Genomic DNA, 115,343 nt, shown 5'->3' on the forward strand with positions numbered 1-115,343 from the left:
TTTTAAAAATAGTTATTAAAAATAAATTGTTTCCAAACTGTTAAAAATAGTTCCTAAAATGTTAATAAATTTTTCCTTAATTTGAGGGAAAAATAAAGTTAAAAGCTATTTTTTTTAGAATTAGGAACAAAAAAATGTGCTTCATAATAATAATAATTTAATAAAAAAATAATATAACAAATAAAAACAATAATTAAAATAAAATATTAAAGGTAATATTAAAGGTAATATTAAAATGAATAATTATAATAAAATTTGGGAAATAATTTTAAATGAACTATCAAAAATTTACAGTGATGAAGTTTTTAAAGAAACATTTTCCAATATTAAAAAAATAAACCAAATTGAAGAAAAAATTATAATTTCAGTAGAAACTGAATTTATTAAGAATAAAATATATAAAATGTATTTTGAAAAAATCAAAAAAATAACTAAATTAAAATTTGAAGAAAAAATTATAATTGAATTTGTTTCAGAAAAAAATAAAAAAAATAGTAATTTTGATGATGAAAAAAAACATTTTGAAAATCTTAAAGAAAAATTAGAAAATGAGAATAAAAATTATTTTTCCAAAATTGAAAATAATGAAAATAATGATGAATTCCAAAATAATAAATATTTTGAAAAAATTGAAAAAGACCAAATCGAAACTAAAACTGATAATGACAAAAATGTTGAAATTGAAAATAGAAAAATAAGTTTTAATAAATACAATTATGGAAATACCAATCCCAAGTATAGTTTTGATAATTTTGTTGTGGGAAAAAGTAATAATTTTGCCTTTAAAATTGCCAAAAAAATTGCTGAAGAAAAAAAAGTAACTACCAATCCGCTATATATTTTTGGAAAAGCAGGAATCGGAAAAACCCATCTAATTCAAGCAATTGGAAATCATATTTTGAAAAAAACACATTCAGCCAAAAAAGTTCTATATGTAAAAGCTGATGGATTTATTGAAGAATTTACAAACCAATTAAGAAAAGCCAAAATGGAGGATTTCAACGAAAAATACCGTGATATTGATCTTTTATTAGTTGATGATATCCAAATTATGGCAGGTGCTACAAGAACTCAAATGGAGTTTTTTAAATTATTTGATTATCTTTATTTAAACCAAAAACAAATTGTAATTACAAGTGATAAACAAGCCTCAGAACTAAAAAATATTATGATTAGATTAACTTCACGTTTTGAAGCTGGTCTTATGGTTGATATTCAAAGTCCTGATTTTAATCATCGTCTCAATATTTTGAAAAAGAAAATATTAGAATTTGAACCACAAAATCCTTTGAAAATAAAAAAAGATGTCCTTGATTTGATTGCTTCTTCTTTTGTTAATAATGTTCGTGAAATGGAAGGAGCTTTATTAAGATTGTTGAATTATGCCCAAACTTTTGGCTATGATATTGATATTAATATTGCCAATGAAGCTTTAGAACTTTTGATTAAAAGCAAAAAAAGTGTTTCTTATGATGAGGATGTTTTGGAAAAAATCAAATCAGTTGTTAGCAATTTTTTCAATATTTCAGTTCGTGATTTAATGAGTAAAAAAAGACAACAAAAATATACTTTACCGCGTCATATTGCTATGTATTTAATCAAAGAATTAAAAGATATTCCTTATAATATTGTTGGTAGTTTTTTCAAAAGAAACCATTCTGCAGTTTTTAAAGCTTATCAAAAAATTAAAAAAAATTCTCAAAGTGATTATGAATTAAAAAAATCCTTAGAACTTATTTTGAAAAAAATTAATTCTTAATAAGTGAATTAAATAATAAATGAATTGAATAAAATTGAATAATAATTAAATTAAAAATGAATTAATAAATTATCTATATTTTAAAAAAGTATCTTTTAATTATTCGATGATTTTTAACTTATTTTAGTCTGTTTTTGAAATTGTAATATAAATTATTAAAAGTAAGTTAAACATCAATTAAAATAACTTTAAACGTGTTTAAATGCCATTATATAAAATATTAACAATAAAATTAATAAAGATATAAAATAATTAATAAAGATATAAAATAATTAATAAAGATATAAAATAATTAATAAAGATATAAAATAATTAATAAAGATATAAAATAATTAATAAAGATATAAAATAATTAATAAAGATATAAAATAATTAATAAAGATATAAAATAATTAATAAAGATATAAAATAATTAATAAAGATATAAAATAATTAATAAAGATATAAAATAATTAATAAAGATATAAAATAATTAATAAAGATATAAAATAATTAATAAAGATATAAAATAATTAATAAAGATATAAAATAATTAATAAAGATATAAAATAATTAATACAACAAAAAGATAAATGAGGTTTAATAAATGTATTTAGAAATTAATAAAGATATTTTTTTGGAACAACTTTTAAAAATACAAAAAATTTTACCCCAAAAAACTTTTTTCCCTATTTTTAATGCTCTCAAAATCCAAACACAAGAAAATAACTTAATTTTAGAAGCTAATAATGGCAATATTGCAATTAAAATAGAAATTAAAGATGAAAGTTTAAAAATTAAAAAACAAGGTAAAATTGCTTGTTTAGGGAGATATTTTATTGAAATAATTAAAAAAATTAGTGATTCTTTAATTAAAATTACTGTAATGGAAAATAATTTTTTAGTAATTAAAACTAGTTTTTGTGAATATAAATTAAAATTAATGGATGTTTGTGATTTTTTAGAACTTGATTTTTCTTTCCAAAAATTAGATTCTTTTCAAATTGAAACTCATTTTTTAAAAAATATGATTAAAGAAATAAATATTTCTACTTCTAAAAATGAAAAAAGACCTATTTTAATGGGACTTAACTTGATTTATCAAAATAACCTTTTAAAAGCTTGTGCTACTGATTCTTTTCGAATGAGTCAAAAAAAAATCAATCTAGATATTGAATATCACAATTTTAATATTGTTATTCCTAATAAAAGTTTAGAAGAATTAAGTAAAATATTAGAACATTGTCAAAGTAAATATTTAAAAATTTATTCTGATACTCAAAAAATCTTTTTAGAAATTGATAATTTATGGTTTCAAACTTCACTTTTAGAAGGAAATTATCCCCAAATTCAAGAAATTAAACTTACAAATTTTCCTTTTTCTATTCATTTAAATAAAGATGATTTAATGAAAGCCTTAGAAAGAGTTTCATTGTTGTTTTCCAAAGAACAAATAAGTACTAATGTTATTAAATTTATTTTAACTAAACAAAATTCAATTGAAATTTCTTCTTCTAGTGAAAGTTTGGGAACTGCTTTGGAAAAAATTATTCCTTTAAAAGTTAGTGCAAATAGTTTCCAAATTGCTTTTAATGCTAAATATTTAGAAGATGTTTTAAAAGTTTTATCAGTTAAAGAAGTAGTTTTTTATTTTGATAATCCCTTAAAACCATTTATTATTACTACTTTGGAAAAAGATAGTTCTATTCATTTGATTCTGCCTATTCCTTTCGAAAATGATTGATATTGTTATATAATGGCAAGATAATAAAAAGAACAGTGTTAATCTTAATTGTCTAAATAAATGAAACAGTTAGTTATTAATTACTACAAATGATTTAATATTTAAACCAATATATTTCTTTTAGTTCTTTTTCAATTTCTTTTTTAAGGTTTTTAATGCATTGTTTTAATATATTTTGTTTATTTTGTTGGTTATAATTTTTGTTATCTTCTGTTACTTTTTCTTTGCTCCAAGTTAAAAATTAACTATACTCTCTTTCAATGTTTGGAAATATGTTTTTTTCATTTCTTGTTTCATATTTAGCTACACAATTATCCCATGACATGCTTTTTAAATCATTTAATATTTCTTCAATAATTCTATCAAATTGAATTTGGGTAATCTCTTTGCGATTACTTTCAAATGTATTTAATGTATTTGTATTTTGTTTTGTTTCTGGTTTTGGATCTTGCCAAAAAGTTGTTATCTCTAAACTAGAAGATGACGATTTATTTTTTGATGGTTTATTTTTTGATGGTTTATTTTTTGATGGTTTATTTTTTGATGGTTTTTGTTCAGATGGTTTGGTTGTTGTTGTTTTTATTTGGGATGGCACTTTGTTTGGTTTTTTAAAATATTGATATAAAAGAAAACTGCAAACACTCAAAAAGCAGCAATAAATAAAAATAGTTAATATTTTTTTACATTTTGATTCATATTATTTTATTCCTTGCTTCCTTTTGAAAATTGTTTTCTTTTTTAAAAAATATTTTATCCCTTACTTTTATTTTGCTTGTTTTTTTTGCAAGAAAAATACTAAGTAATTATAATTTTATTAAGTAAATTTATTTATATAAATATTAATAGTAATAAAAAATGGTATAATTATCATAAAGATTATAAATTATCTTTTTATTTTTATTATAATTATATTTATAAAAAACAAAATAGGAGCAAATATGAAGTTTAAATTAAATTTTAAAGTAAAATATATTAAATCCAAAATAACTCCTTTTAATATTTTAATATTGTGTTTATTTGTAGTGATTATTTTTTTAGGAGTTTCATATTTTAAATTTACACAACAAAATAAAAGAGATACAGAACAAGAATCAGATCAAAAAGTAAATTTATTATTAGATGAAAAAAAATTAGCGATTTAGAAAAATATTTAGAAAAAGAACAATTAAAAAAATTAGATTTTAGTAGAGATGAATTATTAAAAAGTGGTCTTTTTAGCAAAGAACAATTAAAAGATTATGATGAAGAAAGGGAATAATAAAATGTCTACATTAATAATAAAGTTAAAAGAAACTAAATATATAATATATTCTTTTATTGTTTTAAATATTATTTTATTTTTAGGTGGGTTTTTGTTAATTGTAAAAACATATAAAATTAAACAATTTAAAGATAAAGAAGTAGAAATAAAAGTAAAATAAAAAATAAGAAAAAAAGTAGGATATACTTTAAAACATTTAATTGAAAAAGGTCTTTCTTATAAACAAATTTTAGAACAATTAAAAACATTGTTTGGTGCTTTTGATCTTAAATATATTAAAAATAATGAAGGAAAACAAATATACACTATAAGTTATTTAAGACAAAAAGGGGATTATGAAGACAAAGAATTGGTAAAAGAAGGTTTTAATGTAGAAGATTTTAAAGAAATTGGTTACCAACTTCCTCAATTAATAGAAATTTTTAGTTTAAAAAAATTAAATAAATCAGGTTATAGTTTGGAAGAAATAAAAAATTTAGATCCTCAAACAGAAAGTTTTTTTTATTTAAAACAATTTAGTGCAAGAGATTTAAAAGATAAAGTTGGTTTTACTTTGCAAGAAATGCAATTATATAATTATAATCTGAAAGATTTTGCCAAAGGTGGCATTAGCATACAAGAAATAAAAGAAACACCAATATATATAAATCCTCCTAAATTAAAATAAACAGGTTTTACTTTTCAACAAATTAAAGAAGCGGGATATACACTTGATGATTTAGGATACAAATATGAAACACCAAATCCATTGCAAAATGAAACATTTATTCCTTTTCAAGAATTAAAAGATGCAGGTTATGATGCAAAAGATTTTAAAAATGCTAAATATCCAGCACAATATTTGAAAAATAATGGTTTTTCTTTGAAAGAATTAATGAATGCTGAATATAGATCATTTGATTTGAAAATAGCTGGATATATATTAGAAGAAATTAAAGAGTGTTTGACAAACCATCCAAATTCTTATTATAATATACAAAATATAGAACAAAATTATTATACTGAAAATGTTCATAATTAGATTTTAATTATATAATCCGTACTATCTTGTTTTTTATCATGTTATAATGGTGGTAATAAATAATTTTGGTTTTTCCAAAACCAAAACTTTAATTCTTTTACCTGTGTATTTTATTAGAAACTAATCATTATAACTTTTTTTGTAAAAAAGTGCTCAGCAATTCTAAATTTATTTCTATTTTGGTTATTATAGGTAATTTATTGACAAAAAAAGATTATCTTAATTGATATTCTTTTTTAATATTATTCATTTTTTTACCAACTAAAAAGAAAGTAGTTTCTACTAAAATAATTGCAATTATTCCATCCATTATATAATGTTGTTTTAAAACAAAAGTAGAAATAAAAACTAAAATAGCATAAAATAATTGTCCATAATTTAATATTTTAGGGATTTTCTTTTTATTTTTTTGGCGAAAACCAATATAACATAACCAACTTAAACTAACATGAAAACTTGGTAAATTATTAAGATGAAGATAATCATATTTATATAAATTTTGAATTAAAAAATCTACAAAACTTTTTTTTTCCTTAAATAAAAACTTATCCAACATTTGAACTGGGAAAACAAAAAATAAAATAAAACTAATAGCTAAAATTATAAAATAAGAAATGAATAATTGAAATATTATTTTTTTATCTAAATGTTTATATATCAAATAAGGAGCAATTAAAAACCACCACCAGCAGCTTATGATATAAATATAAATAAAATATTTAGAAAATTCCCAACTAGGGAATCCACTGCTTCCATTAATATTTAAATTTAATATTTTTACCCAATAATTATTAGTTTCTTCATTACCATATTCTTTAATTAGAATAATTGTTTTAAAAAAACCATTTTTATTCTTTTCAATTATATATAAAGAACCAAACCAAGTTATGTGTTGAATTAAAACAATAAATAAAAACCATAATATATATTTTTTAAGATATTTATTTTTACTATTTGTTTCTTTTTTTTCTAAATTGTTTCTTTGTAAAGTTTGTTTTTCCATTTTTAATAATTTAAACTCCTGTTATTTTTGTTATTTATAATATTGGATTTTATAATGATAATTTATTAAGAATTAAAAAAACGATATAAAAAAATAATAAAAATAAATTATTTTATAAAATTAAAGAAAACAAAAAAAGAAAGAACCAAAATACTTAAAAAATAAAACCACCTTTTATATTTTTTGATAACTACAATATCATTATTTTTGATGATTTTATTTTTTAAAATAATTGTATAGAAACTAATTATTAATATCATTATAGAAGTTAGAAAAGCATAAAACAATAACATAAACTCGTTAATTTCATATTTTGTTATTTCTCTCGAATAAGGATTTAACTTTTCATTATCAATTTTTATAAGTATAAACATTATTAAAAAATAAATCAAAGGATATATTATTCCTACATAATTTTTTTTTAATTTTATTATGCTTTTGTTTCGGAAAAAATAATAAAATATAAACATCAAAGATAAAATTTTGTGTTCAAAAAAATAATTAATTTTCAAAGTACCTGTTTTTGTTTCAATTAAACAAAAAAACATCACTATTAAACAATTAATCAAACAAACAAAACTTAAATAAAGGTAATATTTTGATTTTTTAAATTTATTATTTAAAGATAAGAGTAAAAAGATATTCACTGATAATGTGTTTTGTCTTGTGAATAAACCTAAAGTAAAAAAATTTCTTTTATTTTTATCATATGAAATTGTATCAATAGCCAAAAGAGAAGTGATAAAAGAAATAATTAAAGGCACATAAACTAAAAACTTTTTTGAAAAAACATTTTTTGCTTTTCTGTTTGTATTTGTATCTAAATTATTTTTATACATAAACATAAAAAATCCTTTATAATATTGTTTTTTAATTTTTAGATAAATAATATTTGATTAATTTAGAAAAACTTTTACTTATATTTTTTAATCCTTTTTTATTTTTAATAATTTTTTTATTTCTTGTTAGTATAATGTTGTTTTTAAAAAATTATTTAAAAGTATAACAGTAATATTATAACATTTTTATATTTTTGAAAGTTTCTTTTTTTAAAATATGATTTTTATTGACTCTAACTATTTTATTTATTTAGTCAAATTAATATTTATTTTTTTTGCTTACTTTATTTTACTAAGTAATAATTTATCCTTATTTTGCTTTTGAACCTTATTTTTGCAATATTTTTTGTGGTATAATAAACTTGTATTTACAATTTTAATTTATTATGTAGTTCAAAATAAGTTAATAAAAAACTAATAAAAACAAATTTACAATAGATATTAAAAATTCAAAAAAACAAAACAATTTAAAAAAACACCTTAAACAAATACATTCTATCAAACATTTAGTAATTTAAAAAATTTAATAATATCAAAGAAATCCTAAATATAAATAAATGCAGACAAACGGAAAATAAAAATGATTACTGAAATAACTAACATAAAAGAAGCTATTTTGTGGATTGAAAAAAGAGAAAATTTAGGCATGCGTTTAGGACTTTTGCGTGTTTTGGCTTTGTTAAAATTATTACATCATCCTGAAAAAAAATTAGCTATGATTCATATTGCAGGTACTAACGGCAAAGGTTCAACTGTTAATTATTTAAGTTCTTTATTGCAACAAAGTTGTTCCAAAGTAGGAACTTTTATTTCTCCTCATATTCAAAATTACAAAGAAAGAATTAAAATTAATGGCGAGACTATTTCTTGTAATGATTTAATAATTTGGGTTCGTAAAATTAAAAAGTTAGTAGACCAAGCAAGTCCCAATTCTGCTTTATTTAGCATTACTCCGTTTGAAATTATCACCGCTATTGCTTTTGATTATTTTTATCATAAAAAAGTTGATGTTTGTGTAATTGAAGTAGGTTTGGGAGGTCTTTTAGACAGTACTAATGTTATTTATCCCATCCTAACTGGAATTACTACCATTGGCAAAGATCACGAACATATTTTAGGAAAAACTCTTAAAGAAATTGCTTTTCAAAAAGCAGGAATTATTAAACCCAAAATTCCCTTAGTTACAGGAAATATTTCTCCAAAAGCTTTGTTAGTTATTGAACAACAAGCCATCAAAAACAAAACTCCCATTTATAAATTCAAAAAAGATTACAACATAACTTATTTAGGAATGCAAACTTGGCAAGAATGTTTTAATTTTAAAACAAAACAAATCACAATAAAAGCCATCAAAACTCCTTTAATAGGAAAATATCAACCTGAAAATGCTGCAATGGCAATCAAACTTTATTATTTATTTTGTCAGCTGAAAAAATTTCCTTTCTTAGAACAAAATGTTTTTACAGGCATTAGCAAAACTCAAATTCCAGCCAGAATGCAAAAACTAAATTCAAATCCTTTAATTATTTTAGATGGTGCTCACAATGTGCATGCCATAAGAAAATTAGTCCAAACAACAATCAAACAATTTAGTAACTACCGCATTTCTATTTTATTTTCTGCTTTGGAAAACAAAAATGTAGTTTCTATGTTGTGCCAATTATTAAAAATTCCCAAAGCCCACATTTATTTAACAACTTTTAATCATCCAAATAGTATTGAATTAGTACAAAAATATTTGTTTATTGCTCCACAAAGAATTACAAAAGTTTTTGATTGGCAAGACAAATTGAAGGATTTTTTACAACAAAACCAAACTCAAAATTGTAAAGATTTATTGTTAATTATAGGCTCTCTATATTTTGCCTCAGAAGTAATTCATTTTTTTGATATTTAAATATTTTTAATATTTTAAAAACATCAAATTTAATTTACACAACTTTAAAAAACTTAAAGAGGAATCAAAAATGAAAATAGGTTTTTTTACTGATACATACTTACCAATTATTGGAGGTATTCCTATCTCTGTTAAATCTCATAAAGATAGTTTAGAAAAATTAGGACATAAAGTTTATATAATTACTCCTCAAGGACCTAAGAATTATGAAGAAAAAGATGCTTCAATAATAAGAATTAAAGGAATACCAATACCTTTTAAAGGTATTGAAGGTCATCGTGTCGTATTGAGGTTCAAAAAATATTTATCTCTTGTAAAAGATCTTAATTTAGATATTATCCATATTCATACTGAATTTCCTATGGGTAAATTAGGTATTTATGCTTCTCAAAAATTAAATATACCATCCGTTTATACTATGAACACCATGCACGAATATTTTTTTAATAAAAGCAAAAATATTGGAATAAAAATATTTAAATTATTTTTTATATTAGCTAATAGAAAAGCTTTAAAAAAATTTATTTCCAAAACACATTCTACAATTGTTCCTACTCATAAAATTTTAACTTTATTAGAAAAAGATTACAATATCAAAGGAAAATATAATGTTGTTCCTACAGGAATCAATTTAGAACAATTTTATTCCCAAAACCACTCTTTAGAAGAAATTCAAGCTTTAAAAGTTAAATTTAATTTAGTAAATGATTTTGTTTGTCTTTATGTAGGTAGGTTGTCACCTGAAAAAGACATTTCTTATTTGATTAGTGCTTTTGCTTCTTTTTGTCAAAATCATCCTCAAAGTAAATTTGTGATTGTTGGCGATGGTCCTGAAAAAAAAGCTCTCCAAAAACAAGTAAAACAATTACAAATCGAAAATAATGTTTTGTTTTTGGGATTTGTTCCTTATGATAATTTAGTAATTTATTATCAATTGGGAAATTGTTTTTTGAGTGCTTCTTTATTTGAGACTCAAGGTTTAACTTTTGTAGAAGCGATGGCATCTTCTTTGGTTTTGTTAGCTAGACACGATCAAGCATTAGATGGTTTAATTGATAATGGAAATAATGGTTTTTTTTATCATCAAAAAGAAGAATTAATCAATTATTTAAGTCTTTTATACAATGATAATAAAAAAACTAAAACAATGTCTATGAATGCCAAAAACTCAATACTTAATTATGATCAAACAAGTTTTGCTTCTAAAATGATCCAAATTTATAAAGAAGCGATAAAAACTAATAAAGAAAACAATAACCAAAACAATAACCATAATTAATTATTTTTACCCTTTTTATTATTTTTCCTTATTCCCTAATTATTTCAACTTTTTAGTTATTAAAAAATATAAATTTATTTTTTATTTTTGTTGCTATTACTATTACAATTTGCTATGTTTTCATTAAGATAAAAAAGTATGACAATGACAATAATAAGGAGGTTTTTTGTTTGAAAATAGGAATTTTTACCGATTCATATAAACCTTTAATTAGTGGTGTTGTTGTTTCTTGTGATTCTCTAAGAGAAGGTTTGGAAGCTTTGGGACATGAAGTCTATATTATTACAACTAACTGTCCAAAAGTCAAACAAGAAAAAGATTCTCGCGTAATAAGAATTAAAGGAATGCCATTGCCTTTTAAAATTTTTAAAGATTATCGTTGGGTTTTAAGTTATAAAAAACATCTTTTTAAAATCAAAGCCCTTAATTTAGATGTAATTCATGTTCATACTGAATTTGGGGTAGGTTCTTTAGGACTTTTAGCTAAAAAAAAATTAAATTTGCCTTTAGTTTATACAACACACACAATGTATGTTGCCTTTTTTGATACTCAAAAATCTTTTATTGTTAAATGTTTTAAAAAACCCATTTTAAAATATGTAGACTATCTTTTTACTAAATTTATTTTTAATAGTGATGTCAATATTTTACCTACTAAAAAAGTGTTGTATTTTTTAGAAAATCGCTATTCTAATAAAGTTAATGATACTTCTAAAATCAATTATCAAATTGTTCCAACAGGTTTTAATTTAGAAAAATTTTATTGTCACAATCATTCACCAGAAAAAGTTTTTTCATTAAAACAACAATTAGGACTTAAAGATTCATTTGTATGTCTTTATGTAGGAAGAATATCTGCTGAAAAAGAAATTGATTATTTGATGGATGCTTTTACTTCTTTTCACCTTCAAAATCCCAAAAGTAAATTTTTAATTATTGGTGATGGACCTGAAAGAAAAAATTTAGAAAAAAAAGCCAAAAAACTTAATTTAGATGATAAAATCATTTTTTTAGGATTTGTTGCTTATGATAAGTTAGGAATTTATTATCAATTAGGAAATGTCTTTATTAATGCATCTTTATTTGAAACTCAAGGACTTACATATATTGAAGCACTAGCTGCTTCTTTGCCTTGTGTAGTGCGTTTTGATCAAGCATTAGAAGGAGTAATTAAACATGAACAAAATGGATTTTTTTATCATAACCAAGAACAATTAATTACAATTCTTACTTCCTTATATCAAAATCCAGATAATTTTAAACAATTATCATATCAAGCTCAAAAATCAGTTAATTTATATACTCAAAAGACTTTTGTAACTAATGTTTTAGAAGTTTATAATCAAGCTATTGATAATCATAAATTAAAAAAACAAAAATTAATTCAACATCAAAAAGAAACTTCAGATAAGATTTAATTATAAAGAACAAAAAAAAGATCAAATTATTTATTTTTAATAAGTAATTTAATCTTTTAATATTTTATTTATTATGATGTTATTTTGAAAGTTTTCAAAAAATTATTTTACTATTTTGAGAATCTAAATATATTTCTACTAATTGAGATACAATAAAAACACTTATCCAAAACCATTTTTTATTTGATAAAGGTATTTTATCATACCAATTTTCTTTATAAGTTCCTTTTGTTTTTATTTTTGAATACACTTTATTTTAACTAAAAAAAACACTTAATAAAACAACAAATTATTTATTTTTCATCAATTTTATTCACATCTTATTTCATTTTTACAAAAATTCCCAACTTTAAAATTACTTTTTTTATTTTTTTATTACCTTATCCAACTAAAAAACCTATAAATATTAAAGTTTTGTCATCTAATTAACTCAAAAAAATATTTTTTTGTTATAATATTAATGTCTTATAAATTATAAAATAAAATGCTTATTCCTTGTCTTTACAATTTAGAGATAAAGACCGCGTAGGCCATAAGGAGAAAAAAATGAAAAAATACGAAATAATGTATATTTTACGCCCCAATTTAGACAGCAAAGACGTTAAAAAAATTAATGACACTTTGCAAAATGTTTTTTTACAAGCCCCAAATCAAATTTTGGAACAAAACGAAATAGGATTAAAAGACCTAGCTTATCTTATTGATAATCATAAAAAAGGATATTACAATTGGTTAATGGTAAAAGCAGATAATGATGCTGTTTTAGAATTTAATCGTATTGTTAAAATTACTGAAGAAATTATTAGATTTATCTTTATCAAAGATAAAGAATAAGGAGTTTAATTCATATGATTAATAAAGTTATTTTAGTAGGTCGCATTACCAAAGACCCAGAACTAAAAAATACTAATAGTGGTACTTATGTTGTTAAATTTACTTTGGCAGTTAATAGAATTGTAAGTGCTTCTAGCGAAAAAAAAACTGATTTTATCAATTGTACTGTTTTTGGTAAACAAGCTGAAAATTTAGAAAAATATATTTCTAAAGGTGCTTTAATAGGTGTTGAAGGAAACATTAGAGTAGAAACTTGGGAAAAAGACGGTGTAACTAATTGGCAAACTAGTGTTGTTTGTAACAATGTCCAATTCTTAGAATCTAAAAAAAATCCTGATAATGCTTATGACAATTTCTAAAATTAAAAACAATTCTTAAATTAACTGATATAAAATAATAAACAAATATCACAATCAAATCTTAAAACAAAAACATTAAATACAAGAGAACCAAACCAAACAACAATAAATATTTTCAATTTCAAAAGGAGCTACAAATGAAATTCAACAATAAAAAAAATACTTTTAAAAAACGTCGCAAAGTTTGTTTTTTTACTGAAAACAAAGTAACTAAAATTGATTTTAAAGACATAGAACTTTTACAAAGATTTATTACTGACCGTGGAAGAATTCTTTCTAGAAGAGTAACAAATACTTCTGCTAAATGGCAACGTCAATTGGCAATTGCTATTAAAAGAGCTCGCCATATGGCTTTAATTCCTTTTATCAAACAATAAAAACAGGTGTTGCATCCTGTTTTTTTTATTAATTGCAAATATTAAAAACCAAATTTATCTAATTATTTAAATGCAAATGAGGGCAAAAAAAATTATGTTTTCTAAAAATAAACATAACACAAAATTTATTGTAATTGCTTGTGTAATTGTTGTTTTAATTTTAATTCTTTTTTGTTTGGATTTCCAAAATATCCAAGAAATTATCGAAACAATTAATCAATTAACCAACAATCAAAACCCAACCCAAAATACTGCCAGCGAAATGAGTGGTATGCGTCGTAAAATCATTTTTTTCATTTTTAACTTTTTTGGAAAAATCATTTTAGCATCCTTTGTTATCAGTTTTTTGCTTCACATTAAAAAAAACGCCCAAATTAAAAGATTAAAAAACAAACTTTCTTTATGGTCTAAATTATCTTTTCACGTAAGTCAAATTGGAGAAGAAGTACTTAACGAACTTCCTATTGGTATTGTTTTAATTGATATTTCTAGTCAAGAAATTCAGTGGCTCAATCCTTACGCCAGTTTTATTTTGAAAAATCCTGAAATCAATTCGCCCTTAGCTCAAATTAATGAAAATATGGCACAACTAATAAGCACTTCTGATGCAATCCCCAAAACTATTATCACTTTGGAAAACAAAAAATTTGAATGTTTTTATAAAAAAGATTTAAATGTTTTTTACTTGTTTGATGCTACCGAAAAAGAACAAATCAAACATTTATTTTTACAAAAAACCTTAGCTCTTGCCATGATTACTTTTGATAATTTAGCAGAATCCTTAATTCGTTATGATCTTTCAGAACAATCACAAATACAAGGTGAATATTTAAGTGCTTTATCTGATTACATTGAACCTTATGAAGGTTATTTAAAACAATTGATAGACGACCGTTTTTTACTTCTTCTTAACCGCCAAAACTTAGATAAAATGTTAGAAAATAAATTTATTATTTTGGATACCATCCGCAACATTTCTTACAAATATCAATTAAAAGTTACTCTTTCTATGGGAATTGCTTGTTGGAATTTGTCATATGAAAAACTGGCTACCTACAGTCAAAATGCAATTGAATTAGCCCAAAAAAGGGGTGGCGATCAAGTAGTTGTTAATATTGAAAATGAAAAAATTAAATATTTTGGTGCCAAAATTGCTTCTTTAAGTAAACAATCCAAAGTTCATGCCCGTATTAATGCCCAAAATTTGGTCGATATTTTGAAAAAACACCGCCATTGTTTTATCATGGGACACACTCACACCGACCTTGATGCTTTGGGTTCTGTCATTGCTTTTTACAAAATTGCAACCACTATCCATCCTGAAAGCAACAATTATATTATCCTTGATGAAGAAAAATTAGACAAAAGCCTCATTCCTGTTTATAATCAATTAATTAAAACTGAGGCAAAAACATCTCTAAATATTATTACAACCCAACAAGCCTCCAAAATGATTAAAGACAATTCCTTAATTGCAGTTTTGGATACTCAAACTAAAGATATGGTAAATAGTCCCGAACTTTTGTCACTAACGTCCAATATTGTAGTTGTTGATCACCACCGCGCTACCGAAGAAATTATTCCTTCTATTTTTTCTTACGTCGAATCATCTGCTTCTTCAACTGTTGAATTGCTTGTTGAAGTTATGGGATTTTTGGAAAAAGAAGTCCACATTACTGCTTTTGAAGCAAGCATTATGTATGCAGGTATTTTAATTGATACTAACGCTTTTATTTATCGTACAAGTTCTAGAACTTTTGAAGTAGCTTCCAAATTAAAAGATTTAGGCGCTGATGCAATTGAGGTTAAAAGTTGGTTACGTAAAGACTTTGATAAAGTTTTAGAAATTAATAAACTGATTTCTGAAATGGAAATTTTTATGGATAGATTTGCTATTATTCAAAGTTCTGAAATTTATGAAAATCGTTCTTTTTTAGCTCAAGTGGCAGAAAGTGTTCTAAACATTCGCAACGTTGATGCTGCCTTTATGATAGCTCAAATAGCAGATAATAAAATAGCAATTAGTGCTCGTTCTTACAATGAAATTAACGTTCAAACTATCATGGAACAAATGGAAGGTGGAGGACATCTCAATAGCGCTGCTACTCAATTAGAAGGAACTAATATCAAAACAGTTACAGATACTTTAAAACATTTTTTAAAATTAGAATATGAAAAAGGTGAAAAGAATATGGAAATTATTTTGTTAACTGACATTCCTAATAAAGGAAAAAAACACGAAATTATTAAAGTTAATAATGGTTATGGCAATTTTTTAATTCAAAATAAAAAAGCTCTTTTAGCAGACAAAACCAATTTAGCTGCAATTAAACAATCCCAAATGTTAGAACAAGAACAAAAACGTAATCACGAACTTTTAATGCATAAATTAAAACAAGAAATTGATGACAAAAAAATTACTCTAGATATTCAATTAGGACCTAAAGGAAAAATTTATGGAAAAATTACTCTCAAACAAATTGCTGAAGAATTTTTAAAAGTTCATAATATTACTCTTGACCGCAAAAAAATATCTTTAGAAGGCGAAATCATTGCTATTGGTATTTATCCTGTTGATGTTTTTCTAACTGATCAAATTAAGGCTACTTTTTTCCTTAATGTGACTGAAAGAAAAAGCAAATGACCAATTATTCTAAAAATACTCCTTCAAGTCCTGAAGCAGAACGTGCTTTGTTAGGAGCTTTACTTTTAAACCCTGAAAAAATAGCTTTTACCTTAGATATGATTGCAGAAACTGACTTTTACAGCTCTCATCACCAACATATTTTTAGAGCAATGAAAACTTTGCATGAAACTAACAAACAAATTGATTATTCTTCAGTAAGTGCTATTTTAGACAATGAAAAATTATTACAACAAATAGGAAATATCGATTATTTAAATGAATTATCTGATTTGATGCCTTCTACTCAACATATAGAAACCTATATTGATTTAATTAAGGAAACTGCTTTAAAAAGAGAAATTATCGAAACTGTCACTTCATTAGCACAAAAAGGATACGAAAACATTGATGTCCAAGAATATTTGGATTTTTCAGAAGAAAAAATCTTTAATTTAACTAAAAACAAAAAAACCAGTGAATTATTAAAATTAAAAATTTTGTTAAAAGAAATTAAAGAAAAAAATATTCTTGCCAAACGCCATAAAGATTTAGTAGGTCTTTCCACTGGATATGATAATCTCAACAATATTACTTTAGGATTTAAGCCCGAAGAATTTATTATTTTAGCTGCTCGTCCTTCCATGGGAAAAAGTACTTTTATGCTTAATTTAGCTCTCAGAATTGCAAATCCCAAACACAATTATCAATCCCCTCATATTGCTATTTTTAGTTTAGAAATGTCAAACGAACAATTAGCTATGCGCATGTTAAGCACTCAATCAAAAATACAGCACAAAAAAATTCAATTGGGTAACACAAACAGAGAAGAAAAATTTTTGTTAGAAATATCAATGGAAAAAATGGATGATCTAAATATTTATTTTGATGATTCAGCTACAGTAAATATTTTAGATATTAAAGCTAAATGTCGCAAACTTAAAAGTCAAAACAAACTTGATATTGTAATGATAGATTATTTGCAACTTATCCGCAAAACTAATAAACACAACCGTCAAGAAGAAGTAGCAGAAATTTCTCAAAGTTTAAAACAAATGGCACGTGAATTAAAAATTCCTGTTATTGCCCTTTCACAATTATCAAGGGATGTAGAAAAAAGAGAAGACAAACGTCCCATTTTGGCTGACCTCAGAGATTCAGGTTCAATTGAACAAGACGCCGATATTGTAATGTTTTTGTACCGAGAAGGTTATTATGAAAAGGACAAAAAACCCGATTCTTCTGGACACACCCAAGTTATTATTGCCAAAAATCGTCAAGGATCAATTGGTATTAGAGAATTTATACTTGATTTTGATCATATGTTTTTTTCAGAAATCGAACCTAATATAAATGAATAAAAAAGCATTTTGATTGATTAAAATATTTTTTTAACCCCCCATTCTTTTTTAAAAAACAAAGAGGTAAATATGCTTGACAGATTAAAAATAATAAAACAAAAATATCAAGATTTACAAAAACTTTTGTTAAACGAACAAAACATAAACCAAAAAATTGACATTTTAAAAAATTTATCAAAATTAGAACCCACAGTAGAACTTTTTAACCGATACTTAAATTTAGAAACCGAATTTACTCAAATACAGACAATTTTAGAAACCCAACAAGATCAAGAATTATTGCTTTTAGCACACCAAGAAAAAGATACTATTTTGTCAGAAAAAAAAACTACCTTAGATCAATTAAAAATTTTGCTCTTACCCCAAGATCCTTTTGATAAAAAAAATGTTGTCTTAGAAATTAAAGGTGCATCTGGTGGCAACGAAGCGAATCTTTTTGCAGCTGATTTATTACGAACCTATGTTAAATACGCCGAAAGCAAAAAATGGAAAGTCGAAATCCTCAATCTAAATCCCAGCATTAAAGGCGGTCTTTCTTCCGTAGAACTTTTAATTTCTGGAAAAAATATTTATTCTTTTTTAAAGTATGAATCAGGTGTGCATCGCGTCCAACGTGTTCCTGCTACCGAAGCCCAAGGGCGAATTCACACTTCTACTGCTGTTGTTTTGGTAGTTCCCGAAGCAGAAGAATTAGAATTAAAAATTGATTGGCATGACATTCGCACCGACACTTTTAATTCTAGCGGACCTGGTGGACAATCAGTAAACACTACTAAATCAGCTGTTAGACTTACTCATATACCTTCGGGAATTAGTGTTGCTTGTCAAGAAGGAAAAAGCCAGCACGAAAACAAAGATAAAGCATTTACCATTTTAAAAACACGCATTTATAATCAAATGTTAACCGCTAAACAAGAAGAAGAAAACAAACACAGAAAAAATTTAGTAGGAACTGGTGAAAGAAGCGAAAAAATAAGAACATACAATTACCCCCAAAATCGTATAACAGATCACAGAATTGGACTTACTTTACAAAAATTAGATATTATTATGGAAGGTAAACTCGATTTAGTTATTGAACCTTTGATTCATGAAGCCCAAAAAGAACAACTTGCCCAAAGTTAGTTTTGATGCAATTTCTTTTAAAAAACCAAAATAAAAACAATTCAATTAAAAAAACCAGTTTAAGATAAATAAAGATAAATAAAGGAATTATTGTGAAACCAAAAGATATTATTATTTTTCCAACCGATACAGTTTATGGTATGGGCGCTAAATTATATGATAAAAAAGGACTCAATTGCATTTATCAAATTAAAAAAAGACCTTTAAATAAAAGTATTGTTGTTTTGTGTGCATCTTTACAACAAGCAAAAAAATTGGTCCAATTTAGTCCCCAAAGCCTTAAATTAGCTCTGCATTTTTGGCCAGGCCCTTTAACTTTAATTCTGCCTACCACTTTGAAATATTTTTCTAAAACAAAGGCAAAAACTTTAGGAATAAGAATCCCCAATCATCCTTTAGCTTTGGAAATTTTAAAAAAAAATGGTCCTTTAAAGACCACTTCTGTTAATCAAAGCAATCATCCTCCACTAAATGATTACCAAACTATTTTTAATATTTATTACAATAAAGTCGCCTTAATTTATCAAAACTATCACCCGATTTTAAAAATATCTTCAACTATTGTTGATCTAAACACTTTTCAACCAGTTATTTTAAGGCAAGGAACAATTACTCAAGAAGAAATTTTACAAATCTTAAAACCTTTGTGACCGTCAAAAAATTGTAAGTTATGTGCTTAGTTTTCAAATTACAAAAAAACCTTTTGCTTACCCAATAAAAACATTTCCAAACCGATATCTTTATTTACAGCACCCATTTTAATTTGATATTCTAATTCTATTAAATCTAAAAACAGTGTATTTAATTTTTGCGTTTCAATCAATTTTGCTTCTTTCATTAAAAAAAATACTTTTCCTTGTGAAACTGGCAAAACTTTTTGCACTTCTTCTGGGTTTTTTTTTTGTTGCAACATTTCTTTTACCAATAACAATTCTTTAATTTTATGAGTTAATTGATTTATAACATGAAAAGCATTGATTTTTTGCGTTTTTAATGTTTGATACATTTGATAAGCATCAATATAATTTTGTTTTAAAAAAAGATTAATTAATCCAAAAATATTGTCATTTTCTTTAAAAGCATTGATTTTTTGCACCAATTGACAAGTTATATTTTTATCATTTGATTGAAATAATTTGATTTTTGTTATTTCTTGATGTAATAAATAAAGATTATAGTTAGTTTTGCTCACTAATTCTTGGATAGCTTTGGTATCAATTTGAAAACCATCTTTTTGAAAAACTTCCATGATATATTTAAAAAAATCTTTTTTCTCCAAACTGTTTGTCGTTTTGCAAAGACAATATTTTTCCCAAATTTTTTGAACTTCAGATGCTTTAGTTGTTTTTTCTGCAAAAAAATATAAATCTAAATTGTTGTAAGGATTTTGTAAATAAGAAATTAAAAAAGCCATTTCTTGAGGTTTTTTTTGAAATAAAATTTCACTGTGATCCACCAAAACTACTTTTTTCCATGCGCTTTCAATCAAAGAAGTGGTTTGTAGTTCTTTTTGCAGCTCTGTTACAAGATCTTTTTGCATACAATAATAAACTACATCTAATTGTTTTTGTTTACAAATATTAATTATTTTTTTTATTTTTTTTTCTAGAAAAAACCTTTGTTTTCCCCAAATTAAATGTATGTTATTTGTTTGTTCCAAATTAAAAACCTCATTTTGCCCTTTTATTATTAATTAATTGTTTATTTTTTAAATGTTTTGCAAAAGATCAATTCAACATTATTATCATTATCACTATTGTTATTTTATCAAAAAAATATTATTATAAAACGATATCACAAAATATAAAGCAACAAAAATAATAATTTGCTATAATAATATTTGTAAACCACCTTCAAAAATTTCCCAAAATCACCAATCGCAAACAATTATAGACAAAAGCAAAGAAAAGGAAAAACCAAAATGATTAAAAAAGCCACTTTTGTGCGTAGTATTGTCCATTTTAAAGATATTCCTTTGAAAAAACAACCCGAAATTGTTTTAATGGGCAGAAGCAACGTTGGCAAAAGCACTTTCATCAATGCTTTAACTCAAAGAAAAAAATTAGCTAAAATTTCTCAAACGCCTGGCAAAACCATCACCCTAAACTACTATGACATTAACGAATCTTTTTATTTGATCGATACTCCTGGATACGGTTATGCTAAAAAAAGTAAAGAAATTCAAAAGCAGTTATTGCCGATGATTATTTCTTTTTTGGAACAAACTTCTCATCTCAAAGCAGTCTTTCAGCTAATTGATTTTAAAGTGGGTGCTACCCAAGAAGACGATAGAATCCATCAAGCTCTTTTGCAAGCGGGTTTTGAGGTCGTCTTGTTATTTGTTAAAAAGGATAAAGTTAAAAAAAATCTTGTTCCCAAACAATTAAAAATGCTTGTTAATCACTTTCCCCAGATTAAATATTTTTTTTTGATTTCTTCAAAACAACAAGAAGGGCTGGAAGAATTAAAACTGTTTTTAAGTCAATTAATGGATCCAAATGCCAATGATTAAAAAAGGAGTCCCTTATTTTTTGGCTCTTTTATTTTTAGTTTTTCCAACTTTTTCACTTTGCAAAAAAATTTGTAATTTTTTTTATTTCCTCCAATCCATTTAAACATTCCCAAAACCCCAAACATAACCCCCAAAAAACTTTTAAAACCCAAAAACTTCAACCCTAAAAAAAGAAAATAGAAAGAAGCTAGCTTTTATGCAAACTAAATATGATTTTAAAAAAGTAGAACATCAAAGATACCAACAATGGTTAGAAAAAAAATATTTTTGTGCCAATCCAAACGCCAACAAAAAAACTTTTACTGTTGTAATTCCGCCTCCCAATGTAACAGGAAAACTGCATTTGGGACACGCTTGGAATAACACCATTCAAGATATTATTATAAGATTTAAAAAAATGCAAGGCTTTGATGTGCTCTTTTTGCCTGGGATGGATCATGCAGGAATTGCCACTCAAAATAAAGTTAAAGAACAATTAAAACAAGAAGGGCTTTTGACCAAAACTTTAAGTAAAGAAATTTTTTTAAAATATGCGTGGCAGTGGAAAGAAAAACATGCCCAAAATATTAGGCAACAATGGCAAGTTTTAGGGCTGCATCTAGATTATAATTTTGAAAAATTTACCCTTGATCCTGATTTGAGCCAAACAGTTCAAGAAGTTTTTGTCAAATTATACCAAAAAAAATTAATTTACAGAGATTATAAAATTATTAATTGGGACCCCGAAACTAAAACAGCCCTTTCTAATGTAGAAGTAAATTACCATGAAACTGAAGGAAAATTATATTATATTAAATATTTTTTGGTTGATTTTCCAACTAATTCCAATTTGTCTGACGCTTCTTTGGTTCCTTCTTTTTTAGAAATTGCAACCACTCGCCCCGAAACCATGTTTGCCGATCAAGCTTTAATGGTAAATCCTAACGACCCTAGATATCAATCTTTTATTGGCAAAAAAGTTTTTATTCCTGATACTAACATCCAAATTCCTGTTATTAGTGATAATTACGTAGATATTAATTTTGGTACAGGAGTTGTAAAAGTGACACCTGGACATGATATTAATGATTTTGAAGTAGCTAAAAGACATCAATTAAAAGCTTTATTATGCATGAACGAAGATGGCACTATGAACGACTTAGCCTTGCAATATCAAGGATTAGACCGCTTTGTTTGTCGTCAAAAGTTAGTGCAAACTCTTAAACAAAAAGGATTTTTTACAAAAACCGAAAATCACCTTCATAAAGTAGGATATTCAAGTATTTCGGATGCCATCATCGAACCGCGTCTTTCTTTACAATGGTTTTTAAAAACCAAAGCCATCGCCCAAATTGCTTTAAAAACGAACAAAATCAATTTTTTTCCGCTTCGTTTTGAAAATATTTTTAATAATTGGCTCCAAAATATCGAAGACTGGTGTATTTCGCGTCAATTATGGTGGGGTCATCAAATTCCTGCTTGGCATAAAGGACAAGAAATTAAAGTTCAAATAGAAAGTCCTGGTCCAGAATGGAGCCTTGATTGTGATGTTTTGGATACTTGGTTTTCTTCTGCTTTGTGGCCTTTTAGCACTTTGGGATGGCCTAATTGCAATGCCCCTTTATTTCAAAATCGTTTTCCTACTGATGTTTTAGTAACAGGCTATGACATTTTAACTTTTTGGGTATCAAAAATGGTTTTTCAAAGTATTTTATTAACCCACAAAGACCCTTTTAAAGATGTTTTATTACATGGTTTAGTAAGAGATAACAAAGGACAAAAAATGTCTAAATCAAAAGGTAATGGTGTTGATCCTTTGGAAGTTGTTGCCAAATATGGTACCGATGCTCTTAGATGGTTTTTAACTACTAACGCTGCTCCTGGGTTTGATTTATTCTATGATGAGACTAAAGTTGCTTCATCTTGGAATTTTATTAATAAATTGTGGAATATTAGTCGTTTTGTAAAATTAAATACCAGCACCTTAGACACTGATTTTGATATCAATCTTTTGACTTTGACCCAAAAAGCCCTTTTAACACAATTGCATTTAACAACTCAAAAAGTAACAAATTTATATCAAAAATATGAATTAAAAGAAATTGGAAAAATTTTATATCACTTTGTTTGGGAAGATTTTGCTAATTGGCATTTAGAATTTGCCAAACATGATTTAGATCAGAATAACTCCAATTTAACAAACTTGCACAACAGTCAAAAATTTTTAGTTTATATGATGAAACATATTTTGCAACTCTTACATCCTTTTATTCCTTTTGTAACTGATGCTCTTTATGAAAATTTTGACAATAAAACGAACATTACTCAAACCACTTTGCAAAAAACTTCTTATTGTAATTTAGATGCCTTAGCTGATTTTGAAAATCTTAAAAACTTAATTATTAAAACACGTCATTTAAGACAAGAATCCAATATCAATTGTAAATTAAATTTAGAATTAGAAGTTGCATCTCAATTTTCAACTATCCTCCAAGATTTCGTAAATTTGCAACAAGCTTTAGAAAAATTTTTCAAAACTTTACAAATTAAAATTACTAACAAAGTTACCAATTCAAAAAAAACTATTTGGTTAATTGAAAAAAATTTAAGTCTTTATATTGACCGCAAAACCCTAAACGAACTTAATGAAACCAAATTTGAAAGTAATTTTTTACAACAAAAAAATACCCTTCTTAAAGAAATTAAAAGAAGTGAAACCATTTTAAATAATCCATCTTTCTTGCAAAAAGCCGCAAGTGCCAAAATTGAAATTGAAAAAAAGAAATATGAAAGTTATTGTAAGCAATATAAAAAATTGTTAGAAAGTAAAAACAATTCTAATCCGCTAAATCCCAACAAAAAATAAAAAATTTAAATAAAACTATAAATGAATAATTTAAGCTTTGAAATTAAAAAACATTACAAGCAAAACCCCAACCCACTAATATTTTCCAAACCCAAACCATTTATTAAAGGAACTAACCAATGTCAAAAGATGATTCTATTAAAAAAACTGTTACTATAGGACTGAGTGCTGCGATATTTTTTGTTTTAAGTTGTTTTGCCTCTATTCCTGTGGGATTTAATGTAAGTATTGAAACTTCAGTCGCTTTTTTAGCTTTCATTGCTGTTGCTTTTGGTCCTGCGGTTGGTTTTTATGTAGGACTTATAGGAAACACCATTAAAGATTTTATTTTGTTTGGAAATGTTTCTTGGAATTGGGTTTTATGCTCTGCTCTTATTGGATTTATTTACGGATTGCCACATAAAATAATTGATCTTAAATATCAAGTGTTTACCAAGAAAAAAATTGTTTACTTTTGGCTTTATCAGGTTGCTTTTAATTTTATAATTTGGGGTTTTTTTGCTCCTCAAAGTGATTTATTGATTTACGGACAACCACCTAAACTAGTTTATTTACAAAGTTTTTTGATAGTAATTTCTAATATTTTAGCTTATAGTGTAGTAGGAATTAAATTAATGTCTATGTATTCTTGTCATTACACTAAACAAGCTACTTTAATTAAAATTAATAATTCTTAAATATTTTTAAACATCCTTAATCAATTTTTTTATTTTATAACTTCAAAGAGGAACTTTATGCCAAAACCATTAATCATTTTTAAAGATTTTAGTTTTCAATATTATAGTCAACAAACACCAACTCTAAATCAAATTAATTTAACTATTTATGAAGGACAAAAAGTTTTGATTGTGGGCAAAAATGGTAGCGGTAAATCTACTTTTTTAAAATGTATTAATGGTTTGATTCCTCATAGTTATCAAGGAAAAATTACAGGTACTGCTATTATTAAGGATAAAGTCTTGACACAAACCAATATATTTGATCTATCTTTGGATGTGGGTACCATTATGCAAGATACAGATAATCAATTTGTAGGTTTAACAGTAGCAGAAGATATAGCTTTTGCCTTGGAAAATGATGATTTGCCTCAAAGTGAAATATATCAAAAAGTAAATATGTGGGCACAAGATTTAGGATTGCAATCCTTTTTAGATTACAAACCACAAGAACTTTCTGAAGGTCACAAGCAATTAGCATCGATGGCAGGAGTTTTAATTTATAATCCTTCTATTTTGTTATTTGATGAATCTCTATCCAATCTTGATCCTGTTTCAAGAGCCAAAATGACTGCTTTAATAAAAACTATTCATCAAAAATACCATTCGACTATTTTAGTTATCGAACATTATTTAGAAGATATTTTAGATGATTCTTTTGATAGGGTAATAGTATTTGAAGATGAAAAAATTATTTATGACAATTCTCCCCAAAAATTAATTTTAGAAAATATTTTAACTAAACAAGGTATCCAAGAACCAACTTATATTAGTGCTTTGAAAAAGGTTGGTATCAATTTGGGAAGCCTTCCTTATTTATTAAATTTGCCTGCCTTACAATCCTTAGATTTTGTTCAATATTTTTCCAATCAATTAACAAATTTAAAAAAATGTGCTATTTCTCAAAACGACCCAACTCAATTATTGCCTTTTTTTCCCAAACAATTTGCCCCATTTTGCCCCATTTTGCAATTACAAAATATTTCTTATCACTATGAATCCAAACAACCCAATATTTTAAATGACATTTCTTTGGATTTATTTCCAGGAAAAATGATTAGTATTGTTGGTAAAAATGGTAGTGGTAAATCTACTTTAGCCAAAGTTATTTGTGGTTTTTCTAATCCTCAAACAGGAACTATTTTATTAAATAATCAAGATTTAACACATTTGTCTTTACAACAAAGATCAGAAAAAATTGGTTTTGTCATGCAAAATCCCCACCATATGATTTCTCAAAAAACTGTTTTTGAAGAAGTAGCATTGGGGCTTTTAGGAAAACAACTTTCATTAACTGAAATAAAAACCAAAGTGCATGCCATTTTGAAAACTTGTAATTTGGATTGTTTTGTTAACTGGCCTATTTCTGCTCTTAGTTTTGGACAAAAAAAAAGACTTACCATTGCTTCTATTTTAGTGATGCAACCCCAAATTCTTATTTTGGATGAACCTACCATAGGACAAGATTTAAAACATCACACACAAATTATGACTTTTTTACAAAAGTTAAATAATAAAGGAATTACCATTATAATTATTACTCATGATATGTCTTTAATGCTTAATTATACTCAAAGAACTTTGGTTTTGGAACAAGGAAAAATTATTGCAAATACTACTCCTTTAAAAATTTTTACAGATATGTCTTTAATGCAAAAAACTTCTCTCAATCCTATCAGCTTGATTGTTCTTATCAATAAATTGCCATTTACATCAGAACAAAAAAATGTTTTGTTAACTCAAATGTTGGCTTTTTTAAAGGAGGATTGTTGTTATGGCAAATAGTATGTTACAATATTTACCAGGTAATACTTTCATTTATAAAATCCAAGGAGCAACTAAGTTATTGTTTTTAATTTTGGTTTCAGTTGCTTGTATGATGGTCTATCATGTATGGTTTTTGTTAGGACTTGTCTTTTTTTCTTTGTTTTTGTTTTGGTGTGCTCAAATTAAATGGCAGCAAGTAGCGTTTGTAGTTAAAGGAACTTTCTTTTTTTTGTTTGTAAACAATATTATTATTTTTTTTTGTTTTAGAAATTATGGTACTCAAATATATAACTCCAAAACCCCCATTCCTTTATTTTTTAATCTTTTAACCCAAGAACAATTATTTTATCAATTTAATGTGTTGTTAAAATATTGTTGTATTATTCCTTTATTTTTAATCTTTATTATAACTACTAATCCCAGTCAATTAGCTGCTAGTTTAAATAAATTAGGGGTTAGTTATAAAATTAGTTATGCTTTTGCCCTTACTATTCGTTATATTCCTGAAATTCAAAAAGATTTTAAAAATATTTCTCTCAATCAACAAGCACGAGGTATTAAAGTTGTTAAAAAAACTCATTTTTTGGCTCGTATTATTGCAGATATTAAAAGAATTGCCCTTATTATTCCTCCTTTGATTTTCTTTAATTTAGATAAAATTGATGTAATTACTAATGCTATGCAATTGAGGCGTTTTGGTAAATACAAAACAAGAACTTGGTATTATGAAAAATCTTTTAGTATTCTTGATTTGTTTACTTTTTTATTAGGATTGGCACTTCTTTTGCTTGGTGTGTGGCTTTTGTGCCTTTATGATAGGTTTTATTATCCTTTTGCCCAAAACCCTTTTTGATAAAATATTGCCAAATTATTAAAATCAAACAATTAAATATTTTGAAAAATTATAAGATCAACTCTAAAAAGTTGGTTTTTTTTGTTATATAAAATTTCAAGGAAAACAATCATGATATAAAGATGAGTGAGCAAAAAATTCCTTTTTTTTGTGATAAAATGATGTTAATAGCAATATTTTTTATTTTTAAATTGCTGTTGTAAAAAAAGATAAAGGGGTTAAAAAGTGTTAGGTGGTTAATAAAAAAATGTCAATATACTTTTAAAGTATTTTTGATGCAATTTAGCAAAAAAATTGTATTTTTTTATTTTTAGTGTATTTTTAATTTTTTAAGTTTTTAAATATTGAGTTTTTTTGTTTTTAAAATATATTTTTATTTTTTAGTTTTATTTTTAAATTGTTAAATATTTTTGTTATAAATCTCAGTTTATATCAAAATAATACTAAATATTTATTTTTATTTTTAATTTTAAAAAAACTTAACTTATTTGGTGTCATGTGTTATATTTTTAAAATATTAAAATACTTGATACAATATTTAAATACCAAAATTACTGCAATTTTACTATTTATATAAAACAATATTAGAAAGTATTTTTGCAATATTATATAAAATATAAAATCATATAAAAAGAAAAGGAAATAAAGGGAAAATAAATGTCAAAGAAAAATAAAGGAGTTCCAAAAGCCAATCAAGCAAATCGGAAATCAAAAGTAAAGAATTTTTTTAGTGCGTTAAAAAAATATTTTTGTACAGATTTTACCAAAAAAAGGTTGTTACATGGACAGTACTTGCATTATTAGTAGTAGGTGGTGTACTTGGTTATCTTTTATGGCCTAAATCACAAGTTTTAAAAGTGAAATTTTATAATCAAGAAGGAAAAGTTGTCAAAGAGTTTAAAGTTGATAAAAATACTAAACTTTTGGAACACCTCACTTCTTCGATGGCGATTTCGTATTTTAAAAGGTCTTCTAAAGTGTATTCATCGTCTTCATGAGAATATTTTTCGTTAAAAGGATTGATTCTAGGTTTGAAATAAACCCCTAAGAGACCTGAAGGAGGATTTTTTAATTTGTTGAAGAAAAATTTACGTCCATAAGGGTTGTATGAGGGTTCTTCGAGGTTATAGGTGGAAGTTTGGATATTAAAATATTCTAATATATTAGGGATATCTTCTTTCTCTATAACGTTGATGTCGTATCTTTTCATTTTTGGTTGGGTATTTAACCATTCTTCTTGAAGGGTTTGGTAGTCAGCGAGTTTGATTTTAGAATTTGTTTGTTTGTGAAAACAGTTATGAGCAAAAATAGGTTTAACGAATAAAATAGTGATTAATAAAGAAATGATTAAGAAAACTTTTTTAAGGATTTGGTTCGATTCATATATTTTTGCCTCCTTTGGTTTTTGGTTTAATGGCCTTGCCAGTTGTGTGGGGATAAAAGAAAAAGACCCTGGGAGAGAGGGTCTTGTTTATATTTGAGTTATTTTATTATTGATTCGAAAGAATATTTATTCTAATATTTTCAGATTGTATATGTATATTTCTTATTTGATTTTTTAAATTAATTATTATATCTTGTGGCAGATTATCTCTAGTAGCATTATAAAGTTCTTGAAATAAGTTTGCTTCATTTAACAACAAATCATGCAAAGTTCTGATTTGTGTTAATATATTGTTGTTAACATTGTTATTTCGGGGTATATTGACATTAGAATTTGCATTATTCGCCATTACTAGATTATTATTAACTAATAATAATCCCAAAAAAATAAACAAATAAATACTTATTATTTTAAATTGATTTTGTATTTTAAACATTATTGAAACTCCTTTTTTAATTAATAAAAATTATTTTTATTCATATTGCCAAAAAATATACATATTTTTAGCTCCATTACCCATTTGTTTTAATTCTTCTAAAGTATATTTATCATCTTCATCATCTCTAGTGCTATTATCAAAAAAAACACCTAATAAATTACGAGGTGGATTCTTAATTTTCCAAATAATTGCAAATTCTTCTGTGTTTCCGTTATAACGCGGACCAGTTAACGTAAAATCAAAATATTGTTTAAATGTTTCATGATTTTTAAGAATATCAATATTTGATACAGTTGTATTAACGATTCTCATATCGCCAACAAACTCTTCATTAGGGGCAGCCATTACTTGTTGATTATTAATAATTAAAAATAATCCTAAGAAAATAAATACAAAAAATGCATTCAATAATAATAAATTATTTTTGATTTTAAACATCAATTAAAACTCCTTTTATTTTATTTCTCATTCAGTTTTTTCTTTTTCAGAAAGATCATTAAGTAATAAATTTTGATTGTTGTTTTCCGAAAATACATAAGATTTTATTTGGTCAAAACGAGCTTCAGTAATTGTAAATTTAGGTTTTTCAGTTTCGCGTTTAGTTCTAGAAGAACTCATTTTTGAATCATCATTTTCTATTTTTTCTTCTGACGAAAACAATTCTTCTTTTTCTTTTTTGATTTCTTTTTTTCTTGATAAAAACTAATAATGACTGATACGATAAGAAAAGTAATAATAATAGTTACTAAATGTTTTTTGAAAAAATTACTAGTATTCATCAATTTCATTTCCCTTCTGATAATAGTGATTATTATCAAATATTGAAATTTAAATACATCATTATTATACAACTTTATAAATTAAATTATTTAAAAAAAGTTTTATTTATTAGGAATCATAACCATTTCAGGAATTTTAGTTTGACGTTTTTGTTGGAATCGTTGTTGAGCACGAGCTTAATTAGGTTTTTGTTGACGAATTTCTTCTCTTATTATATCTCTTTCTTTTATTTTAAATTCTAATTCGTCCGTTTCTAATGCAAATTTATCAATACGTAATTTATCAATATCTTCTATTTCGTCTTTTTTGTGATCTAATTCTTTAATAATTTTTTTATATTCATCAATTACGGATTTTTCTTGACTGTCTATTTTTCTAACTACCTCAATTGATTGACCAAAAGCCTCCTCGATTTTATCGTTTTGTAATTTATCTTTATATTCTTCTAGTTTCTTTTGGTAGTCTTTTTTGTCAGCTTCAAGTTTGGCTAAATCGTGTTCTATGTCGTTACAATACGAATCTAAAGTTTCTTTGGTAATCATTGGTGCTGATTCTTTGTTTTCGTTAACTACTGCGTTGTACATATGCCATAAACGATGTCCTTCGTGAAGAACTAAAGTAGTTTTTGTTAATCTTTGCGCTGTTCCGTTTTTTTAGACAACTTTTTTCTCTAAAATTATTCTTTAAGACTTAAAAATAAGTAGATAATTTCATATCTTTTCAAACTAAGGAAATATTTTTTTAAATTTCAAAAAAGTGAGGTGTTCCAAAAGTTTAGACACTTTTTGCTTTTTAAAAACTCTTTAATGCTAACTATTAAGTTAGTCTTTTTTTATTTTCAAAGATTAAAAAAATAATTTCATATCTTTTCTAAAGATGTTTTTAGAAAGGAATTAAATGTTAAGAGAAAAATTATTTAAAGATTTTTTAAAAAATAAAAAGAATTTAGAAATTCGAGATCAATTAATCGAACTTCATTTACCTTTAGTAAAAAAACTAGTTTATCAATTTAAATATTACCCTAAATTTTTAACTAAAGAGGATTTATACCAAGAAGGGGTTTTAGGATTAATAAAATCATTAGCTAATTACGAAGATTTAGGTTATGATTTTATCGCCTACGCAAATCCTCACCAACCCCATAACACCCCCAAAAAGCCAAAATAATACCTTTAAAACGCATTTCCCTATCTTCCAAATTAATTATCTTAACGAACAAAAAGACTATATTAAAGAATTGATTAGCAAAATAAACATAGACAAGTTAGATACTTTAAAATTATATAAATTAGATGACAAAAAAAGTAGATAATTATAACAACCCTATAAAAACAAACTATAACAAAGAAGCAAACATTATTTATTATCAATTAGAAGATTTAAAACACATCAAAGCATTTTTAATCAAAAGAAAAGTAGGTTATTGGGTTAAAAAACACATCCTAATTATAAAAGTAATTTAACAAAATAAAAAACATAAAATAAATAAACTTATTTTAACTCATCGTTTTACTATCATTTGATTTATTAATTTTAATTATCGTTGTATCTTTCATCTATCATTATTATTTTTCGATATATAAATAACTCTCTATTTTCCCTTTCCATTATTAAAGAGAGATGTTTTAAAAATTAACCAAACAACATCCCTAACGCGCTGAAGCGCTAACAAAAATTATAAGCAAACAAAAACAAAAGAAGAAGAAAAATAAAAATCCCCCAGTTGCGCGAGACCCCCTTTTTTAAATAAATATAATCATTTAAAGTTATAATGATTATGTATATGATATAAAAAAGGGAAACGATATTTAAATCATGAAAAAAATAGAAAAAATAATAGAAAAAGAAATCCACAAAAATAAATTATTACAAGCTCTAATGAAAAAAAATCAAAAAACTGATAAAAAAACAGTTTTTGAATTAGTTAAACAATTTAATCAAAAACTAAATTTAACAACCATTTTAAAAACTATCCGAACAAAAAGAAGCACTTATTATTGGTTGAAAGCAGAAAACAAAATCAAAGCCAAAAAAGAAAAATATTTATTACAACAAAATCGCATTAAAGCTTTGTGTTTACACCAACAATATTTTTACGGTCATCGTAAAATCACTGATTTATATCAAAAAACCTTTAACGAGTTCATCACCAAGAAAAAAGTTTACACCATTATGAAAAAAAACGACATTAACTGTCGTTTAAGAATTAAAAAAAATAAATATAATTATAAAAATAATTTAAAAACTAAATTAAAAGTAGTATATAATTTAATTAATCAAGATTTTATATCAATAGCCCCTTTACAAAAACTCTTTACAGATATCACTTATTTCAAAACTCCACAAGGATTTTTATATTTTTCTTGTATTATTGATTCTTTCAACAACCAAATTATCGCTTCCCACACTTCCAAACATCAAAATAAAGAATTAGTTTTAAACACCATCCAAAAATTACCTCTATTAAAAGAACCTTGTATTATTCACTCAGATCAAGGAACAGTTTATCAATCACAAAAAGTCCAACAAACTTTAACGAAAAAAGGTTTTTTAATCAGTATGTCAAGAAAAGCAACTCCACGCGATAACGCTGTAATTGAAAACTTTTTCGGCCAAATGAAAACTATCTTACAACATCAACATCCTTTTTTATTTCAAAAATCAACCAAAAAATTAAAAAAAATAATCAATCATTTTCCGAAATTTTGGAACAATCAATGGATTTTAGCTAAATTAAATTATTCATCTCCTTCTCAATATTCCCAAAATCTTATATAAATTTATTTTTTAATTTATTTTAATGTTTTAGCCTTGAAAAAGAGGTTCTCTTTTTGCACATTTTTTTGACCAAAATAACATAATTACGTAAAAAAATAATTATATTTTTATTTTCTTAACGGAATTTTAACTTTTTTTACCTAACTATATAGTGTAAAGATAAAATATTAAAAAAATATCTTTTGAAACTAAAGAATTATCAAAAAAATTTTAGACACTTTTTTGAATGAAAACAATATTTCTTTAGTTTGAAAAGATATGAAATTATCTATTAATTTTTAGTCTTAAAGAATAATTTTAGAGACAAAAGTTGTCTAAAAAAATGCAACAGCGCAGTTTGAAATATAGTGTTTTTGTTGACAATAATTTCATAAACAGGTTTTTTTAGATTTTTAAAAAAATAATAACCAATTCCTCCTGTAGTTGCAATTATCATTGTTAAAAGTAAAAAGAGATTGAAAAAATATCTTTTAGTTAGGATATTTTTTTTATTAATAATATTTTTTGGGTTTTTTTGAATTTTCATTTGAATTAATTTTCCTTTCTTTTTTAATTATTTTCTTGATTTATTAAGGTTTCTAATGGGGTATTTTCCTTATATTCTTGTTGGTTTGAAAATTTTTCATCGATATCCTTTTTTAAATCTTTTATATTTTTTTGATTATTTGATTTTGGCGTTTCATTTTCTTTTGTTTTTCTTTTAATTGGGTAAGTATCGTTGGGATTGAATAGTTGAAGGAAACTGAAAAAGAGATATTTAAATACAAAGCATAAACCAGTAACAAATAATGCCCCAGATACAAAACCAATAGTAAAATTAGAATCAGTCATTTTGATTTTCCTTTCCGATTGGTGTGTGTGTTTTTTGAGATTTTAACAATCTTTTTCTTTCTTTTTTAGATTGCCAAATAGCTACTTTATGTTTTTGTTGTTCTATTTGGGATAATATTTCTTCTTGCGAAGTCTTTATTTGTTCTAGTTTTTGAAGTAATAATTGTTCTTGTTGTTCTTGTTTAGCATTTTTTATTTCTAAAGTTTGAAGTTTTTTATTAGGAAAAAATAGGTTTAGAATAGTTTGTTTAATAAAAACAATTATATTTGTCATTAATTTGAAAATAGGTTTAAAACCAGTAATGATTAATATTGTAAATAGAGTTGTTTGGATTCCATCTAATCTTCTTTCCATGATTTCAGCAGCGGTAAATCCTTTAGTGTAATTTAATATAAAATTACTAATTATTGTAAATATTGAAAAAATCCACATTATTTCCTACTTTCTTAATAATTTTTATAAAATTTATTCATTTGGTTTTAGGTAATTTCTTTTTATTTTTAAAGGTTTTGTTGGAATGATGTAAATTTAGCCATTTACCTTTGGGGGTTTTGGTAGTTAAACGGTCTTTAAAGTAAGTTCCTCGGTATGCTTCGGTCATTGCATCGCTCATATTATTTCTCCTTTTATTTTAATTGAAGTTTTTTGACTTCATCTTTAATTGGTTTTGACATTTTAAAACTAACAACCGTTTTTGCGGGTATTTTTAAGTTTTTACCAGTTCTTTTTCCTGTTTTTTTGCCTGTTTGTTTATTGATGATGAATTTAGTTTCGGGGGTTGTGTGGGCTTTTCTAGTTTTTAAGATAAATTTACCAATTTTAGAGGATAAAATCACTTCTTCATTTGATGTGATTGCTTTAATTAGAGCATTCTCAAATGAGTTGTAAAACTCTTCGGTTTGGGTTATTGAGGTTTTATTTACCTCAGCTATTGATTTAATTAATTCTTTTTTATTCATATTTTTTTCTCCTTTTTGTTTATAAAAAAAGTCCCTTTTGGAGACTTAATTTTGTAAATATTATTTAGTTTTGTTGTCTAAAAAAATGACATTTTGAATAATTACTTTGGGTGTGGTTCGTGTTTGGCCTTCGTTTGTGGTATATTTTTGGATGGATAATGCGCCTTCTGCATATATTTTTGAACCTTTATTTAAATATGTACTCATGTTTTCAGCTTGATTACGAAAAACGACACAAGGGATGTATTGAACTTTATCTTTATTATTAATTACTAAATTGAAATCTATTTTAGGTATTTGTGCGTTGTTGCTATTGATATATTGTTTTTCTAGGTTATGAGCGATATTACCAATTAATTGAACTTTATTTAACATTTTTTATTCTCCTTATTTTTATAATTTGGGTTTAGTTTTCTAATTGCATTATCTTTTAAATCTTCAATTTGGGAGAGTTTTAAATTAAGTTTTTGCGCGATTGCATGATTGGTTAGAGGTTGTTGATTAGGTTCGTTGTTATTTTCTAGCGAGATGCCAAAACTTAAACAAATAACATTGAATTCATTTTTGCTTAGTTTAGTTTTTAGTTTTTTTATTAATAATTCATGTTTTACTTGTTTTAGCCATAATTGATGTGGATTAAGGATTTTATCCCAATTAGGTTGTTTGTATTGTTCTTCTTTAAAACTGATATTATTTGGTTTGGTTGTTTTTTGTGGGATTGAAGGTGAATGGCTTTTTCTTATTAGTTCATTGATTTCCGATTTAATGGTTGGAGTAGCGTAAGCAATGAAATCATAACCTAAATCTTGGTAATTATTAAGGGATTTGATTAATCCTAAAATCCCTTCTTGATATAAATCCTCTTTAGTTAAAACTTTAGGGTAATACTTAAAATGATAAGCTAGTTTTTTTACTAAAGGTAAATGAAGTTCGATTAATTGATTACGAATTTCTAAATTCTTTTTATTTTTTAAAAAATCTTTAAATAATTTTTGTCTTAACATTCAATTCCTCTCTAAAAACGTTTTTTAGAAAAGATATGAAATTATTTTTCAGTCTTGAAACAAAAAAAGACTAACTTAATAGTTAGCCTTAAAGAGTTTTTAAAAAGTAAAAAGTGTCTAAACTTTTGGCACACCTCAAAGGTTTGATTTGTCAAGGAATTAAAGATAAAAATCAAAGAAAAGTACAAGTTTTGGAAATGATTAAATTAGTAGGATTGCAAGAAAGTGATTTGGCGCGTTATCCTCATGAATTTTCAGGAGGACAAAAACAAAGAATTGTAATTGCTAGAGCCTTAATTGTAAAACCTACTTTAATTATTGCTGATGAACCTGTTTCTGCTTTGGATGTTTCCATTCAGGCACAAATTCTTAATCTTTTAAATGAATTGAAAGAAAAATTAAAACTTACTATTGTCTTTATTTCTCATGATTTATCCATAGTTAAGTATTTTTGTGATAGATGTGCTGTAATGTATCATGGTAATGTAGTAGAAATGGCAAATGTTAAAGAATTTTTGTCTTTCCTCAACATCAATATACTAAAACTTTATTGAAAGATGCTAATTTAAGTTAAGTTGAAGTGTGGGAAAATAAATCAATATACTAAAAACAAGATATTAAGATAAAAAGAGACTTTTTAAGTCTCTTTTTTGTTTATTTAGTTCTAAAAAGACAAAAAACATTGTAATTTATATACAATACTGTATTTATCTTTAAAACTTTTGATATCTATTATTACAAAAACATTGTAATTTATATACAATACTGTATTTATCTTTAAAACTTTTGATATCTATTATTACAAAAACTATAATGCAAATAAAAGTCCATATTAAAAATATTGCTATTTTGGCATTAGTAATGTTTAGTATTTTATTTGGAAAAATATTATTTTTGGGAAATGTAATAAAAGGAAATTGACTTTTGTGTAGATGATAAATATCTTGTTGAGAGCAAATATTAATTATATTTCCTTGAGAATCAAAGGCAAACCAATTATTATAATAAAGGCTTTCTTCTAAGTTAAAATAATTTTCTAAAAAAGTACTATCTATTGTAATTGCTTGGCTGTTTGGGTTATCTAGTAATGCTAAATGGCTTTGAAAAATATGAGGCGCTAAAGCTTTATCAGAGATGTTATTATGATTACTAATTAAATATATTTTTTCTCCTAATAAAAGTTTTTTATCAGGAACAAAAGTACAAACAGGATAATTTGTTCTAGATTCAAAAGTTATGTAGCTAAAAGGATTATTGTGGGTGGCTATGGTTTTGTATTTTCCTTTTTCATCTTGTAAGCCAAAAGGTGTTTGGATAGTTATTTTAACGTTTTCATTACAAATATTTTGGAAAGCATCTAAGAGATAAGAAGTGTCTAGGTTTGTTCTATTTTTTTGTAAAATGACGGTATATATAAAAGTATTATCGGAATTATTTACAGTTTTTTTGTCAATAATAACTCCTAAGTTGATATTTTGGGAATTGTAATAATCTTGGCATAAAACTATAGTTTTTAACATATCTTCTTTAATGATTTGTTCTTTGTTATCAAAAAGATTATAAAAAGTATTTGGTTTTGTGGGGCTTTGGAAGGTGGTTTTTGCCAATTTGATATTAGTTTCTAAAATCTTTTTTTGGTTTTCTAAAATGTTGTTATAAGAAAAAGTTTGTTTAGTAAATGATAAAAACATTTTATCTATGTCAATTTTAGGGATTTGAATTGTTTCTTCATAACTTTTTTTATTGTTATAATCAAAAATTTGAATTTGTAAAGAGATACTAAATTGATTAGTGTTTGCTAAACTAATTTCTAATTGCTTGTATTTGTGAGTATCAAAATTAACTAATTGTATTGTTTCTAAACCATGACAATTTATTGTAAGTAGAGTTTCTTGGTTGTCTTTATTTTGAAAAATTATTTTTTGTTCGGGCTGTTCTTTTATATAAGTATGGAGGTCTTCTAAAAAGATGTTGGTTTGGATGTGGGGTTTTTGTTCGTTTAGTTTTTCATTTTGTAAGATGTTAAGTTCGTTTTCAATATGATTTGTATTAGTGTTAGTCGTTTGGAATGCAATATTATTTGGGTTGTTATTTGCTATGTTTTCTTTTTTGGATTTGAGTAAAGTATAGAATTGTTGTTTGATGTAGTTAATGTTAATTGATTGAGAAATACGCAAAATTTTATGATAACTCCTATTTATGCCTATTAATTTTCCTTCAGCATTAAAAAGAGGTCCTCCGCTATTGCCTGAATCTAGCGTCATATCAGAGTTAATTTCTTTTTCATTGAGAAAAGCAATAACTCCTGTTTTAAATAAATTTTGTCTAAATTGAGGTCTTTGGTGAGGCATTAGGTCAAAATACCATTGTTTCCATTTTAGTTTTGTTGGTTTTTGGAATTGGTTAGTTTGTAAGCCTTTTTGGCAACCTAATACCCAAACTTGTTCTCCTTGATGGATAGGTATTTGTATATCTTTATCAAAATTAATGTATTTGGCAAGAACTTCATCTAATTTTTTAGTAGTATCGGAGTTAGGAATAGTAAAAGTTATGATAGCTATATCGTCGTATTCACGATTGTTATTAATAAAAGCATATAGTTTTGCTTGCTTGTTTAATCCTTGATTGTTTTTGATTGTTATTTGTTTTTGGTGATTTGATGTATGATAAAAACTTTCAATTACATGACGATTAGTTAGTGCATAATATATGGTGTGGTTATTTATTTGTTCTTTGTAAACAATTATTCCTGTTCCTAGGCTATAACCAGTATTGATAAATAAAGTAATTAAATTGATGTCTTTTAGTATTTGGTTGTTGGGCGGTTCTTTTTCCTTTGTCTTTGTCTTTGTTTCTGTATCTTTATCTACTATATTATTTATATTATTGGGGTTGATAATTGCATTGATAAGTTTTATTATTGGAGGTTCGTCATTTATTATAGGTTTATTAAAATTTATGGAAGGAATCGCTTTAATATATTTAATTCCTTTTTCTTTTTTTATTTCAGGAGTTATTAAAAAACCAATTAAATTGCCTTTTTCAGTCCAAAACATAGTTTGTTTATTGTTGGAATTACAACGACTAGAAATAGCAATAAATATTTCATCTAATTCATTTTTAACTTCAATATCTTCACTTATATGACTTTGTTGAAAGGCAATTGCTTGTGGTATAGTTGTAGAAAAAGAATGAATTGGTTGTCCTTGGTGATATTTTTTTTGTCTTTGTAAAGGAGTAATTATATATTGTTTGTGAGATTTAAAAGTGATAATATCAAAATCTTTTAATAAGGGAGTAAAAATATTATATTGAGTTAATACTTGATTTTGAATAGTGCCCCATTCTTCTCCTTGGGGATTTGATAATTTTATAATGTTGTTTTGTTGTATTATATTTTTAGGAGTAAGAGCAAAATATATTTTTTGTTCTGAATTGTTAATTGATGGTGTTTTTTCATTTTCATTGTCATTATTGTTTGTGATTTTGAAACTATAAAAAATAATTCCCAAAGCAGTTTTATCATTTGTATGTATTTGCCAAATTTGGTCTTTGTTGGTTTGTATTTGATTAGTATTTTTAATTTGTTCTTCCTTAATATCTTTTTTAATGTTTTCTTTTAAAATGTCTTTTTCTTGTTCCAAAGCTTTAATAGTTTGTTTAATAGTTTTAGTTTGGTTATTTTCATGTAGTTTATCAAAATATAAGGAATTATTCATAAATTGACTAGTATAAGAGTAATTTTGTAATTGAATAAAACTTAGCCAAAAAAGAATAGATATGTTAAAAAATAAGATAAATTTACGATAAAAATTAATTCTTTTCATAAAACTCTTTTCTAATTATGAGCGATGTTAAATAAAATATAAATAAAAGTATTTTTTTTCTTTTGGGATTTATTTCAAATGTAAAACACCCTTCATTATTATTTTACCCTAAAATTTATTTATTAGTTTGTAAAAAAAATAGCAATAATGTATTGACAGTGCCAAAAATTTTTGTTAAAATAAAATTGAGCTTAAAGGATTAAATGTTTTATACATATTATAAAAAAAAATAAATATAAGAGATTATCAAAAAAGACAGTAAAGATTTATATTTTCATCTAAAATCGCTTTAAGTTCAAATGAACAAATTATAGAAAATCGTTTTTTCATTTTTTAAGTTAGAAAGAAGAAAAAAGGAGTGATAAAAATGCTATTTAGTTTAATTAATCAAAATCAAGATTTATTAGAAAATTTATTTGAAGATTTTAAAACAAATTCTTTAACTAACAACAACAATATTATGAAAACTGATATTCAAGAACAAGATAATCAATACTTTATTACTATTGAATTACCAGGTTTTAAAAAAGAAGATGTTAAAGTTGCTTTGGAAGAAGGCTATTTAGTAGTTGAGGCTAAAAATTCTAAAAAAAATCAAATTAAAGAAGCTAATTTTATACGTAAAGAAAGATTTCAAGGATTTTTGAGACGTAGTTTTTATTTAGGTGATGATTTTCTTTTAGAAGATATTAAAGGTTCTTTGGAACAAGGTTTATTAAAATTAAGTGTTCCAAAAAAAGAAGTTAAACCCAAAGAAAAACATTATATAAAATTAAATTAAGATATAATAAAAACAAGTTAAGTAATTAACTTGTTTTTATTATATATATGATTAATATTATTAAAAGAAATAACCTCTTATAAATAAGAGGTTATTGTGAAATGCTTCAATTATGAAAATAATCATTGGTAGTTGTATTCGTAGGTGATGTAATTATCTTTTGTGCCATCAAAATCATAATTTTGTTTTTTGGTTGGTTGTCCTTTGGAGTTGTATTCGTAGGTACAATAATCAGATTTTGTGCCATTGGATTTATATTCTTGTTTTTTGATTAGTTTTCCTTGTGGAGTTTGGGTTTGAGTTGGTTGAGAGTTTGTTGTTTGTGGTTGTGATGTGGTTGTAAATGTTTGAGAAGGCAAGTAAGGATTTTGATTGACTTGACTTCCTGTATAAGTTCCTTCGTTATTACTATAATCAGGTTTGTAAGTTTGTGTGGGCGGTTTAAATGTTTCTTCTTTTGTTGGTTCTTGTTTAGATTTTAAAACCCAACAAACACCTAAAATTAATCCTAACATTAATACTGTAAATGCTATTGTAAGTACAATAAAATTTTTATTGTCTTTTTGTGGTTGTTGCATATTTTTTGTCTCCTTTATCATTTCCTTTTAGTTTTATAGGGAACAAAAAACATTTCACTTACTTTTATTTTACTCTTTTTTTGCGTAAAGAACGTTCAATAATAGTTAAAAAAGTAGTTTTATGAGTTTAGGAGACTTAATAATTATATTAATAAACAAAAAAAGACCTCTAAAAAAGAGGTCTTTTATAAATTATTTAATTGTAAGTATTAGTTTATTTTTGATTGTTTTTGGTTCTTAAATGCAAATACTTTTTTCCAGATAGTATCAAATAATAACATAACTAAAGGACATAATAATAAACATAAATAATGAGATATATTAATATCCTTAGTATGGAATATATCACTTAAAGAACTAAATTTAGTAATTAATACAAAGAATAATACTTCAATTATAATACCATAGTACAATATTTTATTAGGTTTTTTGATAGTTTGCCAAAAGTAAAGTTTGTTAGAACGACAAGCAAATGCGTTTCCTACTTGAGCAAAGATAACAGCTCCAAATGCCATAGTAGAAGCTAGGAAGAAGTTGTCTTTTGTATTAAAATTGTAAACTGCACAAAAAAATGCTAAAGACATTAAACCTTCAACTATTCCTAAAAAGCCATAACTACGTTTTAATACTTTAGCGTCCATTAGATGGTCGTTTTTAGTACGTGGTTTTTGGACTAATAAACTTGGGTCAGTTTCTTCAGCTCCTAGAGCAATAGCAGGAATTAAGTCAGTTAAAAGATCAATTGCTAAAATTTGTAAAACATATAAGTAAGGTTCTGTAACTCCTAAAAAAGCAATAGCGATGAAAGGAAAGATTTGAGGGATATTAGAAGCAAAGACATAAGTTATGAATTTTTTGATGTTTTCATAAATACAACGTCCTTCTAAAACAGCTTTGGAAATAGTTGCAAAATTATCATCTAATAAAATCATATCAGCAGCATTACGAGCAACATCAGTGCCTGCTTTTCCCATAGCAATTCCTATGTGAGCTGCTTTAAGGGCTAAAATGTCATTAACTCCGTCGCCAGTAACTCCTACTACTTCTCCATTGTTGCGGTATGCTTGAACAATTTTTAATTTATGTTTGGGAGTAGTGCGTGAAAAGACAACTGGATGAGGGCTTTTGAGGACTTCTTGTAATTTTTCTAAAGACATTTTGTCAAGGTCACAGCCGTCTAAACCAACGAACTTGTCTTGGATGATTCCTACTTGTTTACCAATGGCAGCAGCAGTAAGACTGTAATCTCCTGTAATAATAGTAATTTTTAGTCCTGCTTGAGTTAAGTTTTTAACTGCTTCTTTAACTTCTTCTCTTGGTGGGTCGTAATTAACTGCAAAACCTAAGAAAACCATATCTTCTTCTAGGGGAGGATTTTGTTCAATTTTTTTGTAAGCAAGAGCAAGAACGCGGTATCCTTGGCTTGCAAATTGGTCGTTTTGTTTAAGGAAAGATTCTTTTTCATGAGGGCTAAAAGGACTTACTTGAGAACCTTTGTATTGCATTTGACATTGTTCAAGGACAATATTAGGAGCTCCTTTAATAAAGAGATATTGTGAATTGGTGTCATATGCAGGTTCTTGGTTGTTTTTAACTAAGACACTCATTTTTTTACGTTCGGAAGTAAATGGGTTTAATTGGATGATTTCTAAGTTGTTTTTTACTTCTTCAATGTTGTAACCGTATTTTTTAGCAGCAATTAATAAAGCTCCTTCAGTAGGATTACCGATTAATTCAAATTGGTGGGGTTTAGTTGGCGTAGGAACTAATTTAGCCTCAGAGCATAGAACTGATGCAATTAAGAATTTTTCAATTCCTTTTTTGGAGACAGTATTGTTTGGGCAAACACTAAATGTTTGTTCGTCGTTATAGCCAGAACCTTTTAATTTGATAGTGCCATCAGGAGTTACAATTTTTCTTACTGTAAGTTGGTTTTGAGTTAGAGTTCCTGTTTTATCAGTACAAATAACAGTAGTAGAACTGAGGGTTTCTAGGGAAGAGATTTTTTTAACTAAAGCGTTTTGTTTAGCCATTCTTTGAGAACCAACTGCTAAACTTAGATTAACGGTAGGAAGTAAGCCTTCAGGAATGTTTGCAACTAACATACCAACTGCACAAACAATTGCTGCTCTAAAAGAATCTATATTATATTTTTCTGCTTTGAAAAAACAAATCATAAAGACAAATAAAGCTGCACAAGAAGCAATAATACTTACTTTTTTAACAATGTGGTTCATTTCTTGGTCTAGAAGGCTTTTGCCTTTTTCAATGCTTTGAGCAATGCTTGAAACTTCTCCAATTTGGGTGTTGTTTCCAATAGCATAAACAACTGCAAAACAACTACCTTGAGTAACTGTAGTACCTGCATAAACTAAATTAGGCATTTCAGCAATGGAATGATTATCTTCGAGGTTTGGCATTTCAGTACGGTTTAAAGGAATGGTTTCGCCTGATAACATTGAGTTGTCAACAAAAAAGCTATTAGATTGAATAATACGTGCATCTACTGGAACTTGGGTTCCTGTTTCTAAAAAGATGACATCTCCAATGGTAAGTTCAATAACATCCATTAATTCTATTTTTTTGTTGCGGTAAACTTGAACTTTTTTAGGAATCATTTTACCTAAGGAAGACAACATTTTATCAGCTTTGTATTCTTGGGAAAAAGAAAATAAGCCATTTACAATGATAACTAAAATAATAGAAATACCGATGGCTGCTTCTTTGGGATTAATTACAAAAATCATTAATGCTGCTATCCATAATAAAATAGCCATTACCGAGGTAAATTGTTTGATGAATTGTTGCCAAAACGGAAAAGATTCGCCTTGTTTGATAATATTTTTACCGTAGAGAGTTTGTCTTTCTTGGGCTTGTTTGTCAGTAAGTCCGCAAGCATCGGTGTTTAGATGTTTGACAACAGCATCTTTATCAAGACGACTGATTTGCAAAATTTCTTCTTTTTTATTCATATAAAGTTGTTTCCTTTGACTAAATTTATATTTTAGTATTTTGTTAACTGATATATAAAAAATATTTGCAAGGCTATAATGGTGGATAAAATTAAATGGAATAAAGGAATTCAAAATAATAAGGATGATAATTGAGTAAGATAATTTTTTGGTGGGGAAGTTTGGTTGGGGTTTTGAGTTATGTGGTTTATGTGGTTTGTTAGTCTTGTTTGTGTGCAAAGTCATTTGTATGTTTTTTTGCCTTCTTGCTCTTGCCTTTTTGTTTTGCATTTGCAAGTTTAATAAATTAGTTATATTGTTTTTATAACTACTAAAAATAAATCAGAAAAGTGCCACAACCAAAGTTATAAAGTATTATCTTGGTTCAATTTTGCAAAATTAAATTATTTTTTAGTTCGTTTATTCTAGTCATCTTTCTTTTGATGATCAATTATTTTTTATAAGCCTGATTAAATTATAACAAAACAAAAAATAAAAGCTAATAATAAATGTTAAAAAAATGCATTATTTTGGGAATTTGGAACCAAAAACCGTTATTTTGGGAATTATTTGGGTGGAATTGGGTGAATTTTGAAAAAAAATTGTTATTTTTTTGTATCCGTTTTAGTTAATTTTTGGCAGTTGTTGTGATTTGGGATTGGATGAAACAAAATAATAAATTTTTAAGGATGGAATTAGTTATAAAATTTTTTTAAAGTGGTTTTATTAAATATATAAATCACCCAAATGCATTCAAATTTATAATTCTTAAATCCATATTATAAAATATAATAATATATGATGTAGAATTTTAATATTTGTTTATTTGTAGTATATCATTTTGATAACTAATTATCAAGTATAAAATTTATCATCCATTAATAAAGCACATTATTTATTATTTGCTATATGATTTTATTTTATATCATCCAAAAAACTTTATTATTTCAAATAATATTAATCACTTTATTCTGTTATTTTTTCATGTTAAATTTTAATTTAACTTTTTTAATTTTAAGGAGATAAAAAACTAAATATGATTTCTAAAATCCCAAAATTATTTTGGACAAACATTGCTATTATTATTTTTGTAATAATTGGGATAAAAGAATTTATAGATTTGCCAAAAAAATTGTCAATTGATTTAAATACTAACCCAACCCATATTATTTGTGATGTTGTTCCTGTAGGGGCTTGTTTTACAAAACCTTCTATCAATATGTCATTAAAAAAACACCATTTATCTTCTGCAAAACCTCATTATAATATTTATACGGATGAAAAATATATTCCTTTAATGCCTGAACTTTTGGAAACTCAGTTAATGAAAGAAGGCAAAGAACACCGCGATAATAAAGTGATGCAAATTGCCATACAAGCCAAAGAGCACCAAAATAAAAAGTTTAATTGTTCTATTTTACAAGAAGAAAAAAAATTTTTAAGAGAAATCCAACCAAATGGCATAATTATTGAAGGTTTTTTAGACTCTTGTTTGCTTACACAAGTGATTTTACCAAGTGGATCTATTTTTAAATATTATATGCCAACACAAGACAATATACAAACTATTAAAGAAATTTGGTGTGCTAATGGACAAATCCTAAAACCTGATTTTTCTCATATTTTGCATTTTTCTATGATGCAAACACCAACACCCCTTACTCCTAGTCAACTAACAGCTTATCATGAAGCAGGACATGCCTTAATAGTTTTGCAATTTCCTTTTGCATTATGTTCGGTTGCCAAAATTTATATTCAAGAAACAACTACTGATTTGACCGCTGATTCGATGTTTTTTTTTGGACAAACAGTTGTTAGGCATCCAAAATTAAATCAAGGTTGGCAAAGATTAGTTTTACAAGCTTTTGGAGGTGCAGCTGCGCAACAGTATTTAGCTAATCAAGGCAAAATTCCAAAAGAAAAAATATTTTCAGGAATTGATGATGATTTTCAATTTATAGAAAAACTTTTAATGGAAAATAATCAATTAAATAAAGTAGATTTGAATAAATTATTTCAACAAGCTTATAATATTGTTGCAAATAATAAAGATTTATTAGATATTATTGCCCAAGAAATAGACCAAAAGAAACTTTTACAACAAATAGATATAGAAAGAATTATTAAAGATAATCATATTTTGGTTGCTAAATTAAGAATTGGATAAATAATTTTAATTTATTTTTTTGTTAATTTTATCGATTTATTTTTGTTTTTGTTATCAACTTAGAATTAAAATTATTGAATAATTAAAATATTTTGCCAAAATAAATCTAAATCCCAAAAAGAGGCTTTTTTAAAGTCTCTTTTTTTATTTATAAAATTGCAAGTAAAACTATCAGAATATAAGGATTAGTGAGCAAATTTTATCGTTTTTTTGTGATAAAATGACATTAATATCAGTTTTTTGAATCACTTCTGCTAATTTTTAAAAGAGGAGCAAAAAGGATGTAAAAAATTTACCATGAAGAAAACAACAATTATTTTATTTTAACATTATCTTTTTTTAGTTTTTAGTTTTGCAATTGCAATTAGCTCATTTTATTTTAACATTTTTTAAAAAAGAAATAAATAGAAAGAAAAAAATATTGAAATTTATAAAAAATAATCTTGACAAATAAACCTAATTTCAAAGAAAATAAGACAAATTAACTATGAAAATTAAAATATTGAAAAAGGAAAGAAATGTATATGTATGGTTAGGAATTTTGGTGGTTTTAATTCTAATAGAAAGTAGCGTTTTTGGTTTTTTAATATTAACAAACAAACTTCAATATAATGTTAAAAAATCTGAAGAACACACACAACCTAACTTTTCTAAAACTTTAGATTTTAATAATCTTGATTATAACCAAATTGATGAAAAAATGCTCAAAACAGCAGTACACGAAGCAGTACATACAGTTGTTGCTTTGAGTGTAGGCAGAATTATTAATTCAGTTTCTGCCCAAACTTTGAGTAATTATAATGCTGATGGTGGAACTTCTTATTATCGACTAGATGATAACATTATGAAAGAAAAAGATTATTTAGATGAAGTTATTATTAATCTTAGCGGGCGTGCTGCTGAAGTACTTTTGTTTCAAACGGATGCGTGAGGTGTTCCAAAAGTTTAGACACTTTTTGCTTTTTAAAAATTCTTTAAGACTAACTTAATAGTTAGTCTTTTTTTTGTTTCAAAGACTAAAAAAATAATTTCATATCTTTTCTAAAAAACGTTTTTAGAGAGGAATTGAATGTTAAGACAAAAATTATTTAAAGATTTTTTAAAAAATAAAAAGAATTTAGAAATTCGCAATCAATTAATCGAACTTCATTTACCTTTAGTAAAAAAACTAACTTATCAATTTAAGTATTACCCTAAAGTTTTAACTAAAGAAGATTTATATCAAGAAGGGATTTTAGGATTAATCAAAGCCCTCAATAATTACCAAGATTTAGGCTATGACTTTGTTACTTACGCAACTCCAAAAATAAAATTTGCAATCAGCGAACTAATAAGAAAAAGCCACTCACATTCAATCCCCCAAAAAACAACCAAACCAAATAATATCAGTTTTAAAGAAGAACAATACAAACAATCTAATTGGGATAAAATCCTTAATCCACATCAATTATGGCTAAAACAAGTAAAACATGAATTATTAATAAAAAAACTAAAAACTAAACTAAGCAAAAATGAATTCAATGTTATTTGTTTAAATTTTGGTATCTCATTAAAAAACAACAACAAACCTAATCAACAACCCCTATCAAATCATGCAATCGCGCAAAAACTTAATTTAAAACTCTCCCAAATTGAAGATTTAAAAGATAATGCAATTAGAAAACTAAACCCAAATTATAAAAATAAGGAGAATAAAAAATGTTAAATAAAGTACAATTAATCGGTAATATCGCTCATAACCTAGAAAAACAATATATCAATAGCAACAACGAACAAATACCTAAAATAGATTTCAATTTAGCAATTAACAATAAAGATAAAGTTCAATACATCCCTTGTGTCGTTTTTAGAAATCAAGCTGAAACCATGAGTACATATTTAAATAAAGGTTCAAAAATATATGCAGAAGGCGCATTATCCATCCAAAAATATACCACCAACGAAGGTAAAACGCGAACAACATCCAAAGTAATTATTCAAAATGTCATTTTTTTAGATAACAAAACCAAATAATATTTAAAAAATTAAGTCCCCAAAAGGGACTTTTTTTATAAAAAAAGGAGAAAAAAATGAAAACAATTATTAAAGAATTTATTGATGATTACGGAATTAAAGTCGTTCAAGAATTCGACAAAATCACTGGCCATATAGTTAAAGCAACTTATTATAAAGATGATGAAAAAATAATTTATTATCGTTCTGATAAAACTATTGACTGTATAATTGAATCCGTTAAAAATACTAGCTTTACGTTTCAAGAAGTTTTTTATCAAGCTGATGGCAAAACTATTGATTATATAGAAAGTTACGAAAGAGATATTGACAAACTAATCAAAGAGACATATTACAAGTCCGATGGCGAAACTATTGATTATATAAAAGAATATGATGGAGAGGATAGCGCACGCATATTACTCAAAAAGACATATTACTATGATGATGGAACTATTAAAAAAATCATTAACTTTTGGAATCAATAAAAATAAAAGGAGATTTTAAAAAAATGAAAAAAATTATAAAAGAAATTATTGATAATAACGGATACAAAATAACCGAGGAATCTAACGAAAACAACCAAATAATCAAAAGAACCACTTACAACCCAGACGGCGTGACAATTTGGTACATCACTGAATACGATCCTCAAACTGGTGAAATAATCAAAGAAACCAATTACAACCCCGACGGAATAACAATTGATTTAATCATTGAATCCGACCCTCAAACTGGTACAATCATCAAAAAAACCTACTACAACAACCTCAACAGCAAAAAAATTGACTTCATCATTGAATATGACCCACAAACAGGAAAAAAAATCAAAAAAACAGGCTACCACCCCGATGGAACTGTTAAAGATATTATTAACTTTTAAAAATCCAATAAAAATAAACAAACAATTAAAAAAAATCAAAAAAGGAGTCAAATCATTATGACGAAAAAAGAATTAATTAAAAAAATAGCTGAGGTAAATAAAACCTCAATAACCCAAACCGAAGAGTTTTACAACTCATTTGAGAATGCTCTAATTAAAGCAATCACATCAAATGAAGAAGTGGTTTTATCCTCTAAAATTGGTAAATTCATCTTAAAAACTAGAAAAGCCCACACAACCCCCGAAACTAAATTCATCATCAATAAACAAACAGGCAAAAAAACAGGAAAAAGAACTGGTAAAAACTTAAAAATACCCGCAAAAACGGTTGTTAGTTTTAAAATGTCAAAACCAATTAAAGATGAAGTCAAAAAACTTCAATTAAAATAAAAGGAGAAACAATATGAGCGATGCAATGACCGAAACATACCAAGGAACTTACTTTAAAGACCGTTCAACTACCAAAATCCCCAAAGATAAAAGGATAAATTTACATCATTCCAACAAAACCTTTAAAAATAAAAAGAAATTACCTAAAACCAAATGAATAAATTTTATAAAAATTATTAAGAAAGTAGGAAATAATGTGGATTTTTTCAATATTTACAATAATTAGTAATTTTATATTAAATTACACTAAAGGATTTACCGCTACTGAAATCATGGAAAGAAGATTGGATGGAATCCAAACAACTCTATTTACAATATTAATCATTACTGGTTTTAAACCTATTTTTAAATTAATTAAAAAACCAATTGTTTTTATTAAACAAACTATTCTAAACCTATTTTTTCCTAATAAAAAACTTCAAACTTTAGAAATAAAAAATGCTAAACAAGAACAACAAGAACAATTATTACTTCAAAAACTAGAACAAATAAAGACTTCGCAAGAAGAAATATTATCCCAAATAGAACAACAAAAACATAAAGTAGCTATTTGGCAATCTAAAAAAGAAAGAAAAAGATTGTTAAAATCTCAAAAAACACACACACCAATCTGAAAGGAAAATCAAAATGACTGATTCTAATTTTACTATTGGTTTTGTATCTGGGGCATTATTTGTTACTGGTTTATGCTTTGTATTTAAATATTTCTTTTTCAGTTTCCTTCAACTATTCAATCCCAACGATACTTACCCAATTAAAAGAAAAACAAAAGAAAATGAAACGCCAAAATCAAATAATCAAAAAAATATAAAAGATGTTAAAAAAGATATCGATAAAAAAATTCCAATCAAACAAGAATATAAGGAAAATACCCCATTAGAAACCTTAATAAATCAAGAAAATAATTAAAAAAAGAAAGGAAAACAAACTCAAATGAAAATTAAAATAAACCCAAAAAAAATTATTAATAAAAAAAATATCCTAACTAAAAGATATTTTTTCAATCTCTTTTTACTTTTAACAATGATAATTGCAACTACAGGAGGTATTGGTTATTATTTTTTTAATCATTCCAAACAACCTGTTTATGAAATTATTGTCAACAAAAACACTATATTTCAAACCAATAATGATGATTGTTTTGATGATTATAATGACAAAATTAAACAATTAAATGAAGAAATAACTATTAAAAATGAAGAATTAAAAGAGCCTAGTTTGTCTCCTCAAGAAAAACAAGTAATAGAACAAATCGTCAAATTAAAAACCCAACAAAAAAAAGAATTACAAATTGATTTATTCTTAAAAAAATTCTTAAAAAAATCTGAAGAAGAAATTTTAGAAATTGATAATAAAATCAAAACAACAAATCAATTAGAAGAAAAACATTCGCTTACAGAAACAAAATTACTTAAAGAAAAAGAAATTATTAAATATCAAAAATTATTAAAAGATAAAGAATTAAATATTGTTAATATTACACAATTAGACCAAAAATTAGTGCAACCTGATTTAAATAGTGCAACTAAAACTGCTTTAGAAAACCAAAAAACACAAAATCAAAACAATATAAAAAACATTAATGAACAAATAACTAAAAAAGTTAATCTCATTAATTTAAAAACAAAAAAGAATGTCATCGAACAAGAATTGCAAGACCCTCAAATTTCTTCTGAATTAAAACAATATTTAATTAAATATAAAGAAAATACCGAAAAACAAATAACTAATTTAGAAACCCAATAAAACAAATGATTACATTAACACTTATTGAAAAAATCTTTATTTGTTTTCTTTGTGTTTTTATCGGATTTGGATTTGCAAATATTATTTATCAACCTCCAAAATATGACTTTATCCAACCTGTTAATTCAACAGACAAAAACAATGTTTTTTTGTCTGTTGAACAATCATCAAATAAAAATACGGAATTAAAAAAATTTAATTCTGCTTTTAAACTCTCATCTAAAGAAATAGATAATTATTTTTATGATAAAATCATCCCCATAAAAGAAAAAGAAATAGATAATATGAAATGTTATAATGTTCATTTAGGCGAAAACAGCAATATCAAAGACGCCTTAGGATGGCTTCATTATCATTTTCCTAATAAAAATTTTAAAAGTAATTTTAGTTATGCTCTTTACAATAATAATTCTTTAAATAATGAAATTGATTTTCAATACCGCATTAAAGAACCCCCTCCTAAAGATTTTTTATTAGCTTATTTTGATGGAGGAACCAGAGATGGAAAAAATAATCTTTATAATTTAGATACTTTAACTCAAATGGGTAACGGCGCTTCTGATTTGTATTTTTTTTGGAGTAATAACAGACCTTATATACCAGAATCAACTTCTTTTACTCCCGAAAATTATCATTTAGAAATAATATATGATAAAGGAACTAATTATGGTGGTCCTAGTTATTTAGCAATAGATAAAATCATTATTAAAGATATTCAAAAAGATAAAATTGTAGCTGTTTACCCAATTAATCAAAAAATCGAAGAACCTTTTTACATTCATAATTATGATTTTGTTTTAAAATTTCCTTTTTATAATTATATTCAAGAAGGAATGTTGTGGACGAATAGTCATATTAAATCTTTAAAAAAAATTGATTTATATGAAAAACGTTCTGGACAAAATCGTACTTTATATTATGATGTCGAATAAAAAAAGATAAAAGAAAGGAACTAATATGAAATTAAAACAAATTTATTTGAATTTGTTAGTTGTATGTGGTTTTGCCATTTTAGGTTTATGGATTTATGGATTTTTTCTAAAAAAATATAACAATAATAATTTATTTCAAAATAACCATCCACCCACCGAACAAAACCAATCTTTTGAAGGAATATCAAAATATCTCGAAGAATTAAAAAAAACTAACGAAGCTCAAATTAATGAAAATAAACAAAGAAATCAACAAATAGAACAATTAACCCAACAAATTAAATTAAATTTAGAGTTAATGAATGATTTCAATATTAAACTTAAAAAATTAACAACTACCAAAGAAGATAAAGAAAACAACCTCCAAAATAAAGACTTAAAAGAAGAAGAAAAGCCCCTATTACAACAAGAAATTGTTTCTTTAAACGAAAAAATACAAAAAATTAACGACAAAAAAGAACCAATCCATAAACAAACTTTGGAATTAATAGAACAAAAAAAACAATTATTAACTACAAAATCAAAATTCCAAGAACAAATTAAAACAACCACTTCTCAAATTATTAAAACTAGCAATAATTTATTTATTACCCAAAAAATTCAAACTTTACAAGAAGCGATGGCTTTGAATTACGCTAATAAGAATATAATTAAAGACTTAATGATTCAAAACAAAGATAATGCTGAAGAATTCCAAAAATTAAAAAGTTATGATTTATTTTTAGACGGACAATTAATCCGTTTTGATAAACAAATTAAACAATTACAAGAAGAAATCAAATCTTTACAAAACAATATTTCTTATCAAACTCAAAACCAAAAAATTATGTTTTCTGATATATATGGTATGAAACAAGAAAAAGAAGAATTAGAAGATTTGATTGAATATTTTCAAGATGATGATTTTAATATGGTTAATTTTGATAAAGTTCGTCCCAAAGGTTATTTGCTTTATGGACCCCCAGGAACAGGAAAAAGTTTTTTGATTGAAGCTTTATGTAATGAATTAGGTATACACTATATTGTATTAGAACCATCAAGATTTGATAAGACTTATGTTGGTGAAGGAAATGAAGAATTGGAAAAAATATGGAAAGAAGCAGAATCACACGAAAAAACAATTATCTTTATTGATGAAATTAGCGGACTAGCTAATCGTGAAGATAATCAATCTAACAAAACAAGCATCAACATTGTTAATAATTTATTAACTAAATTAGATGGATTTAAAAGAAGTGATAAAAAAATTGTCTTAATGGGAGCTACCAATCATTTAGATAAAATTGATAGTGCTTTAAGAAGTAGATTTAGCAAAGAAATTAAAATTGATTTATTAAAAGATGATGAAATTGAAGGATTTTTACAATTTTTGGTAGCTGATTATCAAATTAGTTATCACACTTATCTTTATTTAAAAGAAATTGCTAACAAATGTAAAGGTAAAAACTATTCTACCAGAGATTTAAAAGACAAAATAATTAATCTTTCTCTTCTTAAATTTAAAAAATACAAACGCAAAAACCCCAACCACGAAGTCATGTTGCCTTCAGACCTAGATGAAGCTATTAACACTTTCCAAAACATTAAACTTTCTGACACTGAAAAAAAAGCTAGAAGAAAAGAATGAGAAGACCAATATGTAGAATGGAAGCAAGGATTATTAAAATACTTAACTCCCTCTAAAGATAATACTCAAGTAAACAGAAAGTACATCTTCTATGGGCTAAACGGACTAGGTAAAGGAAAACACCAAGAATACGAACCAACTGACCTCGCCACATTCTGCAAAAACCCATTCAATGAATGGAACGAACCCCTCCCCTACCACCCTGGCTCCGATTTCAATTATTTCCACACAAACTACAAAAACAAAGACTCACAATTTGATGGGGGCAATCGTGTTAGTGTAGACCACTCAAATCACTACATAGAACTCAACTACGAAGGCCCCAAATACCTTCTAGAAGAAGATAAAGACTTTTTTATGGATGAAGTTAATTGTCCTACAAACAAAAAAGACGAAGATAATCTGAACTGTTCCAAAACTTTAGACACTTTTTGCTTTTTAAAAACTCTTTAAGGTTAACTATTAAGTTAGTCTTTTTTTTCTTTTCTTAAGACTAAAAAAAATAATTTCTTATCTTTTCTAAAAACGTTTTTAGAAAGGAATTAAATGTTAAGAGAAGAATTATTTAAAGAATTTTTAAAAAATAAAAAAAATTTAGAAATACGAGATCAATTAATTGAACTTCATTTACCATTAATCAAAAAAATAGTAAATCAATTTAAATATTATCCTCGAGTTTTAACTAAAGAAGATTTATACCAAGAAGGGATTTTAGGATTAATCAAAGCCCTCAATCATTACCAAGATTTAGGTTATGACTTTATCGCTTATGCTACTCCAACCATCAAATCGGAAATAAGAGAAATAATAAGAAAAAGCCATTCTCCTTCAATCCCACAAAAAAATCATAAAAAGGATAATCTTTCTTTTCAAGAAGATTTTTGTGAACCATATCAAATAAATAAACTAAATCCTCATCAATTATGGTTAAAACAAGTTAAGCATGAAAATTTTTTAAAAAAAATGAAAGCAAAATTAAGCGAAACCGAATTCAAAATTATCCATTTAAGTTTTGGTGTTCCTTTAGGGAATATCAACGAAGATTATCAAACTAGTTATTCGAATGAAGAAATAGCCCAAAAACTCCATTTATCTTTAAAACAAATAGAAAATATTAAAAACATCGCTATCAAAAAATTAAAAAAAACAAAAAAACGTTAACCTTTCTCGTCCGTAATGACGTTAAACTAGTTATTTGAAACAATAAAAAAACCAGATTACTTTCAAAGTAATCTTTTTTTATATCAAAATCAAACATAAAACTTTTGAAACAACAGTAATAAACGATTCCAACATCAACAAATTAGATAGTCGTTCAATACATTTGTTTTCAAAAGTTTTAATAATGAAAAAATTAAAAAAATATATCAAAAAGAAAGAAAAATAAAATTATGTTAAACAAAGTTCAATTAATCGGCCGTCTCAGTCATGATTTAGAAAAACAATATATCAATTCAAACAACGAACAAATTCCTAAAATCGATTTTCAATTAGCAGTTAATAACAAAGAGATAACCCAATTCATCCCCTGTGTCGCTTTTCGAAAACAAGCCGAAAACATGAAGAAATATTTACATAAAGGTTCGAAAATTTATCTTGAAGGAACTTTATCCATCCAAAAATACACGAATAATGAAGGTCAAACCAAAATCAATACTAAAGTTATTCTTCAAAACGTGATCTTTTTAGACAATAAACCTCAAACTGATAATTTACCTTTTTAAAACAATCAATTCATAAAACTCAATAACAACCAAATAAACTTAATCATCTAACCCCTTTTCAAAAGGGGTTTTTTATTTGAAAAAAACACACAATTATTGGTAAGGACACCAAAAGAAATAAAAAATAAAGGAGACAAAATGAAAAAAAGATATCCTATTTTATTAACCATTTCCTATTTATTTTTCATCATTAGTAATATTATGGCTTTATTTTTCAATTTTGAATTAGGATTAAAATTTAACGCTACAATCGCCATCTTTTCTGATATTTTCTTTTTATTTTATTTATGGCATAAAGAGAAGAAAGATGAAAATTAATTGGATTGGATGTAAGAAAAAACTTTTACCCCAAATTATTGCTCATTTACCTTCTAAATTTAAAACCTATTACGAACCTTTTTTAGGAAGTGGGGTTCTTTATTTTTATTTACAACCATCAAAAGCGATTTTAAACGATAATGATCACCAATTAATCACTATGTGGAAACAAAGTCTCCAAAATCCCCATCATTTTGTTAACAAGGTCAAAGCCATAGAAAATTATATTTACCAATATAACAACCAAAAGAACCAAAAACAAGCTTTTAAACATTTATTAAACCAATATAATCAAAATGTCAAAAAAAGAAAAAAATTAACCAGGTCAGCTATCTTTTATGTTTTAAATAAATACGCTTTTCGTGGTATTACTCGTTATGATAAGCAAAGTAATTTAAAAACAAATTTTGGGTATAAACCCAAACAAACAACTCCCATCATCAATTTAAACGAATTAGTTACATTCCAAAGACATTTCCAAAAGAAAAAACATGTTTTATATTGTATGGATTTTCGTCAAATTATCGCCAATAGTCAACAAGGCGATTTTCTTTTTATCGATCCACCATATTATTATGAAGGGATTAAAGATAAAGATTTTTACCAAAAACCATTTTCTTTTACTGATCATCAACAATTAGCCTTGGAATTACACCAAGCAACCAAAAGGGGTGTTAAATGGTTATATACCAATTATGAAACAACCCCAATTCTTCATTTATTTTCAAATTGTCACATCATTAAAACAAAAACAACAACAAGCCATTATCTCACCAACAAAAAAATCCATCAAGAAATCATTATTAAAAATTATGAGTAGAATTAAAATTTTTACCATCTTTTCACATCATTAAATTTTAAGCGAAACTCTATTTTAATTTAAATAACAGTAATTTTCAAAAAAAATCAAAAAAGGAGTCAAATTATTATGACAAAAAAAGAATTAATTAAAAAAATCGCTGAGGTAAATAAAACCTCAATTTCAAAAACAGAAGAATTTTATCATATCTTCGAAAAGACTTTAATCGAAGCAATTACTACTAATGAAGAAGTAGTTTTATCACCTCAAATCGGTAAATTCCAATTAAAACCAAGAAAAGCCTACATCGGTAGAAATCCTAAAACAAAGAAAAAATTAAAAATTCCTGCGAAAACAGTAGTCGCTTTTAAACTTTCAAAATCCATTAAAGATAAAGCGAAAGAACTAAAATTAAAATAAATTCAAAGGAGAACCAATATGTCAAAAATAATTATCAAAAAAACTAAAAATAAATCAAAAAACCAAGAAAAAACCAATAACAATGTACCAAAAACAACAACAAAGGAAACCAAAATTTTAACAATCAAAAAATTACCTTTTTTACAAAAAATCACTTATATTATTATCATTTTAAATTCACTTTTATCTTTATTAGCTCTTTACTATGAAAACAAAATTCCTTGGTTTACCACGGAAATTAAAAACTTTATCAATATCATTAAATCAATTATCCCAGGAGGAAAATAATTATGAAAATTCAAACTAAAAATAAAATTTTTACCACTTTAGTGGTTTTGATCAGTTTATTTTTTACCATTGCTTCTATTTATGCTTTAACTAATTACTTTTCTAAACAAAGAAAAGAAAAAATTCAATTAATGAACAATCTTCCTTTTTCACTATTGAACGAACAGGTGGCAATAATGAAGATAAAACCCTTTTACCAATTCCTATTCCAAACTTAAACGAACAAAAATATAATCACTTAATTACGATCGAACACGAAGCGACGCTAAACTCCGACGGAATGGATATTAATGTTCCTTTATATTTGAAAATATCAACTAAATATGATACACAACAAACTTTTATTAATCCCGAAAAATATTTAAATGTCGGTTTAAAAGTGGATAACAATGATTATGATGATACTAAACGCCCACAAATAAGATTAAATGATAAGGGCATCGGTTCACTTAACATCCAAATTAGCATCGAACAAAAAGAAATCATTACTAATAAAAACCCTCAATTAGAGTTAATTTGTGATTACGAATTAGTCGATTCTAAAGGCACAGCTTATAGCGGCGGCAGTCAAACAATCGAAAATAAAATTACTAATTTAGCATAATAAAACATCAAAAGACCAATTAATGATTGGTCTTTTTTGTTAGAAAGGAACTAAGATGACTATCAAAAACAAATCAAATAAAAATTCAACTAATTTAATCATAATCATAATAACATCTATGGTCTTATTTTTAAGTACTTATGTTTGGATTCATCATCAAACTTTAACAGAAACCGAAAGAAACCTCGAAACCCAACAACATAAATTAGAAATCCAAAATAAAAATCTCCAAGAAATGAAAGACAAACTACAACAAAACAAAGATATAATCCAAAACCAAATTACCAATACAAATAAAGAATCACAAGAAACAACAAACACTAATTTACAACAATTAAATAATCAAGAAGAATCAAACTTTCATCCTTCTAATAATCAAAAATTTCCTTCTTTCGACCAATTAATTGGGTTCAAAGAAGAAAAACAAGCCGTAGAAGGTTTTATTGATTACCTTAACAATAAAGAAAACTATACCAATATTGGTGAGGTTGATTCGCCTTTAGGTATTTTAATGTATGGAGTTCCTGGAACTGGGAAAACAACCTTAGCCAGAGCTTTAGCTAAAGAAACTAATCTCCCCCTTTTTTGAAGTAAGTAGTGCTATTTTTTCACAAACATATTGTGGAATAGGTCCTAGAATGGTAACAGAATTATTCATCAAAGCACGTGAAGAAGCTCAAAAAGGAAAAGGAGCTATTATCTTCTTAGACGAGTGTGAAACTATCTTTACAGCCATAAACACTTTAAAACCTGGATCTGAAGATGCAAATATCGTTAACCAATTCAAAACCGAAATGACATCATTCGAAAACAACAAAGACAAACCAATTTTCATCATTGGCGCTACAAACCACATCGACCAAATTGATGAAGCCATCAAATCCCGATTCACTTATAACATCGAAGTTAAACCAGGTAATAAAGAAGAAAGAAAAGCCTTCTTAGAATTCTTAATCAACAAACGTAAAAATCCTTACAGCGAAGAAGCGAAAAAATATTTATACAATATTATTAATGAATCCTTAGAAAGATTACCAGTTAACCAAGAATTCAAAAAAGCCAATCGTACTCTAGAAAACCTGTTAAAAACAACAGTAGCAACCTTCGCTAAAAACCGAGGACAAGGCGAAACACGAAGAAACGAAATCAATCAAGAAGACTTAAAACAAGCTTACAAAATGATAATTTCTCAAGACGACACCATTTTAAACACCATCGAACAAAAAAACAAAGAGAAAGGAGGTAAATAATTATGAAAACACCTTTAGACCTAATTAAAACTTATCTAACCTTTAAGTCTTATTTTACTTGGTTTTTGATGGCTTCCGTCATCTTTGGCATCGTCCTTTTTTTCAAAAGGAAACTTTCCGCCAATCAAACAAACAAAAAACCAACTTGGAAAGGCTATTTAACTTCCTTTTTAATTATCATAGGAGTTTTAGGATTTATTTACTTATGTTTCTTTTATAAACCAAAAGAACCATCTTCTAAATATGTCGGTCAATTAATCAATGAAATCGATAAAGCCATTGATAAGTACGATGAAATCATCAACAATTACCAAGGATTAAAAGATAATTGGGAACAAGAATTAACCAAAATGGAGGCCGAATTAAAAGAACTCCATAAAGCCCAAGAACTAACACAAGAACAAAAAGCTAAAATCAAAGAAGCCTTAGATAAAAACGAAGATAAAATTAAAGAAATAAAAAAACAACTTAAAAATACATCGGGTAATATCACTATTTTAAAAGGTCAACTTCAACAAAAAGAAGCCGAATTAAACAACAAAGACAAAGAAATAAAAGATAAACAAGAAGAACTAAAAATAACGACTAACACCGACGATAAAAAACGTTTACAAGATGAAATCCAAAATTTACAAGGCCAAACAACAGAAATAGTTGAACAAATAATGAAAATTAAAAGAGAAATAGCGAATTTAGAAGCTACTCGAGAAAAATATGAAGCAAATTTATCGAACGCAATAAAACTAAGAGATTCCTTACAACGTGATTATGATAAATTGACTTCTGGTGAACAAAAATTATTCAACCAAATAAAATCCATTGAACAAAGACGCACCGAAATCCAAAATAACATCAACGAAATAAAAGAAAAACAAGCCGCAATCGAAGTAAGAAAAAAAGGATTAGAAACAATAAGAGCAGGTGCTGACGCCGCAAGACAAAATTTAACCGCTTGGGATAAAACACATGAATTTAGCTTCGGTAACCTTCGTGACGCTATTTTCCAAGGCGCCGAATTATTTTTGGATGCCTACGGAGGACGAGGTATGTTAAGAGCAGTAGGCGGCGGAATAACTAAAAAAGATGCTGGAATTATCGCGAAAGGCGGATTAATTGTTCACGAAGTTCACCGTGCAGTCCACTTTGCTCAACAATTAATGCAAAACGAAGATGGAACTCCTAAAATGATGGACCAACAAACATTCGAAACAATTACTAAAAGAATAGAAAAAGAATTAGACGAAGCCAAAGCCGATTTCAAAGACTCCGAAAAAAAACTAGAAGAATATAAAATTTGCATGGAAGATAATAATTTAAAAAACAAAATGCAAGTAGATAAAAAACAATTAACTGAATTTAAAAAACAAGATGAATCAGTTATAAAAGAATATAATGATATTATCGAAAATTTAATTTATAATAAAAATTTATTTTCTGATGTCACAAACAAACACAAAACAAAAAACGAATTAGAAGAAAAATTAGAAGTCAAAAATGTAGAAATAGACGCAAGAAAAGAAGAATTAAAAAATAAATCACCAAACTACGCAAGAGCCCAAGAAAGAATAAAACAAAAAAGATATAATAAATTCTTACAACCTATTACTAATTAATTAATATATCAAACTTTTTTCTGCAACATTAATCAAATAAAAATGTATAATAGTAGTAATTAATTTCTTTAAAAGATAATATCAATTACTACTATTATCGGAAAGGTTATCAAAAAATGAACTTTTTTAAAAAACATTGGATAACTATTTTAATTATTTTATTTTTTAGTATCGTTATTATTATAGGTTTGTTTAAAGGTATTAGTGAAACCAAACAAGAAAAAAAACAAATATCAAATTATCATGAAGAATTAGATAACAATCCAAAAATAAATCATCCACCAAGAACCAAACGCGAATTAGAAACCCCAAAACTTAAAATAAAAATAAATCAAGAAAATTACAATAAAATTAAATCTTATATTTTATCTGAAAATGAAGATGAAGTTTTATTACTAAGTGATATTTCTAAAGAAGAAAAAACCGTAATTGAAGAAGCAAGAGCTTCACACAAACAAACATTAGAATATAGAAAAGAAGATAAAACAGATATAGATGAAAAACAACAAGAATGTAATAATTTAATCACCCAAAGAGATTCAATAACAAACCAAATCCCAGCATTAAAAGAACAACTAAAACAAAAAGAAACTGAATTAGCCAACAAAGAAAAAGAAATAAAAGATAAACAAGAAGAACTAAAAATAACGACTAACACCGACGATAAAAAACGTTTACAAGATGAAATCCAAAATTTACAAGGCCAAACAACAGAAATAGTTGAACAAATAATGAAAATTAAAAGAGAAATAGCGAATTTAGAAGCTACTCGAGAAAAATATGAAGCAAATTTATCGAACGCAATAAAACTAAAAGATTCCTTACAACGTGATTATGATAAATCCCAAAATCTTTATGGTGATCCATTAAAATCCCTCAACTCCCTCTACGAAATCAACCCAAATGAGGGGTAAAACAAAAGGAGATTTAATTAATGTTAAAACTAAAAAATCAATTTAAAATAATTAGTATTTATTTATTTGTATTTATAGGTTTATTATTTATTAATGTGAATCAAGTAATAGCTTCACCTAAAAAAGAATCTAGTGATAAAAAAAGAGATATTTCGGAAATTAATAAATCAGAAGAAAAAAACAAAAAACAAAAAGAAGATATAAAAAGATTTTATACAATACATAAAGAATTTAAAGAATATTCAATTGAAAAAAATAATGAAATTATAAAAATTTTAGAAAACCCTGAATTAATGGAAATATTAAAACAAAAAGCCGAAGAGGAAACGAAAAATTTAAAAGAAGAAGGTTCTTCTTCAAAACAATCTGATGATTCTAAAAAATAATTTTATACGAATTAAGAATGGAGTTATATTTGAAAATGATTAAATTACAAAAAAAAATTAAAATAATTTATCTTTGTTTAATAACTTTTATAGGAATATTATTTATTTTGAATGATAATCAAGTTATGGCTATGAATAATAATCCATCATCAAATATAAACAATGAAATCATTATCAACAATATGGAAGAATTTCAAAACTTAATGTTATTACAAAGAAATTCCGTGCAACAAATTATTAATGCTCTTTCTAATCACGCTTTAGAACCAGAAATATTAAATCTTTTAAATGGACATAATCAAATACATGGACAAATAGTAAATTATCAACAAAGATTGTTAAATATTCAACAACAAATGATAAGAAATTTTGATAATAATATGACCAGAATTCAACTTGAAAGTGAATGTTTGTCATTAGAAAATTCAATGATGATAGCTATTGATGAAACTCCGTTGCATGCTTCTGAATCACAAATAAATGTATTAAGAAATATTCAAATAAATATAGATCAAAAACAAGCACAAATTCAAAACATAATTCAACAAATAAGACAACAACAAAGAAATAATAATCCGAACAACAGAAGAAGATGTTAAATAAGTAAAAATCAAATTATCAATTTAATAATCATTAACCAAAGACCCCTCCCCAGGGTCTTTTTCTTTTACCCACCCAACTGGCAAGGCCATTAAACCAAAAACCAAAGGAGGCAAAAATATATGAATCAAACAAAATCTCTAAAAAAGTTTTCTTAATCATTTCTTTATTAATCACTATTTTATTCATTAAACCTATTTTCGCCTATAACTATTTCCATAAACAAACTCAATCAACCATTACATTAACTGACTACCGAACCCTTCAACAAGAATGGTTAAATACCCAACCTCAATTCAAGAGATACGACATCAACGTTATAGAGAAAGAAGATATCCCTAATATATTAGAATATTTCAATATCCAAATTTCCACCTATAATCTCGAAGAACCCTCATACAACCCTTATGGACGTACATTTTTCTTCAACAAATTCAAAAACCCTCCTCAAGGTCTCTTAGGTGTCTATTTCAAACCTCGCTCTAATCCCTTCAATATCCAATACCCCTATGATGAAGATTACGAATACACCTTAGAAGACCTCCTCAAATACGAAATCGCCATCGAAGAAGCCTTTATCTTTTGGGATGCCAAACAAAAATCTCAAGAAATCCAACCTCAAATAAATTTAGTAGTTGGTGAAATCTTCGCTGATCGAAAAAAAGAAGAAGTAATCAATCATTATTTAATGGAAAATAACATCATCAAAGAACCAAAATTGATTAAATTAGGTTGTTATAACGCCACTTCTCATACTGGTTTGGTCTTACCCTTACCATCAAAAACTTTCCATGAAATTGATATTGACGCCATTTATTTTGATGATGGAATTCGAATTATTCCCGAAAATCAAAAAACACAATCTCTCAGAAGTACATTAGAACAATATCAAAAAATTCAACAACAACATCAAAAACAATTAAATGAATCTGAAAGTGAAATGTTTAAAACTTTTCTTAAAGAAAAAATCAATCAAGTTGAAGAAGAAATCAAAAACTTACAACAAGATATTATTAAATCTCAATCCTATAATATCGAAGATTTATTAAAACTGTCTAACGGCGCTAAAAAAATATATCTTTTCACCTTCAACACTATAAAAAAAACAATCCACATTAATCTCCCAGAATCTCTTAACCCCTACGAACAGATTCGAGATTGGAAAAGAGCCAACAATTTATATGCTTATGAAGGAGAATATAACAGAGAATCTAAAAGCGGCAATAGTCCTATAACTATTACCGAACCCGCTTATAAAGAAATTAATATTTCATATGCTATTAATTTATTAGAAAATAATTTTGAAACTGAAGATAAAATATATCGTATTACTTGTCAAGATACAAAACCAAAAAGAGATATTTTAATGGACTACCAAAAAGATTATATTGCATGGTTAAACCAATGTTATATCAAATATGGGTTTACCTACCAAGGAGAAACAATTAGAGACAAATTTTAACTTAGTTAACCAAGTATTAATTAATTTCCACATGATTGGGTTGCTTTGTGGTTAAATATTGATAAAATTGAACCACTATTCCTTGTTTTAGTTGGTGAATACTTAGTTTGATGGTGAAAAGATAGAATTTAATGACATAATAAACGGTTATAATTGGAATAAATGAAAGTAAGGTGATGATGAAAAAGATGAAATTACTAGGTAAAGATTGAAAGATTTTTTTAATGAACATGGTTTTTGTTTCCTTTCCAAGGTTTGTGTGTTGTTAAATAAAAAAAGACCCTTAGGAGGGTCTTTGTGAAAAATTAAATATTTTTATTTATTATTAAAAACAAATTAATTATTTTCATCATTTAAAGTTTTTAAAAGTGTTTGATAAGTTTTTAATTGTTTTTTTTGATTATTAATTAAATTTTCTAAATTTTGTTTTAAGGCTAAAAGAGTATTTTTTTTAGGATCATTGTTTGATAATTGTTGTATTTCGCTTTCTGTATTTATTTTTTTAACTGCATTTTCCCGAATTTTATATTTTAAATTAATTATATTTTCTTCAATAGAGTAATTAGTTATGTTTTGATTATTATTGCTAGCACTAGCAATATCTTTATTCATCCCCATTGCTTGTTGATTATTAGTAATTAAAAACAATCCTAATAAAGTAAATACAATAAACGCATTTAATAACAATAATAAATTATTTTTAATTTTAAACATTAATTAAATCTCCTTTTATTTTTATTCTTTTTTTATCACCAGTCATCGCTGGTTCTTTTATTATATGGGGCTTCTTTGGATTTATCGTTATTGTGTTTATCTTGGTAAAGAGATAAAGTTTTACGGACAGGGTTGAAGTGGAGATGGAAATTTTCGTTGTTAAATTCTGAATTTTAAAACCATGCGCGTCCAAGGTAATAGTCTTTGTCTTCGTCTATTAAGTTTTTAGGGCCTTTGTATTTAAGGATTAAACAGTTACCACTTGAGTTTTCTTTGAATTGTTTTTCTAATCTTACATATAAATATAATTGACTGTCATCTTCTGTATCAAAACGAGAAAATTTAAATCCGTTAATGGAGGTTTCCTCATAAGTTAATCCTCTTTTATTCCAACGGTCGAAAGGATGACGGTCTTTGATGTAGTTGGCGAGGTTAGAGGGTTCTTTTTGGTTTTCGAGGCGTTCTTTAGCGATTGAAATATCGTTATGACTACCTTTTTTTTCTTGAAGTTGTTGTTGATAATAACCGATGCCATTAAGGCCATCAAAAGTATATTTGGCTTTAATCATTTGACATTTTTTATTATCGTCATACCATTCTTCATGAGTTTCCTTTTTGGGTTCATTTAAAATAGGAATTTTTTCTTTTGGTAATTTATTGGGGTCTGTTAAAATAATAAAAACGATAATTAAAAAAAGAAGTATTCCTAAAATAATAAAAAACCATTTAATGATTTTTTTAATATTAAACATGATTAGTCCCTTTCGGTTAATTTATAACATACCAACATTTTAACACATTTTACTTTTGAATTTGAATTAAAACCATTTTTTGAACCAAGAAGTTACTTTATTAACATTTTCCATTGCGCCTCTAATTCTTTGTTTTACATCTTCTTTAATACGAGCTTTTAAAGGTTGAATTGCACCACTATAGGTGTTTTCTTGTGCTTTAATCATTAAATCGATTTTTGTTAATTCTTCTTGTTCTTGAGTTAATTTCTCGCTTTTGGTTTTTAATGTTGATTTAGTTGTTTCATGAGCTTTTTGTTCGTCTTTTATTTGTTCTTTGAGTTTATTAATTTCATTACGGAGTTCGGTGTTTTCTTCGAGATATTTACCAGAGGCGTTTTCTAAAACCTTAATTGTTCCTTCTAGAGCTTGAATATGTAGACCTTGTTGCACCCATTTATCGATTTGTTGTTCTAATTCCTCGCTTAAACGGTTAATTTCATTTGCTTGTTCGTTGATGATTTGGTTTAAGTGGGTGATTTCTTGGTCTTTTTGGTAGATAGTTGCTTGATATTCTTTTTCTTTTTGTTGAAAATCAGTTGTTAATTGGTTAATTTCGTTTTGGAGTGCTTGTTTTTCTTGTTCTGATAAAGCTTGATTGGTTATTAATTCTTGATTTTTCCTTTCGATTAAGGATTTTTGTTCTTGGAGTTGGTTTTGGAGTTGTTCGGTCATTTGGTTTTGTTCGTTGATTTGATTGATTAATTCATTAATTTGTTTTTCTTTTTCGGTGTTGATCGTTTTTTCTTGGTGAAGATCAGTTTCTAATTGATTAATCTTTTGATCTTGGGTAAAGATTTCGTTTTCTTTAGAACGGATTTTGTCGGTTTGTTGATTGATTTCCTTTTGAAGTTCTTGTTTTTCTTCTTGAGATAGTTTTTGATTGTTTTCTAATTCTTCTTGTTTTTGAATTAAATCATGTTCTAAATTAGCTTTTTGAGTTTCTAAAGCTAAACTATTAATTTTTTCTTGTTGGAGTTGGATTTCTAATAAGTTTTTGGCTTTGATGATTTCTTCAGGAGTTAGTTGTTGCGTTTCGTCTTTTAAGTTTTTGATATGAGTTTCTTTTAATTCCTCACCAAGTAGTGTTGTGTGTTGGAGTTGTTCTTGTTGCGATAAGGTAGGTTCAGTTGTTGATTCAACTGAACCCTTATCAGGGATTGTTAAGGTTACCAGTTTTACTTTCTTCTTGATTTATTTCTTCTTGAGTTGTTTCTTCTTTGGTTTCAATATTATTAGTAATATTTGATTCTTCGTTTTGGATAATGGTTGGATTAAATGGTTGTTGAATAGATGGTGCTTGGAAGATGGGTGTTGGGGGATTTTCCATTTTATGGGTTGATAGTTGTGGAGGATTAGGGATTTTGGTTTCTTCTTGATAAAATTGGTAAAGTTCATAAGCAGTTGAAGCTAAAGAAATCCAAAATAAAGCTTTACTACCAATTTTAAGTATTTTACCACCGACATTCGCTATTTTGGAAGTAGCTTTTTTCTGAATGATAGTTTTAGTTCCTTTTTTAATGGTTTTTTTCTTCCCACTTTTTAACCAATGACTGATTTTTCCAAATCCTAAACAAATCCCGATGACGCTTAAAGTAGTCGCTAGATAACAACCTAATTTTTCTTTTGGTGAAAGAGTATAATTAGGATCTTTATCATTACCTGTTATTTTATTATAGATATACTCGATAACATTACGAATTGGCTGAGTAGCTTTATCGTATAACATTTTGGTTTTAGCAGCAGCATTAGCTGTAAAAGTGTTGATTTCGTTTAAAACTTCAGGAAAGAATTTAAAAAGGGTCCAATAAATTGCCCCACCAATTAATAATAAGGGAATACACCAAATGAGAATTTTAAAAAAAGTTTTGATAATTTTAAGTAACCAGTTTTCTTTGTTAGTTTGAGTTTCGATAATGATTTTAGGAGCTGGAGTTTTTCTTTTGATAATTATTTTATTAGATTTATTGTTTTTGGATTGATTTTTAGTGTTTTTATTTGTTTTATTATTATTTTTTGATTGATTTTTTTTAGTTTCAATTATTTTTTTTGACATATGATTTTACTCGCTTTCTTTTTTTGGATTTAAAGTTTTTTTAAAATAAAAAAAGACTCTAAATGAGAGTCTTTTAATGTTGGTGAAATTATTTTTGATTATTATTTTGAGATATATTATGATGTTTATCTTGGTAAATCGACAAGGTTTTACGGACAGGGTTGAAGTGGAGGTGGAAATTGGTTGATTCAAAGTTAGAGTTGGAAACACGTGCTCGTCCAAGATAGTAGTCTTTGTCGTCGCCTAAGAAGTATTTAGGGCCTTTGTATTTAAGGATTAAACAGTTACCACTTGAGTTTTCTTTGAATTGTTTTTCTAATCTTACATATAAATATAATTGACTGTCATCTTCTGTATCAAAACGAGAAAATTTAAATCCGTTAATGGAGGTTTCCTCATAAGTTAATCCTCTGTTATTCCAACGGTCGAAAGGATAAAGGTCTTTTATGTAACAAGCTAAGTTAGATGGTTCTTTTTGAAGTTCACGACGATTTTCGACCAGCTTTAATTCTTTTCTTAAACTTTCTTCTTTAGTTTGAAAAGTTTTAAGATTATTTTTAATATCGATGATTTCTTGGTTTTTATCTTTAATGGTTTGTTCGTATTTGTCAGGCGTTTGTTTTAAAGTTACTAACTCTTGTTCTAATTGGGAGATTTTATTTTCTTGGTGGATTTTAGTTAATTGTTGATTAATTTTATTTAATTCCGTTTGGATTTGAGAATAGCGACGATTGTAATAGTTAATTCCGTTTAAACTATCAAAAGTAAAATTGGTTTCTATTTTAGTTTCATCTTTGGGTTTATCTAAATATTGATTGAACCCTTGACGCCATTGGGTGTATTGGTTTTCGCAAGCTGTTCGGCGTTGTTTTACTTTTTGATGATCGGGTTTTATTTTTAATTTTAAATTTAAGACTTCTTCAATATCCGAAGGTAACATGACTTCGTGAGTTTGAGGGTTTTGTTGAGACCATTTAGCCGTTTTTTTGTAAGCTTCTTCGATGATAGTAGTTAAATCACGATTAGAGAGATTTTTGCCTTGACATAATTGGGTAATATCTTTTAAAGCTAAGAAAGTATGATAACTAATTTGATAAGGGACAATAATATGTTTTAAATAACCTTCAATTTCATGATCTTTTAAATGACTGATAAAGATTTCTTTACTAAAACGACTGCGTAAAGCGGTATCAATTTTATGAAGATTATTAGTCGCTCCCATTAAGACAATTTTTTTATTACTACTATTAAAACCATCTAATTTATCTAATAAAGTATTAATCACATTGACTCCTCCTGAAGAAATGTTAGAATCATTACGATTTTCTAATCCTTCGATTTCGTCAATAAAGATAATGGTTTTATCATGATTTTCGGCTTCTTGCCACACTTTCTCCACTTCTTTTTCCCCTTCTCCGATGTATTTTTGTCGGAATTTGGATGGAATTAAATTAATAAAGTGAACGTTAGCTTCCCCACAAAGTGCTTTGATTAAAAAGGTTTTTCCTGTTCCTGGTGGACCATAAAGTAAATAACCTTTGGGACGAACTTTATCAAAGTTAATTAAGGATTGGTTTGTTCGAAAATAACTTAATAAATCATCTAATTCTTCTTTTTCACTTTCCATGCCGTAAACATCTTTGAATGTCACTTGTTTTTTATTATGAGGAAGAGGTTTATTTTCTTTTAAATGATTTAATTGGATAGTTAAATTTTTCTTTTGTTTTTCAAAAGCGAATTTTTGATCAGTTAAAAAAAGTTGAAAATCCTTGAAATTTTTTAATTCAGTTTGATTTTTTCGATATTCTTTTTGCGTTTTTAATTCTTCAATTCTTTTTTGATTAGCTTCCACATAATTAAGAGCTTGATTTAATTGAGAAATTTGTTGTTGAAGGTTTTCTTGGGTTTGAATTTGGGTTTTTTCTTGCGCTAATTTTTCTAATTCTTCTTGTTTTTCTTTTTGATTTTGGTTTAACGCTTTCCTTTGTTCTAATAAATTATTGACTAAGGTTTGTTGGGTTTGTTGTTGATTTTTCAGTTCCGTTAATTGTTGTTGTTTTTGGGATTTAATGGTCGGAGGTAATTGAGGGTTATTAGTTAATTCGGTTTGCAGAGTTTTAATTTTGGTAATAATGTCGGTTAAAGTTTTAACATTCTCATCAATTTGGGTTTTTAAGGTTTGATCTTGTTGTTGAAGTTCTTGGATTTTAGCTTGTTCTAATTTGATTTGGTTGTCGATCTCTTGTTGTTGGGTTGATGAGGGTTGTTTAGTTGATGATGGGTTTTGAGTTGGTGGATGAGAATGAGTGATGCCAAAAATTAATAAAATCAATAAACCTAAACTTAATAATCCTATCAAACTCAGATAAATTTTTTTGTTTAACGTCATAGATAACCTCCTTTCTTAGGTTTTTGAAAGAAAATAATTGGGTTATTTTAAAATTAAAGTTTTCACTTGGTCTTTGATTGGTTTTGACATTTTAAAACTAACAACCGTTTTTGCAGGAATTTTTAAGTTTTTACCAGTTCTTTTGCCTGTTTTTTTGCCTGTTTGTTTATTGATGATGAATTTAGTTTCGGGTGTTGTGTGGGCTTTTCTAGTTTTTAAGATGAATTTGCCAATTTTAGAGGATAAAACTACTTCTTCATTTGATGTAATTGCTTTAATTAGAGCATTCTCAAATGAATTGTAAAACTCTTCGGTTTGGGTTATTGAGGTTTTATTTACCTCAGCTATTGATTTAATTAATTCTTTTTTATTCATATTTTTTTCTCCTTTTGGTTTATAAAAAAAGTCCCTTTTGGGGACTTAATTTTTTGAATATTATTTGGTTTTGTTATCTAAAAAGATGACGTTTTGGATAATTACTTTGATGGTGGTTCGCGTTTTACCTTCGTTTGTGGTATATTTTTGGATGGATAATGTGCCTTCTGCATATATTTTTGAACCTTTATGTAAATACATACTCATGTTTTCAGCTTGATTTCTAAAAACGACACAAGGGATGTATTGCACTTTATCTTTATTGTTAATTGCTAAATTGAAATCTATTTTAGGGATTTGTTCGTTGTTGCTATTGATATATTGTTTTTCTAGGTTATGAGCGATATTACCGATTAATTGGACTTTATTTAACATTTTATTTCTCCTTATTTTTATAATTTGGGTTTAGTTTTCTAATTGCATTATCTTTTAAATCTTCAATTTGTGAGAGTTTTAAATTAAGTTTTTGGGCGATGGCATGATTGGTTAGGGGTTGTTGATTAGGTTCGTTGTTGTTTTCTAGTGAGATACCAAAACTTAAACAAATAACATTGAATTCATTTTTACTTAGTTTAGTTTTTAGTTTTTTTATTAATAATTCATGTTTTACTTGTTTTAACCATAATTGATGTGGATTAAGGATTTTATCCCAATTAGGTTGTTTGTATTTTTCTTCTTTAAAACTGATATTGTTTGATTTGGTTGTTTTTTGGGGGATTGAAGGTGAGTGGCTTTTTCTTATTAGTTCGCTGATTGCAAATTTTATTTTTGGAGTTGCATAAGTAACAAAGTCATAGCCTAAATCTTGGTAATTATTTAGAGCTTTGATTAATCCTAAAATCCCTTCTTGATATAAATCCTCTTTAGTTAAAACTCGCGGATAATATTTAAATTGATAAGCTATTTTTTTTACTAAAGGTAAATGAAGTTCGATTAATTGATTACGAATTTCCAAATTCTTTTTATTTTTTAAAAAATCTTTAAATAATTTTTGTCTTAACATTCAATTCCTCTCTAAAAACATTTTTTAGAAAAGATATGAAATTATTTTTTTAGTCTTTGAAACAAAAAAAGACTAACTTAATAGTTAGTCTTAAAGAATTTTTAAAAAACAAAAAAGTGTCTAAACTTTTGGAACACCTCAGCGCCTTAGGTGGACCCGTAGGCATGGTTGTAGGTGCAGCTACTGGTGTGGTTGTTAACGAAATCATAGACGCATGGAAAGCTCTAAAACGTTGGTGGTAACAATAATGCATATTTTTTGCATTATTGTTCTGTTTATGTTAAAATGATAATGAGTTAAATTAAAAAAGGAAGTATTTTTAATATGGAATTATTTCAAAAATTAACCATTATAGGATTTTTATTTCTTCTTTTTGTTGTTATAATTCCTTTGTGTATTTATTTTTATCAAAAACAACAAAATAAAAAGAGAATTACAAAAATCAATTTAAAATCAACAATATTTTTTTATTATATTAAATTTTTTTTGGGTTCGTTGGTAATCGGAATAATTGCTTTCATTTGGTATATAAAAGTCAATACAACTAATCAAATTGATTCAAACACAAAACCAACAACTAAAATAGAAACACATGATGAATGGTTTCAAAGCAAAAATAAGCAAAAAGAAAGTGAAAGTTATTACGATTCATATAGAATTGATTATAGCGAAAAAAACAAAGAAGTAATACAAACACTAAAAGCAAGTGAAATAACTCATCTTGAAATGGTTGGCTCCGATGGTTCTAAAACTAAAATCGAAGGAACACCAATGATTAAAAGAACCTACACATTCTATGGGCTAAACGGACTAGGTAAAGGAAAACACCAAGAATACGAACCAACTGACCTCGCCACATTCTGCAAAAACCCATTCAATGAATGGAACGAACCCCTCCCCTACCACCCTGGCTCCGATTTCAATTATTTCCACACAAACTACAAAAACAAAGACTCACAATTTGATGGGGGCAATCGTGTTAGTGTAGACCACTCAAATCACTACATAGAACTCAACTACGAAGGCCCCAAATACCTTCTAGAAGAAGATAAAGACTTTTTTATGGATGAAGTTAATTGTCCTACAAACAAAAAAGACGAAGATAATCATGTTATACGTAAAACCTACTGCCTCCACTTCAACCCTAAACAAGGCTACATAACACTATATACACAAAAATTTAATAAAAAAGAAAATAAATAAAAAAACTAGAAAAGAGAAAAAATGTTAATTTTTAGATTAAAAAAACAATTATATTTATTACCAATAGCTTTATTTATTTATTTAGGATTATTTTTATTCACTAATCATCATCAAGTTATGGCGATGGATAATAAAAAACATTATATAAAAAATAAAAAAACATCAACAGATATAAAAAAAGAATTATTTAATCTTTTAACAAACAAAAAAGAATTAGAAGATAAAATTCATTATTTTAGAAACAAAAAACAAGTAAATCTTTATGAAAGAGATATAGTTTTAAAATTAGAAATAGAACATAATGAACTTAAATCAAAAATATCAGAAATTTACAAAAATAATTCTAAAATGTCAAAAGTAACCTTCAATTTGAAACCATTAATTAAAATTATAGAAGATTAATTATAACTAATTTTATTAATATAAAAAAAATACATTATTAATTTAATAGAAATTTTTTCATGGGGTGTATTTTAATAATTAAATAAAAACAAACCTACTACCTCCACTTCAACCCAGTCAAACAATACATCACCCTTTATACTAAGAAATTTAATACTAAATCCCCATAAGAAAAAAACTAAATCAAGATCAAGAAGTATTTAAAAACACAATTAATAAAAATCCTAATGCCCTTTAAACGCATTATTTTACCCCTTGAAGACGTTTAAAATAATTATTTGAATATTACATCAAACTATATTTTTAAAACGATTTAAAGGCCAATATTTTGATTTAAAAAAATTAAAAAAAATAAATCTTAATTAAGACTCTCGGAATGAGAGTCTTTTTTTATACCCAATTTTAAAAAGGAGCATCAAAATGCAAATAACTAATCTAAACCAAAGAACATCACAATGGTACCAACATCGACAAAAATACATTAATGCATCAGAAATAGGTAGCATCACTGGAAATGATAAATTCAGAACCTTAGAACAATTAGTTCGTGATAAAATATTCGGCACAACTTTCACAAGCAATAAATACACTGAACACGGCAATAAAACTGAACCACTAGCACGCAGTTTCTTTGAAAAAACAACTAAATTAAACTTCCCTGATACAATCTTTACGGATGATGAAGTCCAAATGTTTTCTGCCTCACTTGATGGATATAATTCTAAAACCAACACTTTATTAGAAATCAAATGCCCTTATGTTAACGAAAACAACAACATATCACCATCTTGGAATGGTTTCTTTTCCCATCAAGAAGTCCCTATTAACTATTTATCCCAAGTTCAATGTCAACTTTATTGTAGTCAAGCTAAATTCGCTTACTTTTTGGTTTATTTCAATGATACTAATTATCATGTAGTGCGAATTTGCCAAGACAACAACTTCATTAATAAAATGATTGCAGATGGTAAAAAATATTTAGAATTACTACACAAAGCAAAACAAGAATTATCACAAACAACTTTTTTAAAACAATTAAGCAAAATAAAATACAACTAAGACTCTCATCACGAGAGTCTTTTTTTTATACCCAAATTTTTAAAAAGGAGCATAAAATGAAATTAATTATATTCGAAGGACTCGACGGTATTGGAAAAACAAGTCTAATAAAAAGCGTTCAACAAGAATTAACAAAACAAGGTAACGAAGTAATTGTTATTCGCGGATTAGGTAGTTCTACAATCGGGAATTCTATACGTGAAACGTTTTTAACCCACAATACTTTGCATAATTTAACTAGATATTTTTTAAGTTTTGCCAACATGATTCAAACCCAAGAAGAACTCATCAAACCCAACTTACAAACAAACAAAATCATTTTAGTAGATAGATGGTTAGGCTCTAATTTCGCCTATCGTGTATATCCTTCAAAAATTGACAAAAATTACCAAATTTTTAACAAATTAAGTAAAAAATTCATCAAACCTGATATCACTATTTATCTAAAAATTAATCCTCAATTAGGTTTGGAACGAAAAATAAACCAAAAGAATCACAAATTAGATGTGATTGAAACTAGTTCCTTAACTTATTTTCAACAAGTAGAAAAGGGATATTATGAATTTTTGAAAAAACCAAACCTAGGAACTAAAATTATCTTAAATAATATGAATGATAAAGATGCTAAATTTAATCAACAATACATTATCAAAAAAATCGGAGAAATATAAAATGGCAATAATAATTAAAAAAAAATGTCAAAACGGTAATTTATATATCCATTATAGCAACGGCAAAATCAAAACTATTAAAAAAGATGGAACTATTCAATGGCGTACCAAAAAAATTAAATTTAAAAACCCAAAAAGACTCTTTAATGAGAGTCTTTTTTTATTTAGAAAGGAATAATCAAATGAATCAATTAACTAATTTTCATTTCAACAACATTAATGTTTTTAACCACCAATCTTTGTGTGTTAACATCACTAAACAAATAATCCAACCATCTTTATTCAACAAACCATTTAACGAATATATGATAAAAACCCATAACCTTCTAAACGAATATCTTAATAATAAACAACACAATTCTCAAAGTCAAAAAGTAATCCGTGGTAAAATTAATGAATATTTCATTTTATTATATTTTCAAAACAAAGGAATCATCAATTTATACCCCCAGGCTTATTTATTCTTCATTCCAGACATAAAATTTGATTTAGTTTTATTCACAGAAAACAAACGAATAATGGCGTTTAATTTCAAAACCTGTCTCCGAGACCGCTATAAACAAGCCATGGTAGAGGGACAACAATTAAAAAAATTAGACACGCGTTTTGAGTTCTATTTATTAAACAACAACGAAACAGAAACTCAAAGACTAAACAATAAAATCAATCAAGGAAAAGTACAAGGTATTAATAAAGTAATTAACTTATTTTCCAATGCAGCCAATAATTTCTTACAAAACTTAATTACCACCAAATTCATCCCCTTTTCTAATATCAATATAATTAAGAATTAAAAAAAGGAGTTAATATAAAATGTTAACCAGTGAACAAAAAGCGTTAAAACAATTAATAAATTATATCGAACAAGGCCAATGGGAAAAGTTAAACCTTTATTGCCAAATAATCAATCCCAAAAATTTACTTGACCCCAAAAATACAAAAATATTTACAGCTTTAAAATATTTATTTTTAGAAAAACAAACATCTCATCCATGCTAACTGTTTCATTTATTTAGACAACTTAATATTTTTTAATAATATAAAGACCAACTTTTGAGTTGGTCTTTTTTTTAAAGAGTTTTCTTGCATTTCTAAAAGCCCATTTGCATGTTTATCCCCTCCTACATTCATGTTTTTCTTACTTTGTTTTTCATTTTGCATCTGCTCAATTACCTAAATAGTTTGGTAGCTTAAATATTTATTCTATACTTGGACGAATTATTTTGACGAATTAGCCTTTTCTAAAATATGTTTTTTAATCCATTTAATGCCGCTATATTTTTTTCTTTTGATATAATATTAATATAAAATACATATTATTAGAATAATAATATAATGGATGCAAATTTAATTTATTATTTAAAATACGTAATATATTTGACAGTAAGCTAATTTATTTCAAACAATTTTAACTTTTTCATGTATTAAATTAACTGAAATGCATTATTGAAATGCAAATATGAATTAAATCAAACTGCAAAAAAAATCACAAAAAAAGCCAAAGAAGCAAAAGGAGTTTTTAATGCCAGCCTTATTTCCCAAAAAAATTAAAGTTATTTATGATGGTCTCTTGCAAGGTCAAGTTTATGAAATGGCTCAAAGTCTAGACTTTTCCTTTCAACATATCCAAGATGCCCTTTCCAAATTAACCGATGAAAACGTTTTTTTACTTACTCGCAGTGTGAAATTTGGACAAGTATCTGATGATGCCAAAACTTTTTTAGACAAAAACGCTACCAAAGTAATAGGTGTTGCTGTGTCTGGCAATAAAAATTGGGGCAAAAACTATGGCAAAGCAGGCGACACCATCGCTTCTACTTACAATGTGCCTTTGGTTCTCAAATTCGAAGGTTCGGGCATGCCAGAAGAAAGAGCTTTTTTAAAAAAATGGCTTGCTTGCTATTGTAACGACCAAAAATTACCTTCTTATCAATCCCAAACGCAAGCACAACTTCAAACACTCACCCCAAAAAAAACCGTCTTGCCACCTTGGATTACACTCAACAATCAAATTATTGACGAACAAGGAAACATCAAAGACCTCAATAAAGATAAAGAAGCTTTACAAAGTTTTTTGCAAGAAGGAGTTTTGCCCAAACTAAAACGTTTTGCCACTTTGCAAGAAAAATTAACTTTTTTACAAGAAAACGAATATTATGAAAGTGCTTTTTTGCAAAAATACACCCACTCGCAAATTAAAGAAATCTACCAAATTGCCTACCAAAAAAATTTCACTTTCCCAACTTTTATGGGAGCTTTCAAATTTTACCACGATTACGCCCTTAAAACTCGTGACAAACAACACTATTTAGAAACCTACGAAGACCGCTTGTCAGTAAACGCCCTTTATCATGCCAAAGGTGACTTTGAAATTGCCAAACGCCTCATTGTATCCTTAATCAACCAAGACTTTACTCCTGCAACTCCCACTTTGCTCAACACAGGCAAAAAACATCGTGGCGAATTTGTCTCTTGCTTTTTGTTAGAAGCTGGTGACTCTTTAAACGACATTGCCCGCATTAATGAATTTTCGATGCAACTTTCCAAAATTGGCGGTGGCGTTTCGATTAACATCACTAATTTGCGTGCCAAAGGTGAATCTATCAAAGGCATCAAAGGCGTGTGTAAAGGTGTTGTAGGTGTGTGCAAATTATTAGACCACAGTTTCCGTTATGCTGATCAAATGGGACAACGTACAGGTGCTGGCGCTGTTTATTTGAACGTTTTTCACTCCGATATCATTGATTTTTTAAGTACGAAAAAATTAAGCGCTGACGAGGATGTTCGTGTCAAAACTTTATCTTTGGGCGTTGTGGTTCCTAATAAAATGATTGAACTTGCCCGCAACAACGAAGTTATGTATACCTTTTTCCCGCACACTGTTTTCTTAGAATACGGCAAAAATTTTGCTGACATCGCAGTTGATATGGACTATTGGTACGATATTTTAGTTGCCAATCCCAAAGTGCAAAAAAAAGCCATTAATCCACGCCAACTCTTAGAACTTATTGCCCACATGCAAGGCGAATCAGGCTATCCTTACTTAATGTTTTGCGACAACACCAATCAAGCAAACACTTCCGATCTGAAAGTCAAGTTTTCTAATTTATGTACTGAAATCCTCCAACCCACTATCACTTCACATTACAAAGATTACCATCAAACCCAACAAGACGAAATTGGTATGGACGTTTCATGCAATCTAGCATCAGGACACATGGGAAACATGATTACTAACAATACCATTCAAGAAACTGTTTTTATGGCGATGGAAGTAATGAACTGTGTTTCTGAAAACACTAACATTAGTTATGTGCCAGCTGTTGCCAAAGCTAATTTTCTTAACCGCAGTGTAGGTTTTGGAATTATGGGTCATCACGGTTTTTTAGCTCAAAATTACATTGCTTTTGGAAGTGAAGAAAACAAAGATTTAATTGATGTTTTTTTCAATGCCGTTAATTTTTACAGCCTTCTTCATTCTTGCAATAAAGCTAAAACCACAGGTAAAAAGTTTTATCGTTTTGAACAATCCAAATACGCTGATGGTAGTTATTTTGACAATCGCGGTGAAATTTTACCCAAAACTGCCAAAATCAAAAAAATGTTCCAAAACATCACCTTGCCCACGCAAAACGATTGGCACCAACTCAAACAAGATGTTATTCAATTTGGGCTCTACAATTCTCATCGCCTCGCAGTGGCTCCAAACGGCTCAATTGGATACATTATGGGAGCAACTCCTTCTTTGACTCCTGTAAAACAATTAGTAGAGGAACGCACCTATGGCAACTCCAAAACTTACTGTCCAATGCCTGCCTTAAAACAAACTTCCTTTATGTACACCACTGCTTATAAAATGAACAAATACGACCTCATTGATGTTATTGCCATTGCCCAAAAGCACGTTGATCAAGGTATTTCGTTTGAACTTGGTATTACATCTGATATTACTACGCGTGAATTACAAAAATACTATCTTTATGCTCATCATAAAAAGATAAAAACCCTTTATTACACACGAACCCAAAAGCTAAAAATTGATGAATGTGAGGCTTGTGGTGTTTAAAAACACCCTATAAAACCGAATAAAAAATAATTAATGGAATAAAACTTTCATTAATACACTATATTTATAAATCTCAGGCACTTTTGATTGCTTCTCGTACTTGGTTTTGTGATTTTGTTTTTGCTAAAATAAGGCTATCAAATGGATAGTCTTTTTTTATTCTTAACAACGATTATTTCTTGCCTCAACCCCTTTTTATATCAAAATAAATACCTTCATTATTTTCCAAAAATATAAATACTAACTTATCAAAATGCAAATCAACCCCAATCAATCCTTCATTATTTTCCAAATTACAATCCCAAATCACAACCCTTTCAATTTTATCCCAATTAATTTATACTGAAAAATTCAAAAACCCTAAAAGAAAAAAGGAGTAAATCAATGAAAACCAAAAATTCCCAACCCCACCCAACTTCTAAAAGCCCTTTTCAAGGAGCTAACTGGAATGTGTTAGAAGACAAATATACCCATTTTTTTTATGAACAAAATTTAAGCCAATTTTGGCGTCCTGAAGATATCAGTTTGCAAGGTGATCTTGCTGCTTGGAGTGAACTTACCTTAGAAGAAAAAACTGCTTATTCCCGCAATCTTTTAGTTCTTACTTTTTTAGATACTTATCAAGGTGATTTGGGTATGCCTGTTATTGCTCGTTCGTTAGAAGAACATGAACACCAAAAAAAAGCTACCCTTAATTTTATGGGAGCTATGGAAAATGCAGTACATGCTAAAAGTTATTCTAATATTTTTATGAGCTATTTAACTAACAAAGAAATTAATCAACTTTTTTTGTGGGGCAACCAGCAAACAAGCCTTCAAACTATGATGCAAGTAATTGTAAAAGTTTATGAGGCTTTGGAAGACCAAATTTATTTGAAAAAACAATCCTCCTTACAATTTAGTGAATTGGAATTTAAAAAAACTCAGTGGCAAGCTATGGCAGTATCGGTTTTTTTAGAAACTTGGTTGTTTTACAGTGGTTTTTACTATTCTTTATATTTTTATGGTCAAGGTAAATTGATGCAATCAGGAGAAATTATTAATTTAATTATTCGTGATGAAAGTATTCATGGTGTTTATGTGGGGCGTCTTGCAACTGAAATTTATCAACTGTTTGATAAGCCTACCCAACAAACTTTAAAAACATGGTTAGATGATTTGATGCAACAACTCTATCAAGCCCAAACTTCCTTAGTTCATGCCATTTATCATAAACTAAATTTAGAAGATGATGTTAATAAATTTGTGCGTTATAATGCCAATAAAGCTTTAATGAATTTGGGATTTGATGCTTTTTTTCCATCCGAAAATGTAAATCCTGTTATCATTAATGGACTTAATACTGAGACTAAAACTATGGATAACTTTTCTATGAAGGGAAACGGTTATCAAAAAATGCGCTCTGAGGCGTTGCAAGATGAAGATTTTTATTTTTAAGACACAATCAACAATAAAAAAAAAGACTAGTTTTTAAACTAGCTTTTTTTGTTTTAAAAAACATTTAGTTTTATCATAATTCCTTTCTTTTTATACTAAAATAAGTATTTTTGTGTTGCAAACTTTCTTTTTAGTGGAAAAATAAAATTAATTCATTGGCGTTTTTTTGGGAAGAAAAAAACATATCAATGAGGGAAAGATTAAAAAGGAGGTTATAAAACATGTTACAAGAAAATAAAACATGTCCATGTGCTAAAAAAGAAAATAAAACATGCGAATGTAATAAATAATTTGCTGTTTTTTTTGTTTCTTGTGTGTTTTATAATTTTGCAATTTATCATTTCTAACAAAAAATTAATTCATAATTTATTATATTTATTGTTATAAATATTTATCATTATTCTTATCCTTTATTTTGTTGCACTAATCTATCCCAAAGAAAATAACTTATTTTATTCCAAATATATAACTTTCAAATCAAACCCAAACCTAAATCATTTTCGCCATAAATTTATTTTAGAAAACAAACAACTTATAAATTCTAAAAAAGAGGTATTTAATATGGGCTTTTTTGAATACTTAATTAATCCTTCTAAAAGAGTAAAAAAAATATTAAAACCACGTAATCCTGATGACGATATTACTTTTTTAGTAGAAGAAAAAATTGAAGAAATTAAAAATCAAAAAAAATTACCAATTAAGTAAAAAAATCAAATTAGTAACTCATAATACTGTTTTTATTAATTTTTTTATTTTATGATGTGTTTTTGTATTTGGTGGCTTATCTGCTTATCTTTTTTTCAAAACCGAATCTAATATTTATAAATATTTAGAATTTATTAAATCTTTAAAATTAAAAATTTATATTATTGATATCTCTGCATTTTGTAAACTTGCTATTGATGATTTATTAAAAGTAAATAATATAGATGCTAAAATAAAACTTTATTTTGGTATCTTAATGGTGCCCTGGGGTTTGATTTTTAGCAATTTCATCATTTCTTGTAGGCATTGGGCTTTATCTTTTCAATCCTTTATTAAAATTTGGGATTTCATTATTTGCTTTAGTTTCAGGTTTTATTTTTATAGGTTTTGCCCCTACTCTCTTGGAATTAAATAATGATCCTTTTTTAAAATCTTTGTCTTTGGTTTTGATAATAATCCCTATTATAGCAACTTCCTTAATTGTTGCTTTTGCCACTTATTTATATAATATTAAAAAAACTCAATTTAGTCCTCAATTTCGTTTGCAAACCAAAATCCTTTTTATGATTTCTTTTTTTGGTACAATATTATTAGCTTTATTTGGTTTGGGTATCAATTTATAAAATCCATGGACTATTTTTGCTTCTTTATTGTGGTCTTTTTTTAATTTAATTATAGGTATTTTAATGTGGACTATTACTTTAGAAAATCTCGATCGTTTTGTAAAAGAACAAATTCCTAAAAAATATGAATGGTTTATTATATGTCTTTTGTTTGGTAGTTTTTTCAAATTTTTCTTTCTGTTTTTAAAATTTTAACATGCTTTGCATTGTTATTTAAAGAAAAATAACTTTTGGCACTAAAATTAAATATTTTATATTATTAAATATTTATATAAATACACTATAAACATGATATAATAAAAATAATTCATCACGATAATGTATAAAGAAATTATGGACGATTATATTATGTGTTGTGAACTAGATAATTATTTGATTGATTTATATATTTTTATAAATTCAATAAAATGGTGGTTGTTTATATGAAAGTAATCAATCTTTTTTAATTAATATTTTAATTATGCTAAATATAAAATACATAATAAAATAAAATTTAAAAAGAGGTTATATTGTTTTTATTAAAAAAACTTTATTTTAAGAAATTACAATTATTTAGTTTTTTATTTTTAATATTATTTTATTCATTTACAAGTTCTAAAGTTATGGCTTTTAATCCTGATGATTATGAACCAGATTATTCTCAAAAACATAATGTACTTGATTGGCGTCATTACGATGGGCATACTTTTTCAGATAATGCTAGAGTTTTTTATGGTCTTTCAGGAATCAAACCCATTCCTTGTCATTCATATAAATAATTTGTAAATGCAAATCATTTAATAAAAAATACTGCTTTAATAGCAAGTAATTTTGTCCCAATTCCTGGTTTTAAAAAAGTAGTTAGCTTTGGGTTTGATGCTAAAGATGAATTTTTGCCAAGTTCTAAAATTGCTATGTTTAACGATGTGCTGGATTATCATTTGAATTCAAATGTAGAACAAGGTTTTTTCTTTTTTGATCTTTCTCCATTAGACGAAATTAAACAAGTAGAACTTACTTTTTGTGATTGTCCTACAGATTCTACCCTTTTAGAAATAGCTAAAGATTTTTTTGAAGGAATAATAGATAACAATTTCGAAGTAACCCCTCAACAAATGGAGAAATTTGGCAAAGATATTGTTAAAACATTGCCACATTCTATAAAAACAGAAATAGTTAAAAAAAGAATTAAAGAATATATTAAGAAAAAGATTAATCAAAAAGTAGGACATGCTATTGCTAAAACAGCTTTGAAAAAAAGTACTAAAAAAGCAGTAGGTAGTTTTTGGGGCAAAGTATTTTTTCCTGAGGTTTTTGAAGCAGCTGAGGCAGCAGAAAGAAAATACGAATCTTATGCGTATATAAATAAAAAAATTATTTTTGATATAACAAATAATTATTATAAAAAAACAATTGGATTTTCAGTTCATTTTCCTTCTGAAGATGTTATAGAAGTTTATGAATTATTTTTAGATAATAACAAAAGATCTTATAGGTTAATCCAAAAAAGTTAAATTTCTAATTCTTCGCATGTTTTAATTAATATTTTACAACCTAAACACGGGTTCGGTCCTCAATATTTAAATCTTTATTGTGGTAAAAGAATAAACTAAAATTATAAGGAGGATTGATAAATATGAAGTTCTTAGATTTCATTTTTGATAATCCTGAGTATTTTAATAAATTGTTAAAAAAATCTCATAATCATAAAAATCAAAAAATAAATAAATTAATGCAAAAACATGTTTCTAATAAAACTGATAAAATAGTTTCTTATAAGATGATTTTTATAAATTTTTTTTATCCTTAATTTATTTTGTTTACTATCAGGATTAATTATTTATCAGTTATTAAGCCACTATCACAGTACATTATATTCTTTTTTACAAACCAAAATAACAAATATAAAGGAATTGATTTTATTTTTAATTGGCTTTAAATTAATCATTATTTTGATATGTTGTTTTTATAAATTAAGTCTTTATTATTGGAATTGTTTTTTGCCGATAGCTCTTCATTTGATGGTTATATTAGTAGGTTTTTTGTATGCTTCTTTATTTTGCTTTTACCGCTTTTATGGGAAACAATATTTGGACCTTTCCCCTTTTATTCAACATTTAATTCCTTTAGTTCCTTTAATATCTTTGTTAATTACTATTTTGATTTTAGTTTTTATTACTGTTTTATATAAAATAAATAAAATTAAAGTTTATCCTGGATTCATTAAAGTTTTAAAAATATTTTTTCTTATTAGTTTTATTGGTGAAATTATTTGTTTTTCTTTATACTGCTATCATAATTATTTTTCTAACTTCTTTTTTCTTATTATCCTTATATTTTTATCCTTAATAACTTTTATCATAGGTATTTTAAGATGGGTTTATGTTTTACATCAATTAGATAACTTTGCTAAAAATGCTAAAAATAAAGTGCTTGCCAAAGAATGTGAATGGATTTTAGTGAATTTTTTATGGCTTTCTAGTATGGAAGTATTTTGTGGTATATTTGAACTTTTTATATATGTTATTACTTATTTAGGTAATATAAAAAATGATAAAAGATAAAAATTTAAGTATTTATATTAAATTGGAAAGAGGTATTTAATATTATTATAATTATTTTTCGTTTATTTAAGGGTAAAAAATAAATTCATTAACTACAAATAAAACATAATTCATAATTATAACCTCAAACTATTTACTTAGTTTGAGGTTTTTATATCTTATAATAATTATTAAAAAACAAACTTATGTTTTACAATCAATTAATAGTTTAAAGAAATGTTTGAAAGAAACCCAAAAACAAGAACAAAAGGGAAAAAGATTAATTGAAATTCAAATTTTTGAATGGTCTAGATTAGTTGGCAGCATTTCTTATTTGTTTGCTCTTTTTTTATTTTATTATGGTATAAATAAAGAATTAGGTTAATTATATAAAATATTTAATATTGTGTGTTTTTTTCCTTTTTTAATATCTAGTTTATTAATAGATTATAGAACTTTTAATATTTTTTTAATATTTTAGTTAATTTTGTTTATAATATAAAGAACAAAAGAAAAAACCTCACTGAACCCCAAACACTTATAATTAAATATTTTTTAGATATTTTGCTATTTTTATAATTAAAAAATGTTATAATACAAATGTAAAAATCCCTTTTATTTAAAGTATTAAAAGTTGGTTTTTTATTGTTTGGTCTTTTGACTTTAAAGTATTGTTTTGCGTTTTTCTTTTTGAGTTTTGTAATAATTGAATTTCAACCCATTTAAAAAAACATCCCATTTTTGATTTTTCAAATTATTTTTTCATATTTGTTATTTATTAAAATTGTTTTATAAAAATATTAAAATCTAAAATTTTAAAGAGTTTTGAATCCTTTTTTTGACTTTTGTTATTCCTTTATTTTGATACAATAACTAAAATAATTACAAAACTTATCTTTAATTTTTTATTAAAAAGGAGTTTTGAAATGATAGAAAATTATAATTTTACCTCTAAATCTTTGCAATTTGCTAAAGGTTTTAAAGCTTTTATTGCTCGTGGTAATGTCATTAATTTAGCTGTTGCATTTGTAATAGGACAACTTTTTACCAAAATTGTAAGTTCTTTGGTAGCAGATATTATTATGCCTCTTTTTTCTTTGTTGTTTAATTATACTGGGGCTTTAAAAGATTTGAAATTGGAAATTAAAGCTAATACTTATCTTGGTTATGGTAATTTTTTGCAAACTATTTTAGAGTTTTTGTTGCTTTCTTTTATTATTTATACTATTTTAACTTTAATGTCATGGAAAAATCCTTTGCAAAAGGATAAAGTCGATAAGAATATGTTACTTTTACAACAAAGTCTTGATAAAGAAATTGCTTTATTAGAAGAAATTAAAGATATTTTAAAATCAAATAAGTAATTGCAAGTTAGTATTAACAATAAATATTATTTAGTTGTTATTAAAACAATTATAAGAGACTATTTTTAATAGTCTTTTTTTATTACGTTTTATTATTTTAATTATATTTTCACCCTTTTTATCCTTATTTTTTACCATTATTACTTGAAAGAAATTGCAACAAAAAAATTAACCATATAAACAAAGGAATTGTGAGTTTAGACTAATGAAAATTATTTGGAAATATTTATTCAAATACAAAATGTTGCTGTTATTAAATTTAATTGCTGTTTTGTTTGTTTGTTGTAGTGAATTGGGAATTCCTTTTATAATTGGTAAATTTATTATTGATTATAATAAAAATCAAATTGATCCTTTCGCACTTTTAGGGCTTTTAGCTTTATGTGCTTGTTGTGGTTTTATAGGAAATCTAATTCTTAATTATTGTGCTTCCAAAGTATCATCCTTGCTTTTTCAAGATTTAAGCGTCGATATTTTTAAAAAAGTACAAACTTTTTCGCCCACTGAGATGAAACAATTAGGGATTTCTTCTATCCTTAACTATACTACTTTGGATGTTTTTCAAGTAATGAATTTCATTTCTGTTTTTTACCGTACTGCTGTTGTGTCTCCTATTATGCTTGTAGTTAGTGTTGTTGCTATTTTTTATGTAGCTTCTTTTTTGCTTTTAGGAATCCTTTTTGTTGCTCCTTTTTTAGTTTTAACCTTATTTATTATTCTTAAAAAATCTTATATTTTATCACAGCAACAACAAAAAAAATTAGATGAATTAAATGTTATTACTCGCGAAAATTTAATTGGGATTAAATCTATTCGTGCTTTTCGCCAAAGTCAATATGAAACTTCTCGTTTTTCTAAAGTAAATCATAAATATAGTTTTTTTTCTATTAAATTATTTAATTTTATGGTTTCTATTGATCCTATCTTTTATTTGTTTTTAAATTGTTCTATTTTGATTAATGTTGGAGTAGGAGTATATTATTTAACTCAAAGTCATCCTGATTTTACTACGGGGAAACTTCTTTCATGTATTGATTATCAATTTCATGTTTTATTTGCTATTTTAGATTTTTTATTACTCTTTATGATGTTTCCTAAAACTTTGGTATCTGTTAGAAGAATTGAAAATGTTTTAAATATTACCCCTAAAATTAAAAATGTTTGTAAACCTTTAAAACCGCAAATGCCTTTTCAAACTTTGTCTTTTGAAAATGTCACTTTTACTTATCCTGATGCTACACAACCCATGTTAGAAAAGATTAATTTTAGTATGAAACAAGGACAAATTGTAGCTTTTGTAGGTGCTACTGGTTCAGGAAAATCAACCCTAATAGGGCTTATTCCTCGCCTTTATGATGTGTGCGAAGGTGCTATTAAAATTAATGATATTGATATTAAAGAATATGATCTTAATTATTTGCGTAATAAAATTAGTTTTATTTCTCAAAAAAATGTTTTATTTAAAGGAACTATTAGAAGTAATTTAGCTTTTGGCAAACAAAATCCTCAAGAAAATCAAATGACAGAAGCATTGCAACTTGCTCAAGCTTATCAAATTGTACAAAATAAAAATCATAAATTTAATGAAATAGTAAGTGAATTAGGTACTAATTTTTCAGGGGGACAAAAACAAAGGCTTTCTATGGCAAGAGGATTTCTTAAAAAACCTGATATCTATATTTTTGATGATTCTTTTTCAGCTCTTGATTATAAAACTGAATATGAAATTAGAAAAGCTTTTTTTGAAATGAAAAATCAAGCCTTAGTGTTAATTGTTGCTCAAAGAATTACTTCTGTTATTAATGCTGATAAAATTATTGTTTTAGAAGAAGGAAAAATGAAAGCTATAGGAACTCATCAAGAATTAATGAAAAATTGTCTTCTTTATCAAGAAATTGCCAAATCCCAAAATTTAGAGGTTGTTGTATGAAAAGAATTTTGAGATATTTAAAACCTTTTAAAAAACAAATTAATTTAGGGCTTTTCTTAATTTTTGTATCTTCCCTTTTTAATGTTTTTTTGTTTTATTTTGAAGGTAGATTTATTACTGATAAAATGCAAAATTATTATAAAGATAAAAATTCCTTTTCTGTTCCTTTTTTTGGCAATGATATTATGTTTTATATTATCTTTATTTTATGTATTAATTTATTTTTATATTTTGTTGTTGTTATGTGTCGTGTCTTTTTTAATAAAATGTTAATTTCATCTATTCATCAAGGGATGAGAGATTTGCGTCAAGATGTGCAAAAAAAAATTCATCGTTTACCTATTAAATACTTTGATTCTAATACTTTAGGAAATATTATGAGTCGGATGACAAATGATATTGAAGTTATTTCTAATGCCTTGCAACAATCTTTTTCTATTATGTTAGCTGCTTTTTTAATGATTGTAATGATTGTTTGTTTTATGTTTGTTTTACATCTTTTTTTAGGTATTATTGTCTTTATGATGATTCCTTTTTCCTTTTATGCTATTTATAAAGTGTTTACTAAATCACAGAAAATCTTTATTCAAAGGTTTGATGCATCAGGGAATCATCATGGTTTTTTACAAGAAAAATATACTGGATATAAAGAAATTATTTTATATAATCAACAAAATACAGTTATTGAAGAGTTTAGTTATCAAAGTAAGTATTTAGAAAAGTTAGTTTTTAAATCTAATTTTTTGTCTGGATTAACTTCGCCAATTGTATGTTTATTTACTCATTTTACTTTAATTGCAGTTAGTATGATGGGATTTTTTTTGATTGAAGGACATAATATATCTCTTTTTTTAACTAAATTAGGAGTAGGAGTTATTGGAATAGGACTTTTTAGATGTTTTTTACAATTTGTGTGGCGTTTAGGGAATCCCATTATTGAAATAGGTCATATGTCAGTTTTATTACAATCTGCTAATGCTGCTTCTAGAAGAGTATTTGCTTTTTTAAATGAAATTGAAGAAGCTCCTGAAGTGCTCAAACCTCAAGTTATTGCCAATCCTCAAGGAGAAGTTGTTTTTGAAAATGTTTCTTTTGGTTATAATAAAAGAGATATGTTATTAAGGAATATTAATTTTGTTGCCAAGCCAGGACAAACCATAGCTATTGTAGGTCCTACAGGTTCAGGTAAATCTACTTTAATTAATCTTTTAATGCGTTTTTATGATATTAATGCAGGGTCTATTAAAGTTGATGGAGTTGATATTCGTGAGTTAAAGAAAGATAATTTAAGAACTATTTTTGGAATGGTATTACAAGATACTTGGTTTTTTAAAGATACTATTTGGCAAAATATTAAATATGGTAAACAAGATGCAACTGATGAAGAAGTAATACAAGCAGCCAAACAAGCTCAAGTTAATTATTTTATTAATACTAAGCCTAATGGTTATCAGATGCAAATTAATGAAGAAGCAGATAACTTATCACAAGGAGAAAAACAATTAATTACTATTGCAAGGACTATTTTAAGTAATCCTAAAATATTAATTTTGGATGAGGCTACTTCTAATGTAGATACTAGAATTGAAATTTTGTTACAACAAGCCATTCAAAAGTTAATTCAAAATAAAACTGCTTTTGTTATTGCTCATAGATTGTCTACTATTGTTAATGCTGATAAGATATTAGTGCTTCATAGAGGGGCTATTATTGAACAAGGAACACATCAAGAATTATTAAATTATAAAGGATTTTATTATAAACTATATCAAAGTCAATTTCAAAAATAAGATATAATATTAATATTAAATATAAAGACCAACTATAAAAATAGTTGGTCTTTTCCTTATTTGTAAGTTATTATTTTATTATTTCAATATTTTTTATTGGTGTTGTTGGTTTTAGGTGATATGTTATAATAAGAATAATTAATTGCGATAATGTATAAAAAAATTATGGGAGATTATATTTGTGTTGTAAACTGGATAATTATTTGATTGATTTATTTTCAAAACTATAAATTATTATAGAGTGAATATTTTGAGATAATAACCGAATTTAAAAAGGAGTAAAAAAATGAAACAAATTAAATCTTCATATATTATATATACTTTTGTTATAATTATTTTTATTGCCATAATTACTTTGCTTTTTATTCGTGAATATAATAAAAGAAATCAAAAAACATGTTATCATGATGCAAATTAAATTGCTGATTTTGATCCTTTAGCTAAAATGAGTGGACAAATTCATAAAAATGATAAGGGACAAATATATAAAATAACTTACCCTAAAGGCGGCTATGTTGAATATAATCCAGAAACCAAAAAAAGAAAAAAAGTTTTAGAAACATATGAGGATTCTCGTATTCCTTCTAATTATATTGAACAACTTTTACTTTTTAATGAAGATGGTAAAATATATAAGATGATTTCAGAAGGAACTATTGATGAAATAGAACCCATAAATCCGCCCTTAACTAACAAAAAAATAATGATTAATAAAAGGATTTTGCAAAATCGAAAAATTATTTTGAATTGCACAAACAATCTCCTTAAGCAAGAAATCCTACGTATAAATAACTCTGATTACCCTGGACTAAATCAAGCCCAAAAAATAACCAATGAAAAAAATCAAATTACACATATTATTTTTCCTGATGGAGCTATTGAGGAATTCAACCCCGAAAATAAAATGCTTATCCAAACTGTTTACCCCAAAGAAGGTATAATAATTCTTAATAGTTTATTTACAATAAAAGCAGATAAAGAATATAATCCTTCCACAAATATACCTAATTGCCAAAAAAATATTTCATTATTATCTTTTGAAGATACAAATTTTTCCTCAAATTCCCAAGATATCACAAAATATGTTGAATCAAAATTAAAGAAACAAGAAATAACAGAAACATTTTCAAATGGCAAACCTAATAAAATAATTACTACTTATTATTATAGCGGCAACGAATGTAAAAATGAATACGATGAAAATGAAAAATTAATTTCAACAACTATGAAATTTGACCCAGATAGAATAATAAAATATTTAGACAATGAAGTAGATCAAGTTAAAATAGAAATAATTTACAAACAAAGCGAAAAAAATGATAAACCTACAGAAACATATCCATATGAAGGAAAATGCCAATATTGCACTCAAATCCTTAAACCTGATGACAAAATTTTATTAATTAAATGAAAAAATATTATATTAAATTTGTGATGTTTTTTAGTAACTTAAAACGCTCCAATAATTCGCCCCCAGTAAAGAATGCATATTTTATACCCAAACTATTTACTTAGTTTGGGTTTTTTTGCATTCCAACGAAAAACAAAATAAAAATTATTCAAAAATAAGTTCAATATTTTTAATTATTTATTGAATTGCAATTTATTAATTTTTTTGCGTAAAAAACGTCAAAAATAATGTCATTATTGAACTTTTTTATTATTTTATTAGTATTTTTGATAAATATAGGGTTATTATAGAGTTATTTTTAAGATTTAGAGTATTAAATTGTTATTAAATTAATAAAGTTTGAGCGTCAAAAACCCACCCTTATTTTTTTTATGTTATAATAGATATGTTTGTTATAATATTTTATAACAAGAATCTTTAAAATTTATTTAATATTTTTTTAAAAAAAGAAAACACAAAACAATAATAAATTATTTATTATTTCTTTCTAAAAACTTTTTTTCATTTTTCAATTAATTTATTTTTTAATAACACTAATTACAATGACCCCTCTTTTGTTAGTGTTTGCAAAAAATTTATTATGTTTTAAAATATTATTGTTTTAAGAAAGGGTTACTTTTTGTGAAAAAAGCCAAAATTATAAACCAAAAAAATATCTTTCAAATATTTTTTAGGTACTTTTCTTTTAATTGTAGTAGTTACTTTTTTTGTAGTACCAATGGATCTAGTTTTAGGAGATCCATCATTTTTAACTAAATCTATTTGGCAAATATCAGTCCAGAAGGAAGTAAAAGATTCCGACGTTAAAAACTATATTTATGCTTTTCAAATATTTACCTTTATTTTAGGTATTTTATTTATGGGGCGTGATTTTTTTATTAAAGCTATCTTTGTAACTGTTTTATTTATTTTAGGTGTTAAGTTGTTTGATAACGTTTGTACCAAAGACCAATTAAAATGGATAGTTACTTTCATTAATAAACAACCTTACGCCTTGAAAGTGTTTTTAAAATACTTTTTTAGTTCCTTGTATTTTGAGTTTATGTCAAAGTATAGGAATTACTTTAATTATGAAAAATAATGCTACTATTGGTGGGAATAATGTTATTCAGCTTATTTTAAAAAATAAATTAAAAATTCCTTTTATCTCTACTTTATTGTTAACAGATGGATTGATTATTTTACTTTGTTTTATCTTGGAATTTTTTCAACCCGCAGTAATAAAACTTACACCAGAAAAAATTTATTTAAAATATCTTAATTCCATTATTACTTTTTTGATGATTATCTTTTTAATTTATAAATTGTCATCTAAAATGCCAATTCCACCAAGTAAGAACAACAAATCTAAGAAAACTAACAAACCTTATAAAGCTAAAATAAAAAAAGTAAAAACACGTAATTATAATAAGAATAAAAATGTTAGGTTTAATAATATAGAGTATCAAAATACAAACATTTTAATGAAACACACACATGTTAAATCCTAAAGATAGTTTTTTGAATAGATTAGCAAATGTTAGGTATACAGCCAATAAAAGCAATACATGTTTTTCTTTGTGTGCCTTTTTAACATTTGCCCTTATAAGCTCATATTTGTTTGTATATATTTGTAATTTTTATTTTAATCCTTGCATTTCTCATGACAGACCTTTCTTTTTGGGTTTTGTTTTTGCCCTAGCTATTGCATCTTTGATAGCAGTAGTTAGTTTTTCCTTTGTTGTTGGTGCCCTAAGCACTCATTTATTTTTATTAATTAAACATAAAGGTAGTTATTGACCAAAAGTCTATAATTTAAATTTATATTTACATTCCAAACCTATGAAGTGTTCCAAAACTTTAGACACTTTTTGCTTTTTAAAAATTCTTTAAGACTAACTATTAAGTTAGTCTTTTTTTCTTTTCCAAGACTAAAAAAATCATTTCCTCTCTTTTCTAAAAAAATTTTTAGAAAGGAATTAAATGTTAAGAAAAGAATTATTTAAAGTTTTTTAAAAAAACAAAAAGAATTTAGAAATTCGTAATCAATTAATCACACTTCATTTACCATTAGTCAAAAAAATAGTAAATCAATTTAAATATTATCCTCGAGTTTTAACTAAAGAAGATTTATATCAAGAAGGAATTTTAGGATTAATCAAAGCCCTCAATCATTACCAAGATTTAGGTTATGACTTTATCGCTTACGCTACTCCAACTATCAAATCTGAAATCAATGAACTAATAAGAAAAAGCCATTCACCTTCAATCCCCCAAAAAAATCATAAAAAGGATAATCTTTCTTTTCGAGAAGAATTTTATGAACCATATCAAATAAATAAACTAAAACCCCATCAATTATGGTTAAAACAAGTTAATCATGAAATTTTTTTAAAAAAATGAAAGTTAAGTTAAGCAAAACCGAATTCAAAATTATCCATTTAAGTTTTGGCGTTCCTTTAGGGAATATCAATGAAGATTATCAAAAATGTTATACCAACACCGAAATAGCTGAAAAACTTAATTTATCTTTAAAACAAGTAGAAAATATTAAAAACATCGCTATCAAAAAATTAAAAAAATAAAAAAACGTTAAAACCTATTGTTCGTCCGTAATGACTTTAAACTATTAATTCAAAAAAATATTTCGTTTAAGTGATAAAAAAATAAAAATCAGATTACTTTAAAGTAATCTTTTTTTTATATCAAAATCAAGCATAAAACTTTTGAAACAATAGTAATAAAAGATTCCAACACCAATAAATCAAATAGTCGTACGTATTGCCGTTCATAAAGGCGATAAAGAGATGCTAAAAGCAGTTAATAATGCTTTAGTAAAATTATTTGATTTAGATGTTAAGAAAAAAGAAGTAGAAAAAGAAGAAGATAATGGTACAAAAACATTTAAAGTAGAAGATAAAATATATGATCTTAAAAAGATTTTAGAAACTCTTAGGAAATTAAAACCAAGATTAGCACCACAAAGAACAAAGGACCAAGAAACTAAATTTGCTGAATTAAAAGGTCTTAATTCAAGAAATGATGATGAAGAAAAATAATTTGAAGTTTTATTCAAAGTTTGGTCTTGGTTTTCTCTTAATAATACATTACAAAAAGATGCATCAAAACAAAGATTTAAAAATTTACCTAATGAATTGAAACAACTGAAAAAAGTTGTTGATACTTTAACTAAATGTTTAGAAGGTGGTACACAAAGACAAACTTTCAAAACAAATTATGATAAATTAAAAGTTAAAAAATCATACAAATTTTCAAGTACACCAGAAGAAAAAAATAAAAACCAAGAAAGAACATTAGACGAAGAACAAGAATATCAATTTTTGAAAAAGTATCTATTTGCGTTTTTTGATGAAACTAAAGAAGCCAAAATAAGAAGAGTATTAAATGCAAAACAACAAGAATTAGAAGCTAGCCAAAAAGAAAAAGAAACTTTGGAAAAATGTTTAGACGAACAAGACAAAACTCAATTAGAACAAGTTAAAAAGAAATACGAAGAATTAAATACAAAAAATCAAAGAAACGCAGCACAAGAACAAGAATTTGTTGAATTAAATAAAACTACAAGAGCACAAACTGCAACAGAAAATGATTCTCCAGATGTGCAAAAATACGAACATTTGACATCCAAAAAGGCAGCAATAAAAAAAAATAGATGAAAGATTAAAAGTAGTATTTGATGAAACTGTTTATAATGAAAAGGGTTTTGTTCAAAAAGGAGACGATTCTTTATGGGGAAAAATTAAATATCACTTACCAACTTATAAAAAACCTTTTTATACTTCTTTATTACTTGCTGTTTATGTTTTTGTTTTTGGATTCTTATTATCATTAGTTCTATTAGCAGTTAAAAATAAATCTACTCTTTGTAGAACAAATAATGTTTTTGTAAAAGGTGTTAAACAAGTAGGTTCTAAATTTGTAGATAAAGGACAAGTAGAAGCGGCTCAATCTTTAGGATTGAATAAAAAACAAACCTTCTATTATGTTACTTTCCCACAAGCATTAAAAAAATCAGTTCCTTTAGTAGTAGCACAATTTGTTACTAATATTAAAGCTTGTACTTTCTTCGTATTAATTGCATTAATTGATATGTCATTTGTTACAAATGATGCTATGAATGTTACAGGAGATTTAGTTGCTCCATTTGTAATACTTTCCTTTGTTTACTTAGTTTTAATTCAATTTATTAATATGTTAAGTAAATATTTAGAAAAAAAATTAAATCCTGCTTTAAAAACTTTAGTTAGTGCTTAATAAATTAATTTAAGAATTATAAGAAACAAATATTAAGATAAAACAAATATTAATTCTTAATATAAAATATAAAGATAATTAATGCATAACTCACTACATTTTAATTATTAACCCAATATTTATTTCTTACCTTTGAATCTTTTATATTAAAATAGTTATACTGATATTAATTAAATGTTAATTTTAATTGTTTTTATGTTATTATAAATAATAAAGTATTATTTTAAAAAATATCTTATTATTAAAAGTTTGATATTGTTTTAGAATTGAAAAATATTTATAAATGATGCACATTACAATTTATGTATATTTATAATATATAAATAAAAGGTTAAAAAATGAAAATTAAAAAGATGCCTCCCAAATATAGATTTCATATTCATAAGTATATTAAAATTGTTGTATCTATTATAACAATGATGTTTTTTTTTTGGTATTTTAAATTAAATTTGTCAAATAGATAGTTTTTACAAGCACCAAAATTGAAAGTGAAGGTAAAAATTATATATTATGATTCAAAGGAAAAAAGAAAAATACAAAATTACTGAATATCTAAAATATACTAAATATGTTTTATTATTTATGTTTATGATTTTTTGGGTATGGCTTCATTTTAGTGTGGGGTTATTTCAAAGAGTTAATAATTCTAAGAAATATTTAAGAGTAGCTGTGGTAGCTGATGCAGCTCCTAATAGTTTGACTATTAAATCTGATAAAGATACAAGTAAAGCTCATAGAACTATTCAAGGTGAATATATTTCAGGATTTGATATAGATTTAATTGATAAAATAGTAAAAGCATTACCTCAAGAAGAAAAGTATGAAGGTTGTAAATTTAGTCTTTTTGATTTTGATGGGATGTTTACTGCTGTTCAAAATGGTTCATTTGATGTAGCTATTTCTTCTATTAGTATTACTGATAAAAGAAAAGAAAACTTTGATTTTCCTATTGCCTATACTTTGGATAATACAGGGTTTTTAGTAAGAAAAGATGATGCGCGTTTTAAAGATTTGCCAAAAGAAGTAAAATATGAAGATATAAAAGGTATATTAAAAGATTCCAAAGACCCAATTAAATTTTTAACTCTTACTGGTTCTGTGGCTGATAAAGTTATTGAAAATATTAGATCAGATTTAGGAAATTTATTACACATTACTAAATCCAATCCTATTGATGATGCTGTTATGTGTGCTCAAAGCGTTAAAGATAAAGCTTCTGATATTTTTGTAACTGATAGTTATATTACTAAATATTATGCTTCGCAAAATGATGAATTAAAACATATATCAATTATATCTGATGATGCTCGTTTTACTGTTTCTCCTACAGGTTTAGGAATTGTAGTTAAAAAAGGTAATACAAAATTAATTACTCCAATTAATAATGCTTTTAAAGAAGTTTTAAAAAAAGAAGAACTTGTTCTAGAGGGTTATGGTTTAGATGTTAAAGGTATAATTGAGTTAACCAAAGAATTAAAAGAAGAACAATCAAAACCAACTGACAAACAAGACCCAAATAGAATAAAAACTTTAGAAGACAAAATATCTAAATTTAAAGAAATAACTAATAAATGGTTAGAACAATCTTTAAAAGAGTTAAGTCAAAAACAAGGATTAAATTGGTATCAAAAAGTATCTCTTGTTTTACCTGATTATGCCACACCTTTAAAAACTACTTTATTACTTGCATTAGATGGAGTTATTGTAGGTTTTATCTTAGCTATTGTTTTAACAAGGATTAAAAGTATTAAACCTAATTATCAAACACAAAATCCCTTTATTGTAGTGTTAATACAAAGTTTTCTTTACTTGCTTGATGCAATACTTTATATTTTTAAATCAATTCCAGTAGCAGCTCAAATGATTATAGTTCATTTTGGTTGGAGAGCTTATAATCCTGAATTAAATCCGATGTATTCAGGTATTATAGTGTTATTATTAAATTCAGCAGTTAGTATTACAAATATTTTATTACAAAATATTAAGTTTTTAGATAAAGGACAAGTAGAAGCTTCTCTAGCTTTAGGAATGACTCAAAGACAAACATTTTTTTGTGTTGTTTTCCCCCAAACGCTTAAAAGATCACTTCCTTTTGTAGTACAACAATTTATTGTAAATATTAAAGATAGTGCTTGTTTTGGTGGTTTGGTTGGTCTGTTAGATGTAGCATGGAAAGCCAAAAATCAAATTGTTCAAACAGGAAGCATTGCTATTCCTTATGCTATTACTGCTTGTATTTATTTAGTGTTAATTACGATTGCTAATTTATTTGTTAAATATTTAGAAAAACAAAAAAAAGGAGTTTAGAATGCAATATTTAATTGAAGTTAAAGATCTTTGTAAAAAGTTTGGCGATAAAGAGATTTTAAAAAATATTAATTTAAAAATTAAAAAACAAGAAATAGTAACTATTATTGGTTTTTCAGGTTCAGGTAAATCTACTTTATTAAGATGTTTTAATTTATTAGAAGAACCTAATTCTGGTCAAATTTTAATTGATAATAAAAATATCTTAGATAAAGGAGTAAAATTATCTGATCTAAGAACTAAAGTAGGAATGGTGTTTCAAAGTTTTAATTTATTTGAAGGAAAAACAGTATTAGAAAATTGTTGTTTAGCTCCGATGAAAGTATTAAAATTATCTAAACAAGAAGCTCAAGAAAATGCTTTAGAACGGTTAAAAGAACTAGATTTAGAAGCTCTTGCTAATCAAAGAGTAGAAACTCTTTCAGGGGGACAAAAACAACGTGTTGCTATTGCTAGAGTTTTATGTATGAAACCTGAAGTTATTCTTTTAGATGAACCAACTTCTGCCCTAGATCCTGAATCTACTTTGCAAGTATTACAAACTTTACAAAAATTATCAGAGAAAAAAATAAATCTTATTATTGTAACTCATGAAATGAAATTTGCTCAAAGAGTATCTGATACTATTTATTTTATGGAACAAGGTAAAATTCTTGAAAAAGGTACTCCGAAAGAAATTTTTGAAACTGATAAGTTTCCTAAATCTAAGGCTTTTTTTGAAGATTTTTGATTCCTTATAAATGTATCATTATTTATTAAAATAACCCAAACTGTAATTGCAGTTTGGGTTTTCATTTCTTTTGGGGTAGATAAATTGTTGTAATTGTTTATAATTTAGGGTGATAGAATTATTTAATGTTTTAAATGTTTAGGAATGATTATAATAAATAAATGGAGATAGATAAATATGCAATATTATACTGAAGAAATTATATTAAATCGTCAATTTTTAAATCTTGCTAAAAATATGAAAGCTACAAGACCTCATCAAATATTATGTGGTGGCATTACCGAAGTTTATTACCAGGATAAAGTTTTATATGTTTCAGTTGTCCTAGATACATATAGTCGCAAAATTTTGGCTTATCATGTTTCTGATTATGAAGGCGCACCTTTAATTATAGATACTATTGATAAATTAAATGTATTTGAAAATGATTGCATTTTTTCATTCTTATCTTAAATTTCCATATTATAAATTGGATGTTGAAGAAATTTTAGAAACCAAAAATTTAATTCAGAGTTTGGAAGATAGACAAAGGATTCAAAAAGGACAATCTTCTCCTTGTACTTATTTAACTTCTTTCTTTTCTTCTTTTAAATGTGAATGTATTTATTATGGCATTCCAAACCCTAGAACTATTAGTAAAAAAGTTATGATTGAAGCTATTTGTAAATATATGTCATATTATAATTTAGAAAGAATGCATTCATCACTTAATTATGCTACTCCTGATGCATTTGAAAAAAAATATTTTAAAAAGTTAAATGAATAAGTATTTGAAAGTAATTTTGGGTATTGTTTCGAGTTATAAAAAAATCTCCATAAACGAGTTTCCATAATTTTATTTTTACAAATATTACATAATTTATTATGCAATGCAAAAGATATAAAAAAACACTATAATTACACTATTTTATTGCTTTTTTATCTAAATTTTGGTATAATCCTCAGTAGAGTTATTAATAATAAATTGATAATTAAGTAACTAAAAAAAGGAGATTATAATCATGGCTAATATTAAACAACAAAAAAAACGTAATAAAACTAATGAAAAACGTCGTTTGCAAAATGTTTCTTTTAAATCATCTGTAAAAACAGTGGTAAAACAAGTAAAAACTGCAGTTGCAAATGCTGATAAACAAAAAGCCTTATCTTTATTAAGTGTAGCTTATAAAAAATTTGATAAAGGGGTTTCTAAAAGAGTTTATCACGCTAACTTTTCTGCTAGAAACAAATCTGATTTACAAAAATTAGTAAATACCCTTTAATTTTTCTTTACAAAACTCACAAAAACCACATTAATTAAAACAAACATCAAAACTTATCATAATATTGGACCAACAAACATAACATTAATGTTTTAATTGTAATTATTTTATTTAAATATATTTGAGTGGAAAAGGTTGATAAATTTATGTTTTTTTGGGCAAATAAAGTAATTTATGTAACTTCAGGATTTATTGTAGGATCAGTTTTAGGGACAAGTCTATATTTTAGATCGTTATTAAATGAACCTAAATATTTTGCACAAACCACAGTAAAAAAAGGTGTAAATGAAGTTAATAAATTTTTAGGTACCAAATTGAAATCTCATACAGGAAAACCTTCTTCTAGTGAAGAATTTCTACATTGGTGGTTTGAATTTATAAATGGTTTTAATAATAAAAATAAGTAAAAATTTTTCAAACCCCATTAACTAACAAAATTTATATTCTTACTACATTTATATTTTTCCAATTAAAACTTATTATTTTTGCTACCATTAAATTAATTTTTCCCAAACTAAAGAGGTATTTTTTTATGTTAGATCTGAATTTTGTAGTCCAAAATCTGCCATCTGTTATTGCAAAATTAGAAAAAAGGCAACAAAATTTTGCTTATTTAAATAAATTGCCTCTTTTAGCACAACAAAGAAAATCTTTACTTTTGGAAATACAGGATTTAAGAAGTCAAAAAAATCAATCAGCTAAAAAAGTTGCCCAAAAAGCTAACGACAAAGAAGATATTACTCTTGTTTTGCAAGACACTAATTTTTTGCGTGATGATTTACAAAAACTAGAACAAAATTTAAAACTAAAAGAACAAGAAATTTTTGATATTTTAAGCATTACCCCCAATTTACCACACGATTCTTTACCAATTGGCACAAACGATAAGGACAATAAGGAATTGTATTGCGAAGGACAAATAAGAACTTTTGCATTTACGCCCAAAGACCATGTTTATTTAGGTGAAAAATTAGATATTCTCGACTTTAAAAAGGCTTCTAAAATTTCTGGTAGTGGATTTGTTGTTTGCAAAGGGCTAGGAGCACGCCTCGAAAGAGTCTTAATTCAATTTATGATGGATCTTCATAGTAAAAAAGGTTATCAAGAAATTATTCCTCCTTATATTATCAATGAAAAATCCATGTTTGCAACAGGTCAATTACCCAAGTTTGAAGATGAAGTCTACAAACTTTACAACTCCAAAAATAATTGGTATCTAAATCCTACAGCAGAAGTTCCTACTATTAATTTGCATCGTGAAGAAATTTTTAAACCAGACACACTTCCCATTAAATACGTCGCCTACACTACTGCTTTTCGCCAAGAAGCAGGCTCAGCTGGCAAAGATACTAGAGGAATTTTCAGACAACATCAATTTAATAAAGTAGAATTAATCCAGTTTTGCCATCCCCAAAATTCTTATGAATGTCTAGACCAAATGTTAAAAGATTCCGAAGAAGTGCTAAAACTGCTCAAACTTCCTTATCGTGTTGTTTTACTTTCTACTGGGGATTTGGGTTTTAGTATGGCAAAAACTTATGATTTAGAAGTTTTTTTACCCAGCTATAATTGTTATCGTGAAATTGGTTCTATCAGTAATTCTTGCGATTTCCAAGCAAGACGCGCCAATATTAAAATGAAAAATCCTGCAAATAATAAAAATGAATACGTTCATATTCTAAACGGTTCAGGTTTGGCTGTTGGAAGAACTGTCATTGCTATTTTGGAAAATTATCAAAACCAAGATGGTACTATTACAGTTCCTGAAGTTTTACAGCCTTATTTAGGAACCGATATTATCAAGTAATTTGAATGTTTTTAACAAGAATAATTTAGAATATAGAGTCGAATCTTTTATGAAAAATAAAGTGATTCGGCGTTTTTTATTGGTAAAACAAAAGCCACTAACAAAACCTTTACTATTTTTTTCACCATTTTCAAAGACAACCTCAAAAATTCATTACTTTCATCTTCAAAAATAATTGTGAGGTAATATCAATATGCAAATTAAAAACATTTATTTACGACCCCACAATTCTCAAACTTTTCCTCAACAAATAAAAACCTATATCAAAACCAATATTAATCCATCTTTTTGGGGTTTTGTATCTAATTATCCTTGTTATAATTCTGAGACTATCCAAACTTATCCTTGTCTTTTGTGCCGTATTAAAGACGCTTCTTCGGATTTATTAGGAGTCTTTTTTGATGGTGGCACAAGGACTGCAAGTTTCAAAGGCGAAATAAAATATAGTTTAGATGATTTAAAACAAATGTTAAATGGTGCTCACAATATGTATATTTTTTGGAAAGAACGCCCCTAAAATTTATTTTATAATCCTTAATATTTATTAGAGTTTAAGATTTGCTCCATAAAAATCTTAAATAAAAAATTATAAATGAAGCCAAAAACATTAATCATTCATTGTTTCAAATTCCTAACAATTTATTTTAATAATAAAATAAAGTCCAAATTAATCAGATTTTGCATGCAATCTCAATTGAAAAGAGGCATAATTATTTTATGACACAAACTTCTAACTCCCAATACTTAGTTATTTTATATTATCAATATGCTCCAATAAAAGACCCTCAAACTTTTAGAGACCAACATTTTAAATATTGTGAATCTCTAGGACTTTTAGGACGTATTATCGTTGCCCAAGAAGGTATAAACGGTACTTTGTCAGGTCCAGAAGAACAAATACATAAATACATGGATCAACTAAAACAAGATCCTCGTTTTTGCAACACCGTTTTTAAAATGGAAACTGTAGAGGCACACGTTTTCCCGCGTCTTTCTATTAAAGTTAAGCCCGAATTGGTTAATTTGAGTCTTCAAGAAAACTTTGATCTTACTAAGGACAAAGGTGCTTATTTAGCTCCTCAAGAATTTTTGCAAGCCTTGCAAGAAAAAGATACTTTAATTCTTGATGCTCGTAATGACTATGAATATGATTTAGGACACTTCAGAAATGCAGTTAATCCCAATATTAGACATTTTCGTGATTTGCCAAATTGGGTCAAACAAAACACCCATTTATTAAAAGATAAAAAAATCGTAACTTATTGTACTGGTGGTGTGCGTTGTGAAAAATTTAGCACTTTCTTAAAAAAAGAAGGTTTCGATGATGTCTATCAATTAGAAGGAGGCATCATTTCTTATGGCAAACACCCCGAAACTCAAGGTGCTTTGTGGGATGGTCAAATGTATGTATTTGATCAAAGAATAGCAGTTCCTGTTAATCAAAAAGAACATGTTATCGTTGGTAAAGACTATTTTGATGGCACTCCTTGTGAACGCTATATTAATTGCTCTAATCCTCAATGCAACAAACAAATTTTGTGCCACGAACATAGCGAACACAAATATTTAGGAGCTTGCAGTGATAAATGTAGCAACCATCCGCAAAATAGATATCTCAAAAAGCACAATAATCCAAACTCATAACAAAAAAAACACTCATATTTTAATAAGATATGTTATAATAATGTATGATTATTGTATTTTTTTGGTTTGGCTGCAATACCCAATTAAAAAAATATAAAAACCATTGTTTTTAAACAATTAATTATTATCAGATCCAATAAATTATCCAAGATAATTTGCAATTTTTGCAAGGAGGAAAGAAAATGTTTGCAATCATCAAAACTGGGGGAAAACAATTTCGTGTTTCTGAAGGACAAGAAATTTATGTTGAAAAACTAAATGTTGAGCCAGAAACAACTTATCAATTTCAAGAAGTTTTAGCTGTTGGTGGCTCCAATCCTGTTTTAGGCACCCCTTTTGTTAAAGACGCTAAAGTAACAGCTCAAGTAATCAAGCACGACCGCGCTAAAAAAATTATTGTGTTTAAGTATAAAAAACGTAAAAAATATCGTTGTAAACAAGGACACAGACAATCCTATACTAAACTTTTGATTACTAAAATCACTGTTTAAAAACTATGATTCGCTATTGTTTTTACAAAGAACAAAAAAAAATTACTAGTATTCAAGTTTGGGGGCACGCTTTATATGCTCCTAAAGGTTTTGATATTGTGTGTGCTTCGGTTTCTACTGCTATTATTGTAACTTTAAATGCTTTAGAAAAACTTCAATTCCAAACAGATATTACCTATAATCTACAAGATAAGTTGTTTGAATTAGAAGTGAAAACCACCCAAAATACTGTTCTTTTTACTTTGCTAGATAATTTAGAATACACTATCTGCAATTTAGCCAAACAATATCCCAATAATTTTAAAAAAACATCTCAAATTCAAACAAGAAAGAGGTTATAACATGTTATTGCAATTACAAATCCAGTTATTTGCTTCTAAAAAAGGAGCAGGTTCTACTCGAAACGGTAGAGATTCTCATTCCAAAAGATTAGGTGCTAAACTTTCTGACGGTCAATTTGCCAAAGCAGGCGCTATTATTTATCGTCAAAGAGGAACCAAAATTCACCCTGGTTTTAATGTTGGTAGAGGTGGAGATGACACTTTATTTGCTAAAATGAGTGGCATTATTAAATTTGAAAAAAAGCATGGTCGTAAAAAAGTTTCTGTTTATATGCAATAATTTTTTTATGCATTTAATGAAAGCAGGTATTTAGTTTGCATTTTGTTGACGAAGCCTTTAATGAAGTTTTTGCTGGCAATGGTGGTCATGGCATCGTTGCTTTTAGAAGAGAAAAATATGTAGCTTTTGGAGGACCTGCTGGTGGCAATGGTGGCAACGGCGGGTCTGTTATTTTTGTAGGCGACAAAGACGAGACTACCTTATTAAAATTAAAATATCAAAAACATCTTAAAGCACCACATGGAATAAATGGCAAAAATAAAGGTCAAAATGGAGCCAACGCCCCTCATCTTTATGTTAAAGTTCCTTTGGGGACAGTTTTTTATACTGCTGATAACAAGTTTTTAGGAGAGATTTTATACGATCAACAAACCTTAGTTATTGCTAAAGGCGGCAAAGGCGGCAAAGGTAATAAAGCATTAGCTACTTTTAAAAATCAAGCTCCAAGTTATGCTGAAAAAGGTGATTTAGGTGAAAGTTTTAAAATCAAAACAGAACTTAAAGTTTTAGCTGATATTGGTTTATTAGGTTTTCCAAGTGTTGGTAAATCCTCTCTTATTTCTGCTATTTCCAAAGCCCAACCCAAAGTTGCTTCCTATCCTTTTACCACAATTAAACCTCATTTAGGAGTTGTTGAAGTAGATGGTTTTCGTTTTGTAGTTTCTGACCTACCAGGACTAATTGCCAATGCTCATTTAGGTTGTGGTATGGGAATTCAATTTTTAAAACATATTGAAAGATGTCGTGTTTTAGTTCATATTTTAAGTATGGAAAGTGCCAATCCTTACCAAGATTTCCAAACTTTAAATCAAGAATTAAGTCAATACAATCCCCAATTATTACTTAAAAAACAAATTATTGTTACCAATAAAATGGATTTACCTGATGCTTTGCAAAAACTTACTCTTTTAAAACAACAAATCAAAGACCAACCAATTATCCCTCTTTCTTTAGTTTCTTTTGATAATTTAGAGACCTTAAAATATGAAATGAGCTCCCTTTTACAAAATACTCCCTTAGAAGTTACTCCAAACAAAAACAACGAATTTAAATTATACACCCTTCCCGATAATCAAAATACTATTTCTGTTATTAAAGAAAGTGATTCTGTTTTTGTTGTGTCTGGTAAGCAAGTAGAAACTTTTTTTCATCGTACTGATTTTAACAACGAAGAAGCTGTAAAAAGATTTAATAGAATATTGAAAAAAATAGGAATGGAAGAACAATTACAAAAACAAGGAGCCAAACCAGGAGATCAAGTTAAAATTTGTGATCGTTTGTTTGATTTTTTATAATTTGGTAATTATAACATAAAGAAATTATATTTTTGCTCCATAAAAAAATGCTAAATCACTCCCCTTATTATTTAAAAATATTTTTCTTACACTTCATAACCTCCCATTATAAATCTTTTTTGCCCCCAAAACTAAATAAACAAATGCAAGATCTTAATATAAGATCTTTTTTATTACCCAAAACCAACAAAAACAATATACAAAGCAAATAAAACAACATAACCCCCCCCTTAAACAACCCAAATTTTACTTTCCCCAGTCAAAAATATAACCTAATTCATCAAAATTGAGTTATAATAAAATAAAAAGCAAAAACAAATACTTAAAACAAAAGGACTAAATCATGAATTTTGTAACTAGAAATACTAGAATTTATATATCTGATTGTGCTAATTATATTATTAAAAGAATTGATGTTAATCATATGAAACTCCAAAAGCTACTTTACTATTCTTATGCTGCTTATTTAGTTAAATATAAAGAATCTTTGGCTGTTAATCTAGTAGAAGCATGGCAAAAAGGACCTGTTTTTAAAAGATTATATCAAAAACTTAAACATTATGACAAAGACGAAATTATTAAAGATCCTGTTTCTAAAACTTTTGAAAGTAAATTAAATTGGGAAAGAAAACAAGTAATGTATTTCATTATTTCCAAATATGGATGGGTAGATTCAGGATCTTTGATGAGGCAATCCATGAGAGAAGCTCCCTTTGATAATTATTTTGAAGAAACTCCAATGTATCATTTTCCCAAAGCCTGTTATATTCCTGATGAGGCAATATATCATTATTTTAAAGATTCTAGTAATTGGTATGTTTTTCCTAAATATTGTCCTACTTGTTTACAAAGGATGTAAAATATTGTGGATTGTTAAATAAAATTAATAAAATATCTACAAACATAATTTAAAGATTGCATTTTACTTTAATGTTTGATACAATAAAAGAGGTCAATGGAAGTGGCTGAGGTTTAAAATAAGTATTTTAAGCTTAGGAAAGTCCATGTTAGCACATGCTGCGATTGCATGTAGTGTTTGTGTCTAAGGAATTAATAACTTAGAGTACTGTAAAAAGTAACGGCGTTTTTTATCTCTAAGGATTGCAATAATTACATTATTTTAATCTATGAGATAAAAACTGAAAGTGTCACAGAGACGAGTTAATTAGAAATAATTAAGTGAAACGCGATAAACCCCTCAAGCTAACAACCCAAAATAATGGTAGGGGCATGCAAAGCGATTAAATGAAATTAGTTTTGCACTACTTATTAGTAGAAGATAAATAGCCACACTTGTTTAACAAGAACAGAACATGGCTTATGCACATTGACCTTTTTTATTAAATTATTTAAAAATCAATAAAGATTATTTGCTTGCTATTATATTTATTATTTGGTATATCTATATTTTGGCAAGAATATATAATTAATGTTATTTATATTATTCATTTATAATTATTGTATTTTATTTTTTTTTTAAGTAATTTAAAAATTATTTGTTCCCCCTTTATAAACAAAAAAGCCAAACTGTAAAGTTTGGCTTTCATTGTCTTTATGCTTTTATATTGTGATATTTCTTAAAAGATATTAAATAAGTAAAGATAGCAATTTATTTATTTTTGATGTTTGATTTTATAAATTAAAATTAGTAAAAAAGCAACTATTAGACCAGTTATAATTATTATAATTGTATAAAAAATTATTGAATTTGTTGTAGTAGTTTTAGTTGTTGAAGCTGCATTTGTTTCTTGTTGATAGTTAATTTCTAGTTCCATTTCGCTTTCATATTCGTGATATTGGTCTTCTTTTGCTAAATCGTATTCTATTTTACAAAAATTATTACTGCCATCTTTGTTTTTTCTAAATTGAAAATCTTTAGGTAAAAATTTATTTTGAAGTTGAGGATTTTTTTGCCAAATAGCTTCACATATTAATTGCTTTCTTTGTTCATCAGTAATATTAGGTGTTATTTGTATTGTTCCTAAATGGGCATTTGTAATAATGTCCTCCAAGTTTATCGTTTTTTTAGTAAAATTAAATTTTATTTTATTGCCCAATATATCTTCAATTTGAAAACTGCCTTGCCATTGCATTTCTTCCGATTCATATTTTTCTTCTAATTGTTCGCTTGCTATTTCAAAATCATCGCTTTGTATTTGGATGTTTGATTCTTTATTTATTTCTTTAAGTATGCCATTTAAAGCAATTATAATATCTTCTTTGGTTAATTGATTATTTTGTTTATAATAACTAAAATCATTGATTGTTCTTTTTTCTAGGGGAAATAATTGTTCGAAATTTTTGGGATTCTTTAAATTTTTTAAAGGCAGATTATTTATTATTTGGGGTTTTTGTTGTGTGTTATTTGCATTTTTTTCAACCCCTACTCCATTTTCCTTTTCTTGGATGTTTTCTAGTTGTTGTTGTTTTCCAGCATAAATACTAATTTGATTGCAAAAATGTATGCCCAATAAAATCATGAATAAAATTAAAGTAAAGTATTTGGGAAACAAACGCATAATTGCTTTGCTTTGGATTTTCATATTACAAATATTTTACTTTTCTATAAATATTAAAGGGTTTCAAAAATAACCCCATTAAAATATTACAGTATAATTATATTTTTTGTGCAACATTTGTATTTATCACATTTTATTATTGTGCCTTTTTCAACAACTTTGCATCCTTTAATTTTATTTTACGCCCTCCCAAATAAAAAAATTTGAATTAAAATATTGTGCCAAAAGTTATTTTTTTGTTTTTTTTATGTTTAATTTTAACAATTTTATATTATAATATAAGTATAATTATTTAAATATTTTTAGTCTTAACTCTAAACTCTTACTTATCTTAGATTTAAAATATTCAAAAGCAACCACTAACTTTATAAATTATTTATTTCTAATTTTATTAATTTTGTTAATTTTGCACAAATCACATATTAGCAAAACAAACAAGATAATAAATTAACTATATTTATTCTTTATTTTTAATTATATACAATTTACATAATGGATATATTTCTATTTTGCAATTGCTTTCAAACTCAAACCCAAAAATTATTTTTTTGCAATTGATTTTCACAAAATAAAATTTTATTTGTATAATAATTTATATAATCCCCAATATATTTAATCATTAATTAAATTATTTTTATAATATGTTTGCAATGTTTTGGAAAATAATAAGCATATTTTCTAAGTTTATTATTGTGTTAATAGCCTCTTTTATTTAATTCTTAGCCATAATTTTATCATTTTCGCAACAAACACCACCAACAACAAATTAGCGTTAATTGTAATTTAGATTTTGTTAATTATTGTAAGTTTTATCAATTTTGCACCCTAAAGCCATATTTGTATCTTTTTTTAATAACTTTGGCACTAAATTATTATATTTGCAACATTTCCCTTAACACCTTAATTTAGTTTTTGTACCCCCCTTTTTTATATTTATTCAGGGTCATTTATACGAGGTATTACAAAACCATTTCAAAAACACTTGCATAATATTTTGCATTAATTTATATTAAGATATAATAAATATCTTTAAAGTTTTAGTTTTTTCATAATGTAAATATGAAACACATTTTAAAAAATGAAATTATAAGTAATAAACTTATTTTAAAATATAAAATAAAAACATTTTATTACTAAAATTAACCCTAACCAACCCCCCCAAATAACAAATTAGCCCTCATTATAATTAAATATTTTTGCTACTTTATTACAAATGTATAGCCATAACTGTATCAAAATTGAAATTTTTAATGATGGATTTTACAAAGAAATCCCAAAACCACTAATTTATAATTGCATATCATTAGATATTTTTTATAACATCGTTTTTTACCTCACAAAATAGTTCCATTTTAGATCATTTTAAATTAATTCAGAAAGGCAAAAGGAGACCATAATTATGGATTTTTTTATTAAACACAAACAAAAAATAATCATTTTTCTTTTTGCAACAATAACAACGCTGATTTTGTCTATTCCTTTTTTATCTTTGACAAAAGACAATAATGCCAAAACTGCTTCAAAAGATTTACAAATAGTAACGACTACTACCATGTTAAAAGATTTAGTCAAGCATTTAGTTGGTGATGTGGCAGAAGAAGAACAAAACGAATATCAAAAAATTGAAGGTATTCAAGTTGATTCTTTGATGGGAGTAGGAATTGATCCGCACAATTACAAAACCAAATTATCAGATCGCAAAAAAATTAAAGAAGCTGATTTAGTTGTGATTAATGGACTGCATTTGGAAGCTAAAATGGCAGAAGCCTTCCCCCTTTTAACGAATAATTCCTTTACCGTAGTGCAGTTAGATGAAACGCATACCAAAGTTATAAATCAAGAAGGTAAAGAGGAGGAGCACATTAAAGAAGAAAATATTAAGCGAGATGAAGATACTCATGGACCAGATCCTCATATTTGGTTTGATATAGATCTTTGGATTAAAGTTTTAAAACAATTAAAATACAAATTAAAAACAGTATTGAAAAAAGACCTACGTTTTAGCCAAAGGGATATTGATAATTTAAAAAATAATTGCGACACATATGCACGAAAATTAAAATTATTAGATACATATGTAGGCAAGAAATTTAACGAATTAAAAGGACAATTTTCTTCTCAAGGCAAAACATTTATTTTAGTTACTGCCCATGATGCTTTTTCTTATTTAGCTAGAAAATATGATTTTGAATTAAGTCCAATTCAAGGAATTTCTACCCAAACAGAAGCCAGTATCAGCGATATTGAAGAATTAGCTAATAAACTGGTTGAAAACCAAGTAAAAGCTATTTTTGTAGAAAGTGCTTTTCCAGAAGGAACGCTTGATTCTCTTAAAGAATCTGTAAAAAGTAAAGGTCATAATATTAAAAAAAGTGATGAAGAATTATACGCTGATGCTTTGGGTTCAGAAAGTGAAGAGCCAATAGAATTTGAATCCGACAAAGATAAAGACGGGAATTCCAAACCAACAAAATACAAACATTCCACCTATATTGGAGCTTTATTACACAACATTCATACAATAGAAAAAGAATTAAAACAATAACAACAATAACAAAGAAATAAGGAGATTATAATGAAAAAAGAAATAGCCATTAAAATTAGAGATCTAACTGTAGCTTATCATCTAAAACCAGTTTTGTGGGATATTGATTTAGATATTTATCAAAGCTCTTTGACAGCTATTTTGGGTCCTAATGGTGCTGGAAAATCTACTTTAATTAAAACTATTTTAGAATTGATTCCCAAAGTTTCTGGAGAAGTTTTATTTTATAATCAAAAATATGGACAAGTAAGAAAAAAAATTTCCTACGTGCCACAAAGAAATTCAGTTGATTGGGATTTTCCAACTACTGTGTTTGATGTTGTTTTGATGGGCCGCTACGGACATTTAGGATGGTTTAAAAAACCAACTGCTAAAGATAAAGAAATAGTAATGCAATCTTTGGAAAAAACAGGAATGCAAGACCTTAAGGACCGTCAAATATCTGAACTTTCAGGCGGACAACAACAAAGAATTTTTTTAGCTCGTGCCTTAGCTCAACAAGGAGATATTTATTTTATGGACGAGCCTTTTCAAGGAGTTGATATCCAAACAGAAAAAAAAATTATCCAAGTTTTAAAAGATTTGCAAAAAGAAAATAAAACCATTATTGTAGTGCACCATGATTTAGAAACAGTGACTCAATATTTTGATCATGTAGTTTTGGTAAACGTACAAAAAATTGCAAGTGGTACTACGGATGAAGTTTTTAACCAAACTAATTTAACTAAAACTTTTCAAAATAAACAATTAAAAAAAGACATCCATAATTTGCAAACCCCCAAAAAAACTAAATAAAAAGAACCAAAATAAATAATCAAATTAAATATAAATGATTAAAATAAATAATCATATAATAAAAAGAATAAAATAACCAATAAATAAGAAAGGATGAAATATGTTTGCTTTAGAATTTAATTATACTGTTGTTAAAGTGCTTTTAGCAGCTAGTTTTTTAGGATTTACATCAGGTATTTTAGGTGTTTTTATTATCCTGAAAAAACAAGCCTTAATTGGAGATGCTCTTTCTCATACCGCTTTGCCAGGAATTGCCTTAGTTTATCTTTTTGCTCGTAGTACAGATATTTGGGTTTTGTGGCTGGGTGCTATTCTTGCCTCGTTTGTTACTTTGCTTTTGATGGAACTTATTAAAAAATATTCCAAAATTAAATCAGATACAGTCTTATCGTTAGTGCTTGCTTCTTTTTTTGGTCTTGGCAACGTTTTGATTGCCATTGCTCAAAATACTGGTGAGGATAACAAAATAGCTACTTTGGAAAAATTTATCTTAGGGCAAATTGCTTTAGTAACTGAACTAGATATGATTTCTACTGGCATTATGGCTTTAATTACTTTAGTTGTGGTAGTTGGCTTGTGGAAAGAATTCAAAATTTATATTTTTGATGATAAGTTTGCCCAAAGTGTAGGATTTAACACTAAAATTATGACTTTTATTCTTAATTTCTTATTAATTGGAGTAGTAGTTATTAGTTTAAAAATTATTGGTATTATTTTGACAAGTGCCTTTTTAATTATGCCAGGAGTAATTGCTCGTCAATTTAGTGATAGATTTGTTACTAATGTTATTGTTGCTTCCATTGTTACTTTCTTTTCTAGTTTAATTGGAGTTTTTATAAGCAATAGTGTACAAGATATGCCAACAGGACCAATTATTATTGTTATTACTACTTTATTTATTGCTTTGTCCTTGCTATTTTCTCCTAAATATGGAGTTATTAGTAGATATGTGCAAAAAATTAAATATCAAAAAAAGATTAAAAAATTTCGTCAACTTATTCATCTTTATTACGAACAAGAAGAAACTCATACTTTGAGTTTGCCAATAATTCAAATAGAAAGTTTTTTATGGAAGGAAAAATATTTAATGTTACAAAATCAAAAAGCCCAATTAACACCTAAAGGAATTAAATTAGTTGAAAATTTAATTGATGGTATTGTTTAATGATAAGTTTTATAAATAATGTTGTTGGTGGCTTTGAACTAGATGTTTTTTTAGTTATTTTATTTTGTTCTTTGACTTTGGCTAGTTTAGGAGTTTTTTTAGTATTGAAAAAGTCTTCTATGGTAGTTGATGCTATTAGTCATAGTGTTTTATTAGGAATAGTTGTAGCTTTTTTAGTAGTTAAAAATCTTAATTCCCCTCTTTTAATTATGGGAGCTGCTTTATTAGGTGTGCTTACAACTTATATGGTAGAACTTTTAGGCAAACATTCTAAAGTTACCAAAGATGCTTCTATTGGGATTGTGTTTACTTTTTTCTTTTCGGTAGCAATTATTTTGATAAGTCTTTATACAAGACACGAACATTTAGATACTGATGCTGTTTTTTTAGGCAATATTGAACTTACCCACATTAAACAACTCAAAAAAATTATTCCTCTTTTATGTCTTAATTTGTTGTTTGTGCTTTTCTTTTATAAAGAATTAAAAATCTATATTTTCGACCCTACTCTTGCTGTAATCCTCGGCTTTTCCACTACTTTAATTAATTATTTATTGATGTTTTTAGTTTCTATGACAGCCGTTATTTCTTTTGATGTAGTTGGTTCTATTATGGTAATTTCTTGTATGATTGGACCTGCTGCTACATCTCTTTTAGTTACTAAGAATCTATATAATAGCTTTTTGCTTTCTTTATGGTTTGCATTTGTGAATTCTAGTCTTGGTTATTATTTGGCAATTGGACTTAATTTACCAGTATCAGGATTAATTGCTTTTATGAATTTAGTGAACTTTTTGCTTTTTTTCTTCTTAGCCCCTAAAACTGGAATTGTTGCCAAAATGATTAAAAATAATTTGCAAAAAAAAGAATTTATGATTATTTCTTTACTAATTCATCTCAAAAATCATCAAGATCAATTACAAAAAAACCATTTTCAAGAGATTTATAAAGATCTAAAATGGTCTTTATCTCGTTATAATAAATGTCTTAATAATGCTTTAAAAAAAGGCTATATTCAAATAAAGCAAAATCAAGTAATACTAAATGATTCAGGAAACTATATTTTAGAAGAAAAAATTGCTCTTTGGATATAAAAACCTACACCCAACAAACAACTTCAATAAAGTGGGTTTTATCATATTTATAATGATTTTTATCATATTGAAAGAATTTTAAAACACTTAAATAAAAAAAATTAACCCTTTGCTAAGGTATTTTTTTAGCTTACCAACATCACAAATTTGCTTTTGTTTTATAAAATTAAGTTATAATAAATATGGTAGCATTTATAAGTATATAGAAATTAGGAACAACACTTTCCTATTTTATATCAACACTTTATTATCACCAAAAACATCATGAATTATTTTTAACTTTGCACCGCAAAACCATAATTATCAAAAAAATTAATTTATTTGTTTAACTTAGAAAAAACTAAAATAAATTATAATGACAATAAAATATCTTATCATAACATTTAATGTAATACTTAAATGTCCTATAAAACTAAGGAGTAAAACGATGAAATTTATAGGTAAAAAAATATTATGTTTAGCATTAATATTAAATTTAGTTAATTTTTTTATTTTTATAGTTTTTAATGTTTGTAGTTTTAGTTTTTTTAAGAAGAAAAATCCTTATTTTAATAATAATGTTGTTTATGCACAGAAAGAAGAAAGTGCAAATAAGGGGAATAATAAAGATCAAAATGATGCAAAAGATAATCAATTAAATAAACCAAAAGAAGAAAAGCAAGAAGAACAAAAAGAAGGGTGTGGTTCTTGGTTGTGGAATAAAGTCAAAGAAGTTGGAACAGCTATTTATAATACATTGCCAGAAACTAAAGCCCCTGAAAATATTGACACACAATTATTAAACCAAATACAAGAAGAAATAACTGCCATTGAAGAAACAAAAGAACAAATTAAAGAATTAACCCAACAAGACGAAACATTAAAAAATATGTTAGAATCTGATGAAGCATATAAAAAAGCGGAACAACAATATAAAGAAGTAGAAAACAATTTAAAAGAAAATAAGTTTCAAGAAGCTTCCAATTTATTAAAACCTTCTCCAACTTGGTGGCAATCTTTTATAAGTTTTTTTCCTTTTGTGGATAATCAAACTCCTCAACCCTTAAAAGAAGCTTATAAAACTGCGTTGGATAATTTACAAAAAGTTAAACAAGTAAAAGAAGATTGGAATAAATTACAAAATATAAATGATGTACAAGAATATAAAATTATTTGGGCATCTATTAAAGATAAAATTAATAATTTTTGGCCTTCTGCTAATGCTGATGTCACTCCTACACCTTCTGATTTAAATTCACAAGAAGAAATACCTGCTATTAAAAATTTTCTAAATAATCATAAATTTGCAACTAAATTGCTTGGTTGGTGTTTAGGAGAAAAAAGTAATGATGTTAAAACAATAGCTTCTAATTTAACAAACAGATTAGCTCAATATATAAGCAATAAAGCTGAGGAAAAACTTCAAAATAAAGTAGAACAAGCTAAAAAAGATGTTCCTCAAAAAGCTACAGATGCAGTTAAAGGCCACATATTTCAAGTTATTACCGCTGCTGTTGCTTTTACTGCTTTAGTTATTACATTTCTTTACTGGTTTATAATTAAAAAAATTAAAAAAAATCAAATTAAAAAACCACAAATAAGTAAAAAAGTTACCTTAAATAAAACAAAATAAACTTTTTTATTCTTAAATAATAAATAAGCAAAAACAATAATTTATTTTACATCATTTGCTATTATTATTTCTTAAATATTACATTATTAGTGTTTTTATTTCAATTTCATACGAAATAAAAAGGAGATTAATTTTTATGTTAAAAATTAACCATTTATTTAAAAAATTTCAAAATACAGAAGTCCTTGAAAATGTTTCTTTTCAATTGCCTCAAAAAGGATTAGTTTTTATTATTGGTAAATCAGGTTCTGGTAAGTCTACTTTATTGAATCTCATAGGAGGGCTTGACAAACCCACTAAGGGAAATATTACAGTTTTAGGACGAAACATTAATGAATTTGCTTCATTCGAACTAGATGCTTATCGCAATTATTTTTTAGGATTTGTTTTCCAAGAATATAATTTATTAGATAATTTAACAGTTTTTGAAAATATTCAAATGGCTTGTGCACTACAATCAAAACAAGTAGATAATTGGAAAATACAACAAATATTAAAACAAGTAGAATTGGATGGTCTAGAAACTCGCTATCCTAATCAACTTTCAGGAGGACAAAAACAAAGAGTAAGTATTGCTCGTGCTTTAATTAAAAATCCTAAAATGATTTTGGCAGACGAACCTACTGGTAATTTAGATGAAAAAACAGGACAAAAAATCTTTGAATTTTTAAAACAAATATCAAAAGATACC

123 protein-coding genes, 1 other RNA gene and 7 pseudogenes (1 of these 131 running past the window's edge) are annotated in these 115,343 nt (G+C 26.1%); 100 read left to right on the forward strand and 31 right to left on the reverse strand.

The features are described 5' to 3' along the window. The first annotated feature begins 235 nt into the window (after positions 1–235). On the forward strand, positions 236–1,759 hold the full coding sequence (gene dnaA / locus QN326_RS00005) for a chromosomal replication initiator protein DnaA (protein ID WP_342386564.1): 1,524 nt from the start codon (positions 236–238) through the stop codon (positions 1,757–1,759). Positions 1,760–2,345: 586 nt separating this feature from the next. Beyond that, on the forward strand, positions 2,346–3,482 hold the full coding sequence (gene dnaN, locus QN326_RS00010) for a DNA polymerase III subunit beta (RefSeq protein WP_342386565.1): 1,137 nt from the start codon (positions 2,346–2,348) through the stop codon (positions 3,480–3,482). A gap of 241 nt (positions 3,483–3,723) precedes the next feature. Here dnaN and QN326_RS00015 read toward each other — a convergent pair whose 3' ends face one another. Beyond that, the gene (locus QN326_RS00015; RefSeq protein ID WP_342386566.1) at positions 3,724–4,077 is read right to left on the reverse strand and encodes a hypothetical protein; all 354 of its coding nucleotides are present in this window, start codon (positions 4,075–4,077) and stop codon (positions 3,724–3,726) included. A gap of 343 nt (positions 4,078–4,420) precedes the next feature. Here QN326_RS00015 and QN326_RS00020 point away from each other — a divergent pair, with 343 nt between their 5' ends. The 4 genes from QN326_RS00020 to QN326_RS00035 all read left to right on the forward strand — a co-directional run bounded on the left by QN326_RS00020 (position 4,421) and on the right by QN326_RS00035 (position 5,764). Further along, positions 4,421–4,624, forward strand: coding sequence for a hypothetical protein (locus tag QN326_RS00020; RefSeq protein ID WP_342386567.1), 204 nt, complete (start codon positions 4,421–4,423; stop codon positions 4,622–4,624). 120 nt (positions 4,625–4,744) lie between these two features. After that, the gene (locus QN326_RS00025) at positions 4,745–4,903 is read left to right on the forward strand and encodes a hypothetical protein (protein ID WP_157084473.1); all 159 of its coding nucleotides are present in this window, start codon (positions 4,745–4,747) and stop codon (positions 4,901–4,903) included. Between the two features lie 87 nt (positions 4,904–4,990). Continuing rightward, on the forward strand, positions 4,991–5,410 hold the full coding sequence (locus tag QN326_RS00030) for a hypothetical protein (RefSeq protein WP_011160378.1): 420 nt from the start codon (positions 4,991–4,993) through the stop codon (positions 5,408–5,410). A gap of 81 nt (positions 5,411–5,491) precedes the next feature. Next, on the forward strand, positions 5,492–5,764 hold the full coding sequence (locus QN326_RS00035) for a hypothetical protein (protein ID WP_034172059.1): 273 nt from the start codon (positions 5,492–5,494) through the stop codon (positions 5,762–5,764). Positions 5,765–5,978: 214 nt separating this feature from the next. Here QN326_RS00035 and QN326_RS00040 read toward each other — a convergent pair whose 3' ends face one another. Then, complete coding sequence (locus QN326_RS00040; protein WP_342386568.1) at positions 5,979–6,767, reverse strand: phosphatase PAP2 family protein; 789 nt, start codon at positions 6,765–6,767, stop codon at positions 5,979–5,981. 1,419 nt (positions 6,768–8,186) lie between these two features. On the opposite strand from QN326_RS00040, the gene QN326_RS00045 reads away from it, so the two are divergent. From QN326_RS00045 to QN326_RS00090, 10 genes are all read left to right on the forward strand, one after another. Continuing rightward, positions 8,187–9,503: a bifunctional folylpolyglutamate synthase/dihydrofolate synthase gene (locus QN326_RS00045; protein WP_342386569.1), complete on the forward strand. Its 1,317-nt coding sequence runs from the start codon at positions 8,187–8,189 to the stop codon at positions 9,501–9,503. A 70-nt stretch (positions 9,504–9,573) separates the two neighbouring features. After that, on the forward strand, positions 9,574–10,782 hold the full coding sequence (locus QN326_RS00050; protein WP_342386570.1) for a glycosyltransferase: 1,209 nt from the start codon (positions 9,574–9,576) through the stop codon (positions 10,780–10,782). Positions 10,783–10,952: 170 nt separating this feature from the next. Next, the gene (locus QN326_RS00055) at positions 10,953–12,200 is read left to right on the forward strand and encodes a glycosyltransferase (protein ID WP_342386571.1); all 1,248 of its coding nucleotides are present in this window, start codon (positions 10,953–10,955) and stop codon (positions 12,198–12,200) included. Positions 12,201–12,746: 546 nt separating this feature from the next. Continuing rightward, on the forward strand, positions 12,747–13,034 hold the full coding sequence (gene rpsF, locus QN326_RS00060; RefSeq protein WP_034172155.1) for a 30S ribosomal protein S6: 288 nt from the start codon (positions 12,747–12,749) through the stop codon (positions 13,032–13,034). Positions 13,035–13,048: 14 nt separating this feature from the next. After that, positions 13,049–13,393: a single-stranded DNA-binding protein gene (locus QN326_RS00065; protein ID WP_011160385.1), complete on the forward strand. Its 345-nt coding sequence runs from the start codon at positions 13,049–13,051 to the stop codon at positions 13,391–13,393. A 137-nt stretch (positions 13,394–13,530) separates the two neighbouring features. After that, positions 13,531–13,770 carry a 30S ribosomal protein S18 gene (gene rpsR, locus QN326_RS00070; protein ID WP_342386572.1) on the forward strand — a complete coding sequence of 80 codons (240 nt, stop codon included), beginning with the start codon at positions 13,531–13,533 and terminating at the stop codon, positions 13,768–13,770. A 94-nt stretch (positions 13,771–13,864) separates the two neighbouring features. Further along, entirely contained in the window at positions 13,865–16,414 is a 2,550-nt protein-coding gene (gene rplI, locus QN326_RS00075; protein WP_342386573.1) for a 50S ribosomal protein L9, read from the forward strand. Further along, positions 16,411–17,754, forward strand: coding sequence for a replicative DNA helicase (gene dnaB / locus QN326_RS00080; protein ID WP_034172153.1), 1,344 nt, complete (start codon positions 16,411–16,413; stop codon positions 17,752–17,754). The genes rplI and dnaB overlap by 4 nt, the downstream gene beginning before the upstream one ends. A 69-nt stretch (positions 17,755–17,823) precedes the next feature. Then, positions 17,824–18,879, forward strand: a complete 1,056-nt coding sequence (gene prfA, locus QN326_RS00085) for a peptide chain release factor 1 (protein WP_342386574.1) — start codon at positions 17,824–17,826, stop codon at positions 18,877–18,879. Positions 18,880–18,971: 92 nt separating this feature from the next. Next, complete coding sequence (locus QN326_RS00090) at positions 18,972–19,529, forward strand: L-threonylcarbamoyladenylate synthase (RefSeq protein WP_034172151.1); 558 nt, start codon at positions 18,972–18,974, stop codon at positions 19,527–19,529. Between the two features lie 38 nt (positions 19,530–19,567). Here the strand turns inward: QN326_RS00090 and holA are convergent, their stop codons facing one another. Then, positions 19,568–20,539 (reverse strand): DNA polymerase III subunit delta, encoded by a 972-nt coding sequence (gene holA / locus QN326_RS00095; RefSeq protein WP_342386575.1) that lies wholly within the window; start codon positions 20,537–20,539, stop codon positions 19,568–19,570. Positions 20,540–20,800: 261 nt separating this feature from the next. Between holA and yihA the strand changes: the two genes are divergently transcribed. The 5 genes from yihA (at position 20,801) to QN326_RS00120 (ending at position 27,572) form a co-directional block, all read left to right on the forward strand. Continuing rightward, positions 20,801–21,391: a ribosome biogenesis GTP-binding protein YihA/YsxC gene (gene yihA, locus QN326_RS00100; RefSeq protein ID WP_011160392.1), complete on the forward strand. Its 591-nt coding sequence runs from the start codon at positions 20,801–20,803 to the stop codon at positions 21,389–21,391. Between the two features lie 196 nt (positions 21,392–21,587). Next, on the forward strand, positions 21,588–24,236 hold the full coding sequence (locus QN326_RS00105) for a valine--tRNA ligase (RefSeq protein WP_342386576.1): 2,649 nt from the start codon (positions 21,588–21,590) through the stop codon (positions 24,234–24,236). Positions 24,237–24,355: 119 nt separating this feature from the next. Beyond that, entirely contained in the window at positions 24,356–24,913 is a 558-nt protein-coding gene (locus tag QN326_RS00110) for an ECF-type riboflavin transporter substrate-binding protein (protein WP_034172149.1), read from the forward strand. A gap of 57 nt (positions 24,914–24,970) precedes the next feature. Beyond that, positions 24,971–26,737, forward strand: a complete 1,767-nt coding sequence (locus tag QN326_RS00115; protein WP_342386577.1) for an ABC transporter ATP-binding protein — start codon at positions 24,971–24,973, stop codon at positions 26,735–26,737. Next, positions 26,727–27,572, forward strand: a complete 846-nt coding sequence (locus QN326_RS00120) for an energy-coupling factor transporter transmembrane component T family protein (RefSeq protein ID WP_052177933.1) — start codon at positions 26,727–26,729, stop codon at positions 27,570–27,572. The genes QN326_RS00115 and QN326_RS00120 overlap by 11 nt, the downstream gene beginning before the upstream one ends. Positions 27,573–28,443: 871 nt before the next feature. Here the strand turns inward: QN326_RS00120 and QN326_RS00125 are convergent. The 5 genes from QN326_RS00125 to QN326_RS00145 form a co-directional block, all read right to left on the reverse strand. Beyond that, positions 28,444–28,782, reverse strand: a complete 339-nt coding sequence (locus tag QN326_RS00125) for a hypothetical protein (RefSeq protein WP_342386578.1) — start codon at positions 28,780–28,782, stop codon at positions 28,444–28,446. Between the two features lie 280 nt (positions 28,783–29,062). Continuing rightward, the gene (locus QN326_RS00130; protein WP_342386579.1) at positions 29,063–29,392 is read right to left on the reverse strand and encodes an SVM family protein; all 330 of its coding nucleotides are present in this window, start codon (positions 29,390–29,392) and stop codon (positions 29,063–29,065) included. 36 nt (positions 29,393–29,428) lie between these two features. After that, a complete protein-coding gene (locus tag QN326_RS00135; RefSeq protein WP_342386580.1) occupies positions 29,429–29,833 on the reverse strand; it encodes an SVM family protein in 405 nt (134 codons plus the stop codon). 27 nt (positions 29,834–29,860) lie between these two features. Further along, positions 29,861–30,055 (reverse strand): hypothetical protein, encoded by a 195-nt coding sequence (locus QN326_RS00140; RefSeq protein WP_342386581.1) that lies wholly within the window; start codon positions 30,053–30,055, stop codon positions 29,861–29,863. 296 nt (positions 30,056–30,351) lie between these two features. Next, on the reverse strand, positions 30,352–30,759 hold the full coding sequence (locus QN326_RS00145) for a hypothetical protein (protein ID WP_342386582.1): 408 nt from the start codon (positions 30,757–30,759) through the stop codon (positions 30,352–30,354). 313 nt (positions 30,760–31,072) lie between these two features. Between QN326_RS00145 and QN326_RS04145 the strand changes: the two are divergent. The 3 genes and pseudogenes from QN326_RS04145 to QN326_RS00160 form a co-directional block, all read left to right on the forward strand. Then, positions 31,073–31,442: pseudogene (locus tag QN326_RS04145) on the forward strand (sigma-70 family RNA polymerase sigma factor); the annotation flags it as partial. Positions 31,443–31,467: 25 nt separating this feature from the next. Beyond that, positions 31,468–31,638 (forward strand): hypothetical protein, encoded by a 171-nt coding sequence (locus tag QN326_RS00155; RefSeq protein ID WP_238568768.1) that lies wholly within the window; start codon positions 31,468–31,470, stop codon positions 31,636–31,638. Positions 31,639–31,990: 352 nt separating this feature from the next. Beyond that, entirely contained in the window at positions 31,991–32,953 is a 963-nt protein-coding gene (locus QN326_RS00160) for an IS3 family transposase (RefSeq protein WP_342386583.1), read from the forward strand. A 271-nt stretch (positions 32,954–33,224) separates the two neighbouring features. Here QN326_RS00160 and QN326_RS00165 read toward each other — a convergent pair whose 3' ends face one another. Genes QN326_RS00165 through QN326_RS00195 form a run of 7 tightly spaced genes read right to left on the reverse strand, consistent with a single transcriptional unit; the run spans position 33,225 to position 35,748 of the window. Then, positions 33,225–33,479 carry a hypothetical protein gene (locus QN326_RS00165; RefSeq protein WP_342386584.1) on the reverse strand — a complete coding sequence of 85 codons (255 nt, stop codon included), beginning with the start codon at positions 33,477–33,479 and terminating at the stop codon, positions 33,225–33,227. 23 nt (positions 33,480–33,502) lie between these two features. Continuing rightward, positions 33,503–33,784 (reverse strand): hypothetical protein, encoded by a 282-nt coding sequence (locus QN326_RS00170; protein WP_342386585.1) that lies wholly within the window; start codon positions 33,782–33,784, stop codon positions 33,503–33,505. Further along, positions 33,777–34,217 carry a hypothetical protein gene (locus QN326_RS00175; protein ID WP_342386586.1) on the reverse strand — a complete coding sequence of 147 codons (441 nt, stop codon included), beginning with the start codon at positions 34,215–34,217 and terminating at the stop codon, positions 33,777–33,779. The genes QN326_RS00170 and QN326_RS00175 overlap by 8 nt, the downstream gene beginning before the upstream one ends. Before the next feature lie 37 nt (positions 34,218–34,254). Continuing rightward, positions 34,255–34,398, reverse strand: coding sequence for a hypothetical protein (locus tag QN326_RS00180; RefSeq protein WP_342386587.1), 144 nt, complete (start codon positions 34,396–34,398; stop codon positions 34,255–34,257). Positions 34,399–34,411: 13 nt separating this feature from the next. Continuing rightward, entirely contained in the window at positions 34,412–34,744 is a 333-nt protein-coding gene (locus QN326_RS00185; RefSeq protein WP_341833776.1) for an HU family DNA-binding protein, read from the reverse strand. A 60-nt stretch (positions 34,745–34,804) separates the two neighbouring features. Then, positions 34,805–35,119, reverse strand: a complete 315-nt coding sequence (locus QN326_RS00190; RefSeq protein ID WP_342386588.1) for a single-stranded DNA-binding protein — start codon at positions 35,117–35,119, stop codon at positions 34,805–34,807. After that, a complete protein-coding gene (locus QN326_RS00195; protein ID WP_342386589.1) occupies positions 35,113–35,748 on the reverse strand; it encodes a sigma-70 family RNA polymerase sigma factor in 636 nt (211 codons plus the stop codon). The genes QN326_RS00190 and QN326_RS00195 overlap by 7 nt, the downstream gene beginning before the upstream one ends. A 113-nt stretch (positions 35,749–35,861) precedes the next feature. Between QN326_RS00195 and QN326_RS00200 the strand changes: the two genes are divergently transcribed. Then, positions 35,862–36,302, forward strand: coding sequence for an ATP-binding cassette domain-containing protein (locus QN326_RS00200; protein WP_342386590.1), 441 nt, complete (start codon positions 35,862–35,864; stop codon positions 36,300–36,302). A 159-nt stretch (positions 36,303–36,461) separates the two neighbouring features. Here QN326_RS00200 and QN326_RS00205 read toward each other — a convergent pair whose 3' ends face one another. Beyond that, entirely contained in the window at positions 36,462–39,467 is a 3,006-nt protein-coding gene (locus QN326_RS00205; protein ID WP_342386591.1) for a serine protease, read from the reverse strand. A 475-nt stretch (positions 39,468–39,942) separates the two neighbouring features. Here QN326_RS00205 and QN326_RS00210 point away from each other — a divergent pair, with 475 nt between their 5' ends. Next, complete coding sequence (locus tag QN326_RS00210) at positions 39,943–40,356, forward strand: Hsp20/alpha crystallin family protein (protein ID WP_041624602.1); 414 nt, start codon at positions 39,943–39,945, stop codon at positions 40,354–40,356. A gap of 122 nt (positions 40,357–40,478) precedes the next feature. Here the strand turns inward: QN326_RS00210 and QN326_RS00215 are convergent, their stop codons facing one another. Then, the gene (locus tag QN326_RS00215) at positions 40,479–40,934 is read right to left on the reverse strand and encodes a hypothetical protein (RefSeq protein ID WP_034172147.1); all 456 of its coding nucleotides are present in this window, start codon (positions 40,932–40,934) and stop codon (positions 40,479–40,481) included. A gap of 209 nt (positions 40,935–41,143) precedes the next feature. Next, entirely contained in the window at positions 41,144–43,906 is a 2,763-nt protein-coding gene (locus QN326_RS00220; RefSeq protein ID WP_342386592.1) for a cation-translocating P-type ATPase, read from the reverse strand. A gap of 1,015 nt (positions 43,907–44,921) precedes the next feature. Between QN326_RS00220 and QN326_RS00225 the strand changes: the two genes are divergently transcribed. From QN326_RS00225 to QN326_RS00345, 25 genes and pseudogenes are all read left to right on the forward strand, one after another. After that, positions 44,922–46,052 carry a hypothetical protein gene (locus tag QN326_RS00225; protein ID WP_034172415.1) on the forward strand — a complete coding sequence of 377 codons (1,131 nt, stop codon included), beginning with the start codon at positions 44,922–44,924 and terminating at the stop codon, positions 46,050–46,052. 487 nt (positions 46,053–46,539) lie between these two features. Further along, positions 46,540–46,983: a hypothetical protein gene (locus tag QN326_RS00230; protein ID WP_342386593.1), complete on the forward strand. Its 444-nt coding sequence runs from the start codon at positions 46,540–46,542 to the stop codon at positions 46,981–46,983. 138 nt (positions 46,984–47,121) lie between these two features. Next, positions 47,122–47,757 (forward strand): sigma-70 family RNA polymerase sigma factor, encoded by a 636-nt coding sequence (locus tag QN326_RS00235; RefSeq protein WP_342386594.1) that lies wholly within the window; start codon positions 47,122–47,124, stop codon positions 47,755–47,757. Beyond that, a complete protein-coding gene (locus tag QN326_RS00240; RefSeq protein WP_342386546.1) occupies positions 47,751–48,065 on the forward strand; it encodes a single-stranded DNA-binding protein in 315 nt (104 codons plus the stop codon). The genes QN326_RS00235 and QN326_RS00240 overlap by 7 nt, the downstream gene beginning before the upstream one ends. Before the next feature lie 56 nt (positions 48,066–48,121). Next, positions 48,122–48,532: a DUF2963 domain-containing protein gene (locus QN326_RS00245; RefSeq protein WP_034172330.1), complete on the forward strand. Its 411-nt coding sequence runs from the start codon at positions 48,122–48,124 to the stop codon at positions 48,530–48,532. Positions 48,533–48,555: 23 nt separating this feature from the next. Then, positions 48,556–48,927: a DUF2963 domain-containing protein gene (locus tag QN326_RS00250; RefSeq protein WP_017193723.1), complete on the forward strand. Its 372-nt coding sequence runs from the start codon at positions 48,556–48,558 to the stop codon at positions 48,925–48,927. A gap of 57 nt (positions 48,928–48,984) precedes the next feature. Continuing rightward, a complete protein-coding gene (locus QN326_RS00255) occupies positions 48,985–49,317 on the forward strand; it encodes an HU family DNA-binding protein (protein ID WP_342386595.1) in 333 nt (110 codons plus the stop codon). Positions 49,318–49,330: 13 nt separating this feature from the next. After that, positions 49,331–49,474, forward strand: coding sequence for a hypothetical protein (locus tag QN326_RS00260; RefSeq protein ID WP_342386596.1), 144 nt, complete (start codon positions 49,331–49,333; stop codon positions 49,472–49,474). A 37-nt stretch (positions 49,475–49,511) separates the two neighbouring features. Beyond that, positions 49,512–49,931, forward strand: a complete 420-nt coding sequence (locus QN326_RS00265) for a hypothetical protein (RefSeq protein ID WP_342386597.1) — start codon at positions 49,512–49,514, stop codon at positions 49,929–49,931. A gap of 13 nt (positions 49,932–49,944) precedes the next feature. Next, positions 49,945–50,226: a hypothetical protein gene (locus QN326_RS00270; RefSeq protein ID WP_342386598.1), complete on the forward strand. Its 282-nt coding sequence runs from the start codon at positions 49,945–49,947 to the stop codon at positions 50,224–50,226. 24 nt (positions 50,227–50,250) lie between these two features. After that, positions 50,251–51,063 (forward strand): hypothetical protein, encoded by an 813-nt coding sequence (locus QN326_RS00275; RefSeq protein ID WP_034172485.1) that lies wholly within the window; start codon positions 50,251–50,253, stop codon positions 51,061–51,063. 5 nt (positions 51,064–51,068) lie between these two features. Continuing rightward, positions 51,069–51,995: a hypothetical protein gene (locus QN326_RS00280; protein ID WP_342386599.1), complete on the forward strand. Its 927-nt coding sequence runs from the start codon at positions 51,069–51,071 to the stop codon at positions 51,993–51,995. 25 nt (positions 51,996–52,020) lie between these two features. After that, a pseudogene (locus QN326_RS00285) lies at positions 52,021–54,075 on the forward strand (AAA family ATPase). A gap of 93 nt (positions 54,076–54,168) precedes the next feature. Then, positions 54,169–54,783 (forward strand): sigma-70 family RNA polymerase sigma factor, encoded by a 615-nt coding sequence (locus tag QN326_RS00290; protein ID WP_342386601.1) that lies wholly within the window; start codon positions 54,169–54,171, stop codon positions 54,781–54,783. Positions 54,784–55,013: 230 nt separating this feature from the next. Next, positions 55,014–55,346, forward strand: coding sequence for a single-stranded DNA-binding protein (locus tag QN326_RS00295; RefSeq protein WP_342386602.1), 333 nt, complete (start codon positions 55,014–55,016; stop codon positions 55,344–55,346). Positions 55,347–55,484: 138 nt separating this feature from the next. Beyond that, positions 55,485–55,664 carry a hypothetical protein gene (locus QN326_RS00300; RefSeq protein WP_017193191.1) on the forward strand — a complete coding sequence of 60 codons (180 nt, stop codon included), beginning with the start codon at positions 55,485–55,487 and terminating at the stop codon, positions 55,662–55,664. Then, positions 55,654–56,484 carry a DNA adenine methylase gene (locus tag QN326_RS00305; protein ID WP_342386603.1) on the forward strand — a complete coding sequence of 277 codons (831 nt, stop codon included), beginning with the start codon at positions 55,654–55,656 and terminating at the stop codon, positions 56,482–56,484. The genes QN326_RS00300 and QN326_RS00305 overlap by 11 nt, the downstream gene beginning before the upstream one ends. A 108-nt stretch (positions 56,485–56,592) precedes the next feature. Next, positions 56,593–56,883: an HU family DNA-binding protein gene (locus QN326_RS00310; RefSeq protein WP_342386604.1), complete on the forward strand. Its 291-nt coding sequence runs from the start codon at positions 56,593–56,595 to the stop codon at positions 56,881–56,883. 18 nt (positions 56,884–56,901) lie between these two features. After that, complete coding sequence (locus QN326_RS00315; RefSeq protein ID WP_017192991.1) at positions 56,902–57,171, forward strand: hypothetical protein; 270 nt, start codon at positions 56,902–56,904, stop codon at positions 57,169–57,171. A gap of 2 nt (positions 57,172–57,173) precedes the next feature. Beyond that, a pseudogene (locus QN326_RS00320) lies at positions 57,174–57,775 on the forward strand (hypothetical protein). Between the two features lie 55 nt (positions 57,776–57,830). Further along, positions 57,831–59,025 (forward strand): annotated as a pseudogene (locus QN326_RS00325) (AAA family ATPase). 2 nt (positions 59,026–59,027) lie between these two features. Further along, a complete protein-coding gene (locus QN326_RS00330) occupies positions 59,028–60,638 on the forward strand; it encodes a DNA double-strand break repair protein Rad50 (protein WP_342386605.1) in 1,611 nt (536 codons plus the stop codon). Positions 60,639–60,754: 116 nt separating this feature from the next. Beyond that, positions 60,755–61,552: a hypothetical protein gene (locus QN326_RS00335; RefSeq protein ID WP_342386606.1), complete on the forward strand. Its 798-nt coding sequence runs from the start codon at positions 60,755–60,757 to the stop codon at positions 61,550–61,552. Positions 61,553–61,572: 20 nt separating this feature from the next. Next, entirely contained in the window at positions 61,573–61,938 is a 366-nt protein-coding gene (locus QN326_RS00340) for an SVM family protein (protein WP_342386607.1), read from the forward strand. A 35-nt stretch (positions 61,939–61,973) separates the two neighbouring features. Further along, positions 61,974–62,537: an SVM family protein gene (locus QN326_RS00345; RefSeq protein WP_342386608.1), complete on the forward strand. Its 564-nt coding sequence runs from the start codon at positions 61,974–61,976 to the stop codon at positions 62,535–62,537. A gap of 34 nt (positions 62,538–62,571) precedes the next feature. Here QN326_RS00345 and QN326_RS00350 read toward each other — a convergent pair whose 3' ends face one another. Next, positions 62,572–62,727: a hypothetical protein gene (locus QN326_RS00350; RefSeq protein WP_342386609.1), complete on the reverse strand. Its 156-nt coding sequence runs from the start codon at positions 62,725–62,727 to the stop codon at positions 62,572–62,574. Between the two features lie 499 nt (positions 62,728–63,226). On the opposite strand from QN326_RS00350, the gene QN326_RS00355 reads away from it, so the two are divergent. Next, positions 63,227–64,000 carry a hypothetical protein gene (locus QN326_RS00355; protein ID WP_342386610.1) on the forward strand — a complete coding sequence of 258 codons (774 nt, stop codon included), beginning with the start codon at positions 63,227–63,229 and terminating at the stop codon, positions 63,998–64,000. Between the two features lie 16 nt (positions 64,001–64,016). Here QN326_RS00355 and QN326_RS00360 read toward each other — a convergent pair whose 3' ends face one another. The 9 genes and pseudogenes from QN326_RS00360 to QN326_RS00400 all read right to left on the reverse strand — a co-directional run bounded on the left by QN326_RS00360 (position 64,017) and on the right by QN326_RS00400 (position 71,328). Next, on the reverse strand, positions 64,017–64,232 hold the full coding sequence (locus QN326_RS00360) for a hypothetical protein (protein WP_342386611.1): 216 nt from the start codon (positions 64,230–64,232) through the stop codon (positions 64,017–64,019). Positions 64,233–64,336: 104 nt separating this feature from the next. Beyond that, entirely contained in the window at positions 64,337–64,714 is a 378-nt protein-coding gene (locus QN326_RS00365) for an SVM family protein (protein ID WP_342386612.1), read from the reverse strand. 35 nt (positions 64,715–64,749) lie between these two features. Then, a pseudogene (locus QN326_RS00370) lies at positions 64,750–65,466 on the reverse strand (effector). A gap of 66 nt (positions 65,467–65,532) precedes the next feature. Further along, positions 65,533–66,180 carry an ATPase gene (locus tag QN326_RS00375; protein ID WP_342386613.1) on the reverse strand — a complete coding sequence of 216 codons (648 nt, stop codon included), beginning with the start codon at positions 66,178–66,180 and terminating at the stop codon, positions 65,533–65,535. 478 nt (positions 66,181–66,658) lie between these two features. Beyond that, on the reverse strand, positions 66,659–67,561 hold the full coding sequence (locus tag QN326_RS00380; protein ID WP_342386614.1) for a hypothetical protein: 903 nt from the start codon (positions 67,559–67,561) through the stop codon (positions 66,659–66,661). A gap of 88 nt (positions 67,562–67,649) precedes the next feature. Next, positions 67,650–69,950, reverse strand: a complete 2,301-nt coding sequence (locus QN326_RS00385; protein WP_342386615.1) for an AAA family ATPase — start codon at positions 69,948–69,950, stop codon at positions 67,650–67,652. A 42-nt stretch (positions 69,951–69,992) separates the two neighbouring features. Continuing rightward, entirely contained in the window at positions 69,993–70,325 is a 333-nt protein-coding gene (locus QN326_RS00390; protein WP_017193043.1) for an HU family DNA-binding protein, read from the reverse strand. 60 nt (positions 70,326–70,385) lie between these two features. Next, entirely contained in the window at positions 70,386–70,700 is a 315-nt protein-coding gene (locus QN326_RS00395; RefSeq protein WP_017193042.1) for a single-stranded DNA-binding protein, read from the reverse strand. 1 nt (position 70,701) lies between these two features. Then, positions 70,702–71,328, reverse strand: coding sequence for a sigma-70 family RNA polymerase sigma factor (locus QN326_RS00400; protein WP_342386616.1), 627 nt, complete (start codon positions 71,326–71,328; stop codon positions 70,702–70,704). 56 nt (positions 71,329–71,384) lie between these two features. Here QN326_RS00400 and QN326_RS00405 point away from each other — a divergent pair, with 56 nt between their 5' ends. The 8 genes and pseudogenes from QN326_RS00405 to QN326_RS00440 all read left to right on the forward strand — a co-directional run. Next, positions 71,385–71,570 (forward strand): hypothetical protein, encoded by a 186-nt coding sequence (locus QN326_RS00405; RefSeq protein ID WP_342386617.1) that lies wholly within the window; start codon positions 71,385–71,387, stop codon positions 71,568–71,570. Between the two features lie 82 nt (positions 71,571–71,652). Further along, a complete protein-coding gene (locus tag QN326_RS00410) occupies positions 71,653–72,531 on the forward strand; it encodes a hypothetical protein (RefSeq protein ID WP_342386618.1) in 879 nt (292 codons plus the stop codon). A 21-nt stretch (positions 72,532–72,552) separates the two neighbouring features. Next, entirely contained in the window at positions 72,553–72,933 is a 381-nt protein-coding gene (locus tag QN326_RS00415) for an SVM family protein (RefSeq protein WP_342386619.1), read from the forward strand. A gap of 420 nt (positions 72,934–73,353) precedes the next feature. Further along, positions 73,354–73,992 carry a YqaJ viral recombinase family protein gene (locus tag QN326_RS00420; RefSeq protein ID WP_342386620.1) on the forward strand — a complete coding sequence of 213 codons (639 nt, stop codon included), beginning with the start codon at positions 73,354–73,356 and terminating at the stop codon, positions 73,990–73,992. Between the two features lie 56 nt (positions 73,993–74,048). Continuing rightward, positions 74,049–74,663, forward strand: a complete 615-nt coding sequence (gene tmk, locus QN326_RS00425) for a dTMP kinase (protein WP_342386621.1) — start codon at positions 74,049–74,051, stop codon at positions 74,661–74,663. 1 nt (position 74,664) lies between these two features. After that, positions 74,665–74,841: a hypothetical protein gene (locus QN326_RS00430; protein ID WP_342386622.1), complete on the forward strand. Its 177-nt coding sequence runs from the start codon at positions 74,665–74,667 to the stop codon at positions 74,839–74,841. A 4-nt stretch (positions 74,842–74,845) separates the two neighbouring features. Beyond that, positions 74,846–75,457, forward strand: coding sequence for a hypothetical protein (locus QN326_RS00435; RefSeq protein WP_342386623.1), 612 nt, complete (start codon positions 74,846–74,848; stop codon positions 75,455–75,457). Between the two features lie 19 nt (positions 75,458–75,476). Further along, positions 75,477–75,656, forward strand: a pseudogene (locus tag QN326_RS00440) (replicative DNA helicase); the annotation flags it as partial. Positions 75,657–75,671: 15 nt separating this feature from the next. Here QN326_RS00440 and QN326_RS00445 read toward each other — a convergent pair. Beyond that, positions 75,672–75,824 carry a hypothetical protein gene (locus QN326_RS00445; RefSeq protein WP_156956336.1) on the reverse strand — a complete coding sequence of 51 codons (153 nt, stop codon included), beginning with the start codon at positions 75,822–75,824 and terminating at the stop codon, positions 75,672–75,674. Positions 75,825–76,185: 361 nt separating this feature from the next. On the opposite strand from QN326_RS00445, the gene nrdE reads away from it, so the two are divergent. From nrdE to QN326_RS00460, 3 genes are all read left to right on the forward strand, one after another. Further along, positions 76,186–78,729 (forward strand): class 1b ribonucleoside-diphosphate reductase subunit alpha, encoded by a 2,544-nt coding sequence (gene nrdE, locus QN326_RS00450; RefSeq protein WP_342386624.1) that lies wholly within the window; start codon positions 76,186–76,188, stop codon positions 78,727–78,729. Positions 78,730–79,113: 384 nt separating this feature from the next. Beyond that, positions 79,114–80,166 carry a class 1b ribonucleoside-diphosphate reductase subunit beta gene (nrdF, locus tag QN326_RS00455; protein WP_011160430.1) on the forward strand — a complete coding sequence of 351 codons (1,053 nt, stop codon included), beginning with the start codon at positions 79,114–79,116 and terminating at the stop codon, positions 80,164–80,166. Positions 80,167–80,727: 561 nt separating this feature from the next. After that, a complete protein-coding gene (locus QN326_RS00460) occupies positions 80,728–80,871 on the forward strand; it encodes a hypothetical protein (protein WP_342386625.1) in 144 nt (47 codons plus the stop codon). Between the two features lie 313 nt (positions 80,872–81,184). On the opposite strand, the gene QN326_RS00465 is transcribed toward QN326_RS00460, so the two are convergent. Further along, positions 81,185–81,367 carry a hypothetical protein gene (locus tag QN326_RS00465; RefSeq protein ID WP_342386626.1) on the reverse strand — a complete coding sequence of 61 codons (183 nt, stop codon included), beginning with the start codon at positions 81,365–81,367 and terminating at the stop codon, positions 81,185–81,187. Positions 81,368–82,003: 636 nt separating this feature from the next. On the opposite strand from QN326_RS00465, the gene QN326_RS00470 reads away from it, so the two are divergent. From QN326_RS00470 to rnpB, 31 genes and pseudogenes are all read left to right on the forward strand, one after another. Further along, positions 82,004–82,252, forward strand: coding sequence for a hypothetical protein (locus QN326_RS00470; RefSeq protein WP_041624624.1), 249 nt, complete (start codon positions 82,004–82,006; stop codon positions 82,250–82,252). Between the two features lie 114 nt (positions 82,253–82,366). Beyond that, positions 82,367–82,987: a hypothetical protein gene (locus QN326_RS00475; RefSeq protein WP_342386627.1), complete on the forward strand. Its 621-nt coding sequence runs from the start codon at positions 82,367–82,369 to the stop codon at positions 82,985–82,987. Between the two features lie 507 nt (positions 82,988–83,494). Continuing rightward, entirely contained in the window at positions 83,495–84,037 is a 543-nt protein-coding gene (locus QN326_RS00480; protein ID WP_342386628.1) for a hypothetical protein, read from the forward strand. A 220-nt stretch (positions 84,038–84,257) separates the two neighbouring features. Continuing rightward, complete coding sequence (locus tag QN326_RS00485; RefSeq protein ID WP_165383228.1) at positions 84,258–84,401, forward strand: hypothetical protein; 144 nt, start codon at positions 84,258–84,260, stop codon at positions 84,399–84,401. Between the two features lie 541 nt (positions 84,402–84,942). Continuing rightward, positions 84,943–85,380, forward strand: coding sequence for a large conductance mechanosensitive channel protein MscL (mscL, locus tag QN326_RS00490; RefSeq protein WP_173401676.1), 438 nt, complete (start codon positions 84,943–84,945; stop codon positions 85,378–85,380). 205 nt (positions 85,381–85,585) lie between these two features. Further along, positions 85,586–87,310 (forward strand): ABC transporter ATP-binding protein, encoded by a 1,725-nt coding sequence (locus tag QN326_RS00495; protein WP_011160434.1) that lies wholly within the window; start codon positions 85,586–85,588, stop codon positions 87,308–87,310. Beyond that, entirely contained in the window at positions 87,307–89,100 is a 1,794-nt protein-coding gene (locus QN326_RS00500) for an ABC transporter ATP-binding protein (RefSeq protein ID WP_342386629.1), read from the forward strand. Before QN326_RS00495 ends, QN326_RS00500 begins: the two co-directional genes overlap by 4 nt. A 286-nt stretch (positions 89,101–89,386) precedes the next feature. Beyond that, positions 89,387–89,518: a hypothetical protein gene (locus QN326_RS00505; protein ID WP_274518114.1), complete on the forward strand. Its 132-nt coding sequence runs from the start codon at positions 89,387–89,389 to the stop codon at positions 89,516–89,518. Positions 89,519–89,545: 27 nt separating this feature from the next. Further along, a complete protein-coding gene (locus QN326_RS00510; RefSeq protein ID WP_342386630.1) occupies positions 89,546–90,511 on the forward strand; it encodes a hypothetical protein in 966 nt (321 codons plus the stop codon). Between the two features lie 718 nt (positions 90,512–91,229). Then, positions 91,230–91,592, forward strand: coding sequence for a hypothetical protein (locus QN326_RS00515; protein ID WP_034172497.1), 363 nt, complete (start codon positions 91,230–91,232; stop codon positions 91,590–91,592). Beyond that, entirely contained in the window at positions 91,582–92,001 is a 420-nt protein-coding gene (locus QN326_RS00520; protein WP_034172498.1) for a hypothetical protein, read from the forward strand. Before QN326_RS00515 ends, QN326_RS00520 begins: the two co-directional genes overlap by 11 nt. Further along, positions 91,988–92,290 carry a hypothetical protein gene (locus tag QN326_RS00525; RefSeq protein WP_011160436.1) on the forward strand — a complete coding sequence of 101 codons (303 nt, stop codon included), beginning with the start codon at positions 91,988–91,990 and terminating at the stop codon, positions 92,288–92,290. The genes QN326_RS00520 and QN326_RS00525 overlap by 14 nt, the downstream gene beginning before the upstream one ends. A 237-nt stretch (positions 92,291–92,527) precedes the next feature. After that, positions 92,528–93,075, forward strand: a pseudogene (locus QN326_RS00530) (sigma-70 family RNA polymerase sigma factor). 222 nt (positions 93,076–93,297) lie between these two features. Continuing rightward, complete coding sequence (locus QN326_RS00535; RefSeq protein WP_342386631.1) at positions 93,298–93,549, forward strand: hypothetical protein; 252 nt, start codon at positions 93,298–93,300, stop codon at positions 93,547–93,549. A 96-nt stretch (positions 93,550–93,645) separates the two neighbouring features. Next, positions 93,646–94,167 carry a hypothetical protein gene (locus QN326_RS00540; protein WP_342386632.1) on the forward strand — a complete coding sequence of 174 codons (522 nt, stop codon included), beginning with the start codon at positions 93,646–93,648 and terminating at the stop codon, positions 94,165–94,167. A gap of 82 nt (positions 94,168–94,249) precedes the next feature. Next, the gene (locus tag QN326_RS00545) at positions 94,250–94,765 is read left to right on the forward strand and encodes an ABC transporter permease subunit (RefSeq protein WP_342386790.1); all 516 of its coding nucleotides are present in this window, start codon (positions 94,250–94,252) and stop codon (positions 94,763–94,765) included. 510 nt (positions 94,766–95,275) lie between these two features. Further along, the gene (locus QN326_RS00550) at positions 95,276–97,072 is read left to right on the forward strand and encodes an ABC transporter substrate-binding protein/permease (protein WP_342386633.1); all 1,797 of its coding nucleotides are present in this window, start codon (positions 95,276–95,278) and stop codon (positions 97,070–97,072) included. A 1-nt stretch (position 97,073) separates the two neighbouring features. Further along, the gene (locus tag QN326_RS00555) at positions 97,074–97,802 is read left to right on the forward strand and encodes an amino acid ABC transporter ATP-binding protein (protein ID WP_024563301.1); all 729 of its coding nucleotides are present in this window, start codon (positions 97,074–97,076) and stop codon (positions 97,800–97,802) included. Between the two features lie 177 nt (positions 97,803–97,979). After that, positions 97,980–98,255 carry a hypothetical protein gene (locus tag QN326_RS00560; protein ID WP_342386634.1) on the forward strand — a complete coding sequence of 92 codons (276 nt, stop codon included), beginning with the start codon at positions 97,980–97,982 and terminating at the stop codon, positions 98,253–98,255. Then, on the forward strand, positions 98,227–98,568 hold the full coding sequence (locus QN326_RS00565) for an IS3 family transposase (RefSeq protein ID WP_342386635.1): 342 nt from the start codon (positions 98,227–98,229) through the stop codon (positions 98,566–98,568). Before QN326_RS00560 ends, QN326_RS00565 begins: the two co-directional genes overlap by 29 nt. Before the next feature lie 235 nt (positions 98,569–98,803). Next, positions 98,804–99,064 carry a 30S ribosomal protein S20 gene (gene rpsT, locus QN326_RS00570; protein ID WP_342386636.1) on the forward strand — a complete coding sequence of 87 codons (261 nt, stop codon included), beginning with the start codon at positions 98,804–98,806 and terminating at the stop codon, positions 99,062–99,064. 146 nt (positions 99,065–99,210) lie between these two features. Beyond that, positions 99,211–99,471, forward strand: coding sequence for a hypothetical protein (locus QN326_RS00575; protein ID WP_342386637.1), 261 nt, complete (start codon positions 99,211–99,213; stop codon positions 99,469–99,471). A gap of 125 nt (positions 99,472–99,596) precedes the next feature. Beyond that, positions 99,597–100,871, forward strand: coding sequence for a serine--tRNA ligase (gene serS / locus QN326_RS00580; protein ID WP_034172002.1), 1,275 nt, complete (start codon positions 99,597–99,599; stop codon positions 100,869–100,871). A 193-nt stretch (positions 100,872–101,064) separates the two neighbouring features. Continuing rightward, complete coding sequence (locus tag QN326_RS00585) at positions 101,065–101,388, forward strand: hypothetical protein (RefSeq protein WP_034172003.1); 324 nt, start codon at positions 101,065–101,067, stop codon at positions 101,386–101,388. 200 nt (positions 101,389–101,588) lie between these two features. Further along, positions 101,589–102,515, forward strand: coding sequence for a rhodanese-related sulfurtransferase (locus QN326_RS00590; RefSeq protein WP_342386638.1), 927 nt, complete (start codon positions 101,589–101,591; stop codon positions 102,513–102,515). 182 nt (positions 102,516–102,697) lie between these two features. Beyond that, complete coding sequence (gene rplU, locus QN326_RS00595; protein WP_219474592.1) at positions 102,698–103,006, forward strand: 50S ribosomal protein L21; 309 nt, start codon at positions 102,698–102,700, stop codon at positions 103,004–103,006. 5 nt (positions 103,007–103,011) lie between these two features. Then, positions 103,012–103,347 (forward strand): ribosomal-processing cysteine protease Prp, encoded by a 336-nt coding sequence (locus tag QN326_RS00600; protein WP_342386639.1) that lies wholly within the window; start codon positions 103,012–103,014, stop codon positions 103,345–103,347. Between the two features lies 1 nt (position 103,348). Continuing rightward, entirely contained in the window at positions 103,349–103,627 is a 279-nt protein-coding gene (rpmA, locus tag QN326_RS00605) for a 50S ribosomal protein L27 (protein ID WP_034172007.1), read from the forward strand. A 35-nt stretch (positions 103,628–103,662) separates the two neighbouring features. After that, positions 103,663–104,922, forward strand: coding sequence for a GTPase ObgE (gene obgE, locus QN326_RS00610; RefSeq protein WP_034172008.1), 1,260 nt, complete (start codon positions 103,663–103,665; stop codon positions 104,920–104,922). A 343-nt stretch (positions 104,923–105,265) separates the two neighbouring features. Further along, on the forward strand, positions 105,266–105,781 hold the full coding sequence (locus QN326_RS00615) for a Panacea domain-containing protein (protein ID WP_342386640.1): 516 nt from the start codon (positions 105,266–105,268) through the stop codon (positions 105,779–105,781). A gap of 95 nt (positions 105,782–105,876) precedes the next feature. Continuing rightward, an RNA gene (gene rnpB, locus QN326_RS00620) (RNase P RNA component class B) lies at positions 105,877–106,248 on the forward strand. Between the two features lie 287 nt (positions 106,249–106,535). On the opposite strand, the gene QN326_RS00625 is transcribed toward rnpB, so the two are convergent. Next, positions 106,536–107,465, reverse strand: a complete 930-nt coding sequence (locus tag QN326_RS00625) for a hypothetical protein (RefSeq protein ID WP_342386641.1) — start codon at positions 107,463–107,465, stop codon at positions 106,536–106,538. A gap of 1,375 nt (positions 107,466–108,840) precedes the next feature. Here QN326_RS00625 and QN326_RS00630 point away from each other — a divergent pair. The 6 genes from QN326_RS00630 to QN326_RS00655 form a co-directional block, all read left to right on the forward strand. Then, positions 108,841–109,986, forward strand: a complete 1,146-nt coding sequence (locus tag QN326_RS00630; protein ID WP_342386642.1) for a metal ABC transporter solute-binding protein, Zn/Mn family — start codon at positions 108,841–108,843, stop codon at positions 109,984–109,986. 30 nt (positions 109,987–110,016) lie between these two features. Next, a complete protein-coding gene (locus QN326_RS00635) occupies positions 110,017–110,781 on the forward strand; it encodes a metal ABC transporter ATP-binding protein (RefSeq protein WP_034172037.1) in 765 nt (254 codons plus the stop codon). A gap of 100 nt (positions 110,782–110,881) precedes the next feature. After that, positions 110,882–111,946 carry a metal ABC transporter permease gene (locus QN326_RS00640; RefSeq protein WP_034172065.1) on the forward strand — a complete coding sequence of 355 codons (1,065 nt, stop codon included), beginning with the start codon at positions 110,882–110,884 and terminating at the stop codon, positions 111,944–111,946. Continuing rightward, entirely contained in the window at positions 111,946–113,040 is a 1,095-nt protein-coding gene (locus QN326_RS00645; protein WP_342386643.1) for a metal ABC transporter permease, read from the forward strand. The genes QN326_RS00640 and QN326_RS00645 overlap by 1 nt, the downstream gene beginning before the upstream one ends. Positions 113,041–113,467: 427 nt before the next feature. Beyond that, a complete protein-coding gene (locus tag QN326_RS00650; protein ID WP_342386644.1) occupies positions 113,468–114,652 on the forward strand; it encodes a hypothetical protein in 1,185 nt (394 codons plus the stop codon). A 136-nt stretch (positions 114,653–114,788) separates the two neighbouring features. Beyond that, positions 114,789–115,343 carry the beginning of an ATP-binding cassette domain-containing protein gene (locus tag QN326_RS00655; RefSeq protein ID WP_342386645.1) on the forward strand. Its footprint extends 957 nt past the window's final position, so 555 of the gene's 1,512 nt are visible here — the first part of the coding sequence; the start codon lies at positions 114,789–114,791; its stop codon lies beyond the right edge, outside the window.

Source organism: Candidatus Phytoplasma asteris (genome assembly GCF_038505995.1).
In the GTDB taxonomy this organism is placed as follows: Bacteria; Bacillota_I; Bacilli_A; order Acholeplasmatales; family Acholeplasmataceae; genus Phytoplasma; species Phytoplasma asteris.

Bases quoted from the DNA above. Each gene is read 5' to 3' on its own strand.
- dnaA (WP_342386564.1), top strand. From the start codon at position 236: ATGAATAATTATAATAAAATTTGGGAAATAATTTTAAATGAACTATCA.
- dnaN (WP_342386565.1), top strand. From the start codon at position 2,346: ATGTATTTAGAAATTAATAAAGATATTTTTTTGGAACAACTTTTAAAA.
- QN326_RS00020 (WP_342386567.1), top strand. From the start codon at position 4,421: ATGAAGTTTAAATTAAATTTTAAAGTAAAATATATTAAATCCAAAATA.
- QN326_RS00025 (WP_157084473.1), top strand. From the start codon at position 4,745: ATGTCTACATTAATAATAAAGTTAAAAGAAACTAAATATATAATATAT.
- QN326_RS00040 (WP_342386568.1), bottom strand. From the start codon at position 6,767: ATGGAAAAACAAACTTTACAAAGAAACAATTTAGAAAAAAAAGAAACA.
- QN326_RS00045 (WP_342386569.1), top strand. From the start codon at position 8,187: ATGATTACTGAAATAACTAACATAAAAGAAGCTATTTTGTGGATTGAA.
- QN326_RS00050 (WP_342386570.1), top strand. From the start codon at position 9,574: ATGAAAATAGGTTTTTTTACTGATACATACTTACCAATTATTGGAGGT.
- rpsF (WP_034172155.1), top strand. From the start codon at position 12,747: ATGAAAAAATACGAAATAATGTATATTTTACGCCCCAATTTAGACAGC.
- QN326_RS00065 (WP_011160385.1), top strand. From the start codon at position 13,049: ATGATTAATAAAGTTATTTTAGTAGGTCGCATTACCAAAGACCCAGAA.
- rpsR (WP_342386572.1), top strand. From the start codon at position 13,531: ATGAAATTCAACAATAAAAAAAATACTTTTAAAAAACGTCGCAAAGTT.
- rplI (WP_342386573.1), top strand. From the start codon at position 13,865: ATGTTTTCTAAAAATAAACATAACACAAAATTTATTGTAATTGCTTGT.
- dnaB (WP_034172153.1), top strand. From the start codon at position 16,411: ATGACCAATTATTCTAAAAATACTCCTTCAAGTCCTGAAGCAGAACGT.
- prfA (WP_342386574.1), top strand. From the start codon at position 17,824: ATGCTTGACAGATTAAAAATAATAAAACAAAAATATCAAGATTTACAA.
- yihA (WP_011160392.1), top strand. From the start codon at position 20,801: ATGATTAAAAAAGCCACTTTTGTGCGTAGTATTGTCCATTTTAAAGAT.
- QN326_RS00105 (WP_342386576.1), top strand. From the start codon at position 21,588: ATGCAAACTAAATATGATTTTAAAAAAGTAGAACATCAAAGATACCAA.
- QN326_RS00110 (WP_034172149.1), top strand. From the start codon at position 24,356: ATGTCAAAAGATGATTCTATTAAAAAAACTGTTACTATAGGACTGAGT.
- QN326_RS00115 (WP_342386577.1), top strand. From the start codon at position 24,971: ATGCCAAAACCATTAATCATTTTTAAAGATTTTAGTTTTCAATATTAT.
- QN326_RS00120 (WP_052177933.1), top strand. From the start codon at position 26,727: ATGGCAAATAGTATGTTACAATATTTACCAGGTAATACTTTCATTTAT.
- QN326_RS00125 (WP_342386578.1), bottom strand. From the start codon at position 28,782: ATGAAAAGATACGACATCAACGTTATAGAGAAAGAAGATATCCCTAAT.
- QN326_RS00130 (WP_342386579.1), bottom strand. From the start codon at position 29,392: ATGTTTAAAATACAAAATCAATTTAAAATAATAAGTATTTATTTGTTT.
- QN326_RS00135 (WP_342386580.1), bottom strand. From the start codon at position 29,833: ATGTTTAAAATCAAAAATAATTTATTATTATTGAATGCATTTTTTGTA.
- QN326_RS00145 (WP_342386582.1), bottom strand. From the start codon at position 30,759: ATGTACAACGCAGTAGTTAACGAAAACAAAGAATCAGCACCAATGATT.
- QN326_RS00155 (WP_238568768.1), top strand. From the start codon at position 31,468: ATGACAAAAAAAGTAGATAATTATAACAACCCTATAAAAACAAACTAT.
- QN326_RS00160 (WP_342386583.1), top strand. From the start codon at position 31,991: ATGAAAAAAATAGAAAAAATAATAGAAAAAGAAATCCACAAAAATAAA.
- QN326_RS00165 (WP_342386584.1), bottom strand. From the start codon at position 33,479: ATGAAAATTCAAAAAAACCCAAAAAATATTATTAATAAAAAAAATATC.
- QN326_RS00170 (WP_342386585.1), bottom strand. From the start codon at position 33,784: ATGACTGATTCTAATTTTACTATTGGTTTTGTATCTGGGGCATTATTT.
- QN326_RS00175 (WP_342386586.1), bottom strand. From the start codon at position 34,217: ATGTGGATTTTTTCAATATTTACAATAATTAGTAATTTTATATTAAAT.
- QN326_RS00180 (WP_342386587.1), bottom strand. From the start codon at position 34,398: ATGAGCGATGCAATGACCGAAGCATACCGAGGAACTTACTTTAAAGAC.
- QN326_RS00185 (WP_341833776.1), bottom strand. From the start codon at position 34,744: ATGAATAAAAAAGAATTAATTAAATCAATAGCTGAGGTAAATAAAACC.
- QN326_RS00190 (WP_342386588.1), bottom strand. From the start codon at position 35,119: ATGTTAAATAAAGTTCAATTAATTGGTAATATCGCTCATAACCTAGAA.
- QN326_RS00195 (WP_342386589.1), bottom strand. From the start codon at position 35,748: ATGTTAAGACAAAAATTATTTAAAGATTTTTTAAAAAATAAAAAGAAT.
- QN326_RS00205 (WP_342386591.1), bottom strand. From the start codon at position 39,467: ATGAATAATTCCTTATATTTTGATAAACTACATGAAAATAACCAAACT.
- QN326_RS00210 (WP_041624602.1), top strand. From the start codon at position 39,943: ATGCTATTTAGTTTAATTAATCAAAATCAAGATTTATTAGAAAATTTA.
- QN326_RS00215 (WP_034172147.1), bottom strand. From the start codon at position 40,934: ATGCAACAACCACAAAAAGACAATAAAAATTTTATTGTACTTACAATA.
- QN326_RS00220 (WP_342386592.1), bottom strand. From the start codon at position 43,906: ATGAATAAAAAAGAAGAAATTTTGCAAATCAGTCGTCTTGATAAAGAT.
- QN326_RS00225 (WP_034172415.1), top strand. From the start codon at position 44,922: ATGATTTCTAAAATCCCAAAATTATTTTGGACAAACATTGCTATTATT.
- QN326_RS00230 (WP_342386593.1), top strand. From the start codon at position 46,540: ATGAAAATTAAAATATTGAAAAAGGAAAGAAATGTATATGTATGGTTA.
- QN326_RS00235 (WP_342386594.1), top strand. From the start codon at position 47,122: ATGTTAAGACAAAAATTATTTAAAGATTTTTTAAAAAATAAAAAGAAT.
- QN326_RS00240 (WP_342386546.1), top strand. From the start codon at position 47,751: ATGTTAAATAAAGTACAATTAATCGGTAATATCGCTCATAACCTAGAA.
- QN326_RS00245 (WP_034172330.1), top strand. From the start codon at position 48,122: ATGAAAACAATTATTAAAGAATTTATTGATGATTACGGAATTAAAGTC.
- QN326_RS00250 (WP_017193723.1), top strand. From the start codon at position 48,556: ATGAAAAAAATTATAAAAGAAATTATTGATAATAACGGATACAAAATA.
- QN326_RS00255 (WP_342386595.1), top strand. From the start codon at position 48,985: ATGACGAAAAAAGAATTAATTAAAAAAATAGCTGAGGTAAATAAAACC.
- QN326_RS00260 (WP_342386596.1), top strand. From the start codon at position 49,331: ATGAGCGATGCAATGACCGAAACATACCAAGGAACTTACTTTAAAGAC.
- QN326_RS00265 (WP_342386597.1), top strand. From the start codon at position 49,512: ATGTGGATTTTTTCAATATTTACAATAATTAGTAATTTTATATTAAAT.
- QN326_RS00270 (WP_342386598.1), top strand. From the start codon at position 49,945: ATGACTGATTCTAATTTTACTATTGGTTTTGTATCTGGGGCATTATTT.
- QN326_RS00275 (WP_034172485.1), top strand. From the start codon at position 50,251: ATGAAAATTAAAATAAACCCAAAAAAAATTATTAATAAAAAAAATATC.
- QN326_RS00280 (WP_342386599.1), top strand. From the start codon at position 51,069: ATGATTACATTAACACTTATTGAAAAAATCTTTATTTGTTTTCTTTGT.
- QN326_RS00290 (WP_342386601.1), top strand. From the start codon at position 54,169: ATGTTAAGAGAAGAATTATTTAAAGAATTTTTAAAAAATAAAAAAAAT.
- QN326_RS00295 (WP_342386602.1), top strand. From the start codon at position 55,014: ATGTTAAACAAAGTTCAATTAATCGGCCGTCTCAGTCATGATTTAGAA.
- QN326_RS00300 (WP_017193191.1), top strand. From the start codon at position 55,485: ATGAAAAAAAGATATCCTATTTTATTAACCATTTCCTATTTATTTTTC.
- QN326_RS00305 (WP_342386603.1), top strand. From the start codon at position 55,654: ATGAAAATTAATTGGATTGGATGTAAGAAAAAACTTTTACCCCAAATT.
- QN326_RS00310 (WP_342386604.1), top strand. From the start codon at position 56,593: ATGACAAAAAAAGAATTAATTAAAAAAATCGCTGAGGTAAATAAAACC.
- QN326_RS00315 (WP_017192991.1), top strand. From the start codon at position 56,902: ATGTCAAAAATAATTATCAAAAAAACTAAAAATAAATCAAAAAACCAA.
- QN326_RS00330 (WP_342386605.1), top strand. From the start codon at position 59,028: ATGAAAACACCTTTAGACCTAATTAAAACTTATCTAACCTTTAAGTCT.
- QN326_RS00335 (WP_342386606.1), top strand. From the start codon at position 60,755: ATGAACTTTTTTAAAAAACATTGGATAACTATTTTAATTATTTTATTT.
- QN326_RS00340 (WP_342386607.1), top strand. From the start codon at position 61,573: ATGTTAAAACTAAAAAATCAATTTAAAATAATTAGTATTTATTTATTT.
- QN326_RS00345 (WP_342386608.1), top strand. From the start codon at position 61,974: ATGATTAAATTACAAAAAAAAATTAAAATAATTTATCTTTGTTTAATA.
- QN326_RS00350 (WP_342386609.1), bottom strand. From the start codon at position 62,727: ATGAATAAAATAGTGATTAATAAAGAAATGATTAAGAAAACTTTTTTA.
- QN326_RS00355 (WP_342386610.1), top strand. From the start codon at position 63,227: ATGGAAAATAACATCATCAAAGAACCAAAATTGATTAAATTAGGTTGT.
- QN326_RS00360 (WP_342386611.1), bottom strand. From the start codon at position 64,232: ATGTTCATTAAAAAAATCTTTCAATCTTTACCTAGTAATTTCATCTTT.
- QN326_RS00365 (WP_342386612.1), bottom strand. From the start codon at position 64,714: ATGTTTAAAATTAAAAATAATTTATTATTGTTATTAAATGCGTTTATT.
- QN326_RS00375 (WP_342386613.1), bottom strand. From the start codon at position 66,180: ATGACCGAACAACTCCAAAACCAACTCCAAGAACAAAAATCCTTAATC.
- QN326_RS00380 (WP_342386614.1), bottom strand. From the start codon at position 67,561: ATGTCAAAAAAAATAATTGAAACTAAAAAAAATCAATCAAAAAATAAT.
- QN326_RS00385 (WP_342386615.1), bottom strand. From the start codon at position 69,950: ATGACGTTAAACAAAAAAATTTATCTGAGTTTGATAGGATTATTAAGT.
- QN326_RS00390 (WP_017193043.1), bottom strand. From the start codon at position 70,325: ATGAATAAAAAAGAATTAATTAAATCAATAGCTGAGGTAAATAAAACC.
- QN326_RS00395 (WP_017193042.1), bottom strand. From the start codon at position 70,700: ATGTTAAATAAAGTCCAATTAATCGGTAATATCGCTCATAACCTAGAA.
- QN326_RS00400 (WP_342386616.1), bottom strand. From the start codon at position 71,328: ATGTTAAGACAAAAATTATTTAAAGATTTTTTAAAAAATAAAAAGAAT.
- QN326_RS00410 (WP_342386618.1), top strand. From the start codon at position 71,653: ATGGAATTATTTCAAAAATTAACCATTATAGGATTTTTATTTCTTCTT.
- QN326_RS00415 (WP_342386619.1), top strand. From the start codon at position 72,553: ATGTTAATTTTTAGATTAAAAAAACAATTATATTTATTACCAATAGCT.
- QN326_RS00420 (WP_342386620.1), top strand. From the start codon at position 73,354: ATGCAAATAACTAATCTAAACCAAAGAACATCACAATGGTACCAACAT.
- tmk (WP_342386621.1), top strand. From the start codon at position 74,049: ATGAAATTAATTATATTCGAAGGACTCGACGGTATTGGAAAAACAAGT.
- QN326_RS00430 (WP_342386622.1), top strand. From the start codon at position 74,665: ATGGCAATAATAATTAAAAAAAAATGTCAAAACGGTAATTTATATATC.
- QN326_RS00435 (WP_342386623.1), top strand. From the start codon at position 74,846: ATGAATCAATTAACTAATTTTCATTTCAACAACATTAATGTTTTTAAC.
- QN326_RS00445 (WP_156956336.1), bottom strand. From the start codon at position 75,824: ATGCAAAATGAAAAACAAAGTAAGAAAAACATGAATGTAGGAGGGGAT.
- nrdE (WP_342386624.1), top strand. From the start codon at position 76,186: ATGCCAGCCTTATTTCCCAAAAAAATTAAAGTTATTTATGATGGTCTC.
- nrdF (WP_011160430.1), top strand. From the start codon at position 79,114: ATGAAAACCAAAAATTCCCAACCCCACCCAACTTCTAAAAGCCCTTTT.
- QN326_RS00460 (WP_342386625.1), top strand. From the start codon at position 80,728: ATGGGCTTTTTTGAATACTTAATTAATCCTTCTAAAAGAGTAAAAAAA.
- QN326_RS00480 (WP_342386628.1), top strand. From the start codon at position 83,495: ATGGTTATATTAGTAGGTTTTTTGTATGCTTCTTTATTTTGCTTTTAC.
- mscL (WP_173401676.1), top strand. From the start codon at position 84,943: ATGATAGAAAATTATAATTTTACCTCTAAATCTTTGCAATTTGCTAAA.
- QN326_RS00495 (WP_011160434.1), top strand. From the start codon at position 85,586: ATGAAAATTATTTGGAAATATTTATTCAAATACAAAATGTTGCTGTTA.
- QN326_RS00500 (WP_342386629.1), top strand. From the start codon at position 87,307: ATGAAAAGAATTTTGAGATATTTAAAACCTTTTAAAAAACAAATTAAT.
- QN326_RS00505 (WP_274518114.1), top strand. From the start codon at position 89,387: ATGAAACAAATTAAATCTTCATATATTATATATACTTTTGTTATAATT.
- QN326_RS00510 (WP_342386630.1), top strand. From the start codon at position 89,546: ATGAGTGGACAAATTCATAAAAATGATAAGGGACAAATATATAAAATA.
- QN326_RS00515 (WP_034172497.1), top strand. From the start codon at position 91,230: ATGGATCTAGTTTTAGGAGATCCATCATTTTTAACTAAATCTATTTGG.
- QN326_RS00520 (WP_034172498.1), top strand. From the start codon at position 91,582: ATGAAAAATAATGCTACTATTGGTGGGAATAATGTTATTCAGCTTATT.
- QN326_RS00525 (WP_011160436.1), top strand. From the start codon at position 91,988: ATGTTAAATCCTAAAGATAGTTTTTTGAATAGATTAGCAAATGTTAGG.
- QN326_RS00535 (WP_342386631.1), top strand. From the start codon at position 93,298: ATGCTAAAAGCAGTTAATAATGCTTTAGTAAAATTATTTGATTTAGAT.
- QN326_RS00550 (WP_342386633.1), top strand. From the start codon at position 95,276: ATGATTCAAAGGAAAAAAGAAAAATACAAAATTACTGAATATCTAAAA.
- QN326_RS00555 (WP_024563301.1), top strand. From the start codon at position 97,074: ATGCAATATTTAATTGAAGTTAAAGATCTTTGTAAAAAGTTTGGCGAT.
- QN326_RS00560 (WP_342386634.1), top strand. From the start codon at position 97,980: ATGCAATATTATACTGAAGAAATTATATTAAATCGTCAATTTTTAAAT.
- QN326_RS00565 (WP_342386635.1), top strand. From the start codon at position 98,227: ATGATTGCATTTTTTCATTCTTATCTTAAATTTCCATATTATAAATTG.
- rpsT (WP_342386636.1), top strand. From the start codon at position 98,804: ATGGCTAATATTAAACAACAAAAAAAACGTAATAAAACTAATGAAAAA.
- QN326_RS00575 (WP_342386637.1), top strand. From the start codon at position 99,211: ATGTTTTTTTGGGCAAATAAAGTAATTTATGTAACTTCAGGATTTATT.
- serS (WP_034172002.1), top strand. From the start codon at position 99,597: ATGTTAGATCTGAATTTTGTAGTCCAAAATCTGCCATCTGTTATTGCA.
- QN326_RS00585 (WP_034172003.1), top strand. From the start codon at position 101,065: ATGCAAATTAAAAACATTTATTTACGACCCCACAATTCTCAAACTTTT.
- QN326_RS00590 (WP_342386638.1), top strand. From the start codon at position 101,589: ATGACACAAACTTCTAACTCCCAATACTTAGTTATTTTATATTATCAA.
- rplU (WP_219474592.1), top strand. From the start codon at position 102,698: ATGTTTGCAATCATCAAAACTGGGGGAAAACAATTTCGTGTTTCTGAA.
- QN326_RS00600 (WP_342386639.1), top strand. From the start codon at position 103,012: ATGATTCGCTATTGTTTTTACAAAGAACAAAAAAAAATTACTAGTATT.
- rpmA (WP_034172007.1), top strand. From the start codon at position 103,349: ATGTTATTGCAATTACAAATCCAGTTATTTGCTTCTAAAAAAGGAGCA.
- QN326_RS00615 (WP_342386640.1), top strand. From the start codon at position 105,266: ATGAATTTTGTAACTAGAAATACTAGAATTTATATATCTGATTGTGCT.
- QN326_RS00625 (WP_342386641.1), bottom strand. From the start codon at position 107,465: ATGAAAATCCAAAGCAAAGCAATTATGCGTTTGTTTCCCAAATACTTT.
- QN326_RS00630 (WP_342386642.1), top strand. From the start codon at position 108,841: ATGGATTTTTTTATTAAACACAAACAAAAAATAATCATTTTTCTTTTT.
- QN326_RS00635 (WP_034172037.1), top strand. From the start codon at position 110,017: ATGAAAAAAGAAATAGCCATTAAAATTAGAGATCTAACTGTAGCTTAT.
- QN326_RS00640 (WP_034172065.1), top strand. From the start codon at position 110,882: ATGTTTGCTTTAGAATTTAATTATACTGTTGTTAAAGTGCTTTTAGCA.
- QN326_RS00645 (WP_342386643.1), top strand. From the start codon at position 111,946: ATGATAAGTTTTATAAATAATGTTGTTGGTGGCTTTGAACTAGATGTT.
- QN326_RS00650 (WP_342386644.1), top strand. From the start codon at position 113,468: ATGAAATTTATAGGTAAAAAAATATTATGTTTAGCATTAATATTAAAT.